Source organism: Pseudomonas sp. 2995-3 (assembly GCF_002742565.1).
In the GTDB taxonomy this organism is placed as follows: domain Bacteria; phylum Pseudomonadota; class Gammaproteobacteria; order Pseudomonadales; family Pseudomonadaceae; genus Aquipseudomonas; species Aquipseudomonas edaphica.
In genome coordinates this window covers 1-115,343 of record NZ_LJSB01000224.1, presented here as the reverse complement: position 1 = coordinate 115,343, position 115,343 = coordinate 1, and the positions used below count along the sequence as shown (strand labels likewise).

The window sequence follows — 115,343 nt, the reverse complement described above, 5'->3', positions numbered from 1 at the left end:
GCAAATTGCCCTGGGCCTGCACGTGCAAGCCCTTGGCCGAAGCCTCGGCGGTATCGACGGCTGCCAGCAACCGCACGCAATCGGCCAGATAGGCGCTGCCCGCTTCGGTCAAGCTCACGCCGCGTGTGCTGCGTTGCAACAACGGCACCCGCAGGCGGGCTTCCAGGCGAGCAACCGCACGGATCAGGGTCGGGCCGGAAACCTGGGCCTGGCGCGCCGCCGAAGCCAGGCTGGGCTGATCAGCCAGCGCTGCAAACAGCTGCATGTCGCGATAGCGTTCCATCAGCCGCGGCGCTTCATCGCCGGGTTCAGGGCAGCGTCCTGCCCGAGGCGATGGGTGAGGAAGTCCACAAAGGTGTGGACCTTGGCCGGTACGCGGCCGCTTTTCTGGAACACCACCTGGATCGGCAGCGGTGGCGGTTCAAAAGCCTCCAGCACAACCTCCAACTCCCCCGCCGCCACCGCTGCCGCGACCTGATAAGACAGCACCCGCGTCATGCCCCAACCCAGGCGCGCCAGGTTGATCGCCGCATTATTTGCCGTGACCACCAGACGCGGCTCGATGGGCACCGTCAACGGCTGCCCGGCGTCGACGAACGCCCATTCACTTACCAGCTGGCTGGAGGATGACGTGACGATCTTGGCTTCACGCAACTGCTCAGGCCGTTGCGGCCGACCGTGCTGGTCGAGGTAACCGGGCGATGCACACACCACCCGGCGCACTTCCCCGACCTTTATGGCCTGCTGTCCAAGTTCTTGCAGATGACCGATACGCACGGCCACATCGACGCCTTCGTCGGTCATGTTAACCACACGGTCGACCAGTAAGGCGGTGATATTTACCAAGGGAAAGCGGTCCAGGTAATCCCCCAGCACCGGCGCCACATACAGCTCGCCGAACAGCACCGGCGCGGTCACCGTCAGGTGGCCGCCGGGGATGGAGTAGCTGCCCGCCGCCGCTTCCTCGGCTTCATCGAGCTCGGCCAGGATGCGTCGGCAATCTTCCAGGTAACGTTGGCCGGCTTCGGTCAGGTGCAGGCTGCGGGTGGTGCGTGCCAGCAACTGCGTGCCGATACGCTGTTCCATGGCGGCAATCGCTCGGGTCACGCTGGGCGGCGAGGTTTTCAGGCGCCGCGCAGCGGCAGCGAAGCCCTCCTCCTCGGCCACCGCCAGGAATACCTGCATCTCATGAAATCGATCCATCGGCACGCCTTCTCATTAGCTGAAAACTACTCACCCGTGGCGAGGGAGCTTGCTCCCGCTGGGGCGCGCAGCGGCCCCCAAAAAAATGACCGCGTATTGCCTGAATTAATGCGCTGCCCTTATTGGGGCTGCTGCGCAGCCCAGCGGGAGCAAGCTCCCTCGCCACAGGGGGTTCACATTACTTTGCTTGCAGACCCACGGCGCTGCGCGGCATGCCGACAAACCCCGGCAACGCCTCGATGCGAGCAAGCCAGGCACGCACTTGAGGGTAGTCGGCCAACGACACATTGCCTTCCGGCGCGTGGGCCACGTAGGTGTAGAACGCCACATCGGCGATGCTCGGCTGCTCACCAACCAAAAAGCGGCTTTGGCTCAGTTGTTCGTCCACCAGCTTGAGCAGCGCATGGGAACGGCTGATGGCCGCGACTGTATCGACTTCGGCACCAAACACCACCGCCAACCGCGCAGCAGCGGGTCCGGCGTGCAGTTGGCCGGCAGCCGCCGACAACCAGCGCTGCACGCGAGCCTGGCCGACAGGGTCGCTCGGCAGCCACTGGCCGTTGCCATATTGGTTGGCGAGGTACACCAGAATCGCGTTGGAGTCGGCCAACACCGTGCCGTTATCGTCAATCACCGGCACCTGGCCAAAGCGGTTGAGGTGGGCGATAAAGTCCGGCGCTTTTTGCGCGCCTTGCTTGAGGTCGACCAGGATAAATTCACTGGGCAAGCCCAGCAACGACAACATCAGCTCGACCCGGTGGGAGTGGCCGGACAAGGGGAAACCATAAAGCTTGATCGCAGGCTGGGACATGAGAGGCTCCAAAAGTGGGGGTGTTGACGCCACACATACTCCACCGCTGCCCTGATCGATGGAATCACCAGACTTTACAATCGAGCATTTCACTCGATGAAACAATCACTCGCCAAACAATTCCACGATCAGGTTGAACAAGGTGGTCTTCACCGCACTGTCCAACTCGGTCCAGGCCAACCCCGTGGTGGCCTGAAACCCACCCAATTGCAAAGGCCGCGACACGCAATTGACTGGCAACGCCCGCGCCGCCTGCTGCGGCAACACGCCGATGCCCAACCCGGCGGAGACCAGCGCGAGCATGGTGGTGAACTCACCCAGTTCGCTGGCGATGTCCAAGGGTATGCCGACGGCCTGGATAAGCTCATCGTAGAACCCCGGCGCGTAACGCCTGGCGAGGATATACACCGGCCACGTGAGCAGGTCGGCAGGCTGGATGGACTCCAGGGCGGCCAAAGGGTGGTCCATCGGCAGCGCCACGCAGAAACTCTCACGCAAGACCGCACGGGTCTGCACGCCGGGGTGGGCGGCCGGCAGGCGCATCAGGCCGAAATCCAGCTGGCCATTCTTTAACGCGGCGGCTTGGTCGGGGCCGGGCATGTCCTTGAGTTCCAGTTCGATACGCGGGTAACGCTGATGCACCGCGCGGATCAGTTGCGGCAGCAATTGCGGCAATACCGAGGACACAAACCCCAGGCGCACCCGGCCGATTTCACCGCGGTTGGATGCCCGCGCCGCCTCTGCCGCCCGAGCGGCCTGGTGCAAGGTGGCCTGGGCCTCAGGCAAGAACGCCCGCCCCGCTTCGGTGAGTGTGACCGAGTGGCGGTTACGATCCAGCAGGCGCACGCCCAAGCCGCTTTCCAGCACCTTTATCTGCATGCTCAGCGCCGGCTGCACGATCGACAACTGCGCCGCTGCCCGACCGAAATGCAGCTCCTGAGCGAGCACCACAAAGGCGCGCAAGTGCTTTAACTCCATTAAATTCTCTCAGCTATCAGAAACGGTTATCACAAATGGTGATCACCCGATCACAAATGAAAATTGGACGCTGCCCAGCGCCTGGGGTGAAGTAAGCCCAATTCATACACGATATGACGGGGCGTGGCCTATAACAATCCGAACACGGACCCCACGTATCTGCTGCTGGTCGCGCTGATCACGATTATCGGATAGATATTGTTGATCACCCACCTCAAGGTCCATCCCTTTGTCACCCTGGAGTTCATCATGCTGCTGTCGTTGGTAGTGTGAAGCGTTAGGAGAGGTAGCTCATGCAAAGCGTTCTAGACAACTTCCGCCTCGATGGCCGGCTGGCGCTGGTCACCGGCTCCAGTGCCGGTATCGGCCTGGCGATTGCCCGCGGCCTGGCCCAGGCCGGGGCGCAGGTGGTGCTCAACGGGCGCAACCGCAGCACCTTGCGCGATGCGGCGGCGCTGCTGGCGGCCGAAGGGTTGACGGTGCACACCCAGGCGTTTGACGTGACCGACAGCACGGCGATCCAGGCCGCCGTGGCGGACATCGAAGCGCGCCTCGGCCCGCTGGAGATCCTGGTGAACAACGCCGGCATGCAACGGCGTGGGCCGCTGGAGGACTACAGCGAGCAGCACTGGCGCGAGTTGATCAGCACCAATCTGGACAGCGCCTTTCTGGTTGGCCAGGCCGTGGCGCGGGCGATGATCCCGCGCAAGCGCGGGCGCATTATCAATATTTGTTCGGTGCAAAGTGAGCTGGGCCGCCCCGGCATCGCGCCGTATGCGGCCAGCAAAGGCGCGCTGAAGATGCTCACCAAGGGCATGGCCATCGATTGGGGCCCGCATGGGTTGACGGTCAATGGCATCGGCCCCGGTTATTTCAAGACGGAGTTGAACGCCAACCTGGTGGCCAACCCCGAGTTCAGCGACTGGCTGGTGCAACGCACACCGAGTCGCCGCTGGGGCGACGTGGCCGAACTGGCCGGTGCCGCCGTGTTCCTTGCCAGTGACGCTGCCAGCTTCGTCAACGGCCATATTCTGTACGTCGACGGTGGTATCACCGCGTCGCTGTAAACCGGAGAACTGTATGCACGCTATCGTTTGTCACGCCTCCAAAGACCTGCGGGTCGACCCCCAGGACGAACCGCAACCCCTCGCCCCCGATCAACTGCGCGTGCGCATTGCGCGTGGCGGCATCTGCGGTTCGGACCTGCATTACTACCAGCACGGCGGCTTCGGCACCGTGCGCCTGCGCGAGCCGATGGTGCTCGGCCACGAAGTGTCAGCGGTGATTGATGCCGTGGGTGCGGACGCCGGGCTGTTCAAGGTCGGCCAGCGCATCAGCGTATCGCCCTCGCGCCCGTGCGGCGGTTGCCGCTACTGCCATCAAGGCCTGCCGAATCACTGCCTGAATATGCGTTTCTACGGCAGTGCGATGCCGTTTCCGCATATTCAGGGCGCGTTTCGCCAGAGCCTGGTGATCGAGACGCATCAGGCACATCGGCTGGCCGACCACGTGAGCCTGGCCGAAGGTGCGCTGGCCGAGCCGCTGTCGGTGGGCCTGCACGCGATTCAACGCGCCGGCGCGGTGTTCGGCAAACGCGTGTTGGTGACCGGTTGCGGCCCCATCGGCAACCTGCTGATCGGTAGCCTGCGCGCCGCCGGTGCCGGTGAAATCGTCGCCGTGGACCTGTCTGCCAGCGCCCTCGCCTGCGCCGAAAAAATGGGCGCCACGCGCACTCACAACATTGCCGACGGCGCGGATGCGCTCAAGCGCTACACCGCCGAAAAAGGCTATTTCGAGGTAATGTTCGAAGTCTCCGGAAGCGCCCAGGCCTTGCGCAATGGCCTGGAATGCATCGCGCCACGGGGTGTGCTGGTGACAGTCGGACTCGGCGGCGATGTGTCGTTGCCATTGAACCTGCTGGTGAGCCGCGAGATCGACTTGCGCGGCACCTTCCGCTTTCACAGCGAGTTTGCCCAGGCGGTGGATTTGCTCAATCGCGGGATCATTGATGTGAAGCCGGTGATCTCCCACACGGTGCCGTTTGAACAGGCGGTGCAGGCGTTTGAACTGGCGGCGGACAAGACACAGGCGATGAAAGTGGTGCTGGATTTTGGTGTGGCTGACTGAGCTTGATTCACCGTTGTGGCGGCCTTCTGGCAGGACGGGGCCCGGTCAAATGTGGGAACTGGCTTGCCTGCGATTGCATCACCTCCGTGTACCTGATGTACCGAGGTGCCCGTATCGCAGGCAAGCCAGCTCCCACAGAAAAGCGCCATGTGGGTTGAGCAGCGGGCATCAGGTGACGGAACGGCCAGACCAGCACCTGAGGTTCAAGCGCGCTCTTCAAGCCGATCGCGCAAAAACCGATGGCTGTTGGAAAACAACCGACGGTAGGTGAGCAGCACCGCACCTACCGTGCCCAAGGCCGAGGAGGCGGCGATCAGAAACATGATCACGATCTGGTAACGCACCGCGTCCACCGGGCTTTCGCCGGCCAGTACCTGGCCAGTCATCATGCCGGGCAGGCTGACGATGCCGACCACGGTCATCTGGTTCAGCGTCGGGATCATCCCGGCGCGCACGGCCTGGCGGATCGCCTCCTGGGCGGCCTCCCAGCGTGAACCGCCAAGTGCCAGGATCATCTCGATGGAATTGCGCCCCGAGGTCAGTTCCTGGGTCATGCGCTCAATGCCCAAGGACACGCCGGTGAGGGTATTACCGAGGATCATGCCGAGGATCGGAATCGCATACTGCGGCTCGTACCACGGATGGATACGGATCACCGCAAACAACCCCACCGCCGTGACCAGCCACGAACTGCCCCACACCGACAGAATGCTGTCGACCCGTTGCCCACGGTAAGTGCGGCGCCCACGCCCCGCTGCGGATAACCCGGCGATCAAGGTCATCGCACACATCAGCGGCAGCACCACATACCAGTAGGCAAACTCGAACACCCAACCCAGCAGGTAACCGATGGCCAGCAATTGCACCACGGTACGCACGGCCGCCCACAGCAATTGGCGGCCCAGGCCCAGACGCAGCAACAGCGACAGCGCGCCGTTAATGAGTATCAGCGAGGCGGCGATGCCCATGTCCAATGCCGTGAGGTTTTGATAGTTCATGGCTGGGCGACTCCGCTCAGGACACCGGCGCTCATGTGCAGGTGAATGGCGCTCATGCGCCGGGCCTGGTCGAGGTCGTGGGATACCCAGATATAGGCGCGGGCATTGTCGGCGGCATACCAGGCGCTGATCAGTGCCTCGACATCGCGCGAGGACGTGGGGTCGAGGGCGGCCGTCGGTTCATCCAGCAACAGCACTTCGGGGTTCAGTTGCAAGGTGCGGATCAGTGACACCACCTGGGATTCACCACCGGACAGGTCGCCGGCGTTTTTGCCCAGGAAGTCCGGGCTTTTACCGGCATGTTCCAGCAGTTTGGTCACCGCTTGCAGGTCGAAGCTGCGCGTGCGCAGGGTCTTGAGGCTGAACGGGAAACGCAGGTTGTCCTCCACCGTGCCCTCCAGCAGCGCCGGGCGTTGCGACAGGTAGCTGATGTGGCTGCGATAGTGGGGAATCTGCGCATTTGCGATCGGCTGGTTGTTCCACAGGATCTGCCCCGACGTGGGCGCATCCAGCAACGCCAGCGCGCGCAGGAACACGCTTTTACCGGAGCCGGAGGAGCCGGTGATGGACACACGGTCGGCGCGTTTCAGGCTGAAATCCGTGGGTTGCAGCAACGCCACTTGGCGCCGCTCGTCCCTGCGCGTGAGGGCGCGGGTTTCGATCAATACGGTGTCGGTCATCAACTCGTACTCGGCTTAACGGCTTGCAATCGACTACTCCACTGCCTATATTTCGTGCCTGGCGCACTCCACGCCACCTTCCGCGGAAAGGGCTGCGCCCAGGATCCTGACTGAATATCACATTTCTACGACTCCCAACCTGAAAGCGGAAAAGGTTTGTGCAAGGAGATCGTATGTCGCAACGCCTCTTATCCTCGAATACCGACGGCCGCCTCAACCTTGAGCAGCAGCGCAAGCGCGCCAAGGAACTGTTGCCACGCCTGAAAACCCTCGACCCGCACGCCACCTTGTCCCAGGCCCAATGGCAGGTCGCCAGGCAGCTGGGTTTCAGCAGTTGGCCCAAGCTCAAGGCGCATGTCGACGCCATCGACTTCGCCGCCCGCCACCCGGACTTTGCTGCCAGCGATGAAGCCCGCACCACCCACTGGCGCTGTGGCAGTGACATTGCCCACAGCCTGCAACTGGCCGGGTTCAAGGGGCAGTTCCGCATGCTCACCGATCCGTTATGCATGGGGCCGGTGCGCGACCTGCCCAGTGAAGATTTCCGCGCGATGCGCAGTGCCTTTATCAGCCAGGCCTTTGCCCTGGACGCTGCTGAAGTAACCCACCGCGTCAATGATGAATACGACCACCTGCAGGCCCTGGCCAGCGCCGCTCACAGCGTGCTGTGGTGCGAAGCGGACGCCTATGATCAGCTGTTTCTGGTCCGCGCGCTGGCCGGTCTTGAGCGCGCGCCGAAAAAGCTCGAGCTGATCGAAGTCGACCGTATTCCGGGTGTCGAACGCTTTATCGGCATCGGCCAGCTGGCGCCCGATGTATTGGCGTGGTTGTGGCCCCAACGACGCTTGATCGATGACGCAGCGGTGCAACTGGCCCGACAGGCCTGGGCGGCTTACTGCGACAGCTCGCCGGTCAAGCTTGCGCAACTGGCTCACGGCAACCACCCGGCCCTGCCCTTTCTAGCCAACGCGTTGTTGCGCCAGTTGCAGGAGTTGCCCGGTATTGAGGATGGCCTGTCACTGACTGAACGCTTGTCGCTGCGCTACATCGCCGAGGCCGGGCCGGTGCCGTTCGGCCGGGTGTTCGCCGAACTGATGGCCAAGCGTGAGCCGCTGCCGTTCCTGGGCGACATGATGTTCCACGCGCTGTTGCGGCCATTGATCGACTGCCCGAACCCCTTGCTGGTCGAAACCGCGACCGAACGCGACTGGCCGCGCCGCGAACTGGCATTGACGCCACTGGCGCACCAAGTGCTGGGCGGCGAGGCTTATTGGTTGGACCACGCCGGGCATGAGCGCTGGGTCGGCGGCGTGTGCCTCAAGCCTGGCCAACCGCATTGGGCACTGGCCCACAACAGCCTGCCGGTGTGGCGCACCTGAGGCCGGCTCAGCGCTTGGGCGATAAACCGACGGCGCACGCCATCACTGCCGGGTCGCCCAGGTAAACGCTACGCGCAGCCGTCGAGGGTGCAGCGACCCGGCTGTCGACAGCGCGCAACATCGGTCGCTCAACCGTCGGCAGACTATGCAGGGGGTCGACAATCTCCATGCAGCGGCGCAGGGAGTTGAAATCCGGCGACTGCGACAGCGACAGGTGCAAGGTCTGGCTCACCGACACCGACACCACCGAGCTCTGTGCGCATTGCCCGTCGTAGATCAGCGTATGGCGAATCAATGGGTTGTCATGGCAGTACTTCAACAGGTTGACCTGCCGCGAACGCACCAGCGCCGTATTGATGATCAACAGGTCGAATGCCACGCAACCGGAGCGCGTCAACGCCTGCAATTCGTCGAACGAACTCAAGGGGGCGATGCGGTGGTAGCCCAGCTGGTTGAGCATTTTCTCCAGCTTGATCCGCTGCAGCAGGTCTGCATCGGCAATCAGAAGGCGTAAGGCTTTATTGGACATAGGGTAAACCTGACAGTTGGGCATCAGCGTCGATCATTCAACGTCGAACACGGTAACTGTCGGGGCTCGAACATGCCTTTAAGGCGATTCTGAAACGGGCACTGCACGCTTTTAAGAATCGCCTCAAAGCCCTCGCACTCACCCGCCCCTACCATGGCTGCGTTCCCACACGTTGCCATGGAATTTTTGTGTTCATATTTTTACTCAGAATGATGCTGCTGGCCGGCGGGCTGCTGGTGCTCGCGCCACCGCCAGCCAGCGCGGCGCTGAAGATCGAAGGCACACGCCTGATTTATTACGGCCAGGACAAGGCCGCCGGCATCAGCGTGGTCAACCCGGCCTCACAGCAAGTGGTGGTGCAAACCTGGATCACCAGCGAGGACGAATCAGCCGACAGCCCCGTGCCGTTTGCTGCCACCGAGCCGTTGGTGCAACTGGGCGCCGGCGAGCATCACATGCTGCGCATCTTGTATGCCGGTGAAGGTCTGCCCGCCGATCGCGAATCGCTGTTCTGGCTCAATATCATGGAGATTCCGCTCAAATCCGCCGACCCCAACAGCGTGCAGTTTGCGATACGCCAACGGCTCAAGCTGTTCTATCGGCCACCGGCGCTCAAGGGTGGCTCGGCCGAGGCGCTGCAGCAGTTGGTGTGGAGCCGCGATGATCACAGCGTCATCGCCCACAACCCAAGCGCATTCCACCTGTCGTTGATCAATGTGCAGACGGACACCCAGCAGCTCAGCGACTACCTGCTGCTCAAACCCCTTGAGAGCAAGCGCCTGAGTACAGCGACTGCTTTACCTACAGGATCCACCCTTCACTTCACCGACATCAACGATATCGGTTTGCAGGCCCGCCATAGCGCGGTGCTCAAGTGATCAATCGCGGGAAACTTGCATTTATGTCTCTCACCAAACGTTTACTGCCCCTTCTACTGTGCGGCTGCGCGGCCCTTCCTGCCACAAGCTATGCACTGTCGTGCGTGGAAGATGGCAGCGGCGCCTATGTCGATATCAACCCGCTTGGCACCTCATTGGCGGTTGCGGCTGATGCACCGGACGGTACGATCATCTGGGAGTCGGGCCCACGCTCCACGAATGTGTTGTGCAAGGACGACCGCAACCACGGCCGCGAAGAAGTGTATTTCTACGTCAACCCGGCCAACGTCAGCATCGGCCAAGGCATCCGCGTAGGCATCCGCTACAACAACGCGCCCATCACCCAAAGCACCGGTAAGGTCGGCACCGGTTTTTACTCGGACCGCGGTTGCAACTGGTCCAATTGCACAGGCTGGGACAAAGCGCGCTTTACCCTGAACTTCAGTGTATTCATCGAAAAATACGGCAAGACACCGCCCAGCGGTCAAGCCAGCACCCTGGCTCAATATCGCGTGTTCCAACTCGACGGCGTACGCGGGCTCAACACCAACCCCAACAGCAACCTCAACTACATCGTCACCGGCATGAACGACATCCGCTTCGTGCCCTGCGCGCCCGAACTGACCATTACCCCCAGTGTCGTCAACTTCCCCACCCCATCACGCAAGGCGCAGGTCGGCGCCGTGGCCAGCACCGCGAACTTCAACCTCAGCCTGCGCAAAGTCTGTGACACGCCCTACACCGTCAATGCACGCTTCGCCACCACCCCGGGTGGCGGCAGTGTCATCAACGGCTTGCTGGTGCCGGCCAACAACAGCTCGGTGGGCATCTCATTGTCTCGCGCCGACAGCGATCAGCGCCTGCCCTTCAATGACTGGTTTACGTTGCAGACACTGATGGGCTCCGGCCAGGCACGCAATGATTTTCGCGCCGACCTGAGCTGGCGCACCCTGCCGATTCCGGGGGCTTTCGAAGCCGCAGTGGTGGTGGACATGTTTTACAAGTAGCCGACGACTTTAAGGATCGTCTTATGCCGTTGGCATTGATATGCCACTACTCTGCGCCGATGCGATTGAAAAGTTACCTGCTCCAGATCAACCCCGTCCTCTCCCGACCCGAAGCAGCCAGAAGGCTGCTTCGTATTTTTGCGAGCGTGCTGCTCGTGGGCATCCTGAGCGGGGTCTATACCTTTCTGCTGTCGACCTTCAACAACGACATCTCCCAGCGCCGCGGCTACATGAGCAGCGCCATCGCCGAAGCCCATACTTTTTTCACCAACCGCGAGGCGCTGCTGCAAAGCCTGAGCCTGTCGGCGGTGCGCAAACAGTCCAGGCTCTACCCCTCCTCCGAGGAAGAACAACACCTGGAACTGGGCAACACACCCGGCAACCAGTGGAGCATCTGGCTGACCGCACGCATGCGCGACTACCTCAAGGCCAAGCAGCTCAACCTGCTGTATGTGAACGCCGGCCCCAGCCCACAGGTGACGCGGCTGTACGACGCCACCGCGCAGGTACTGCCGATTTCCAAGTGCATGCTCAACCGCCTCAAGGCCCTGCAGCACAGCGACCCGGCCACACTTAACGAGTTGTGGCTGAGCGACAACACCGAAGGCCATTCGCACCTCTACATTTTCATCCGCCTCGACGAGCGCGACCCTGAGTCCGGCTGGCTGGGCCTTGAGATGGAAAGTCGTGAAGTGTCTTCAACCCTCAGCGACCAAAGTGCCGGTGAGTTCATGATGCTCAACTCCCAGGGCATGTTGGTGTTTACCAACAGCACCGACACCCAGCTCAAGCAACAACATTTGCGGCCCGGCGAAGAAAGCTTTTTCGGCTTTGTCGGCAACGGTTTGCTGCCCGACCACCTGGTGATTCGCAAGCACTTGAAGTCTTCGGAATGGCAACTGATGTATTCCATCGACCTGCGCGCGGTGGTCACCGGCCTGTGGAAACAGCTGCTCGGCTCGCTGCTGTTCTGCCTGATGAGCCTCACGCTGATCTGGCTGGTGATGCGCCGCGTCGACCAGCGTTTCATTATTCCGTCGATCCATCGCATCCAGGCGTTGATCGAAAGCGAAGCCTTTGGCCGCGATGTGATTCAGATCGCGCCCGTGGCCCTTTGCGTGCTGCGCCGCACCGACGGCCAGGTGGTGCTGGAAAACACCCTGGCCCAGCAATGGTTGGGCAACGGCCCGGAGCGCGAGGCACTGCGGGCCGGCTGGATCGAGCAAGCCTTCGCCCAAGGCCCGTGCGAACGCAGTGATTACTTTGAAACCATCGACGGCCGCCACCTGTACCTGAGCAGTGCCCCCACCCGCTATAAAGGCGAAGACGTGCTGTTTTGCGCGTTCAGCGATATCAGTGCGCGCAAGCAAGTCGAAGCAGCGCTGGAAGAAGCACGCCAGTCGGCGGACGCTGCCAACGCCGCCAAGACCCTGTTCCTGGCAACCATGAGCCATGAAATCCGCACGCCGCTGTATGGCGTGCTCGGCACCCTCGAATTGCTGGCGCGCACGCAACTGGATGCCCAGCAAAGGGACTACCTGCACGCCATCGAAGGCTCGTCGTCGACCTTGTTGCAGTTGATCTGCGATGTGCTCGATGTGTCAAAGATCGAAGCCGGGCAGCTGGCGCTGGAAATGAGCGAGTTTTCACCGCTGGATCTGGTCCACGAAATCATTCAGGGCTATGCCGCAGCCGCCCAAGGTAAGGGCTTGCAGTTGTATGCCTGCTTCGACCCGAAGCTGCCCGAAAGGTTGATCGGCGACGTGACGCGCATTCGCCAGATTCTGAATAACCTGCTCAATAATGCGGTGAAGTTCACCGACTACGGCCGCGTGGTATTGCGGGTAAAGGTACTGGGCCGTGACGGTGAACGCTCCAGCCTGTTGTGGCAGGTCTCGGACACCGGCAAAGGCATCGCCCAGGAAGACCAGGCGATGATTTTCGAACCGTTTTACCAGAGTGAAGGCAACACCAATGTGGTCGCCGGCACCGGCCTGGGCCTGCCGATCTGTCAGCGCCTGACCGAATTGATGAACGGCAACATCCGCATGGTCAGCGAGTTGGGCCTGGGCAGCAGTTTCAGCCTGATCCTGCCGCTGGAAGAAGCGCCGACCACGCCGATGACCGCGCTGTTGGCCGAGACCATCTATGTAGCGTCGCCGATCCCGGAACTGGCCAACTCCGTCAGCGGCTGGCTGCGCCGCTGGGGTGCCAGGGCCCAGGCCGGCCTGCCGACGTTGCCGGACACGCATCTGCTGCTGCAAGTGCACCCCGGCAGCGTCGACCCATTGCTGGCGCCCGAATGGCCGGGGCCGGTGATTCACGTGAGCAGTAATGCCTGCACCGCCGTGGAAGCCGAGGCCGGCGCCTGGCACGTCAACCTCAACCACCTGGGTGCGATTCATCAGGCCGTGAGCCAGGCGCAAGGGCTGTGGGTGGCCCGTGCCGATGAGCAAACACGCCAGCGCGACCTGAACAAACTCAACCTGCACTTGCTGGTAGCCGAGGACAACATCATCAACCAGCTGATTTTGCGTGACCAACTCGAAGAACTCGGCTGCACCGTGGAGCTCGCGGCCGATGGTCAGGAAGCGTTGCAGCTGTACACCGCCGGTAGCTTCGACGTGGTGTTGACGGACGTGAACATGCCCCACATCAACGGCTATGAACTGGCACGCGAACTGCGCCGCCAAGGCTGCCCGTTGCCGATTATCGGGGCCACCGCCAACGCCATGCGCGGCGAGGCCGACCTGTGCCTGGCCGCCGGCATGAACCATTGCCTGGTCAAACCCTTTGCGTTGCGGGCTCTATTCAACTCCCTGGCGCCTTATGCACGGATCACCCATGAAGCCCCTTAGTATTTTGATTGTTGAGGACCATCCCCTGCAGCACATCTACCTGCAGCACTTGCTCAGTGAGTTGGGGGATTTCAGGCTGGAAACCGCCGAGGACGGCAAAGAAGCGCTGGAGCGTTTACGCCAGCGCGATTTCGACCTGGTACTGACCGACCTGCTGATGCCCGGCATGGACGGCGTGCAATTTATCCAGTGCCTGGCCAACTTGCGCAGCAAGCCGGCCCTGGCGATCATGAGCGCCGCCTCGCGGCGCATGCTGATGGCAGCCAGCCTGGTGGCGAAAAACCTCGATGTGGAAGTGATCGGGCTGATCTCCAAGCCCGTTAACGCCGAGGCCTTACGCAATCTGGTCGATCAGCTCAGGAACACGGTGCGCAAGCCCTCCCCCGAACTGCCCGAGCACATGGACATCGACCGCCATACGCTGGTGCAGGCCATGAGCAGCGGCCAGTTGCAGGCCTGGTTCCAACCAAAAAAATCCCTCGCCAACGGGCGCATCGTCGCCGCCGAAGCCCTGGTGCGCTGGATGCACCCCGAGCAAGGCGTGATGCTGCCGGCCGCGTTCCTGCCGGCGATCAAGGCCTTCGAGCTGGAAGAACGGCTGTTGTGGCTGGTACTCAAACAGGCGATTCACGCCCAGGAGCAGTGGCGCCAACGCGGCTATGAAATCCCGGTGGCGATCAACCTGCCCACCCACCTGCTCAACAGCCATGACCTGGCGGACCGCCTGCTGGAGTTTGTGCTGCACCACGACGGCATTCCCGGAATGATCTGCTTCGAGTTGATGGAATGCTCGGTGCCACAGGACATCAGCAACTTCTACGCCGGGGCCTGCCGCTTGCGCATCAAAGGCTTCGGCTTGTCCCAGGATGATTTTGGCAAGGGCTACAGCTCATACCTCAACCTCGTCTCAACACCGTTTACCGAACTGAAGATCGACCAGGCATTGGTGCAGGGCAGCCATGACAACGAAGGCATCGCCCAAGCGCTGGCGAGCATCATCGCGCTGGGCCGCAAGCTCGGCCTGACAGTGGTCGCCGAAGGTGTGGAAACGCCTGCGCAATTGGCGCTGCTGCGCAAAATCGACTGCAATCAGGTGCAGGGTTTCCTGATCTCCCACGCGGTGTCTTCGGACCAATTTCAGCAACTACTGAACAATGATGGCCCCGCGACATCTCACTAGCTGGAGGCCCCGGATTATTTGCCCTTTATAAAGCGCAAGCTCCATCCAGTGCCGATTTGTCCTGCGCCTGCGGAAACCCCTGATGAAGCACAACAACGCGATACTCGAAGCCTTTACCCGCAGCTCCGTACGCTTGAACAAAGGCCTGATGGTGCTGATTGGAATCGCGTTGCTGCTGCTCCTCACCAACTACTGGTCATTGCAACGCGGGATCGAAACCCGTTATGGCGCAACGCGCTTTCATTTTGCGCGGCTAATGGAAAACCTCAGCGAGCAGCAAACCTATCTCAAGAGCTTGACGCACCCAGGCATCCAGGCCGAATTGCTGCGGGCGACCAGCGTGCAGGTCAGCCTCAAGAGCCGAATGGTCGAGAACCGCCGCACGTTATATGAAGGCCAGAAGTACTCGTTTTCGGTACCGTTCGACGTCAAGTTCGATGAGCAGCAGGTCGGCGTAGCTGCCCGGCCACCGATTTTTGCCCTGGGCGCGCACCTGACCAGCTACTACAGCGCCTTCTGGTCTTCGTCACCGTACGAGGCACCGCAAACTTTTCTGTTCAATCGCCAGACCCACTACACCATCACCATTCCCTCCGTGGGCTATCAGCGTCGCGAAAGCACTGAAGAGACCGGCAACCAGGTGGCGCTGGTCAATGCTGTGCAGCAAAGCCTTGCGCAGACGCCACAGGTACTGGAGCAGGATTGGGTGTACTGGAAAGCAGGGCCGGAGCCCGAGCACTTGCTGGCCTACATTGGCCTGTCACTCGACGGCCAGGGCCAGACGGTGATCGGCACCCTGCTCGACCTGTCGCAGGTCGACGATGTGCAGCGCGCGCTGGATCACTCCGCGTTTGATCGCTTCACCTTGTTTGCGCCCGACGGCACCCGTTTGGTAGGGCCAGCCACCGAGCCGTCGCTCAGCAATGGCGTGCACTTCACGGCACATGGCTTTGAATTCAAGATTACCCAGGCTGGCGACCGGCCCTGGAGCGCAGTCTATGGCCTGAACTACTCGCACTTCTTCCACTCGGCCTTATGGCCATTGAGCACCCTGGCGCTGCTGCTGGTCAGCCTGATAACCCTGGGCTGGGCCGGCAGCCGCTGGTACCGGCGCCAGGTGATCAGTCCGGCGCGCCTGGCCCACGAACGCATCGCCGAAAGCGTGGCGTTCAGCCGCGTGATCATCGACACCGCGCCCACCGGTTTGTGCGTGGTGCGGCGCAGCGACGGCAAGGTGCTGATCGAAAACCAGCGCGCCCAGCAGTGGCCGGGCACCGCACGTCTGGTGGCGGCCATGGCCGGTCAACACGACGGCGTCGAGAACGGCGAAAGCCACTTGGAGATCGAAGGCCGGCACCTGCAAATCGGCTTCGTGTCGACCCGTTATCAGGCCGAGGACGTGCGCCTGTATGCCTTCAACGACATCACCCGGCACATCGAAGACGCCCAGGCGCTGGAAGAGGCACGTCACGCCGCCGATACCGCCAACGAGGCCAAGACGTTGTTCCTGGCGACCATGAGCCATGAGATCCGCACCCCGTTGTATGGCGTGCTTGGCACCCTGGAATTGCTCGGCCTGACCGATCTGGATCCGCATCAGAAGACTTACCTGCACACCATTCAACGTTCGTCCGCCACGCTGTTCCAGCTGATCAGCGATGTGCTGGATGTGTCGAAGATCGAGTCCGGGCAAATGGCAATAGAAGCCGTGGACTTCTGCCCGCTGGACATGCTCGAAGACACCTTGCATACCTACGCCGCTTTCGCCCAGCGCAAGGGTTTGCAGCTCTACAGCTGCATCGATCCGCGCTTACCGGACTGCCTGATGGGCGACCCGATGCGCATTCGCCAGATCCTCAATAACCTGGTGAGCAATGCGATCAAGTTCACCGACATCGGGCGCGTGGTGATTCGTGCCCGGGTGATGGCGCTGGACGCCGAGCATGTCGACCTGGAATGGCAAGTCACCGACTCCGGCGTCGGCATTCCCGAAGCGCAGCAGGCCAAGCTGTTCGACCTGTTTTACCAGGCGCCGGACACCGCCAGCGAAGGCGGCGCCGGGCTGGGACTGCCCATTTGCCGCTGGCTGGCGCAGATGATGGACGGTGAGATACGGGTGGTCAGCGAGCCGGGGCTGGGCAGCAGCTTTACCCTGAAAATGCGCCTGCCGCTGTGCTGCGGCACGCTGACCAACCTGCCGCTGATCGAACCCAGCCCGACGCCGGTGTACGTGCAGGCGCCGGTGCGCGAACTGGCGCAGTCGATGAGTGACTGGCTCAATCGGCTAGGCATCGCAGCGGCCTTGGCGGCGACCACCCAGGAAAAAGACAGCCGCCACGCGGTGCTGGTGGACCTGCTGCCCAGCGAGCCCGCCAAGCCATGGGGCGGCCAACGCGTGCTGTGCCTGCCGGGCGCACACAGCCCGCCGCTGCACACGGCTCAAGGTTGGGTGGTCGACCTGCACGATGTGCGCAGCATCGCCAGCACCGTGTCCCTGGCGCAGCACGGCAAGCATGAGCAACCCGCAGCGGCCCGGCCACAAAGCATCGGGCAGTTGGGCTTGCGCATCCTGGTGGCCGAGGACAACCCGGTCAACCAGGCGATCATCAAGGAACAGCTCGAAGCGCTCGGCTGTTCGGTGAGCCTGGCCGCCAATGGCGAGCAGGCGCTGCAACAGTGGCAACCCCAGGCATTTGACCTGGTGCTGACCGACGTGAATATGCCGTTGATGAATGGCTATGAACTGGCCAGGACCTTGCGTGAGCATGACCCGCACCTGCCGATTATCGGCGTGACCGCCAACGCCATGCGCGAGGAAGGCGTGCGCTGCCTGGCGGTGGGCATGAACGCCTGGATCGTCAAGCCGTTAAGCCTGCAAACCCTGCGCGGGCAGTTGATCAAGCTGTGCAAGGTCAAGCCGGCGCCGGAGCCTGCCACTGCGTCCTGCGACGACAGCGTGCAGCTGTCGGACAAGATGCGCCCGTTGTTCATCAGCAGCGTGCAGCAGGACTTGCAGCGTATCGATACCGCCCTGACGCAACGTGATGCCCACGGCCTGGGCCAATTGCTGCATTCGGTCGCCGGCGCCCTGGGCGCAGTCCAGGCGCTGAACCTGGCCCAAGCGTGCATCGAACTGGAAAGCGCACTTAACCGCGGCAGCCTCGACACGGCACTTGAACTCAAGGTGAAGGCGGTGATGCAGCGTCTGTCGGCCGTTCTGGAAACTCTCCAGCCCGGGCACTCTTCACTCACTTGAACTGGCACTACGGACGGCCCTTTATGAAAAAATTCAACGTGGTAATCGCGGACGATCACCCGATCGTATTGCTGGGTGTTCGCGAGTTGGTAGAGCGCGACACACGCTTCCAGGTGGTCGGCGAGGCCGTGTGCTCGGCCGGCCTGATCGCGCTGTTGCAGCACCAGGGCGCCGACATTGTGATCACCGACTACAACATGCCGGGCGACTCGCCCTACGGCGACGGCCTCAAATTGGTGGAGTACCTCAAGCGGCATTTTCCGCAGGTGCAGATCCTGATCCTGACGATGATTTCCAACCACCTGATCCTCACCCGCCTGCAAGAGCTGGGTGTGGTCGGCATCATCCAGAAAAGCCAGTTGCACACCGAGATTCAATTGGCGCTCAAGGCGATCGCCCAGCAGAGCGCCTATCGCAGCCTAGAACCGCCAAAAACCTCGGTGATCGAGACGCTTACGGCTATTGACGAGCGCTTTACCAGTTTGTCGCCCAAAGAGTTCGAGATCTTGCGCTTATTTATTTCCGGCATGAGCGTCAGTGATATTGCGCGCAGCCAGAACCGCAGTTCAAAGACCATCAGCGCGCAAAAGATCTCGGCCATGCGCAAACTTGAAGTGAGCAGTGACCAGGACCTGCTCGCTTATTGCCTGGCACGTAACATTTTCAACTAACCCACAACTAGCAAGCCATTTAAAACAATGGCTTCGCCCTTTATTTTCTGAGTATTCACACGCCCTTGCACCGCTCTAAACCGTCCGTTTCCTGACTTATAAGAATCGTCTTATTCGCTCGCTTGCCCTCGCCGCTTATTCTCCTCTCGCAGTTCAACAACAGCATTTTCCAACTAACACTAACGGACATCATCATGAAGAAGTTTTCCCTGGCTGTTATCGCCTCGGCCATTATCGCCGCTTCCGGCAGCGCATTTGCCGTCGACCCGGCACCGACGCCGACCCTGGGCGGCAGCGGTAAAATCACCTTCACCGGCGTGATCAACAACGATGCCTGCTCGGTCGACGGCGCCAACTCCGACCGCACCATTTCGGTGGACATGGGCAACGTGTCGATCAAGGACATGGGCACCGCCGAAAACCCAACCGCAGGCCGTGTCACCGCCAAAGACTTCAACCTGAACGTCAACTGCAACCAGGGCACCAAAGTCGCGATGATCTTTGACGCCAACAACGGCGGTTCGGGCCTGGTCACCGGCAAAAAAGTCCTGGCCCTGAACCCGGGTTCGGCCACTGCACAAAACGTCGGTATCGCCCTGCTCGACAGCAAAGGCAGCCTGATCGACCTCAGCTCTTCCAGCACCGCGCGCATCGAAAGCACCATGCACGGCGCCGGCACTACTGGCGGCGACGCCACCCTGAGCTTCGCGGCCGCCTACGTCACCACCGCAGCCGCCGGTTCGTCCACCGCCGGTCGCGGTGATGCCACCCTGCCGTTCATCCTGCAATACGAATAACTCGGCGCCCCAGGCACCGAACGCGCGAGGCCCTGCGGCCTCGCCATTGTCTTTTGATTACACCGGATAACCCTCATGCCGCCTCGTTCTATCGCCGCATGCTTGGGGCTACTGGGCTTGCTTATGGCTGCCCAGGCCGCCGCCAGCATTTCATTGAATGCCACCCGCATCGTGTTTGATGGCGACCACAAGGAAGCCAATATCACCGTGCGCAACGGCAACCAGGATGTGTTGATTCAATCCTGGGTCGACATGAACGATGCCAGCGCCAGTCGCGCACCGTTTGCCGTCACCCCGCCATTGGCGCGGGTATTCGCCAAGGAACAACAATTGCTGCGCATTCTGTACGAAGGCAAAGGCATGCCCACGGACCGCGAGTCGGTGGTGTGGCTCAACGTGCAGGAAATCCCCAAGGCCAGCGCCGCCGAGAACACCTTGCAGTTGGCCATCCGCCAGCGCATCAAGATTTTTTACCGCCCTGCCAGCCTTACCGGCAGCGCGCTGCAAGCGCCTGCGCAACTTGAATGGACACTGGCCAAACACGGCGGCCAGACCCTGCTGCAGGTGAAAAACCCGACGCTGTATCACGTGTCCATGGCCGACATCAAAGTACAGTCGGTGCTGGCCAGCGACTCCACCATGATTGCGCCTGGCGAGCAAAAACAGTTCCCGATCGCAGCAGCCATCGCCAACGGCCCGGTGCAGCTGTCGTTTTCCAGCATCAATGACTATGGCGCGCAGAACCACTACAGCGCGCCCCTGTCGAGCGGCGCTGCGCTACCTGCGCACGCGACTGAATCGCGCCTCAAACCCTAAGTAGCTTCTCTAACCCACAGGCTCACTTCGCGTGCGTGTTTGCGTGCCCGGCTGTCCGTCAATCAGGGATGTCATAGGTCTTCGCATGTCTTTTCTTTCCAGCAACAGGCCCGCACGTGGCGTACTGAAGTTGAAGACGCTGTCGCTCGCGATGGCTGCCAGCCTGCCGACCTGGGCGGTGGCCGATGACGCAGCGCAAAGCTTCAACACCACGTTCCTGCAGGGCTCGCAGTCGCCAGTCGATTTGCAGCAACTACTCTCAGCCAACAGCGTGCTGCCGGGCAATTACCGGGTCGACCTGTACAGCAACGAAGTGCTCGTGGGCCGGCGTGATATCGACTTCAAACGCAACCCGAACAACGGCCGGGTCGAAGCCTGCCTGACCCTCGACCTGCTCAAGCAATTGGGCGTCGACATGGGCCGATTGCAGGCCGAAGGCAAACTCGACCCGCAACAACCGCAAGAGTGTTATGCCCTCGCGGACATGATCGAAGACGCCAGCGTGCGTTACGACAGCAGCCGCCTGCGCCTGTTGGCAAGTATTCCGCAAGTGGCCATGCAGCGGGGCTTGCGCGGGTATGTCGACCCAGAGTTGTGGGACGACGGCGTGCCGGCCGCGTTCATCAACTACCAGCTCAACAGCAGCCGCACCGCCGGCGACTATAAAACCCGCATCGCCAATAACCTCGGGCTGCGCAACGGCATCAACCTGGGCGCCTGGCGCCTGCGCAACGAATCGAACATGAGCAGCGGCACCGACCGCTCGAACACCTTCACCAGCAACCGCACCTACGTGCAGCACGACGTGACCGCGATCAAGGGCCAGTTCAGCGCCGGTGAGATTTTCTCCGACACCGACCTGTTCGACAGTGTGCGCTATCGCGGCCTCAAACTGGCCTCCGACGACGGCATGCGTGCCGACAGCGAGCGCGGCTACGCGCCGGTGATTCGTGGCGTGGCGCAGACCAACGCGACCGTAGAGATCCGCCAGAACGACTACATCCTCTACACCGCCAACGTCGCGCCCGGCCCGTTCGAGATCAACGACATCTACCCCAGCGGCTCCAACGGCGACTTGCAAATCACCGTGATCGAAGCCGACGGCAGCCGGCGGGTGACGATGCAGGCGTTTTCCAGTTTGCCGATCATGGTGCGTGAAGGTCAGGTCAAGTACAGCCTCTCGGCGGGCACGTTCAAGAGCAATGCCGACGGACTGGGCAGCCCGCGTTTTCTGAGCGGCACGCTGGCATATGGCTTGACCAGCAACCTCAGCGGCATCGTCGGCCTGCAAGCCAGCGAGGACTACAGCGCGCTGTCGATCGGCGCTGGCAGGAACACTGCGTTCGGCGCCTTCTCCCTGGATACCACGCACTCGTCCAGCAAAGCGCGCGGGCAAACCCACCAGGGCAGCAGCGTGCGGGCGTTGTACGCGAAGACCTTTGCCGGCACCGACACCAACTTCACCCTGGCCGCCTACCGTTACTCCACCGAGGGCTACCGCACCCTCACCGACCACGTGGAAGACAACAGTGAAGACGTGCGCGTGCGCACCGGCCATTCAAAAACCCGTACCGACCTGACCATCAACCAGAGCCTGGGGCGTAACAGCGAGTTTGGCAGCCTGTACGTCAACGCCAGTGACCAGCGCTACTGGAACCGTGGCGGCTCGCGCAGTTTGTCTGCCGGCTACACCGGCAATTGGGGCGACCTGAGCTACAACCTTGGCGTGACGCGCACCCAGCAAATCGTCACCTATGGCGAGCCCAGCAGCGACACCCAAGTGAACCTGTCCGTCTCATTCCCACTGGGCAGCCAGGCTCGTGCGCCGCGAGCCTTTGTCACTACCAGCCATCAGCGCGGCGACACCACCACGCAAGCGGGTATCAACGGTTACGTCGCCGATACCAGTGACACCTTCTATTCGGTGCAGGCGGGCCATAGCGATACCAGCGGCGACTCCGGCTCGGTGAATATCAACAGCCGCACCTCTATGGCGGATGTGAGCCTGGGTTACAGCCAGGGTCAGGGCTACAACTCGCAGAACCTCAACCTCGCCGGCTCCGTGGTGGCGCACGCAGGTGGCGTCAACCTGGGGCAGACCGTCAGCGAAACCTTCGCCCTGGCTGAAGTGCCGGGTATCTCGGGGGCTAAAATCGGCAGCTACAGCGGCGTCGAGACCGGCTACAACGGCTATGCGGTGATCCCCACGGCGCAACCTTACCGGGTGAACTGGATCAGCCTGGACACCCGCGACCTGGGCGGCGATGTGGAAATCACCAACGCCACCCAGCAACTGGTGCCGCGCCGTGGCGCTATTGTAGTTGCGCGTTACAGCGGCACCACCGGGCGACGGGTGTTGTTCGAGCTGTTTGATGCGCAGCACAAGCCGTTGTCGTTCGGGGCTTCGCTGGAAGACTCGGCGGGTAAGCAACTGGCGATTGCAGACCCGAACGGGAATGCGCTGGCGCTGGTGGAGCAGGATCAGGGGACGCTGGTCATCAAGTGGGGCGAGCAGCGTTGCAGTGCAAGCTATGCGTTGGCGCCGCAGAACAAGGCGTTGAACTATGAGCGGCAGGCGTTGGTGTGCGGGCCTTGAGGGGTGGTGGCTCGTCTGCTTTTCTGTGGGAGCTGGCTTGCCTGCGATGCAGACACCTCGGTGTATCAGGTAAACCGAGTTGATGCCATCGCAGGCAAGCCAGCTCCCACCTTTGACCGAGTATGGCTCTGCTGCTGACGTTGCTCTGGCCCTTACATCACCAAACCAGCTCCCACATTCGGGATTGATGTATAGCCTGATTAGGCTAAGGTGCTGCCCACACGCTGCCACCGCCGAGACATCCCATGCGCCACCTGATTTTCGCCAGTGTCTGCCTGCTGACCACCGCCCTGACCGGCTGCCAGCAGACCCCGCCGGCCAACGACCAACTCGACGCCGTGCTCTGGACCCAGACCTCCATCGAGCACGAGTTGATCTACCGCCAGCTGTTCGCCAACGCCACCCGCCAACTCGACGTGGCCCTGGCCGACCCGACCTGGGATGCCCTGCCCTTTCCACCCCGCAATCTGAACGGTTTACCTCCAGCGGTGGTGGTTGATATCGACGAAACCCTGCTGGACAACGTGCCGCTGAACGCGCGCGACATCATTAACAATCAAATCTATTCCTACGATCGCTGGAACACCTGGGTCGACCAGGCCAAGGCCCAGGCATTGCCGGGCGCAGTGGCTTTCCTGCAAGCCGCCGAGCAAAAAGGCATCAAGGTTTACTACCTCACCAACCGCGAACACAGCCAGGTCGCGGCCACTGTCGCCAACCTGCGCCTGCGTGGTTTTCCGGTGACCAGTGACACGCAGGTCCTGGCCGCCAGCACGCCCATCGGCCGTTGCGAAAGCGCCGGCTACGGCAAGACATGTCGCCGTCAGTGGGTCGCCAGCCATGCCCGCGTATTGCTGATGGCCGGGGACTCGCTGGGTGATTTCGTGCAGGCCGAACACAACACCCTTGCCGCCCAACGTAAAGCGGTGGAACCCTATGTGAGCTGGCTGGGGCAGCGCTGGTTCCTGCTGCCGAACCCGAGTTACGGCAACTGGTACAGCGCGCCGTATGGGGATGATGAGAAGTTGCCGTTTGAACAAAAACGCAAGCTCAAACAGCAGGCATTGCAGTTGGAAGAATAAGAGGCTGGCTGGGGCTCAGGCTTTGATGTTCTGCCGAATGTTCCAGCCAAACTTCACTGGCCCGCCGTCCTTGGCGCCGTCGGCCTTCTGCGGCTGGTAGCTGACGTCGACGCTGGCGAAATTGAGGGCGACGCTGTCATGCACGACGTCGGTGTTGCTTTCAGCATTCGTGCTGTAGGACACCACCATGACTTCCTTCAGGGTAATCACCAGATACTCCACCGGGCTCGCACCGCCGGCCTTGCGTACCACCAACCTGGCCTCGGGGTAATGCTTGCCGCTGGCGCAGGCCATCATCAGGTTGGGGCTGGATTTATCCAGCGGTTTGGTCAGGTTCAGGTTGGCGATATTGACCTTGCCCGCACCGCCGCCCGTACCGCTGTGCATCGACCCCGACTGCGACATGCCCCACGCCCATTGGGTGATGTCAATCTCGTCGCGATGGGCCTGGTCCCTTGATTCACCCTTGATATCACCCAGCTTCAAAAACATATCGACTGCCATGTTTGCTCCTTGCCTTGGTATGCGTCGGTAGTGACGTGGGGCGCACTTTTCCTCAGCCGCAGCGGTGCGCGCAAGACGCAGAGGGCAGTTAGAGATGCACCCGACGTTAAATGGCGAACCTTCCGACATTCAGCGCCACCTCCTCATCTTTAGGCTCTCGACTCCCGCAAAAACAGGAGTTAAGGATGACGGCTTCCCTGCTCAGAGATGGACTCCCTTCGGCGCACCGCACCACACGTCAGCGGATTGAAAGCAGTATTGATCTGCGCAAGTTGTTCTTCACCATCGATAGCGACCCGGCACTGATTGGCGCGGGCGTGGTGTATATCGATGGCATGTTTAACGTGGTGGTACTGCGCGAGTTTCAGGCGATTTGCAGTGTGCGGCCGATCAAGGTCGTGCTGCGTGAGGCTCCGAAACATGTGGGGCCGGTGGAGTTCAAGCGGATGTTGGAGCATGAGCCGCGAGAGTCGGAATGGGTGGCTGAAGCGCTTGGCACGGCGGTGACCTGTACGGGGGCGATTCTGAGTTGGGTAGTCATTACCAGTGGCGTGATGTTGATGCCCTTTACGGCGGGGACGAGCGCGGTAATTACGTTTATCGGCAAGGCTGCTCTGGCTGCCAGTATGACCCAATGCGCCATCGGGTTAGGTCGAACCAGTGTAGAAGCGTTTGCGCCCCAATACCTTGATCTTCTGGATAACGAAACCTGGTATCAGGCCGTTGTTACGACGCTGGATGCCATTGCATTACTTGGCGTCGCCACTTCTGCCTTGACCACAATCAAAACAATAAACACAGCAACAAGAGTCACTGGCAAACCTCTCAAACAAGTACTCAAAGGTCTGAACCGGCAAGAACGAGCGAGACTGAATGATGAATTGCTCAGGCTTCGTGATCCTCGATTAACCCTAAAAATCCTCAAGGTGAAACAAGCCACCGGCGTATTACCAAAACGAATCAGTGCCACAGAAATGCAACTTGCTACCGCCAATCACATAAAAGACACCTTGGCTGCAACCCTGGGTTTCGCGAGCAGCTCGATGCCAGGAAATATCAAGACGTGGGCTATTGGTATCTACGAGGAAGTCAGCCAGTGAGCAAGCATGTACCAAAAAAAGGTCTTAGCGGATCCGAAAAGGATGAAATATATGAAGATCGCAAAGCCCTGACCTCTGAGGATCGCGCTTACGCATACTTCTATTTTGAGAACCCACAAACGTTCAGGAGACGCTACGCGCTAGTGATTGGCGCCGATCTAATTACCGGCTGCTCCACGATTGCAATGACTGCCGTCTTACTGTTGCTGACCTTTCTCTCCAGACTTCCGGAAGACCTTGCAATTAAGATCTGTTTTCTCGGCAGCATCGCAGCAGGCCTTGTCCTGTTTTTTTCCAAGGCTCAGGTCAACTATGGGCATATCCGCGCGGTATGGATCAGTGTCGGTATTTACTTAATTTGCTTGCTGATATCCCTACCCGCAATTGCGTACCGCCCGCCGCTTTTTCTCTACGCTATGTCACTGCTTAGCCCACTGACCGGCCTGCTGATCCTCAACAGCAACCGCTGCCGCGAACTGCGCCACAAGATGGTCGAAATCCGCCTCAAGCGCGAAGACATCATCGCCACCCTGAAAAAACAGGGCCGCTGGAAATGGTGGTGAGCGCCCTGCCACCTGTATTCGCTCAACGCCCATCAAGCCACGTTCTGCAACCGCCACAACAACTGCTCGCCACTCATCGCCGGCGCATACACATACCCCTGGCCCACCCTGCAGCCCATCGCCAGCAATTGCCGCTGCTGCTCCTGGGTTTCGATACCTTCCACCACCACGCTCATGCCCAGGCTATCGCCCAGCGCCAGGGTGCTGTGGATCACCGCGCAGCAGCGTGGGTCGGCGGTCATGCCGCGCACAAACTCGGCATCCAGCTTGATCTCGTTGAACGGCAGCTGACACAGCCGTTGCAAGGATGAAAACCCGGCGCCGAAGTCATCCAGGGACAGGTTGCAACCGAGCATGCGCAAACGCATCAGGCACGCCAGGCTGCTCGCCGAGGCTTCCAGCATGCCGCTTTCGGTCAGCTCGAAAGTCACGCTGGAGCGCGGTGCCTTGAACGGCGCCATGACGTCTTTGATCTTCAAACTCAACCCGCCCTGAGCCAGCTGCTGAGCGTGCAGATTGAACGCCAGGTTCAAGGTCATGCCTCTTGCCCTGACGTGTTGTTGCAGGGTCAAGGCCTGGTGCATCTGTGCAAACAGCAATGGGTCGAGCAGCCCGCAACGCTCCAGCACCGGCATGAAGGCCATTGCCGGTAACAAACCGTAAAGCGGGTGCTGCCAGCGGCTCAACACTTCCACGCCGATCATCTCGTTGGTCCACAGGCTGAATTTGGGCTGGTAGTACGCGTGCAGCTGGCCGGCAGCTAATGCGTCGCATACTTGCGCCTGAGTAAACAATGGCAACGCAGGTGAAACCGCAGGCACGATCCCCCCAACAGGCTGATGACGATGCAATACCTCTTCGAGCTGATTGAGGGTCGCCAGCTTTTCGACATGGCCAAGCAAACACACGCCGAGCAGGCTGGTGAACTGTTGCAGGGCTTGGCTGATCCCGGTCGGCTGATGGCCGCTGACAATCACGCCATGCAGCCACCCTCGTTGCGCGGCATGTTGCAAAAACTCCAGCCCATCCATGCCGGACATGGACAAGTCGCACAGTACGACATCCACCCCGTGAACGCTTTCCAGGAGGGCCAAGGCTTCAATGGCATGCGTCGCCTCGATCACCGCATGCCCCAACCGTTTGAACTGGCTCACGACGACGGCGCGCTGAAAGGCGTGCTCCTCAAGGATCAGGACGCGTAAAGGCTGGCTCGTCATTGGCGTGGGCTCGTGGGTGGTGGACCCAACGATTGTCTAAAACTGCCCGGAAAAAGCGCGGATGTTTAATCCTTTATGAACGTAGGATATTTCTCAAAATACTAACTCCCGGCCAAAGGCAGCGGATCGGTTCAACGCTATCCGCCGCCTCAGGGTTTGCTACACCGGCTTACCCATCAACGGGTCACTGATGCTATGCGCCCCCGTCTCAACCCGCCCCGCCACCCGGCGCACCCAGCCATGCTCATTACGCACGGTGAAGTCATACCAGCCACCGCTCGGCTGACGGGAGAATGTGCGTTGCTGCGAGCTGTGGCCAGCAATCTCCAGCAGCCATGGGCCTTGATGGGTGTAAGGGCAGCGCTTGATCGTCACCGAGGCTGGATGCTTGCTGGGGTTGATCACTGTCAGTTGCACGCTGTCCCCCTGGTAAGCCACTGACAGTTGCGGTTCGCGGCGTTGCAGATCACCCTTGAATGACCGGTGAAAGCCGTTCGGCCCCAATAGCCACAGGTCATAGCCGCCAGCCACTGGCCAGGTATCACTGAGGTGCTGTTCGGCGCCAACGGTGTAGCGCCGTGGGATGTCTTCCAGGTGCAGTCGATCGTAGACGTGGAAGACCGCGCCCTGTTCGCCATGGTTGAAGAAGTTCAACGTCAGCTCACCGGCGCGACGATCAACGTCACCTTCGACGTTCAACTGGTATGGCAACGCACGGGATGGCCGAGCCATGCGTGCCTGATGCGGCGCCTGTTGCCGACCTTCAGCAGGTACCACAACCTGGGCCAGTTGTTCCTGGCGCTGGCGCAGCAAATCCGCCGCCCGGCGGGTGGTTTCATGCAGTGGCGGCAACAACTCGGTGTTGGGGTTGACGAAGTTGAACGCCGAGGTGAGGTCGCCGCATACGGCGCGGCGCCAGGCGCTGATATTGGGCTCGCGCACCTGGAAGCGCTTCTCCAGAAATTGCAGCACCGAGGTGTGATCAAACGCCTGGGAGTTGACCCAGCCGCCACGACTCCAGGGCGACAGCACCAGCATCGGCACCCGTGGGCCAGGGCCGTAAACACCACCGTCAGGCGCAGGCTGTTGCGTGGTGCCGGGCGGCGCCGGGTGCGTGAAGATTTCGCTGTCGAACTTGACCGTGGATTTACCGGCAAAGCTGCCATCGGCACGCTTGGACGGGGCTGACGGTGAAGGGACGTGGTCGAAGAAACCGTCGTTTTCATCGTAGTTGACCAGCAATACAGTCTTGCTCCACACCTGCGGGTTTTCAGTCAGCGACTTGAGAATCTCCTGGGTGAACCAGCCACCCTGCACCGGGCTGGAAGGCCCAGGATGTTCGGAGTAATTGGCCGGGGCGACCAGCCAGCTCACCTGAGGCAAGCGGCCGTTTTTTATGTCATCGCGAAAGCCCTGGATGATCGCTTCCAGGTCACTGCCGTTTGCCGATGGCAGTGTGTTGCCGTTGCCTTTGTACAACGGCACACGGGCGTTGAGTTGATCGCTGTAGGGCACAAAGGCCTTGAAGTCTTTCGGCGGTTCCGCCGGGTTACCGGCCGCGACACTGGCGGCGCGGTACTGGCGAAAACCAGCCAGCGGGTTGTCGCCAAAGTTATCCGGCAAGAACTGGTAGACCTTCCAACTCACGCCCGCCTCTTCCAGGCGCTCAGGGTAGGTTTTCCAGGTGTAACCCACGCTCACTGCGCCAGGGCCGTCCCATTCATTGACCACCGCAGCCACATTGGCGCCGGTCGGGCCGTTGGTGCCGGTCCAATGGAACAGCCGGTTCGGGTTGGTGCCGGCGTGCACCGAACAGTGGTAGGCATCGCACAGGGTAAAGGTGTTGGCCAACGCAAACTGGAACGGCAATTCCTGCTCGCGGTAATAGCCCATTGACGTGTTGGTCTTGTAGGTTGGCCAGGCATTCATGCGGCCGCTGCCCCAGGCGGCGTGTTCGTCAACCCAGGAATGTGGCGTGCCGTCGACACGCTGGGCATTGCCGCGTGAACTGTCCAAATGATAAGGCAATACGCGCCGCCCCTTGCCCTGTTGCTCCCAGACTTTGCGGCCGCCCGGCAGCGGAATGGTGAAGCGGTCGCTGTAACCACGTACGCCGGGCAAGGTGCCGAAGTAGTGGTCGAACGCGCGGTTTTCCTGCATCAGGATAACCACGTGTTCCACATCCATAATCGTGCCGGTGCGGTTGTTGGCGGGGATCGCCAAAGCCTGGCGGATGGAGTCGGGTAGCAGGGTGTAGGCGGAGCCGATGGCGGCGGCCTTCAGCAGGGTGCGGCGGGTGAGAGTTGGCATGGCACTAATCAATCCCTGGGGTGCTTGAGATAAAAACGCTCAAGACAAAGTAGAGACTGCAAGCGACAAAAAGGTGACATGCGGTTACTGACAATCCGATGATCTGTTCACGGGCCTGCCACCAATGGTGGTGAGCAGCTTGTTGTGGCTAGAGGCTTATTGTGGCAAACAGGCTTGTTGTGGCAAGCCTGCTCGCCACAACAAGCCACAGCAAGCAAGCTATCCACAACAGCGCATTCAATAGAGTCAGGCCGTTCTGGCCGCAATCGCCTCCACTTCCACCAGCGCCCCTGGCAACGGCAATGCCACCACCTGCAACGCCGTGCGCGCAGGCTTGTTCGGCTGCTCGGGCGTGGCGAAGAACTGCGTGTAACCGCGTTGCAACCCGGCAAAATCGAGCTTGCCGTCGGTCTCTTCGGCCCCCACCAGAAACACGCGCAATTGCACGATATCGCCCAGGTCCAGGTCTTGCTGCTGGAGGATCTTGCGCAGTTTGTTGAACACCGACACCGTCTGCACTTCGGTGTTGCCGTAAACCCCGGGCACGTTAGGGTCGGCCAGGTCGGGCAAGGTGCCGCTGACGAAAATCAGGCTGGCGGAGGCCGGTACGGTGACGGTTTGCGAGATGGGAAAATCGCCGACGCTGGTGCGTTGAATGCTGTCGCTCATGGTGATGCTCCTCAGGAGGCGGCGAGTGCCGCAATCTGTTGTTGTTGGGTAACGCGCTCGGCCAGCTGCGCGACCACATGCCGTGCCGAGTTGGCTGCCGACTCCTGCCAGATGCCCACACCGCTTTGCACCAGGCCGTCGCCGGCGAAGTACACGCGGCCGTGGGCCTGTTCCAGCAAGGCACTGGCGTCGGCCGGGAAGTGTTCGCGTTGCAGCCATGGGCCTTCGCTGTAGGGGATCTGTTCCCAGGACACCGCCAGCGGGTGGCGCAGGTGTTTTGAATAACCCGGATGCAGCAGTTCCACGGCTTCTTTGGACGTGGCGTACTGCTGGTCGAATGGCTTGGCACCAAATACGTCGGCGCCCTCCCCGGTCACGTAACCGGCCACCAGCAAACCGTCGCGGGTGTTGAGGTCGTTGCTGGGGTACCACAGCAGGCGCGCCGGGTGTTCGATCCACGACAAGCCGCCGTAGGTGCGATAGTCGGTTTCCCAGAAGCGCGGCGATTGCCACGCCACTTTGGTCGCCTGGTCGCTGCGGGTACTGAGCAAGGCGGCTTTGACCGGGTCGCTGAAGTCGGTGTCGAGTTTGGCCAACAGCGGCAACGGCAAGGTCGAGACCAGGTAATCGGCGCGCACCACCTGTTCGCGGCCGCTGAGCTGGTCGTGGTAGGTCACCGCCACGCCGTCTTCAAGCTGGCGGATCTGCCGCACCTGGGCGCCGAGTTGCACGTGCTCGCGCACGCGCTGGTAGAAGGCGTCAGTGATGCGGTCCATGCCGCCGACGGGTTGGAACATGGTGGCGGAAAACTCCGGGAATTCGGTGTGCAATAACGCCCCCCACAACTCCGGATGCAGCAGCCGGTCCAGCGCCAGCGGGCTACGGCTGGCGGGCAGCGCGCCGGGGTGGGCAGGCGACTCCAGGTGACCGGAGCGCAAGCTGCCTTCAAAGGCCAGTTCCTGCGACAGATCGCCATACACCTGCAAAAACGCCAGCAAGCGCGTGCGCTCTTCACTGCTCAACACATCATCGAGGGCATCGCGCTGCACGGCTTTGGCCAGCAAGCCGGACAAATGCCCGCGCGTGTCATTGATCGCCTGGCCGACGGTGAACGCCGGCTGTTGCAGGTCGGGCCGCACCTGGGCGCCGTGGCTGCTGTTGACCAGTACTTCCAACGGCACACCCAGCTCGCTGCAATAGTCGAGAAGCGTGCGGTGCTGGCTCGGAATCCTGGCGGGACCGGCGTTGAAATACAGGCCGTTATCAAACGCTACGGTTTGCGTGCGGCCGTCCTTGTAGTCCACGCGGTCGCCATTGCGCAGGGTCCAGGTGCGCCCGCCCACGCGGTTGCGGGCCTCCAGTATTTGCACGCTGAACCCGGCGCGGCTGAGTTCCAGGGCCGTCACCAACCCGGCAATCCCGGCGCCCAGCACCAGCACACGAGTGCCCTGCCCCAGGCCCGCGTTGAGTTTCAGCGGTTGCGGGCGGCGATGTGACGACGGCCCCAAACCCAATACCGCCAATGCATCCTTGACGGCCTTTTCGCCGCCTACAGCGGCGATGCTCGACAGCGCTTCACGGCGTGTCAGTCCCATGTCGATGCTCCTAGTCCGGCAGGCCCGGTGGGTTGATCAGCGAGGTGTCGACGCGCTCGATGTCCAGGCCCCAGCGTTGCAGCACCTGTTCGTATTGGCCGCCGGCAATCGCGCCTTGCAGGGCGGTGTGAATCGGCTGGATCAGGCCGTTGTCCTTGCGGGTGGTCACGGCAATATCGGCCTTCAACGGCCAGCCGCCGTTCACCGTGCCCACCCGCTTGATACCGCCAGTGACCGCCGCCGAATAGGCATACACCGAGTTAGGCCCGAACAGCGCATCGCTGCGCCCCGATTGCACCGCCAGTTGCGCGGCGGCCTGGTCGTCGATGTATTGCAGGAGCGCAGGCTTGATACCGGCTTTTTCATTGGCCTCGTTCCACGCCAGCAGCACCTTCTCCTGGTTGGTGCCGGAGCCGACGATGATCTTCAGCCCGGCAATGTCGGCGGCCTGTTTGATCTCGGTGATTTTGTTGGTGCTCTTGACGTAAAAGCCGAGCACATCCTGGCGATAGGTGGCGAAGTCAAAACGCTTCTTGCGCGCCTCGGTCACGGTGACGTTGCTGATCACCGCGTCGTACTTGCCGGAGCTGACGCCCAGCGGCCAATCCTCCCAACTGGTCTGCACCACATTGAGCTGCAGGCCGAGGCTGTCGGCCACCAGCTGCGCGGTGTCGGCTTCGCTGCCAATGGTGGTCTTGTCGTCATTGGCCAACAGCGCCAGCGGCGGCCCGGCCACGCCGGACACGGCCACGGTGAATTTGCCGGGCTGGGCGAACTTGAAGCCCGGCGGGATCTGCGCAATCGCCGCTTCATTGCGCGGCACATGGATGCGCACACGGTCGGGGCTGAAATCCACCTGTTGCACGGCGAACGCGGTTTGCGCAGCACCGACGGCAAGCGTCAGCAAGGCCACGCGGGCAGTATTGATGAACATGGGCAGTCACTCCTTGAACTAAAGCACCTTGCCCAGAAAGGCCACGGTGCGGGGATGTCGGGGTTGGCGAAACATCTGTTCGGGCGGGCCCTCTTCGATCAGTTGACCGTCACACAGGAACACCACGTGGTCGGCCACTTCGCGGGCAAACCCGATTTCGTGGGTGACGATCACCAGGGTCACACCCAGTTGGGTCAGGCCTTTGATCACGTCGAGCACTTCGCCCACCAGCTCCGGGTCGAGGGCTGAGGTGGGTTCATCAAACAGCAGCACTTTGGGATCCAGCGCCAAGGCGCGGGCGATAGCCACACGCTGTTGCTGGCCACCGGAGAGCTGGCGTGGGTAGGCATCGACTTTGTCGGCCAGGCCGACCTTGGCCAGCAGCTCGCAGGCCTTGGCCTGCGCCTCGGCCTTGCTCCAGCGCTTGTGGGCCAGCGGTGCTTCGGCGACGTTTTCCCAGGCGGTGAGGTGCGGGAACAGGTTGAAGTTCTGGAACACAAAACCCACGTCGATGCGGCGCTTGAGAATCTCGCGTTCTTTCAATTCGTAGAGCAGGTCACCCTTGCGCCGATAGCCGACGTATTCACCGTCGATGGTGATGTGCCCGCTGTCGATTTTTTCCAGGTGGTTGATGGTGCGCAGCAAGGTGGATTTGCCCGAGCCGGACGGCCCGAGAATCACCGTGACCTTGCCTGGGTCGATGGTCAGGTGGATGTCTTTCAACACCTGCTGGTTGCCAAAGCGCTTGCCCACGCCCTGGATCTGAATGCGCCCGGCGCGTGCTTCAGCCATGGGTTTTCTCCTTGAGCCAGCCGCGCAGGCGTTGCAGCGGTGTGGGCGGCAGTACCCGCGCCGTACCGCGCGCAAAGTGGCGCTCGACGTAGTACTGGGCGCTGGTCAGCACCGTGGTGATGATCAGGTACCACACGGTCGCCACCACCAGCAGCGGGATCACCGCCTGGGTGCGGTTGTAGATGACCTGCACGGTGTAGAACAGCTCCGGCAAGGCCAGCACGTAGACGATGGACGTGCCCTTGACCAGGCCGATGATTTCGTTGAAACCCGACGGCAAAATCGAGCGCAGCGCCTGGGGCAGAATGATGCGAAAAATCCGTCGTGAAGCCGGCAAACCGAGGGCTGCCGCCGCTTCATGCTGGCCGGCGTCCACGCCAATCAAACCGCCGCGAATGATCTCCGCTGCGTAGGCGGCTTGCATCAGGCTCAGGCCCAACACCGCCACGGTGAATTGGCTGAGCACATCCACGGTCGACCACTCGGCGAACACCACGCGGGTGAACGGCACGCCGAGCACGATGTGGTCATACAGGTAGGCAAAGTTGTAGAGGATGATCAGCACCAGCAGCGCCGGCATCGAGCGGAAAAACCAGATATAGCCCCAGGCCAACGCCGCCAGCAATGGCGAGCCCGACAGCCGTGCCAGCGCCAATGCAGTGCCGAAGAGGATGCTGAACACGGTACTGAGCAGCGTCAGCAACAGTGTCTGGCCGAGGCCACGCAGCACCGAGACAGAAAAGAACCACTGACCGAACACGCCCCACTCCCAACGCGGGTTGGTGGCCAGTGAATGCACGATGGCGAGCAGCACCAGCGCAGCGAAGATCGACCCGGCCCAGCGCCACGGGTGGCGGGCGGGAACCACTTGCAGGGCTTTGATCGGCGTTGCAACGCGGCGCTGGCGAACCGGGCTGACGTCTTCGATCAGGTCATAGGATTTGGCGACAATGGGCATGTTCTATTCCTCGCGGGTTGCGGCCTTAGAAGGCGTAAGTCAGCCGGGTGTAGTAGTACCCGCCGGTAAAACCGTAGGGCGAATAAGTGCCGTAGCTGGCGAGCATGGTGCTGCTCGGCACGCCTTGTTTCTTGGGGTAAAGGTCGAACAGGTTCTTGGCGCCGACGGCGATGTTGAGGGCTTTGGTGAGGTTGTAGCCAAGGTCGAGGTCAGTGATCCAGCGGGCGTTGTAAACCCGGTCCAGGTCGCGATTGGCCGAGGAATTGACCTCTTTGTAGGCGCCGTAGCGGGTCAGGGCCAGGTTGAGGTTGAAGCGGTCGATGCTCCAGTCGCCGCCGAGGATGAGCTTGGTCTTGGGCTGCACATCGGTGATCAGACCACGGGCCTGGCGGTCCATCAGGTCATAGGGCGTGCCGAGGATATCGGTGGACGCCTTGTAGTTGAGGATCTTGGTCTGGTTCCAGTTGAACGCGGCGGTCCACTTCAAGGCGCCGAACTGGCCGAGGTCCTGGTTGTAGTTGCTGACCAGATCCACGCCCTTGGTGCGGGTGTCGGCGCCGTTGATAAAGTACTGGCCGCCGGAGGTGGAGTTGATGCCGTTGCTTTGCAGTACCTGGGTGACTTCGGGGCCGAGCAAGGTGCCGGTCAGGGTGATGCGGTCGCGCAGGTTGATCACGTAGGCGTCGGCGGTGAAGTTCAGGCGGTCGGTGGGCGTAAGGGTGAGACCCAGGCTGAAGTTGGTCGAGCGCTCGGGCTTCAACTCCTGGGCGCCGAGGGCCTTGGCCGCCGCCGAACCCACCGGCAATACGCCGTAGTTGATCGACTGATACACGCCGTCGACCACGCCATAAGTGGTGGAGCGCGCACTGAACAGGCTATTGGCCAGGGACGGCGCGCGAAAGCCGTTACTGACGGTGGCGCGCACGGCAAATTGCGGGGTGAAATCGTAGCGTGTGGTCAGCTTGCCGCTGCGGGTGGCGCCGACGCCTTCGTTGTAATGCTCGTAGCGAAAGGCGGTGCCGATGTACCAGTCCGGCAGCGGGTTGAAGCCCACATCGACATAGCTGGCGAGGCTGTTGCGCGAGGCGCTGCTTTCTTCATCCGGCGAAATGCCGTTGGTGACCTGCGCCCCGGATGACGCGCAGTTGCCGGGCGCCACGCAGTAGCCGCCATTGGCATAAGACGCGTAGTCACCCGCCTGCACCTCATAGGTGTCGCGCCGATGTTCGAAGCCGTAGGACAGGTCCAACGGTTTTTGCAGGCCGACATCAAAGCCGCGCTTGAAGTCGAGGTTGGTGGTCAGCTCGGTGGAAATCCAGGTGCCAGAAGTGAAGCTGTTGGGCGTGTACTCGCCCAGCGACGGGTTCTGGTTGTGGGTGGTGCCCTGTTCCGCCTCGTTGCGCCCGTAGGTGGTGGACAAATCCCAGTCCCACGCGCCGACGGTGCCTTTGCCGCCGAACGCGGCCTGGAAATCGTCCTCGTCGATGTACCAGGTCGGCGTGTACCCGGCCGGGTAGCCATTCGGCCCGGTGGTGATGGTATTGGTGATGGTCGGCAGGCGGTAGTTCTGCCCCTGCTCGGCCTTGCGCCGCGAGTAGGTGGTGAAGGAATACAGGCTGAGGCTGTCATCAATCGGCAGCTCGGCGTTGTAGCCCAGGGTCAGCAGGTTGGTCTTGGGCGTGCCGTAACCGCCGTAGGTCGATCTGCCGGCCTGGTTGTAGGCTTGCTCATAGGTGTAGCCGTTGGCGCTGGCTTTGTTGTCGTCATTCTGGCTGCGGGCATCCAGGGCCAATTGCACGACGCCGCCGTTGCCGATTTCAAAACCCTTGTTGAGGCTTTGTTGCACGGTTTGCTTCTTGCCGTCGTAGCCCTGACCGACGTTGGTGACGGCGGTGCCGCTGGTATCAGCCTTGAGGATCACATTGATGACCCCGGCGATGGCATCCGAGCCGTACTGGGCGGCGGCGCCGTCGCGCAGCACTTCCACATGGTCGATGGCACTGATGGGGATCAAATCCAGGTCAGCCGGCGCCGCGCCGGTGTTGATGCCATTGATGTTCAGCGTGGCGCTGGTGTGACGACGTTTGCCGTTGACCAGCACCAGCACTTCGGCAGCACTCAAGCCCCGCAGGTTGGGCGCACGGGCAATGCCGCTGGCGTCCCAGCCGGTTTTTTCCGGCAGGGTCAGCGACGGGATCACCGCGCTCAAGGCTTCCATCAAGCCGGGCTTGCCGGTGCTTTGCAGTTGCCTGGCGCTGACCACATCAATCGGCACCGGGCTGCTGGTGACGGTGCGCTGCTCGGCGCCACGGTTACCGGTGACCACCACGGTGGACAAGGTGCTGTCGTCCTGGGCGGATGCAGTGCCGGCCAACAGGGCCAGCGTGAGTGCGGCGGTGGGGGGTAAAACTTGCTTCATGACCACTCCAGGCTTTCCGAATCGCGAAGTCGGGCAGTCGCGCGGCGGGCGCGGTGCTCGTTTTTAAGGGTGTCGCTGCGATGGGGAACTAGGTGTGGAGTGAGCGAGGGTTTTGAATTGGCAACATACGTTGATCTCCCTTCCAACGATTCTGCCGCGGGGTCTTTACCCGGTTATGGCGCGCAGAATCTGAATCACGCTGGGTACCATCCGAGGTCAGGGGTAGGCTGTTGCGATCAAACATAACGGAATGGATTTCAAAAATATAATGCTATTTGGGCATAAGCTAATATTCTCTACTTTCATTATTAGCGAATAACTTTATTCATATAAATAATGTTTTCCTGCTGATCGTTCCCACGCTCCGCGTGGGAATGCCTCATGGGACGCTCCGCGTCCCGCCCTGCAACCGGCAACCTTGTGACGCGGAGCGTCACGGGCTGCATTCCCACGCGGAGCGTGGGAACGAGCATTAGTGCGTGAGAGCGAACAGGGTCAGGCGTGGATGCGAGTGCTTTTTTCCACCAGGCACATTGGCGTGCCGGAAACCGGCTCCTGCATGATCTGCACTTGCACGTCGAACACCTGGCGCATCAGCTCGGCGCTGATCACTTGGGCGGGCGGGCCGTCAGCCACCAGCTTGCCGGCGTGCATCACCGCCAAGTGGTCGGCGTAGCGGCAGGCCTGGTTGATGTCGTGCAGTACGGTGATAACGGTTTTGCCCTCGGCGGCCAGTTCGCCCATCAGGTCGAGCAGTTCCACCTGATGGCTGATGTCGAGGTAAGTGGTGGGTTCGTCGAGCAACACCACTGGCGCATTCTGTGCCAGCACCATGGCCAGCCAGGCGCGCTGGCGCTGGCCGCCGGACAAATCCGCCAACGCGCGGTCGCCCAGGCTGTCCAGCTCCAGGCGCTGCATGGCTTGGGTCACCTGGGCCTGATCATTGCCACTCAAGCGCCCCCACAACGAGTTATGCGGGCTGCGGCCGTAGGCGACCAACTGGCGCACGCTGACACCTTCCGGCACCGGCAATACCTGCGGTAAAAATGCGATCTGTCGCGCCAATTGCCGAGCGGACAGGCTGGCGTAGGCGTGGCCATCCAGGGTCAACTCGCCCTGGGTCGGCTTGAGGATGCGCGCAAACGCCTTGAGCAAAGTCGACTTGCCGCAGCCGTTAGGGCCGATCAGCGCGGTGACGCGACCTGTCGGCGGTGCAAATGAAAGGCCCTGCACAATGCGCGTGGCGCCGTAGCCGATGTCGAGTTGGTGTGCCTGCAAAATACTCATGTCATCAACCCTTGAACCGTGCCAGCAACCAAAGAAAATACGGCGCACCAATCACCGCCGTAAGCACGCCCGCCGGGATTTCGCTGGGCGCAATCAACGTGCGTCCAAGCGTGTCGGCCAGCACCAGCAATAACGCGCCAATCAGCATCGCAGCCGGCAGCAGGTACTGGTGATGCCCACCCACCAGGCGCCGCGCCATGTGCGGTGCGACCAGGCCGATAAAACCAATCGGCCCGATCACGCCGACCCCCAGGCTGGTGAGCACCACCGCGCAGGCCATCGCCCACCAGCGGGTGCGGCCCAGCGCAGTGCCCAGGCTGTGGGCGGCCTCATCGCCCAGCGCGATCAGGTTCAAAGGTTTAGCCAGGCACAGGCCCAGCGGGATCAACAGCAGGAACGGCAACACCAGCGCCACATGGTGCCAATTACGGCTCCACAAACTGCCCGTCAGCGCGAGCAATGCCGTGTTGATATCCAACGGATGGGACAGGATCAAAAACTCGGTGACGCTGGACAAGGTCACCGCAATCGCCACCCCCGACAGCGCAAAACGCACCCCGGAAAAACTCACGCCGGTGTTGTACAGCGCCAGCAGCAAGGCCCCACCGGCGCCGCCCAGGCAGGCCACCAGTGGCAGCCAGGCAATCGGCAGGTGCGGCCAGCTGATGATCGCCACGGTCAGCGCCAGCCCGGCACCTTGGGTCACGCCGAGAATTTCCGGCGAGGCCAGCGGGTTGCGGATCACGCCCTGCACAATCGCGCCGGCCAGGCCGAAGGCGCAGCCAGCCAGAATGGCGATCAGGCTGCGTGGCAGGCGGTGGTTCCACACTTCAAAATCGAGGGCGTCGTGGGCCAGCAGGCGCTCCAGCACGGTGCCGGGTTTGAGCCACACCGTACCGGCGCTGAGGCTCGCCAGCAGTGCCACCAGCAGCAAGCCCAGCAGCAGCCATAAGCGCAATCGTGGCCGCATCATAGGGTGCGCCTGGCAAGAAACAGGAAGAACGGTGCGCCGATCAATGCAGTGACCACGCCCGCCGGGGTTTCCACTGGAAAGGCCACCGCGCGACTGAGCAAGTCGGCGCCCAGTACGATCACCGCGCCCAACGCCGCGCTGAGCGGGATCAGCCAGCGGTAGTCGTTACCGAGAAACTGGCGAATGATATTCGGCGCGATCAGCCCGACAAAGCCAATGGGGCCGACCGCGCAGACGCTGGCGCCCACCAGCAGCAAGCTGGCGACAAACACCTGCAAGCGCAGGCTGGCGATACCGACGCCCAACGAGCGCGCGGCGTCTTCGCCGAGGTTGATCAGGTTCAGGCGCGGCGCACACCACAGCGCCCACACGCCGCCGATCAGCGTGCACGGCCAGAGCAGTTGCACCTGGGCCGCCCCCACATTGGCCAGCGACCCGGCCAGCCAGTTCAGCACGCTTTGGGCCTGGGCCTCGACCAGAATCACCGTGAGCCGGGTCAAGGCCGCGCACAACGCAGCAACCGCCACACCGGCCAATACCAACCGACCTTGCGCGGTGGTCGGCGACCACGCGCCGCCCAGGCTGAACACCGTGACCCAGGCCAGCGCACCGCCCAGGCAGGTCATCAACAGGGCGCCACCGGCAAAGGGCGGCGCGACCAAACCGGTGGAAAACAAGGCCAATCCCAATGCCGCGCCGGCCGTCACGCCGAACAACGACGGCGATGCCAAGCGGTTGCGGGTGATGCCTTGCATCAGTGCTCCGGCCAGGCCCAGGCAGGCACCGACCAACGCCGCACACAACGCACGCGGCACGCGCAGCTGCGCCACGATATAGGCCATATTGCCGCCCACGCTGCCCTGATGAACCAGGCCGTTCCAGGCATCCGTCGCAGTGATGGTGAACGGCGACCAGCTGTACAGCGAGTACCAGAACAATACGGCACCCAGCAGCACAATGCCTGCCGCCGCGAAACTGCGCTGCACGGTTATTGGCTCAATACGGCTTTGCCGCCCTTGAGTATCGCCAGGGTGTCTTCAGCGATTTGCTCCGACGCCAATACACCTCGGTTACGCGCCCAACTGTCGCCATCGACCTCGGCCACTTGATGATTACGCACCGCGCCGAGCACTTGCCACAACGGCTGCTTGCTCCAGGTGTCGACGATACTTGGGCGACGATAGTGACCAACCAGCAACCAGCCAGGGTCAAGCGCGAGCAATTGTTCCAGGCTGACAAACTCAGTCGGCGCAGCCTTGGCGCGTACCAAAGGCACTTTCAGGCCGATGGCTTGCAGCACGCTGCCGGCGTAGGAGTCAGGCCCGTGTACGGAAAAGCTGTCTTCACGGGCAACCCCGAACAACACGCTGGCACCTGCCGGAATCTGCTTGGCAATGGCCTGCAAGTGCTCACGGTTCTGGGCGATACGCGCGTGCATCTGCGCGCTTTTGCCCAGGGCCGTGCCGATCAGTTCGGCGGATTTGAGGCTGCCTTCGTAATCTTCCCCACGTGATGGCAGCAACAAGGTCGGCGCGATGCTCGCCAAGTCGCTGTACAACGCCTGATGACGATTGAGGTCGGCGACGATCAAGTCCGGCTTGAGCCGGGCGATTTCTTCGATGCTCGGTTGCGAACGCAAGCCCACGGACTTCCATTGGCCGATGGCCTGGCGCACACGCGGCAAGACGCGGTTGGCATCGCCATCGTCCGCAGCACCGACCGGCGTGACGTCAACGGCGGCGAGGCTGTCGAGAAAGGAGAACTCCAGCACCACCACGCGCTTGGGCGCATCCGGCAGGTGCACCGCGTGCTGGCCGTCATTAAGGTCGATAGGCGCGGCGTTCAACACGCTGGAAGACAACGCCAGGAGGCAGGCGGCAAGGGTCGGGATGGAGCGCAACATTCGCATGACAAAGACCTCGGCGTTAAAACACCCCGGCTGGACGGGCCGGGGAAAACGGCGGGTACTATTCCATATTGAGGCGATGCAATCAAAAAACATTCTTATTAACGCGGCACGTCCGTGGTGTGGGCTGGCTTATGTGGTCAGGGCTATGTGGCAGTTGGCTTGTGTGGGAGCTGGCTTGCCTGCGATAGCATCGACCGGGTCTTACTGACAGACCGAGGTGCCTGTATCGCAGGCAAGCCAGCTCCCACATTGGCCCTCCCCTCGTGATCGTTGCGTTTAGAAGTCCACCGTGGCCGACAGCAAATAGGTGCGCGGCGTGGACAGGGTCAGGCCCGGCTCACTGTCATCCGAAGCACCGGCCGAACTCCAGTAGCGTTTATCGGCGACGTTCTCGACGTTCGCCCGCAAGGTGATGTGCTTATCGTCGACCTTGAAGGCATAGCGCGCACCGACGTCAAGGCGTGTCCAGGCGTCGATTTCCTTGACGTTGGACTGGTCCAGGTACTGCGAGCTGGAATAGATACCCCGGCTGGTCAGGGTCAGGCCTTCCACCGTCGGCACATCCCATTCGGCGCCCAGGTTGACGTTGTACTTGGGCGTGGCCGGGGCGCGGTTGCCGTCGAAAGTACCGTTGGTGGTGTGGGTCAGTTCGCTGTCGATAACCATCACACCACCCAGCAGCCGTACGCCCTTGAGCGGCTCGCCGAACACGCTCAGCTCCACGCCGTCGTTCTGGCGTTTGCCATTGGGGCCGAACACCCGCGTAGTGGCGTTGGTTTCGTAGGCCGGCTGCTTGATACGGAACACCGCTGCCGTCACGGCAAACGCGCCGGCGTCGTATTTGGCACCCACTTCAACCTGACGGCTGACAAACGGCGGGAAGATTTCATCTTCGTTGATCGAGGTCGACGGCGCGATTTTGCCTTGGCTCAGGCCTTCCATGTAGTTGGCGTACAGCGACAGTTTGTCGGTGGCTTTAAACAGGATGCCGCCGGAGGGCGAGACTTTTTCCTCATCGTAGGCCGTAGCGCCTTTGACGTTGTCGGTCCAGTCGTCGACCTTGACCCGCTGCCAGCGCGCGCCGAGGGTCAGCAATAAACGCTCGTCGAAAAAGCCCAGGGTATCGGACAGCGCCACGCCACTGAAGCGGTTCTCGGTGTAGACCTTGGAATCCAGGCGTGTTGGCCGTGAAGGGGTTGGGGTTTCTACCGGGTTGTACAGGTTGCTCGGCGCCGCCGCGTAACGGGCGCCGCCGTTTTCAAAGTCCATATAGAAGTAGCTGGCCGCCAGGTTGATCTCATGGCTGACCGGCCCGGTATGCAACCAACTGCGCACCCCGGCGGTGGCGGTGCGCACGTTTTCATCGCGGGTGAAATCCCGTGGCAATACGCTGAAATCCCCGGCGTTGTTGGTGACGGACACCGCGTGACGCAAGAAGTCGTGGTTGCTTTTACGCGCGCCGACGCCGCCATACAGCATCACGCTGTCACTGAGGTCGAACTCGCCGTTAACCGTGCCGAAGGTGTCATCGGTACGGGCTTTGCTCCAGGGCTGTGCGTAGTTATGCCGTACGTCATTGGCACTCGGCACCCGGGCATTGGCGCCGACTTGTACACGTTCTTGCGGCGCATCGGTGTCGCGCTCGGTGTGGCCGATATCCGTGGAAAGGCGCAGGCGCTCACCGCGAAAATCCAGGCCCAGCACCGCCATTTCACGGTCGACGCTCTGGTGATCCCATTCGGTATCGCCGGACTGCTTCACGCCATTGAAACGGATGCCGAACTTGTTGTCCTCACCAAAGCGCCGCCCCACGTCCACCGCGCCACCGGCCTGGCTGCCGGACGCCCAGGTGCCGGTCAGCGAGGTAATGTCCTTGTCGGTAGCGCGCTTGGGCACCACGTTGATCCCGCCGCCCACGCTGCCGCGCGGCGAGATGCCGTTGATCAACTGGCTCGGGCCTTTGAGGATGTCGACGCGCTCGGCCATTTCCATGTCGATGGTGTACGTCGGCAGTACGCCATAGAGGCCGTTGTAAGCCACATCACTGTTGAACAGGCTGAACCCGCGAATGGTGAACTGCTCGTAGCGCCCGCCCGCCGGGTTGGTGGCGCGCACCGAAGGGTCGCTGGCGACCAGATCGCCGAGGGTACGCGCCTGCTGGTTCTTCACCGCCTCGGCGGTATAGGTGGTCATGCTGAACGGGGTTTCCATAAAGTCCCGTGAGCCGAGCAGGCCTTGCGAGCCACGCCGCGCCACCTGGCCACCGGCATAGGTATCGCCATCGGCCAACCCAGTGGTACCGACGATGGACGTGGGTGCCAGTTGCAGGCTGCCGCTTTCCGGCACCGGCATCAGCCTGTAGGCCTGCGTGCCCATCGGTTGCAATTGCAGGCCCGAGCCCGTCAGCAACTGGGCAAAGCCCTCCTCCACGCCGTATTCACCCGACAAGCCGGCGCTGCTGCGACCGCTGACCAGCGCCGGGTCCACCGACAGATTGACCCCGGCGAGCCCGGCGAAGCGCGTCAATGCGGCGCTCAGGCTACCGGCCGGCACCTGGTAACTGCGGCGGGCGGTGCTGTCTTCGGCATAGCTGAGCGGGACAAATAACGGGCTGGCACTGAGGCTCAGCATCAGGCTCAGGTTCAGCAACGGGCGCAAGCGCATGGGTCGGACTGCGGGCATGGGGAGAAGCTCTCGATTTTGTTCACTTGCCTGGAATGACAGGCGAGGCGCAAAAAAGGGACAGGGGTTGGCGATTTTTTTCAGCAGATAAAGCCTTCGTCTTGCATAGAGGGCAGCCATTGCTCACGATGTCGCCTGATTTCAATCTCTGCATAAAGGCTCACCGCATGAAGTTATTGCGTAAATGGCGCGAAAAAAAAGCGCGCAAGGCAATACGCGCGCTCTCCCCGCTGGAGCGCTCGACGCAAAAACTGCGCAACCGCTATCCAAACTACAGCTTTGGCATAGGCACCTACGGCGATTTGAAGGTGCACGACTGGCATGAAGGCACGACCCTGCGTGTCGGCGCCTACACCTCGATTGCCGGCAATGTGGAAGTGTATTTGGGCGGCCATCATCGCACCGACTGGCTCAGTTGCTACCCCTTCCCGGCCAAGATGAAAAGCCTCGCGCACATTACCGACTTTGGTGGCAGCAAAGGCGACGTGATCATTGGCAATGATTGCTGGATCAGCTCCCACGCGAAGATTCTGTCGGGCGTGACCATCGGCAATGGCGCAGTCGTGGCTGCGGGCGCGATTGTGACCAAGGATGTGGCGCCTTACGCCATCGTCGGCGGCAACCCGGCCAAACATATCCGCTGGCGTTTTGATGAACCGACTCGGCTGATCCTTGAGCAATCCGGCTGGTGGGACTGGCCGGAGGCGGAGGTGCGTGATGTGGCGCATTTGCTGTGCAGTACGGATATCGGGCCGTTTGTGGAGTACCTCAGCCAGCGCGGGCGTTCGGCTGGCTGAAGCCTTCAGCGCTTGATCCAATCCAAATCCACGGCACCTTGAATGCCATCGACCTGGCCTTTGCTGCTGTGCTGCCACCAGTGCCAGCGCTTGCCGTGGCTACGCCAGGTTTCGGGCACCGTCGGCTGCTTGGCGTCCCAGTGGGCGATCCACAACGGGCACCGGCTGAAATCGTACTTGCGCCACGCCACACGGTCAGCCCAGATGCTGGGTGACGTGTAGATGTAGGGATGGGCGCCATCGAGCACCTGCGTGCTGAGCAGCATTACCAGTTCGTACAAGGCATCGGCCATCTGATCCGGGCTCGCCGTTTCGTTGCGCGAGGTTTCTACATCAATGGCCAGGATGTGCTTCCCGACCTCGAAGTTGGCCTCGCAGAGCCGCTGCCGAATATTGGCCAGTTGTTCGCCGGGGGTACTGCTCAGTGCACGAAAGTAGTGGTAAACCCCCGCAGTCAAACCGTGGGCCAGCATCCCGGCAAAGTTTGTTGCAAACCGAGGGTCAGTGTAGGTGCCCCCTTCGGTCATCTTCACAATGGCATGGGTGACACCGGCTGACGCGACGCGGCGCCAGTCGATCTCTCCTTGCCAGCGCGATACATCAATGCCACGAGCATGGGTGGTAGGGGTTTGCTGTTCACAACTCATGAGTTTCTCCAAGACGCTGGGTGCCTTATGCAACCTTTCATCTCGGATACTTTCATCCTTAGGCGCCGAAAATCCGTATATATGTACTACCTGCGTAGGGATGTCTAGGGTATGGCAGAGGGTATAACGGTGAAGGATTGGGGCGTTACCCCAAAAGCGCGCGCATGAAAAAGCCCAATCTTTTCAGATTGGGCTTGATCGAGAATATGGTCGGGACGGAGTGATTCGAACACTCGACCCCTAGCACCCCATGCTAGCGGACGTTCTGGAAAGCCTTAAACAGCAACACCTTACGTAGGCGCCCACTGCAATCGACGCCTAACGATGTTGAACGTGGATTAACGAATCCCCGCAAATATCCCTACTGGCTTTAGCACAAAAAGTCCCTGCGACCGACGTCCCACCGACCGAACACAAACCACCAAATAGCCCACGACTCATGAGACACGTCGTACGGCCGCACCCGGAAAATAACAGCCCATCACTTGTGCCAAAAAAGCTCGGCAAAACTCAGAGATCAGAGCATTAAAATAGTCCTGCCGATAGCCTGGCTTGACTCAGCATACAAATGACCCGAAGCGGTACCAGCTGTGAAAGAGCGCGGCTGACCAACACCTCAACTCTCCATTCTGACCTCAAGCTTTCTCAGCAATCGCCATCTCGACCTGCTCGTTCAAATCGATAAGCAAGGCACGTAAATGTTCTAGGTCAACAACAGGATGCTTTGCCCCCTCACCGAGAAAACTGCCCTGGTCCACCAGCAACGCGCCCTCGACCTGAGCTCCATACAGAGCGGGTACAGCAGTCAACCAATTGACTTTCTTTTCTAAATTTGAATGAAAGCCATCCTGGTCAGCTTCCCCCAGCTTGCCGACTACATTAGTCAACTTGCTCATTGAAAATGGCTGCGAAAGCACCTTGCACTCAACAACCAGCGCCAGTAGGCCAGAAGGATGCAAAGCCAACACATCAATCTCTCCAGGCACCACCGAGCCATCGGCCCGTATCAACTGACAATTATCTGCGGCCCAGTAACCAGAATGGCTAACCCCACTAGCTTTCCAGCCAGCCTCTTGAAATGCCTCCACGGCATCCGTCTCAAACGGCAACGAAACATGTACACGGAATGCCTCCTCGTCCACTGGAGCACCGCCATAACCCATGTATCGGAAAACCGAGTGTTCAACAAAACAGTTTATGGAGTCGACAATCGTCGAAAGAGAAGTGGCAAACGTCTTGTTGTCGATGCGCAGTGCGGGCCTTTCAACGAGCATGTTCGATGGATAGCCCTTCACCCGATCCCGGTACCAGTCCTTTTGCCAGAAGCAGGCTTTGATACTCGTTTGCGCAGACTCAGCCTCCAGACCAAAGCCAGCAGAAGCGGCTATAAACTCCTCAAACAAAACGACTCCGCTATGAGCATGGGAACCGGCCAACTTGAACTTGGCTGCGCATGACAGGAGAACGAGGCGGGCATAGAGCCCTGACCAAAAGGCCGGGTTATTGCCAGCCAGCGCAAATACGGTACCGGAGAAAAGCTTTATCGAAATTGGGTTCTGTCCCGTCAACACACACGACACTGCCTCGCAAAATTTCGTCGGGGACTGAAAAATTACCGCCTTAGATTGTGCAAGCGTTCTCTGATTGGTTCCATATGGCAGAGCCATAGCATTCCAGTGGTCCAATACCTCTCTGTCCCTGTCATTGGAGTACTCAAAGCCCTTGGGATGGAAAGTAACCGGGCCAAATCCAAAAACCTTGTAGTGTTCATAGTTGCCGGTTAATTGCTCCCACGCCATAACAGCCCGCACTAATTTGAGCAGTTGTGCGGCGCTTTTATTAACTGCCGTCTGAAAATTACGATTTGGCCAGATCATCGCGATGGAAGCCTTCATCGCAGAACCGCAAATGGGCACCTCATGCTTCCAGTCTTCGTCGTGGTAATAAAAGTCATCCACTGCCTGTAATAGAGCGGGAATTGCGATTCGAGGATCAATCGAGCTCGCGACTAAGTTCACGTGCTGTCTGGCATAGTCGATGGCCTGAAGCCATTGGTCATCATCGTGAAGGGAGTTTAACCCACGGGATTTCAGTACCTGCACAACCTCTGAGAACCATTCAGTGGAGCCCTTGATACTGCTACGTAAGACAAGAGCCAGATCGCTGGCTTGCTTGTAAATCCGCGACGAGTCTTTAAATACATACTTATCCCGCGTCATGCATTGCCTCGCTGTCCCTGCTCAATTCGAATCAAGGCTATGAATAAAAGCCCCTCAATAGTGTCGCAACGACATCATGCCGAAAACAGCAAGATCAGTGCAATCATCGTCTGCCACGGTTGTCCTGTTGGGACTGTGGCGTTTGGTGTCAGCTAACCGGCCAGTTCGAAAGCATAGACTGCCTTACGCCTAGGAAACGTCAGCAAAATCAACCGATGGACACTGGCAGCTATGGATCGTGAGCGGACACTCATAGCCTTGGAGTGGGCCCCCAAGAGCCGGCTGCTAAGCTGTTCACTCCACCAGAGGAACGCCGATGCCCAACTCAGACCTACTCCCCTCCCTTATGTCCAAGCTCTACGAAAACCGGCTGGCCATTGAGGCTTGCATCATGGAGATATCGAACTGGGTCGAGCAGCGTGGCTCCGCCAATGTAGCCAAGAACGTGCACGGCGCTCTGGATACCATTGATGAGAACGAGAAGTTCATCAAGCTGACGCTGGCCGTCCTCGTGGCGTCCTATTGCTCGTCATAGATCGATACAATCTCATGATTGCCTAGGTAAAAAAATCCGGTATAGGCTTATCACTCTTCCTTAGTTGAAACGGAGGGCCAAGAATTGACAAAATTTTTGGAGCAAGGGCGAAGCATAGCCTCACTGTGACGGTATCGACCGCACGCGCCCTTCTATGCTTCGGGGAGAAGCCAGCTTAATCCACATAGCTAGTTGCCCCCTAGACGCTGCCATGAGAAATCGTGCCCGTCTAGGATCGGTCGATGCTCGGTACGGCTGGGGGAGCCTCAAACCGCACGAAGCTGGTAAATGCACCAAAGGGTTAGTAACTGGTGCTAAACCAGGTCATTAAGGCCAAGGCTTCGTGTTTTTTATTCGCATGCTACTCCTCTCGTCGTCCTGCCGACCGAACACCCCAACCCCCTACTTGCATGCAACCGACCACAGCTGATCGAGCTTTGTGGTGTAGCTCTGGCTCATCATTTCCCGGCGCATCCCCCAGTCGGGGTTTGTCGGTACACTGGCCGACCGCAGCGTCCCCCTTCCCCACATGTCATTGATCTGGTCCAGCACGGTCATCACTCTGGTGGCCTCGGCTGGCTGAGACACCGCGAATAGATCGTCCGTGTATTCACCTGGCTGGCAAAGGTTGAGCAACATCACCTCGGCTTTGCTGTACTTGAAGCCTGGTCGAAAAATCCGGTCAAGGGCGTCAACTGCAGCCATTGTCAGCAGGCGCACGTCGTCAGTTGGATACGGCATATCCACCACTACCCCATTGGCATACTTGGCTTCTTCGGGGTTGAACATGCCCGTGCGGATGAAGACACGGACCTTTTTGCACAGCGAGTTTTGAGCTCGCAGCTTTTCAGAGGCGTCGAGAAAGTGGCCCACGGCCCGTTCTTCCGCGCGATCTGGCCGCACCGGGCAATCACGCCCATCGATAACTGGTTTGAGTTGGTAGACGAAGGCGGCCCGAAGAAGCAGCCCTACCTATGGCGTATACCCGCGTTTGCAGGATTGGCGTCTTCCACAAGCCGGTTGTGTCATCCACTGCGACATGCATCAGGCTCTCGCCATCAACGACAAGCGCGGAGGCGTCAATGTTGCCCTCTGGCTTGGAGCCGAAATACACATCAACCAAACGCTGGTGGTCGGATACTGGGCCGGCGCAGAAAAACTTCACGCCCTTCTGCTCGATGCACTTCTCGTAAGCGTCATCCGTGATGATGTCACCACGGGTTCGCGAGAGCCCCTTCACCACATCTGAACGCTGGGCGATCACCTCCAAGGAGTGACCATGTACAACTACGCAACCCGCTTTGAGCAAGACAGCGCACCAGGGCTGGCCGTGTTCTGCCGCGACCTGCCAGAGCTGAACAGCTACGGCGACGACAAAGAACACGCCATCAGTGAAGCGGTGGACGCGATTGAAACAACTCTGTCCATCTACGTGGATCAGCGCCGAGCTATTCCAGAGGCGTCCGCACCAGAGCCAGGTGAACAAGTCATTGTAGTGGTCTAATGAAACCGGACACCCATTTAGGCGAGAATGCTCGCCAGATCGAGGTGTCAGATGACCAAACAACGCCGCTCCTTTACTCCTGAATTCAAGCGCGAGGCTGCCGACCTTGTGCTCAAACAAAACTACAGCTACATCGAAGCCAGCCGTTCACTCGGCATTGGTGAATCGGCATTGCGCCGCTGGGTTGACCAGATTCAGAAAGAACATAAAGGCGTTACCCCGCAGAGCAAGGCACTGACTCCGGAACAGCAAAAAATTCAGGAGCTGGAAGCCCGGATTGCTCGGCTTGAGCAAGAGAAATCAATACTAAAAAAGGCTACTGCGCTCTTGATGTCGGAAGATCACGAGCGTTCGCGCTGATTGACCAGTTGAGCGCCCATGAGCCGGTTGATTGGCTGTGCAAGGTGTTTGACGTCACTCGCTCGTGTTACTACGCCCAGCGCCTGCGGCGCCGCACGCCGGATGTTGAACGGCTTCGATTGCGTAGTCGCGTCAGTGAGCTGTTCTCGCAAAGTCGCAGCTCTGCGGGCAGTCGCAGCATCCTGTCGCTGATGCGTGAAGACGGTGAGCAACTCGGTCGATTCAAAGTGCGTAGCTTGATGCGCGAGCTTGATTTAGTCAGCAAACAACCCGGCTCCCATGCCTACAAGCAAGCAACAGTAGAAAGACTGGATATCCCGAACACATTGAACCGCGAGTTCGATGTGCCAGCGCCCAATCAAGTCTGGTGCGGCGATATCACCTACATTTGGGCGCAAGGAAAGTGGCATTACCTGGCTGTCGTCCTGGATCTTTGTACGCGTCGGATCGTGGGCTGGGCGCTGTCGGAAAGCCAGACGCTGAGCTGGTGATCAAAGCGCTGGATATGGCTTACGAGCAGCGTGGCAGGCCTTCGGATCTGCTATTCCACTCGGACCAGGGATCGCAATATGCAAGCCGACTCTTTCGCCAGCGGTTGTGGCGATACCGCATGCGCCAGAGCATGAGTCGACGAGGAAACTGCTGGGATAACGCACCGATGGAGCGCGTATTTCGCAGCTTGAAAACAGAATGGATACCGACCGTGGGCTATCGAACTGCGCAGGAAGCACAGCGCGATATCAGCCATTTTTTGATGCATCGCTACAACTGGATTCGGCCTCACCAATTCAACGATGGGTTGGCGCCAGCGCGGGCAGAGGAAAAACTTAACGTCGTGTCCGGGATTAGTTGACCACTACAAGATGACTTGGAAGGCCGAAGGAAAAAGGCAGCTTAAACTCAGAAACCACGCAGAACAATCATCTGATTGCGCCGCTTGGCGAGCGGCGCAATCAACACGATTAACGGATTAACCGTTCGCTGACGACGACTTGGGGTAACCATCCGGGCATCCCACCTTGCGCTTAGGTGGAAGCGAACGGTGAACACGCCTACCGATCTCCAAAATTAAGGGCGATGGTGTCCGCTTATTTTCTAAGCGGACGCGATAGCCCTTAAATGCGCCAACGAAGCTCTTACTCCAAGTCGTTCAAAGCCCAGGTTGTCCAGAAATGCCTGCAGCCCGGCGCCTCCATTTCCAGCGTGGCCATCAGTCATGGCATCAATGCCAACGTGATCCGTAACTGGCTACCACTTTTCCGAGATCAACTACCCGCAACCCTGTCGGCGTTTGTTCCGGTAAAGGTCGCCCCGAAAAGGCAGGCCGAGTCATCGGTGATCATCGAGCTGCCATTTGGCGAGCACACCATCACGGTGAAATGGCCGTCTTCCGATCCCGAAGGATGTGTCAGTTTTGTCCGTGGACTTGCTTCGTGATCCGCATCGACGCAACTTGGCTGGCCACCGAACCGATGGATATGCGCTCCGGCACCGAGTAAGCGCTCGCCCGGGTCGTGGCTGTCTTCGGTGCGGCGCAGCCGCACTGTGCTTATCTCTTTGCCAACCGCCGAGGCAATCGCATGAAGGTGTTGGTGCACGACGGACTGGGCGTTTGGTTGGCGGCACGGCGTCTGCATCAGAGGAGGTTTTCCTGGCCGAGTAATCGGCATGGCGACCTAATGGAGCTGAATTCTGAGCAGCTCCAGGCATTGGTGGTATCTATGTCGAGGATGTGATGGAGGGTAAAGAAACCATCTACCAATTGATAAAGCCGGAAACTCAAGCCACCATAACTGCACCTGGTTCAGCATTACTGTACTTAAATACGTCGTCAAAGAACGCTAATCCAGCATGAGTCAGTACCAGATTGCCTTTTGCATTCCTGTAGGCGATCCCACGCTGCTCGAGATTTTTTCTAACTGCAGATGTAAGAGCCTCCCCTTTCATGTTGCTGGCAGACATAACATCTTGTTTGTCTTCTCCCTTCCCGATCTCCTCCATGATCCCATCAGACACACCAGCTTCCCCGTCGCGCAGAATATCAAGCTGGTAGCCCTGTTCATGCAGTCCGCGAGCAAGGATCAACAGCAGAACCTGTATTTTCCTGACCACCTCGCTGTACTCCTCATCGCGCTCGACTGAACGGATGTAGATAAAGCCATTCCGCATCACCAACTCAAACCCGATGTTCAAGTACAAGGGCTTGTAGCTCTGATCGTAGTTATTGAGCATCTCTTCGAAGAGCGGGTTGGGTTTTATTTCACCATTCTCGTAGGTGTCTTTGTTGATCACCTTCCCCGACATCAACTCTTTGTAGATGGCTTGGCTAAGCTGTTGTCTCACTACCCTGCTCCTCGATCCTCAATTTGTAATAGGTCAACTTCTGCCTGTCGTCCTCAATCACCCCTAACTGAAATCGAGGGGTTAGCACAATGTCCTCTCGGTGCTTTAGCCAAGACACGCCTTCCACTAGGTCAGCAATTTCGTAGTCGCTGATCTGCTGGGCCAGATGTGCGTGAAGCGACGCATGGGCGTCAGGCCCAACCTGAACATGCCACTCATCTATCAGCCTTCCAATTAGTTTTCTGCGCACGTCTAAAGCACGCCTGGCTTTGAGCACGTCCTCTCCAACTGGCTCAACAGACGTTGTTGTTACTTGGGTATTTTTAAGTGAATCCAGGCTACTCCGCAGATGCTCCTGAATGTGAAGCCAATGGTCTACGTTGTGCCATTCAATCTTGCTATCGGCTCTCTGCCTCTTCATGCCTTTGAAGGTAGAGAAACGCTCCAGTACCTCATGATCTTTAGGGATGAGATTGCCCCTTAGTTTCCCGTCATGGAGCTCCCGACAGGCAACCAGTAGATCGTTGAAAACACTCTCAACCTGATCGTACTCACGACGCTGACGTTCATTCTGATGCACGTAGCGCTGCAGAGACTTGCTGATGACCTCCACGTCGTAGCGATAGGAGCGAATGGATGCCACTGCATAGAGAACCTGCTGACCCAATTTTGGCAACTTGGCATCGCGGAACATCTCGGATATCCGCAGCAAGGCAGTGAGTGCCGGTAGGCCTTTCTTCAGAGGTTCCCTCTCGTTGAGGAACTGCAATGTGGGGAGAACATGCCTACCGTAGATTCGGGTGATCGCCTGCAAAGCACCGCGAGCCTGCTTCACCTCGTCGAGGTTCTCAAGGCTCATCACTTCGACGATCTCCGCCAGGCGAAGAGTCTGCCCCTGAAGACTGTCCACGTTCTCCTTGATCTTCCCTTGAGCGTAGCGGATGCGTTCCCGAAGTAGCTTAAGCTCATCCTCGAACGTGTCGTTACCCTGCTCAATCACTGTCAAATCGCGAAGCTTTTCAAGACTATCATTGAAGCTATCGCACAGCGCCTCAAGATCGGCGCTACTCAGCTGCCGAAGACGCGATCTATCAAAGTGGCGAAATAACTCGATCAAAAACGGGGCGAAGGCAATGACTCCTCGCTTGGTGTCATGGTGCAATATCAAGCTTGCCCGGACGAGGTTACGCACGTCGAAGGCCGCTTCAATTTTTTGCCGATCGGACTTACTGTCTCCCAGCGAATCAAGCAGCTTCATCACTTTTGACTCGTAGAGGCGAGTTGACACTTCTTCGCCAGCCGAGCCTTCATCCATGATGTCGATAAGATCAAGAAAAATGTGCTTATGCTCGATCATGAGCATGACCGTTTTGTCTGCTGCAACGATCATCCGGCAGTGATCTCCGCAACAGCATCGGCGGGATCTTTCTTTGTTCTCAGCGACTCGCTTTCACCTGTGTAGATCACTCGACGTAAGTGGCTGTATGCCCTGTCGGTGGCGAGAAAATGCGAAAGGTCGATGTAGTTTTCGATTACTTTCGCGATAGTAGACGTGGGCTCCGGCGTTGCCCCGAACAGCACGAACCCTTCTGACTCAGCGATGCCACGCGCAGCCTTCAGATTCAAGTGGCTCAGATTCGACAGCTCATCCATTACCAATGGCAAACAGATCTGTGTATTCGCAACCAGCAGCCTACGCAGAAGAATCGATAGCAAGCGGCAGTTAATCATTGCCGTAGTACCGTTGGATTGATCCTCTTCGGTGTACTTGTCATGCCCACGCTTGCGGTACCGATATCCAACCCGATCAATCAGCAGGCTCATATCCAGGGTGGTCCCCCGACGGCCACCGTTAACAAAGAACTCGGTACAGAAAGCTCGTAACCGTTCATACAAGCGCTTCTCGTGGAGCCCGGTTGTCATAAGGTTTATGGAATCAATATCGACCAACAGCTCTTCGAAATGGGGATTCAATACGCAGTAAATCTCGATCGCCTCGAGGTCAGACACACTGAACTCCGAGAGCTGGTCATCTACCTCTTTCTCGAACTCCTTGATCATCCTTCTGGCGTGTTTGATTTCGTCGATTTGAATAGAGGTATTCGAGTTATGCGCGGTGACCTTGGCCTGGTAGGTCTGCTGCTCACCTTCCAAGGTGCCAAACATCGCCGCGAAAGCTCTCCGACAGCTACGCATCCGACTCAAGTCATGGAAAGCATGGTAGCCAAAGTCTCTGCCCTCTTCGCCCAGCAAGTTACGTTTCAGCAGTTCATCCAAGGCCACTTGCAGAGCTTCTCTGCTCTTGGCTACCTCAGAAGCAAACTGGGAAATCTCCTTGATCTGGCTAGGGTGAAAGAAAGTATCGCGAGCTTTCAGCTTCATTTCCCGAATAGAAAGGAATCCTAAAGTGATCTCAGCTACGTTCCGGATCTGCTCAAGATAATTGCGCAGATCTTCGTTTTCCTTCCTGACCCTGGCGAGCACTTCTTTTGCGCGCTCAACCTGTACCGCTAGGCCCTCCAGCTCGCCGGCGGCATCCGCCACACTCTCATGTAGCTTGGCCAACTCTACTGTCTGTTCCCCCACCTCAAGTTCCAATGCTTTCTGCTGCTCGCGCATGTAGCCATGCCGACTGAGTAGTTGAACCTCTTCATCAATTTCAATCCGCTCGCGGGTCAGCTTCTTAGCTTTCTCCTTGGCCTGCTCAGCAGTCAACTTGCTGTCATCGTTTAGGCGCTGAATGAGGTCATCACAGTCCTTGATATCGTCATCCAGTTTGATCAGGTCTTGCTCGTGCTGCTTCCTTGCTCTGGTCGGGTCGAAAGACATGAAACCAAATGAGGTCTCCTGGCTCAGGAAGCTGATGAAAGAACCTCGCTCCTGGAATAGGCAGCCAAACTCTTTGATGGCTTGCTTCTGGTCAGAGTTGAGTCGAGGAGTCAACTTGGTGAACAGCGTAGAGTTCAAGCTACTCAGAACCGACGCACTGTGACGATCGACCTGCTCGAGAACAGTTTCCACATGTTCATCAAGAATTTTTCGGAGTTGGTCGCGCTGATGGAAAAGACTGTTCTTATTCCTGATCGCCTGGGCTAGTTGTTCAGCGCTCTGAACCTTGTTTGTCAGGGTCTCGATCTCTGCGGTCAACTCTGCGGAGAGATCGGATAAAAGCTCGCGGACCTCATGCTCTGTTGTGCCAGGGTAACGCCGAAGAATCTCGCTGACCTTGAATAGCTGCTTTTGGACACCGTCCAGATCCTTATGCCGGAGACTCAGTGCTCCAGCCAGCTTCAGATACTCAGCCTTGACCAGACCGTGGTGCTGTCTCTTAGCTGAGTGAGCCACATCAAGAGCCTGATATCTCTCGGATGCTGCCTTAACATCATCAAGAATGCTGGACTGCCTTTCAGCCAAGGCATGCTCAACATCGACGATACTCTGAACGATCAGTTCGGATTTCGTCTCAAACAGTTGGAACTGGCTATCAAAGCCCTCCCAAGACCTCCGCGCGCTTTCTATGTCCGCCAGGCGATCGCCTTCTTTTTTCAGGTTCTCATAGTCATCGAGGATCTCGCTCAGGCTGACACTCAGCTCTGCATTCTTCCGGTCCTTATCCCCTTCGATGATCGTGGCGATAGTATCCGGCAGAGTGCGGTTGTCCTTCGCCCCAATGTCGAAGGCCAGGTGGATTAGCATCTTCCACGCGTCGATCTCGCGTGCGGTACCGCCATTCCTAAGAGGCAGCAAGCAGAATCGGCCCTCATCACGATTAAGAGCCTGTTGACCGAAGAGCCGCTGGCGAATGACAGCACCGTCGTTCATTGCTTCCCCGCCCCGAGCTCGGAGATCCGAAAGCACACCAGAAAGTGAGATGCCTTCTATCGGAGCCCCCATGCCTCCATTGATGGGCGACTCAAGGTCCCAAAACATGTGCTGGATATCGGCATACATGCAAGGTACTGCCATACGGCCGTATGAGAATGGTCGATTCCCGCGGTGCAGGACCAGGCAGAACGGGCCGTGCATGTTCTCCGCTTCGAGGATGATGAAGGAGTGGTTTTCCGGGAAGTAGTAGCTGTAGCTAGCATCAGTCGAGTAGTACGTCCCGGCCGGCCCCTTGAAGGCAAATTTCTTATTGCAGCTCTTGAAGTTCTCGTGTGGCAGCAAAAAAAGCTTCAATGCATTCAGCATCGAGGTCTTTCCGAGGTTGTTCTGGCCACACAAAGCGGTGTGCTTGTCCACGCGGATTACGGTGTAGGCATAGGCAGCACTGTTAACAAAAATCAGCCTGTGGAATTTGTATACGTCCTGGAACGCGTAGGAGTCGCTCAACATCATCAGTCCCTTGTCGTTGTCGACATCAAATAGGTTTCCTGCTCTAGCGCTTTTTGGCTGTCTCGCATAAGTCCGATCAGTTCATTGGTTTCCTTGGATAGACCAACAAACTCAAGGAGATCCTGTCTCGTTTGCTCATTTAGTGAGTATTTGGAAGCGCTTAACCGATCGGCGATATCATCAGGGTACACAAACACTACCCGGTGCCCGTCTGGCAACCCTCTGAGAAGAGTTCGATACATTGTCAGCCCACCTAAGTCGACATCAAAAAGGCAGTACAGCCTCTGGTATTGGCTGAGAAATGGCATGTTCAGTCTGTTGGTGATCTGATTACCGGCGCTGAAAATGACGTCGAAACTTTCACTTTGCTCAGCTACGCCACAGTCGGCCAGGATGTCGACGGTCTGTTTGAGAGCTAGGAAGTTCTCGAGATTTTCCACCAGCAACGCCGCTGGTCGGAGAGTGTTAGGTGCTTCCCATCCATGCTTGCTCAGAAGAACCACGCTTGGATGAGGATGGACCACGCTTCGTGTTATCAAAAGCGAGCCGCTTACTGCTGCTGCGTGGCTACTTCCGTCGAAAGCAGCACCAATACGGCCCGTAATTTCTGATGGAGCGTGTTCACGAATCAGCTCCGCAAAGCGATCCTCACGCAAGACAGCCACCTGATAGCTGCTCTTTCCAATTTTCGACGTTGAAAACGTATCGAACAGATAGCCAGCACCCTTGCCATGCTTCTTCAACTCCTTAGCAAAAGCTTCAAAGTTGATCGGCTGACCAGAGCTGATTGAGTTCAGATAGGTGTAGATCCTCGACATTGCATCCCTTGCGCTCTGCGAAACAAGTGAAACCATAAGGTTTCTTGGCTGAAGCATACACCGCTCGTCGCGGCTACCGAGCTAAACGGCCCACCCGATTAAGCTGCCGCATACATGATGCGCCAGTCACCGAGCAGCTCGATTTCTCTGAAAGCATTCCAACGCATCCTTTGGGGTATTCGCAGAACACACCTGATGCAATGCCCGTTGGACTTCATACTCAGCGTATTCCTTTACCATCAACCCACTCCTACTTAGAAATTCCATTCGGACCATCACCATAAAGGCATATTGAAATCACTCCCCCTCCATGGAAAATCGCCTGCACTACTTTTCCACCATGGATAGCCGTCTCGTGCAACGCCTTCGCGGGTAAAAGTATCCAAACAATACCGTTGGGTGACTGCCTAAAAATTGCTGCTGCAACTCGACCGTTGACGGCATCCTCAGACTGCCTTCAGCTGTTGACAACAGGCAGCAATCGGCCCAAATCGGTCTCTTAGTCGGAGCTAACAGCCCTGCCGAAGGCAGGTCTGTTAAACCGTAGAGGATAAAAGGTACGAGCATCCGCATCTGAATGCCGAAACTGTGTGAGCAAAAGAGCTAGAGCGCTACCAGCTCGGCGATTTTTGCCGCAACCACCGCCATTGAATCTTCTGCAGTGTCCAAGCCGCTTCGAGAGGCGAGCAAGGGACTTACATTGCGGAGAGCTTCATACGTCGTGTTGTGCACAATGGGAACGAGCTGGTTACCCGCCAGGAGTGCCGAAAGCTCTTTGTCAGCAACACTCTCTTTGGGAAGGCGCGTCAGCAACGCGGGAGTGACCAGCACAAGCCCGATTCGCGAATTCGGTAGGCCCTTGTCGATTGTGCGCATCATTGGAACACCGAGACCTAGGTCCCTCTCACTAAACCAAACTTTCACACCAGCCGCCACGAGCAACTCGTGCAGCTCTTTGGCAGGTCCGTGCCGATCGTCCCATGCGTGGCACAGGAAGACGTCACGAAGGTCAGGTTGCTCCGCTGCTCGCGTCTCAACGGTTTCGCGAATTGGAGCGAGGGACTGCACCTGGGCCGGTGAGTACGATACGGATGAACCTGCTCTCGACCAGCGCGGCTTTGAACTGCTGCTGGACCCGCCACCACCACCGCTATTGTTAGCATGACTACCTCCATTGCCGACCGAGGGGGAGTAGGACGAGCCATAACCGTCATAGCGAGAGCTACTGCGGGAACTGTTGCGATAGCGGCATGCAGGACAGGCAGCGGCAGCGGCCGCTGAGTTATGTCCACGTACTGGTGCTGTACATCTAGACATGTCGTAATCCTTTATATGGGGAGCAACTAGCCCCAGGGCACAAAACGCGCCCTGAGCTCTGTTAAGCGACTAAATCAATTGCTCGCTTTTGGGCGAATGACGATGCGGAACGGTTGGCCGTTAGCACGTCGAATCACCTTTCCCGATTTGGTGGTGATCGTCATACGGTAAATGACCTCGCCTTCCGCCTCGGGCTTTTCGAACATCTCAAGCTGGGACATAAAATGCCTCCTATGAGGTGGCTCGAACACAGAACTCGCTCCCTTGCGGAGGGAGCCCATAGGGGCTACCATCCACAAGCTTTTTCCACAAAGCGCGAGAGACATCTGGAGCCAATTCAGACGTCTTTTCCCAAAGGCCGGTCAAGTTCGTACCTTGACCGGCCTTTCTGTTTCTGGCGTTCTGACATCCCATCCAAGCCTCCTTTTTGAATCGCCTAAGGTGCTATGGATAGATATGTATCACAACCATAACCAAACTCTATCATCATCATTTTGATTACGTCAAGCACTCATGTGTTATCATAGTTGCCAGATGCGCCCGATCAGATATTGGATATTCAGCAGGACAGGTAAGAAGGCAAGACGGAGAGCAAATGATTGATTTGAGCGAATACAGCCAAGCGCAACGGGAGCGCCTGGTGTACATAGATTTCCGCCTGTACTTCACGGGGGCCGTTTCACGAACTGATCTCATGGATCGTTTCGGGGTGGGCGCGGCAGCTGCCACCCGCGACTTCGCGCAGTATCGGGAGATTGCTCCTGAAAACACTGCGCTGGACACTGTGACCAAGCATTATGTGATACGCGAGACGTTCTCGCCTCTAATCGCGCACTCGCCTGAGCGCGTGCTCACGGCACTTTCCCAAGGGTACGGATACGGTCTAGATGGAGAGAGGCCGCTCATCCTAAACGAATCCGTTTCGCTGCTCAGCAAGCCAAAGGTAGAGGTTTTGGCACCGATCTCTCGCGCGATCAGCCTCAATCAGGTGGTAAAAATAAGCTATACCTCGGGGTCGGGCGAGTCTGAACGAGAAATCGTGCCGTTCGCGGTCAGCTGCGATGGCTTGCGCTGGCACGTCCGAGCGTACGATCGGAAACGCCGGAAATTTGTGGACTTCGTTTTGGCTCGAATCGGTACGGCTCAGACTCAGTGGGGGGCTAAACCCAAGAACGACGAAGACCAAAAGCGCGATGATCAGTGGAATCGAATGCTGGATCTACCGCTCGTGCCGCATCCTGATAAGAATTATGCGCAGATTGTGATGCTCGACTACGAGATGCCTGGCGGCGTGCTTAGACTTCGAGTGCGCGCAGCGATGGCTGGGTACGTCCTACAGCAATACCACGTGGACTGCTCACCTGACCACAGCATTGAAGATAACGCATACCGCCTATGGCTCAGTGATCCCTTGGCTCTCTATGGGGTAGAAAGCTCAATGTTCGCGCCGGGATACAGAAGCCCACATGGAGACTTGGGCGGGAGCGATAAAATTGGAGCCAGTTGAACGATCTGCGCTTTGAATGCTTGAGCTAGAACATATTCGACCTAGATCTCAGAAACAGAGGGGTTCTTGGGGCTCATTGTGCTGGGGCGACCATAGATTTTATGGCTCCCCCTCACGGCATCAGCTAAACCGACTCAGCAGTTCATACCCCACGTAGGCCATCATCGATCCGAAAAACACGGCCAAAGTGATCGTCAGCTGACGTAGCTTGGCCTGGCTCTGATCAAGGCGGGCGCTCAGGGAGCCAGTATGCTGATTCAACGCCCCGATGATTCTGGCCTGCCCGTCGGACAGTGTGTCAACCAGCACCTTACTGGCCTGCAGTTTCTGGTCTGACTGCGCTTGTGACTGTAGTGAGGCGTCTTTCATGCTATTGAACAGGACTTGATGCACAGCAAGAGTGGCCTGGTGTTGGTGCTCCAAGCGCTGGCTAATCTCTGCTACAGCTGCTTTCAAACCAGAGGCCATAGTGGAATTGATAGCATTCAACCCTGACGCCCATTGTACGAGGGCATTATCCAACGTTGTCCGGCTCTCACTGAGCTGCATGGGCAGCGCCGCGATTAGATCTGTAGCGCTCCGTTGTGCCTCACCCACGTCGGCTAAGGCCTTGAGCACACGGTGCTCGCTTTGCGCGAGCGCCGTGAGGCTTTCTCTCAGACTTGCGTCTAGGGAATGCGCCCCAGCCTGAGCGTGCTCGGCGAGTTGAGCCTGAAGTTGAGGGCTCCATGCAGCCTGCTCATCGCGTAAAGTGCCCAGCAGTTCAACAGCGTCCTTGCTACGTTTAGCTGCAAGGGTACTCTGCGTTAGGCAATCAGCTAGGGGGACACCGACCAGTTCGATCTCTGCCTTGATGTCGGTAAGATCGCCCTCCAAACCTTTAACCGACTCACCCAGCGGCTTAAGCGGCTCCTTGAGAATTCTCACCATCAATTCAGCTAGGCTTTTCTCTTTTTCCTGGATTTGATCACTCACAATGGATTCTCTAGAACATTGGATTAAGCGCGTAAACCTCGCAGGCTTTGTTTAGCCCGCTGCCTGCTGGTTGAACGCTAGAAATTCGTAGTACTGCTGACTCAGAGCAACGCAGGAAAACAGCCCAAGCAAGGCGTCGCTGGGGTCACTCTGTGCAAGCGCAGCGGCGTATTGTTGATCCAGCGCGGCACTATATTCTTGCTCAAGCAGGCAGATGAAGCGTTCGCAGCGTTCAAGGTCCTCTTTGGAGTTCAGTGTGATACGAGTGCGCTCTGCGTCCTGCTCAACGATACTTTGTTCAATCACACCAAGGCGCGCTTGGGCAAGCCGCGTCTCTTCCTCATGCAGCGCCACCTGGTTCTTAACCTGCTGGAGCTCTTGACTCGTTGCTCGTTGGGTGCCCATAAGGGCCTTCAGCCATTGGTCTCGCCACAGGTCCGCCAGATTCGTTAATGCTGCCGTGCCGGCCCGGCGCACGCGAGCGCGGTCTTCTTGGTAGTTACTAGATGACCAGTAGGTGTCTATCCAATAGTCGCTGAGTACGGAGCGTATCGACCAGAACTCGGCGCTTAGAATGTCATCTACACTTTGCTGCTCGGGCTCCTCGAAAAGTCTACGCACCTGTCGCCAGTATGGGAGCGGGCAATTGCCGGGCTGAACGTCAAGACGAATAGCGCCTAATGTACGAGCGTACTCCCTGATCAGCGTGTAAAGGGTCTCCCGGTCGTCCTTTACGCCTCCCTCCTTTGGCCTGTACCGCTCATTAGGATCAGCCAGCAAAGCCTGAGTAGCCTGCGCTATAGCGGCCTCGCCCTGCTCATAAGGCTTTTTGGCCAACAGTTCGGAGACGTCTTTGAAGCGCCGGTGCGATCCCTCAACCATTACCGCCCAATTCTGAACCTCAGTGGTCAAGGCTACTCTGCGCAACTCAAGCGCCTGGAGTGTCTCTTCAACAGCACGAGTTTTCTTATGCAGGATGTAGCGCACGCTGATATGGGTATCGAGCGTACTTCGCAGGCGCCCCATGGGCGTGGTGCTGCTAGTAATCTGCTCAAGCAATTCGTTGCGTAAGGCGGTGATAATGGGCGCCATACGCGAATGCAGCAGCGGGTCATCCTTTTCCGCTTGGTGCCAGCTGTTACCGAATTCGAGCGGGAAGAACAACCGCGGTTCACGGGCAGGCTCGCTGAGTTTACCAAACCGCTCAACCTGCTCAATCAGTCGCTGGCGCACCTGAGCCGCATCGACCTCATGCTCTTTACGCAGTATGTCTTTCACTGACTTCGAGAAGTACGAGTAAGTGGTGACAACCCGAAAGCGATAAGGCATGGATTGCCAGTCTTCAATGCCCGGGAGCGTGATCGCCCCGGGGCACAAGAAACCAAGGTCATCGCCTTTGCCTACCAACAGGATCAGGTCTGCGAAGGGCAAGTACGTTTTGGCCATCAGGTTAACGTGTCGCTGTTCTTCTTCATTGGCAGGGTTATCACCGGGCAGGTCGAGTATCCGCACGCTAGAGCCTTGGGCACCGCCCAAGAAGCAGCTCTCAGGAAGGTGAACGACACAGGGAGATACTTCAGCTTTTAACTGGCCCCGTTCCATCTCCGTACGCAGCGCACCCAAGGCCAGGGTCATATCTCTGTCCTCAACCAACCAACGAGTCTCGCCCTTACGGGTCAATCCCCAGCGTTCGCTAGTCGAGCGGCAATACTCCATGGTTGTTGCGGTGGCCGACTGACCAGCCTCGCGCCCACCGCGCAGTACCTTTGAGATTCTGCCCATTTGGGCCGGTACAACCCCCATTAGGTCCAGCAGCAGCGTGGTTTTACCTACTTGCGTTTTACCGAAAACCACCACGTACGGTTCAGTCACCGTCTCTCTGAGTTGCAGACGCTGCTGTACGTCCCGACTCAATGTCTGAACCAGACGCGCGTAAGCACGCAGAGCCCATTCTGGCTGTCGCACCTGTAAGGCGTGCCAGTACTCTACCGCCTGGTTCGATGTCACTTCAGACCCCGCGTCCATCGGCAAACACGTGAAGGCCAGCGGCAGAAGCGTCGAGATCATGACGGAGGTCACTGGTCAGCGACTTCACATCGGCCATAGCACGGGCCAGACGGTCTTTGCGCATCAGACCTTCATCCATTTTATAGCGTGTTCGCAGTGCCTCAACGATCCTGCCCCGCGCCACAGCCATGGTGTCATCGAACTGTTTGCGCAAGTGGCCGACGTGGGCGTCATGTACGCTATGGAGCATGGAGTGTGCTTGCGCGCTAGCGGCCTTTTCAAACGTACGTAGCCGTGTCACCGCCACAGCAGTCAAGTAGCCTGCCGCAACTGCTGCAGCGACTGCGACGGCAGCTGGATGAAGCGTCATTGGCACTGCAGGTAGGTTCGCTTCGTCCGACGAAGTATCACCAATAATCGTCGCCAGGATATCTGCTTTGCCATCACTGAGGACATCAACCGCCATTACCGTCGCCAGCGATTTAATAGCCGTTTTGCCGAGATCTACACCCGCGCCGAGGCTCTTGACGCCGTCCTCCACGAGGTTACTTCCCTGCGCTGCCTCAGTCGTTACCGCGACATCGTGGATCTGGATAACCTCCGGCAAGGCGTAGACCAGACGCGTGTACTCGAGTGCAATCGCAGGCACTATTTTAACGCTTTTGCTCAGCGACTTACTCGATGCCTGAAGAGTGCTGACGTTCTCGTGTGAACGGTGACCAAGTAGCAGGCGTACATCGCTGGCGATGTCAGGGGTCAGCGCTTTAAAAGTAACCATCTGACCAGAAGGATGCATATAGCCAACCTGTTTCAGCGAGCGCGACTGCTCCTGTGTCAGCAACAGTTGAGGTCCGTTGGCGTCTGGAGCCTTATCTTCTCGTCCCAGCTTACTACCTGTCAGCTTCGCCAGCTCTTCCGAGTATCGAATGAAAAGTTGCGAGGCGCCGTGTTCCCACGACTGCTTTACTACGGCACTCATTTTCATCTTGGTTTCACTGGTGGTATCGAAGACGTTGGAAATCCAGTTGCCGAAACCTTCGTGTTCTTCCTTCAACACCTTATCTAGCGCATCACTGGCCTTTGAAAGCGCCTGGCTTACCAACTCACTTACCAGTTTCAGATGAGTATCCCGCAGGTCCTGCGCTGCGTCATCGAACTCTTCCAGTACCGCTTGCAACACCTGCGCACCTTCTGTGCTTTCGTCGGTGCTAAAATACAATTGCGACTTACTACGGATCAGGCTTAACACCCGTGTCAGGTCCTTACCGACCAGATTGGAGAGATCGCTCATTTGCAAATGACGGTTGGCCTGACCGGTGAAGTTTAGGTCGTGTATCGCGCGCTCCATGTGAGGCATCCAGTGCTCGATATATGCGGGGTCGTCGGTACCAGTCAAGATGATGTGACGCTCAGCGTCCTCGGCCGATACCTGAAACGTTGTTTGCGCACTGTTTCGTAGCTGCTGGCGCTCGGCTAAGTCATCGCGGCTGTCTTCAGTTTTGGTAATCGCCACATAGGGCCGAACACTCGACAGTTCGCCGTCAAGCATGTCTTTGACAATTTCGACTTGTTGTTGATTAGCCATTCGAGTTTTATCGGTTACCACAATACAGCCACCTGCCGCCACCATGGCCTGGCGCATCAGTTCCTGCCAGGCACGGTTATCACGGTCCTGTTTCTCATAACCGGGCAGTAGCAACCAAGCTTGGTTGTCGCGCTTGAAATACCGACGCGGCACACGTAGCACGGGCAGTAAATCACCGGTGGCGGGATCGCTGATTACTCGATGAAATTCGGCGACCTCGACCGGAACATCCTGAAGCGTGAAACTGCTAGCTCCCTCGTCTTTCAACAAACGGCGCACAAAACCCTGTACCTGTTGCAAGCCTTCCTGCTCCAGAACCAACACAGGCATTTTCTCACCCCGGCCCTCGTTGCCCTCAAGCCATTTATCTTCGGCTTCGAGCAAGCCATACAAACATGCCATCAACGTCGTCTTGCCCGCCCCTTGAGAGCCGCCAACTGCAACTACCCAAGTGTCGCCTAGCACCTGAGCAAGCAACAGCCGGCGCATGACTTCCAGTAACTTATCGTCGATTTCTTCATTGCCCAGATCAGTGCAGGCACCGCGGAGGTGGCGCAGTGCATTGTTCAGGCTTTCAAGCAGGACTTCGGGGGACTGCAGGGTCACTATCGTTTCCTTTTTCGATCGTCGATGTTGCCGCCGCTTGGCGGCCCTGAAAGCAATCCACTTTTTACTGGAGACTCAGGTAGGGCCAAGAGAGCTCTGAGTACAGATGACCAGTAGAGTGCTGAGTATGGGAACGGATGCTGGGGGGGACACGAGGGTAGCCAGGTCACCGCTGGCGAAAAACTGCAGACTTGCATCACACGAATCCCTTTGGCTCTGGGTTCACCTAGCGCGGCTACGTGACCGCTGTTAGTCAACTTCCCTATTAGGAACCTATCGGCTGGCCGCTTGAATACTTAAACCTCAGGGGCATTCAGCGCCTGCTCTTACTTTTAAGACTCAGTTTCAGGCACCCGATCCAAAACACAGCTTGATGGTCCTCAGGCTACTTGCCAGCGCAAGCTACAACGCAATCTACGATTTTTTCGAGGGCGCCGTACGCCAGCTCCGGCGACCAGTGCGAGGACGTCATCAAGCTATTGTCTGTTCAGCCACTTTCGTTGAGGTACGCAATTTGGCTGAACTAAAACATAGACTCGTTCGGCCAGTGGTTCCGCTACTAAGGTATAGCGAATGCGCCAAATTGCCGGGATATCCATTGAAAAAGTCATTCAAACGCGCATCGCTCTCAATCGGCCAATGGAGCGTGATGATCTGCGCCCTTACTGCTGAAAAGCTACTTCTGATGATTGTAGCTATTCGTCCGCAAGCAAAAACTTTCCGATCAATAGCGTTCCTCAGCCCATGGTTCTCGTAGGGCAATTATCGGATACTGCCATTGCGCCAGCACCCATCTTTCAAGGTTGAAACGACTCATGGCAAGGAAGAAGGCAAAACATTCCACAAGTAACGGCATCCTGATCATTTTCGCTCTGGCCTTCGGCGCAGTCGCATCGATCCCGAAAAATGCTTGGATCGCCATTGGTGTTATTGCTTGCATTGCCGCGCTTTTTTGGCTGCTGGTTCGTCGCTCAAGGCGACAGGCCGAGCAATTGTCAGTGCCCGCTTCGGAGACGGAACGTCTGCGAGAGCATCAACGGTCAGGCCTCACTTTCTCTATGCGAGAAGTTTCAGGGAGCCATATGGGCACAGAGGAAAACTCTGATTTTTACACTGTCCAACTCGGCTCAGCATCTTCAAAGTCCTTCAACATTCCAAATGCGAGCACGCAAAAACCTGATGTTCGCTGGGTGCCAGCAGGTGAATCTGTCACCGTTTCCGGTTTTTTAATTCCGGGTGGCATGTTCTATATGGGCAGCGTGCTAGGTGGCCGGCACGATGCAGAAGAACCCTCACTGATAAACCCCAAACTCCGTATCGCAAAGACACACGTCGATATAGAAGAACGGCTGATGTCCTATTGGCCTAGTTTTCACTCCATCACGTCAGAGGCTCGCCGTGGATACCTTCAATGGCTGGAGGGCGGCCGTCGTTACCCACTGGCAGACACCGGCTACGTATTTTTGTATTTCTATGGTCTAGAGCGTCGAGCACTCGTTGACGCAGTGAGTGACCCGGGCGTTAAGGCTGAGCTTCCTTTGATCGTAGAAGAAGTCCAGCGCCTATTGAGTATCTACGGGGAAAATAGGTCGTTCAGGGGATATGCGGAAGGTTTTCTGGATTACCTGAGCAACACCAAGATCGATCCAGACCTTTACCTTGGCCCACCTCCCAACGTTGTCGCGTATAGCTACGAGATGCCACTGCCACTGCGCGTAGGCCTGGGGCAATTCGCTTCCAACAAGCGCCCCCTTGATGCCGATTGGGCATTAGCCTGGGCGCTAGCTGACCCCAACATCAGCAAACGCACGCCCGTGACTCGCTGCAAGGATGTCTTTTCGAGACTGTTCAAGCTTAAGTACACAAGCGCCCATCCTAAGGGTCTTGTCCTGGCGCAGAACAAGACAAAACTTAAAACCAGCTATCGGCCGGCCTCCGCGGTCTTAATGGCCCCCACGCTTAGCTTGGGTGACCTTCCTGATGTCCTGGCCACGTCAGGTACACGAAAAAACCTGCAGTTGCTGGTTGAGCTATGCACTACCGAGCTTGAACCCTACAGCCGATATTTGGGCCGCAACCCTGATAGCGCAGAAGCTCTCGAAGGTCTTTTGCAACTTCCCGTCGCTCTCTGGCCGACGGCAGCCCGTACAGAATTGGACGAGCTTCAATTCAGAATTGGCGACGACCTGATTGTCATGAGCTTTGGCGAACTCGCAGGCCGGTTCAAGAGCGCCGGCGCCCTGTCCCGCGACAAAGTACTTGCACTTGCCCGCGCGCTGGAATCGCTTCACATCGGTATTGAACCCGACGTACTGGCTGGCAGTAAGACACCGAAAGCAGAAGATCAAATCGCGCTGTTCGTGACTCAACCAGAAGACGGGTCACTGCGAGCTTCTGCTGCCTACAATGCTGCTTCGGTGACGCTCGACCTTGCTAGTGCTGTGGCTTCTGCCGATGGTGATACCTCCACTGAGGAAGTTACGCTTCTTGCTCAACACATCGACTCCTGGAATCACCTGAGTGTGGCCCATCGCAAACGCCTTAAAGCACACCTGCGAATCCAGATCCAGCAACCACCAACGCTGGCCAGCCTAAAGAAAAAACTCGACCCACTAACGGTCGAAGCCAAACGCACGATTGCCAGCTTCCTGGCCCATCTGGCGCAAGCAGATGGCATCGTCAGCCCATTGGAAGTGAAACTTCTTGAGCGCGTTTACAAGGCCCTGCAGCTGGACAGTCAGTTGCTGTACAGCGATCTCCACGGTGCTGCATCTGGAGCAAGTATTGCCTTCGTAAAACCAAAAGCCGGCATTCCTCGTTCCGAGCCTGGTACCCCGATCAACTCCACTGCAAATCAAGGGTTCGTGCTTGATCACGAGCGCATTGCAGAACTGCAACGAGAAACCGCAGAGGTCTCCGCCCTCCTTGCCAAAGTCTTCACTGATGACCAGGTTGACGAACCGGAACAGTTGATCGATGTGGCAGAATCAGTACAAGAATCGAGTGCAGACATTGATGGTCTCGATTTGGAACACTCTGCATTCCTTCGGTTGCTGATCTCACGCCCTGAGTGGAGCCGCTCCGAACTTGAAGCTGCCGCCAGCGACATGGAGCTGATGCTCGATGGTGCCCTGGAACAAATTAACGACATGGCTTTTGAACGTTTCGACATGCCCGTCACTGAGGGTGATGACCCTGTCGAGATCAATACAGACATTCTGGAAGAGTTAGCCCTATGAGCACTATCAGAGCCAAGGATCGCGATGCGGTCATCCAGTCGCTACGCGCAGGCGTCGTTCCTCGCGTGGGCCAACACCTGATTCAGGTTGGCCGGGTAGGCGAACTAGATGCCCTGATTAAGGACGTCAATCGCCTGGTTGAAAGTGGATCGGCATTTCGAGTCGTCATTGGCGAGTACGGTGCGGGCAAGACGTTCTTTCTGAACCTGGTACGAGCCATTGCCATGGAGCGCAAGCTTGTCACCATGCATGCCGACTTGAACCCAGATCGCAGATTACATGCCACGGGTGGACAAGCACGTTCGCTTTACTCCGAGTTGGCTAAAAACATGTCGACTCGTACGAAGCCCGACGGAGGGGCTATGCAAGGCATTGTTGAGAAGTTCATCTCTCAGGCCAAAACCGAAGCCAAGGCGGCGGGTACGGACAGCGAGACTGTTATTCGTGCTCACTTGGCCGAGCTGACCGAGATGGTCAACGGGTATGATTTTGCGGAGGTGATTGCCGCCTATTGCCGAGGTTTCGAAGAAGGCAACGAGCAGCTCAAGGCCGACGCCATCCGTTGGTTGCGTGGAGAGTTCACCACTAAGACTGATGCCCGAGCAGCCTTGGGTGTACGAACCATCATTGATGATGCCTCCGTCTACGATCAGCTCAAGCTCCTGTCGAGATTCGTCAGACTTGCAGGTTTTGGCGGTCTGATGATTTGCCTCGACGAACTGGTCAACCTCTACAAACTGGCCAATACCCAAGCTCGTAATGCCAATTACGAACAGATCCTCCGTATTCTCAACGACTCTCTGCAGGGATCGTCCGAAGGGCTTGGTTTCGTTTTAGGTGGCACTCCTGAGTTTTTGATGGACACTCGTCGGGGGCTATTCAGCTACCCTGCCCTGCAATCTCGATTGGCCGAGAACTCGTTTGCAAAATCAGGATTGGTGGATCTGTCGGGGCCGGTCATTCGCCTGACCAGCCTGACCCCGGAAGACTTCTACGTACTGCTTCAGAAACTTCGTCACGTATACGCTGGCGGAGATGCTGAAAAGTACTTACTGCCTGACGAGGCGCTCCCACTGTTTATGGCGCATTGTAATCAGCGCTTGGGGGAAGCCTACTTCCGTACGCCGCGCACCACGATCACAGCGTTCATCAACCTGCTCGCCATCTTGGAGCAAAACCCGGGCGCCGATTGGCGGATGCTGCTTGGAGCTGTCGAGGTCGCCAGGGACTCAGGCGGCGAAGATGATACCAAAGTCGATGCGGACGATGAACTTGCCACCTTCACACTCTGAGTCATCGGGTTTCGATCAACTTGAGTCCCGAATCCAGCGATGGGTTTGGGCGGAAGGCTGGACTTCTTTGCGCGACGCCCAGGAATGGGCGGTACCTGTGCTGGTGGATGCCGATCAGGATGTCATCATCGCCGCAGCAACGGCGGCAGGCAAAACCGAGGCCGCTTTTCTTCCCATCCTCACCAATCTGCTGAATCATGATGACCCACCCGGTTCGGCGCTGTATATCAGCCCGCTCAAGGCCCTGATCAACGACCAGTGGGACAGGTTAAGCCGTCTTTGTGAGCAACTTGAGATTCCCGTAGTGGCTTGGCACGGGGACATCTCCTCAAGCAAAAAACATCGTTTTTTGAAGTCCCCTGAGGGGGTGCTTCTGATCACTCCTGAATCCCTTGAAGCCCTGTTCGTCAACCGCGGTTCTAGTCTTGGCGGGGTGTTCCAGCACCTGCGCTATATCGTCGTGGATGAGCTGCATGCGTTCATCGGTAGCGAACGAGGCAAGCAACTTCAGTCACTGATGCATCGGGTAGAACTTGTTGCCGGGCACCGTCTCCCTAGAGTCGGGCTCTCAGCCACCCTCGGCGACATGAAGATGGCGTCGGAATTTTTGCGTCCGGGAAATGCCGATGGCGTTACCGTCATTGAATCAAAAAGCTCCAACCAGACTCTCCAGGTGCAAGTTCGTGGTTACATTCAGCCACCCATGAGCGAGCTCAAGAAGAAGCCCATGAAACTTTCTGAGCAAGAGGGAAATGAAGACGAGACAGAGAACGAGGCAAGCCCAGACTTCGCGATCGCTGATCATCTTTACAAGGTGTTACGGGGCAGTAATAACCTAATTTTCCCAAACAGTCGGTCGCAGGTTGAATGGTACGCAGATCAACTGCGTCGGCGCTGCGAGAGAGACGGCGTGCCGAACGAATTCTGGCCTCATCACGGTAGCCTTTCGAAGGACTTACGTGAGCAAGCTGAGCATGCTCTCAAGGCAGGGACTCACGCGGCATCCGCGATTTGCACTACGACGCTTGAGCTCGGCATAGACATCGGCAGCATCAAAACAGTCGTGCAGATTGGTGCCCCACCATCGGTGGCGAGTCTGCGACAACGTCTAGGGCGATCGGGAAGGCGCCCAGGAGAAAAAGCAACGCTGCGCATTTACTGCAAGGAATCGCCACTCAAAGATGGATCGAGCCTCTCGGATCAACTGCGCCAAGGGTTGGTTCAAACCATTTCCATGGTTCGACTGCTGGCTAAGGGGTGGTTTGAACCTCCCAGGGCTCAAGGCATTCACGCGTCCACCCTCGTTCAACAATGTCTTTCAGTGATTGCCCAGTGCGGCGGTGCATCTGCTGCAGATCTCTGGAAAAGTTTGATTGCTGAGGGAGCGTTTCCAAAAGTTGAGAAACCAGACTTTGTGAAGCTGCTCAAGGCGCTCGGAGAGCATGAGCTCATTGTTCAGGACAGCTCAGGATTGCTGCTTCCTGGGACGGTTGGAGAGCGATTGATCAACCACTATGAGTTCTACAGCGCATTCACCAGCGACGAAGAATTTCGCCTTGTATGCGATGGTAGGGCACTGGGATCTGTGCCGGTAAGCCGTCCACTGACCAAGGATCAGCGCATTATTTTCGGAGGCCGGAGGTGGCAGGTTCGTGATGTTGATCTCCAGGCCAAAGTCATCATCGTTTCAGCTGCACGCGGTGGCGCCCCTCCTCAGTTCGATGGTCTGGGTGCGATGGTGCATGACAACGTACGCCAAGAAATGCGAGCCGTCTTGGCAGACACACTCCCCTGCCCCTTTATTGATCAAGGGGCTCAAGAGCTTCTCGACGAGGCTCGAAAGACATTTGTTTCGCTGGGACTTGGTAAGCGCTACATAGTTGAGTCGGGCGGTAAGTGTTATCTGATGAGCTGGCTAGGTGATCATGCCAACGATGCACTGCGCTTGTTACTCAATCATGTCGGCCTTTCTTGTGATAACGCAGGCCTTGCCATTGAGGTTGACGCCGACATCGGTCGAACCCAAATGGCAATGAAGGAAGTCGGAAGCCTGGATGCTGCTGATCTAGATTCGATACTTTCGGAGGTGGAAAACATGCTGCGCGAAAAGTGGGATTGGGCACTGCCGCAATCCTTGCTGATGAAGTCGTTTGCTTCCATATCGCTCGATATCTCGACCGCAATTCTTTTTGCACAGAGTCATTCCGTGGAAAAATAAGCGGAAGAAACTGCGCTGCATTGATCCGATGCTAGACGCAGAAAACACTGCGATGCTTCCCCGCTGGGCTGATGATGAGTAATCACCGCCGGCTCCGCTTTGCTTAACCTGGACCTATTTACCGGCCAGCACGAAATGATTTGTTTTTAATCGAGTATTGTGGCCCACCGGCTAACACTTAAACATCGAAATCTCCGAGAAGCTTACCTTCGATTAAAACCAGGTCGATATTTAACAGTTCTCAGTCGACCAGCTCCGTGCCATCATTTTGCAATCCACCCCAGCGATAAAAGGACGTACCGATGGCACAACAATATCTCATTCCGGCCCTGATCGGACTCTTCAGCTTGCTGTTTCTGGGGATCGGTTTCTGGATCAATAGCCGTATCGCGGCAGGCAAGCTGGCTCAACAATTCTCCGAAATACAATCCAGTCATCAAGCTGAACACCAGCAATTGCTGAACGATGTTGCGCTTTCTCGGCAACGTGAGCAGCAAATGTTCCATGAGCAATCGGAACATCAAAATGAACTGAAACTGGCCAGTGAAGCATTGGTGAACCATCGAGAGATCGAGAAGCAGCTCAGCATTCAGCTCAGCGAGTTCAAGACTTCGCTGGAGGCCGAGAAGCAACGCACGCTCGATAAAGCGCAGCAACTCGCAGAGGCCACCGCTCTCATTGAAAAACACAGTGTGGAAACGAACCTACTCCGGCTACAGCTCGGCGAATTAAAACAAGAGCTTGGCCAAGGCCAGGAGCAGACTCGGCAGTTGGATGAGTTGAAGCAGGCGCTGACGCAGCAGCAAGCGCGTTTTGACGCAGCTCAACTACAACTGCAAAAACAAGGTGAGCATCTAGGTCAAAGCGCGGAACAAGCGCATCAGCTAATGGAAGTAAAAACCGCCAATAAGGACCTCCAAAGTCGTCTCGACAATGCCCAGGAAGAATTCAAAAAGCAGCGCGAACAATTGGGGCAGGCAGCAGAACAAAAGGAGCAATTGGACACGCTGCGCAACACATTGGCCCAACGAGATAAAGAACTAGCCGATACGCGAGATGAACTCAGCCTTGCGAAGCAGAGTCTTGCCGAAATAAATATGCGCCACCAGCGCGACCAGCACTCAGCTGCAGAGAAACTGCAGCTGTTGGAAGATAACAAAGTCCAACTCAAGCAGGAGTTTCAGAACCTTGCAAATCAGATTTTCGACAGCAAACAGCAGAGCTTCTCGGAACAAAGCCGTCAAGGGCTGGACACTCTGCTAAAACCGTTCAAGGACCAGCTCGAATCATTCCGTCAGCGGGTGGATCAGGTTCACTCCGATACCGTCCAAGGCCAAAGCTCGATGAAAAGCGAGCTGGTCAAGCTGATGGAGTTGAACGTCCAAATCACAACCGAGGCGTCAAACCTTACCAAGGCGCTCAAAGGCGACAAAAAACTTCAAGGCACCTGGGGCGAGCAAAAGGTAGAAATGCTGCTCGAGCAAGCAGGGCTGCGCAAAGGGTTCGAGTACCACCGCGAGGCGAACTTCAAGGACGACGATGCAGGAAACAATCGACCAGACTTCGTGGTCAATTTACCTGAAGGCAAACACATCATCATTGACAGCAAAATGTCGCTGGTGGCCTATACGGAGTACGTCGCCGCCGAAACCGACGAAGATCGCACCAAAGCCCTGTCCGCTCACGTTTTGGCGTTGAAGAACCACATCAACGGGTTGTCCGATAAGAAATACACCGACCTTAACGGAATCAACTCTCCCGACTTTGTGTTTTTATTCATGCCGGTTGAGCCCGCGTACCTAGTAGCGGCTGAGCACAGTCCGGGGGTATTCCAGGCAGCCTATGAAAAACGTATTGCGATAATTACCGCCACCACCTTGCTCCCGGTATTAAGGGTCGTATCGAATCTGTGGAGTATCCAACGTCAAAACAGCAGCACGCTGCAACTTGCCACGATGGCGAGCAAGGTCTACGACAAGTTGCGAATCTTTGTGGAAAAAATGGACAAGCTCGGCAATCAGATCGCAACGGTTCAGAAAAGCTACACAGAAAGCGTCAATACACTGAAAGGAGATCACGGAAGCCTGACCAAAACCGTGGACAAGTTCGTCGCCTTAGGCGTTACGGTGTCCAAGCGTCTACCCGCTTCAGCGGTGGGAGATGATGAAGAGATGGAAAGCGAGTTGGCTACACTGCCAGTGGAAAGTGCGGCCAATACCTGATCTGAACAGTGAGCGGCGGCCCTTGCCGCTCATTTTGCCTCAACTGACCCCGAGCACTCGTTCAAAGTCACTGGCTTGAATATCCCCGGAGCCGCTCAACATATCCCTCGCCAACGCCCGTCTCTTGCTCAACAGCTCATCCAGCGTCGCTTCAAACGTCGGCATCGCTGCATCGCGCACTGTTGGGTAATACACGTAAACATCCTTCTCCTGCCCGATCCGATACGCACGGTCGGTGGCTTGATCTTCTTTGGCCGGGTTCCAGCATCGGGTGAAGTGGATGACGTGGTTGGCAGCCTGAACGTTGACACCAAAACCAACGGCAATAGTCGAGAGGATAATCACAGAGAATCCCGCCTGCCCCTGGAACTGGTCGATCAGTTTTTGTCGGCTATTTGCGCTCTGGCTGCTGGTGCTTGTATCGCCGTTGATCACGGTGGCGCGGAATCCGAAATGCTCCTGAATAGCGTGTTGAAGTTCACGCTGGATATCACGCAGTTCGGTAAAAAGAATGACTTTGTCACCTTTCCCGGCCTTTTTGATGGACTCCAGGGTATCGATCAGCCAGCGCAGTTTCGGCGAGTTGTCACGCAGGCGTTTGTCCGGCTGAACACTATAGGGGTGAGCACAGATGAGTTTGAGCTTGTGCAGCAGGCCGAGCATTCCGGAGGTTTTCTGATCAAGCTGTTCTTCGATCTGTTGCTTCTGGCTATAGGCCGAAATTTCCGAGAGGTAAAGATTTCGCTGTAGGGTGTGCATCGACAGTGAACGGCAACCCTTGTCTTCGATTTTCGCGGGCAGGTCTTTGGCGATGTCTTGTTTGGTGCGGCGCAGGGTTTGCGGCTCAATCAGCTCACGCAAGCGTTCCAAGGCAACGGTGTCTCGCTCAAGTGCAGCTTCGATGGGTCGCTGGTACTCCCGACCAAACTGGTTCAACCCGCCAAGGAAGCCTGGCTGGATGAAGTCGAACAGGCACCAAAGATCAATCAGGGAGTTTTCCACTGGCGTCCCGGTGCAAGCGACCCGGAATCGAGCCGGAACAGCCTTGATTGCCTGAGTCACCAGAGCGGCAGGGTTCTTCAGTTTCTGAGCTTCGTCGCACACGACGATCGACCATTGCTGGCGAGCTAGGGAAAACTCTTGGTCACGAAGCGTTTCATAGGTGGTCAGTACGATACGTGCACCGCCAACCCAGCCCGGGCGAAGCAGGTTCTTGATACCCTTCGCCTTCAAGTCGGCGGGAATCTCGTCTTTCTTGAACTTCACCGCGCTCAAAGCCGAGCCGTAAAGCTTCAGGACTGGGAGTGCGTCAGCAAAGAAGAACCGGTGCAGCTCTCGCTCCCAGTTATCGAGCAATGAAACCGGCGCAACGATCAAGGTCGGCTTGTCTTGAGGATATCGCTCCAGATACCAGACCAGAAACGTCAGCAGTTGTATGGTTTTGCCCAGGCCCATGTCATCGGCGAGCAAGCAACCTGAGACGTCTGTTGGCGAAAGCCGGAAGAGATGTTGAAGCCATGCAACGCCCTGTAACTGATGTTCTCTCAAGATGACGTCGGGTCTTAGCAGGCTCGGCAGCTCAGGCCGAGCATCGAGTGCTGCTCGTAGGGCTTGCTGACGTACTTGAACGTACGTTGGCTCGTCGATGTTATGACCTATTTGGAGTACCGCACGGCCTACTTTTTCGTCAAGACTCGAAATCCGGGTCTCGGGTATGGATATCTTTTTGGACCAGGCATCAAATAGCTGCTCTGCCGCCGAGATGGAAAGCGGCGTGTCGGAGAGTGGCATCAGCACCGTCTCATCACCTGCCGCGCGAGCCTCGTCCAGCCGTTGCTCGAACTCATCAAACTGAGCCCGATCCGACGGATCCCAGCGCCCGAGGATTTCGGCGTCGATGCCTAAATCCGCGAGGTCTTTAGGCAACCAGTTTTCTGTCGCCTCCTTGACCAGAAAAGGTGACGTGATGCGCTCTGCTTCGCCGATGCCAGTGACACGATCGCCATACAGCGACAAATCCAACACTGCGTCGAACTCCGCGCCAGCCGCTTCGTTCTGCCAGCGTCTAAGCAACTCACTGATGCCTGCCAATTGGCGTAAATCGAAGTCGCTTAATTCAAGCTCGTAACCCTGCCAGAAGCCCGCCGGCATGCCTGCAGCCAGCTTCAACTGAAGCTCATGCACGAAGGGAGCAAACTCATGGGCTTCGTTGAACGGCAGCTCTATCGATGCTTGCGGCGTTGGTGAAATGGGCTCAAGGGTCAGGTTAATGCGCTGAATGCGCAGACCGGTATCGTCGTTGAGCTCGGGTTCAAGATGAAAACGGTGAAAGAAGATACCAGCGTTCGCCAGGTCGCTTTCATAGGTATCAGCGTCCAGCACCTGACTGGCACTATCACCCAAGGCACTATAGGGGTTCCGGATAAATGAAAGCGCATGGTCGCCCGCCACCCGGCGTCCGTGCAGTGAACGCACATAATCGAGCACCGATTTAACTTCCGGCTCGATCAGCACATGGGTCAATGATCCGTCAGCCCCGGTGACTCGGTAACGATCCTGCACTTGTTTGTGGGCATCGAAACTTTCCAGCCAATTTTCCGGCTGCCCGTCGAAAGTAGGTTCCAGCTCGATGACTGGCGTATTGCCTACGCTCGATTTACGTGGATTGAGACGAAGATTATCGGGCCTGACCACAACGGTTTTTTCGAGAAAACCATCCATACCTGCGCCAGCCTTGCGGGCCAGCTTGCGGACGCTGGCCCAACCAATCTGGTTGGTAAGTTCGCCAGGGCTTTCTTGTTGCGATAAATGGAGCTGCCGAACAGCACTCACCAATTGATAAGTTGCCTCAGGCAGCAGCTCGATTTTATCGCCATGCGTGAGGACTGCGCCCGTGCGTTTGGTTTGCCCTGTAGCGGCGGATTCGTTATCGCGCCAAGCACCTATCGATACCTTGAAATCGTTCGAAGCAAGACTGCCTTGGCTAGTGAGCTGCGGGGTAAAGTTCGACTGCTTTGGCAATCCGAGCAACGGTACGCTGCTGACGTGTCCTTCGTCATTCAATAGTCGATAAAGCTCGTCCCACGGCAGTAGCCATCGATCACTGAGTTGGGATACGAACTCTTCCTCTTCGAGCTGATCGAGGTAACTTGCCAGTGGCCAAAACTCAGTACTCTCGGCAAGGCTCAGCGGGAAACACAATCCCTGCTCCTCTATCGAGTACGTCGGCAAATTATTGAGCTCACCGGACTTCGGCAGCAGGCCTTTTCCAGATAGAAAACGCTTGAGCATTACTGCCTCCAGAATCTCAGTGGCTGATTGTTGACGGGCTTGAAGCCTAGGCGTTGAAGGGCGGCTATAGCGGGGGGGTCATGGCTGTCCAAGTAGACTTGGAAGGCACCACCCTTGCCGCGGGAGTCGTGGATTTTGTATCTAACCGTTTTCACGGCATCTCGGACTTGTTCGTCCAAGCTCGTCAACTTTTGCTTTGAGGATGAGTACGGCCCAAACCCAGACTGCGTTTGAATCGAGATCCCTAGTCGCTGAAGTTCATCATCAAATTTGCTCAACCAACCCTCGATTCGAGTTGGACTGCTGGGAGCCGGTGAGTGGCGCATGCGCGCCAAAGCTCTGGGCGGTTGTTTAAGCTCCCCAAGTTCTAATTGAGATTTGTCCGGATTGAACGGTGATTTAATTGCCTCATACACATAGCAGGCGTTACCTGTGCCGGAAAACTCTACAAAAAAATAATTCCCTATCTGCATGACCACGGCATTGTTGTGGCTAGGAGCGCCTCCCAAGCGACTGAAACGCCCCTTATTTTTTTCACGAAAATGGACGAAGTCTTTACTTCGATCACCCCAAGCGTCTAATCCCATGACAATGCGGGTGTAGCTCATCTGATTTGCAAAACGAAGCCAGTAGTAAAGACGCGAATGGTCAACGTCGGCATCACCTTTCAACAGATTGAAGAAGTGCTCAAGGTCTTCTTTCGCAAACCACGCGACCACCATCGCACAAACGTCTTTCTCCACGTAATGAAGCCAGCTGTTTTGTTTGGAACGAATCTGTGGGCTGCCCCAGTTATCCAAAGCAGTCTGTTTGAGAAGGGACGACGGTTTTTCCCGATACGTCGCTGCGTGATAACGCGTCAGGCAAGCGCTGAGGAGCGCATTCATGTATGTCGGATGCTGACGTCCGATCTCTATGAAGTCGGGGAATCGTTTCGAGAACTCTTCGTCGTCCAAATTGAAGATTCGAGACAGTAATACGCTAAATATCCGGTGCCATAACCAACTGTTGTTAGGGATCTGCGCGATCGTTTGCAGCACTGAGAGATCACTGATTTCGCCATTGAACATCTGCTCGCCAAGCGTCTCTCCCGCCCGCTCGGAAAACAGCTCCTTATGATGCTGGACGATGCGCATCCATTCTTTTTCACGAGTTTGTTGAGCCTTTACACAAGCGAAACCCTTGCGGATGTCGCCTTGCAACAAGCACCAGACGGGATTTGTGTCGGGCTTATCGGACTCGTAACCGAAGTAGCTGAAACAAAGCGCCAGCCAATCGCGGCGGCTCAGGCGCCGTTTTTCGATCCGCTGACTGACCTCGATATGGATTCGACCATAAAGTTGCTCGTCCTCAAGAATGGGTCCTACACGCTCGCTTTTATCTGCGAGACCGGCGAAGACCATGCGCCACTCGGAAGACGTCAGAGGCAGGACATTCCTGAACTTATTGATGGCGGCTCTACGTTTTTCCTGAGGCGGTGGCAACGCTTTCTCTGCCCGCTCAAACCGGTCATATAAATCAGCACTGGCAGCTTCCATTCTAGGAAAGCGAGCCAACGGTTCAGAACTGATCGCACTTCTACGGGCAGCGAGCCCGAGCGCTATAGCTGACGACAGCTTGGCTAATGCACTGGTCATCGCGTCATCGCCAACTGGCATTTCTCGGACACTGTGCTGGCGAATACTGGAACGTCTGGTTTGAGATTTTCCTCTTTCTCCTTCAAACCGTAGAACTGCATTCTCAGTTCAACTCGGCGGCTTGCCTCGTTGGTGTCCTTTGCGTTGTTGAAAGAAACACCACCCGCTAGGAACATCGATCTGATCTGCTGTTGCCTTTCAGCTGAAAGGCCAATTTGCAGAGGGCTGCGACTATCAAGCAAGCTACACATCACCCACTCGGACCGTTGTAAGGACAGGTGCAGGTTGTATAGGTACGAGCCGACGGTATCGGTAAACCCCTCGATAACGACCTGTTTGAACCACTTACGTCCTTCTTCGCTATCGGCAGCATCAAGAATAAGTGGCACTACGCCCTGAAGGGCGCTTTGACCCTCATCGCTCAATGAGTACTGGTTATGCCCAAAACGTCCCGCCTCACCGAAGCTGATGCGATTGTCTTTGCAGTCGACGATGATGGTTGCATTCGAGTGTTTAGCCTTGAGCTGCAAATGCTCGCAGAGCTGGCTAATGTCGCGACTGCGCTGCTTCTCGCCTTGCTCCGCTTGATTGATTCTCTGGGTGACCGAACTCAGGGCCGCGACCATCACTACGAGAAACAGAATCATCATGGCCGTCATCAGGTCGGCAAAAGAAATCCAGAACGGCTTCTCCGCTTCATCCTTGGCTCGGGCCACCGAAGACATTTGTTTACCAAACATATGTCAGCCTCCGTTACTGCCGAATTCGTTCCATGATGTCGCCGAAGTCTTCAATGCTTTCCTTCACACCGTCGACGCCGCCAGCCAAACTTTTAACAGCTTTATCAAGCTCCGTATCCAGACTACCCAACGTCTGCCGGAGTACTCTGTCCATGCCGTCGCCAAACTCTTTGAAACCATCACCCAAAACACCACTGATGTTTTCCAGGTACTCATGAACCTCGCGATTGAGCGACTGCATGCGTTCCGACTGTTGCTTCAAATCCTGGAGATATTGAGCACGTCCGCTGGCCTCAACTTGCGCGCTGGCCACCACACCCTCGATGACGATTAGTGTTTTGCTCAACGCTTCACGGTTGTTGCGATAGTCCGCAACGACGCTGTTCAACTCTCGAGAGGCCTGAGCAAGCTCGGTACCAGCCCCTTGAACAGTGCCTAGCAAACCAGCCGTCGATTCACTCGCCCTCGATACACTCAGTCCAGCATTTTCAAAGCGCTCAGCTGCGGCTCTCATTTTGTCTGCACCTAGTTGCATGCTTTGCAGATGCTGTTCGGTTTGCGCGCTTAATACCTTGACGTTTTCTTGCGAGGCTTTATTTTGCTCAGCGACAGACTGCAGCAGCGTTTTGACCTGCTCGTCCAACCCGCCCACCAATTCGCGAGTGCCTTGATGAAGCTCTGCTTGTGCAACGCGATTGGACTGATCCATTTGTTCGCGCCCACTTTCCAGTTTTTTGAAAACAGTAGAAAGCTGCTCGCCGAGCACCTCTACAGAGGCTGCAATCTTGGCCATGGTTTCTTGTTGGCCTTGACCCATGTTTTTTTGGATTGAGTCGACAAACGACTGAAGACTCTCGGCCATCGCCAGCTGACGAGCTTCGCTGTCGGAGAACATTTTTTCCAACTGCTGTGCCATGCGCGCGCCAGCGTCTTCGCCCTCGCTGCCGATGCGGACAATGGACGACTGCAGATTCGTCAGCATTTCGTTCATGCCAGCCTGCATGGCTCTTTGGCCGGTCTGCATGTCGGTCAGCAGCTGTGCAATCATTGCTGAGCTGCTCTGATTCGAGCTTTCACTGGCCGAGCGCATGTCTTGAATGAGGCTGGAGAATCCTTGCTGCATTGACTGCATGGCAGCAACGGACTGGCCCATCATTTCGTTCAGGCCATTGAACTGCTGGCCGAAAGTGCCTTCCAGCTTGTTCATGAAAGCCACCAGAACATCCTGAAGCAGGTTCTGCACTTGGCCGGATTGATCGCCGCTAGCAGCCTGTACCGCCCCGGCAATCGCTTCTAATGGCGACTTCAAGCTGTTTTCAATGGCACTGCTGACCTGATCCGCCAACAGCTGCCCGGAGTCACGATAGGTCGTAGATAATGTGTCTGCCAACTTGAGGCTTTCGCGGACCTGCGTATCGACGAGGTTTTGCAGCATTTCCCGAAGGTCTGTAACCAGGCTGTCTTTAAGCTGGCGGGTCTGGACCGAGTTTTCAGCACTGGACCTTACGAGCGCAGCAAGATATTCCTCGCCAACTCCACTGTCGAATAAGCTATCGATTGACTCATTTAGCGATTCAAGGTGCTTGTAACAGCGCCCTAATCGCCACTTTTCCGAAACCGTGACGATGATCGACGCCATGATGGAAAGGAATGAACCAATGAAGGCAAAGAGTACATCCTTCAGGAGTTTGTCCACGCTCGAATTGACCAGCTCCGGCGTGCTTGGATCAAAGTGCTGCAACCCTAACATCAGGCCAAAGAAGGTTCCGACAATGCCAACACCTGTCAGAATGCCCGGCAGGTGCTTGAAGAACTCAGTAGCCAACGGTGTATCGACGACACTCTGACCTGTAAAAAAATTTGCCGCGACAGTGGTCGCACGGGAGCGCACGAGACGCTCCTCGCCTTCGTAATATTCGAACTGATTGTGAAGAGTTTCTGAATACTCCTTCCAAAGATGCTTCAGTTTTGTCGCACTGAATACTTTCTCCAGCTCTGCTTGGAGCTGATCAGGCGACTTTGCCTTGATAGCAGTAATACTACGCCTAAGCGACTTGAGCCTTCGACTCAGCACGAACGATGGGATGAAATATCTTCCGATATACCATAGGCACAAAGCCGCCACTGCCACCATGACTACACGCGGAGCCATTAGCTGAGCAGTGCTGGCGTCATCCCACAATTTTAATAATGTCGAAAAGTCCACATTTCAGCCTTTAAGTTAGCTTTTATGCGCTATCAAGCGCTTACGCAGGAAGAAACGCGGGACATCCCGGCAAGCTTGCTCCAACGATGTTTTTAGGAATGTCTGGATGCCTGATCCTTAAGCAGGATGCTAAGGATATGCACCGAAGAGATGGGCGCTCAGAGAAGAAACGTCATCCTTGCGAGGCAAATATCTATCCATGTCCTTTTGCCAGCACGATACGCTTCATCCCTCCGTACGGTAAAGCCATATGCGAACGTCAGCCGACCAAGCGTGTCGCCTAGATAAGCACATGAAAACGAAAATCCGACTCTGAGGATCCTCATGCCCGAGTCGCGAATCACGCGACCATCCGAAGTCGAGCTCACACCCATTCAACATCTTTCGAACACTTCTGCCTGCGCACTTAGCCCTATCAGTCCAAGCAAGGGTCCTGTTCGCGATTTCAGAGCAACGATTAACTGATCAAGAACGGACAGCTCTGCGTAAACGTGCGTTCTGCCTGAAGGTCTGACTGGACACATTGACGTGCTGCTTGTGCCTTCCGGGACAAACTCTGGCCTTTGTATCAGCTGAGGACTCCACCCAGAGCCAGTCGTTTTGTGGGGGTAAAAACGACCAGACATAAAAAAGGGCCGCGAGATGAATCTCGCGACCCTTTGAATTATATGGTCGGGACGGAGTGATTCGAACACTCGACCCCTAGCACCCCATGCTAGTGCGCTACCGGACTGCGCTACGCCCCGACTAGGCGTGTTACTGGGTTTGCTTCGTAACGAAGCGATCCGGAATATACCGCAAGCTTTTGAAATGTGGAAGTATTTTAAAAGCTTGTATCACTTCTTCAGAACCACCAGCACATCTTCGAGTTCGGAGATCATCTGGCGGATCATTTGCTTGTATTGGGTGGTGTCGTCTTTGGCTTCATCACCGGACATACGCTGGCGCGCGCCGCTGATGGTGAACCCCTGGTCGTACAGCAACGCACGGATCTGTCGGATCATCAGCACATCCTGGCGCTGATAATACCGACGGTTCCCGGTGCGTTTGACGGGGTTGAGTTGAGGAAACTCCTGCTCCCAATAGCGCAGCACGTGCGGCTTGACCGCACAGAGCTCGCTGACTTCACCAATGGTGAAGTAGCGTTTGCCTGGGATGACGGGTAGTTCGTCGTTATGACTTGGTTCCAGCATAAGCCTCAACTCGGGCCTTCAACTTCTGCCCTGGACGAAAGGTGACCACACGGCGAGCCGTGATCGGGATTTCTTCTCCCGTTTTTGGATTGCGGCCAGGCCGCTGGCGTTTGTCCCGCAGGTCAAAATTGCCGAAACCGGACAATTTGACCTGTTCGTTGTCTTCCAGAGCGTGCCGAATTTCTTCAAAGAACAGCTCGACCAATTCCTTGGCTTCGCGTTTGTTCAGACCCAACTCTTCGTACAGACGTTCCGCCATCTCAGCTTTCGTCAAAGCCCCCATACGTCACTTCCTTAACGTGGCGTTCAACCTTTGTTCGAGCGAGGTGAGGATATTTTGTGTCGTGGTATTCACCTCATCGTCATTAAGAGTGCGCGATGGATGCTGCCAGGTCAAGCCAACTGCAAGGCTTTTTCTATGCGGATCAATGCCTTTACCCTGATAGACGTCAAATAGCCTGAGGTCTGTCAGCCATTCCCCTGCATTTTCACGGATTACGTCCAGAACGGCAGTGGCGGCCACTTCACGGTCGGCGATCAGCGCGAGGTCACGACGCACTTCAGGGAAGCGCGACAACTCGCTGAATTTAGGCATCTTGCCCGACGCCACTTCAGCCAGAACCAGCTCAAAAACAAACACCGGACGGTCCAGACCCAGGGTTTTCGACAGCTCAGGGTGGATAGCACCGACAAAACCCACCAAACGCCCTTCGCGCTCGATACGTGCAGTCTGGCCCGGGTGCAATGCCGGGTGGCTACCAGGCACAAACGTGAAATCATCCAGTGCACCGGCAAAGCCCAGAACCGCTTCCACATCGGCTTTAACGTCGAAGAAGTCCACGCCATCGCGGCCCTGTGCCCAGCCTTCTGGCAGGCGGCTACCGCAGACAACACCCGCCAGCATCGGCTCTTGCTTGAGGCCGTCGAGTTGGCCGACAAAACGCAGGCCGCTTTCGAACATGCGCACGCGGTCTTGCTGACGGTTCAGGTTATGGGACAGTGCCTTAACCAGCCCCGGCCACAGCGACGAGCGCATGGCAGCCATGTCATTTGAGATCGGGTTAGCCAACAGCAACGGCTCAACACCTGGGTTGAACAGCTCAAACTGCTTTGGATCGATGAAGCTATAAGTCACCGCTTCCTGGTAGCCACGGGCAACCAGCAGGCGACGCAACTCTGGCAGGTGCGCACGCGCTTCGGCCTTGGGTTGCGGTGCCAGACGCGCTTGCGGGTAACGAACCGGCAGGCGGTTGTAGCCGTACAGGCGGGCCAGCTCTTCGATCAGGTCGACTTCCAGGCTGATATCGAAACGATGGCTTGGCACTTCTACGTGCCACTGCCCTTCCCCACTGGCGGAAATACCCAGGCCGAGTGCGGACAGCAGTTGCTCGATCTGCGCAGGTTCAATCACCAGGCCAAGCATTTGCTCGACGCTTTTGGCGCGCAGGGTGATCGGTGCAATCGACGGCAGGAACTGCTCGTTGACGGTCTCGGTGATCGGGCCGGCTTCGCCGCCAGTGATTTCCAGCAGCAGGCCAGTGGCGCGCTCCATGGCTTCACGGGCCAGTTTCCAGTCCACGCCACGCTCGTAGCGGTGCGACGCATCGGTGTGCAGGCCGTAGGAACGGGCCTTGCCAGCGATGGCGATCTGGTCGAAGAATGCGCTCTCAAGGAAAATATCGCGGGTGGTTTCGGACACGCCGCTGTGCTCGCCACCCATCACGCCGGCAATCGCCAGGGCGCGGGAATGGTCGGCAATTACCAGGGTGTCAGCGCGCAGGCTGACTTCCTGGCCGTCGAGCAATACCAGCTTCTCGCCTTCTTCGGCCATGCGCACGCGGATGCCGCCATTGATTTCGGCAAGATCGAAGGCGTGCAGCGGTTGGCCCAGCTCCAGCATCACGTAGTTGGTGATGTCCACGGCGGCATCGATGCTGCGCACGTCGGCGCGACGCAGGCGCTCAACCATCCACAGCGGGGTTGGCTTGGACAGGTCGACGTTGCGGATCACACGACCCAGGTAACGTGGGCAGGCGTTTGGCGCCAGTACGTCGACAGGGCGCACTTCGTCGTGGACTGCAGCGACTGCGGCCACCACCGGGCGGGTGACCGGGGCGTTGTACAGCGCGCCCACTTCACGGGCCAGACCGGCGAGGGACAGGCAGTCACCCCGGTTCGGGGTCAGGTCGACCTCGATGCTGGCGTCTTCCAGTTCCAGGTAAACGCGAATGTCCTGGCCCACTGGCGCATCGGCCGGCAGTTCCATCAGGCCATCGTTGCCCTCGCCGACTTGCAGCTCGGCCTGGGAACACAGCATGCCGTTGGACTCAACGCCACGCAGCTTGGCTTTCTTGATCTTGAAGTCGCCCGGCAGTTCGGCGCCGATCATGGCAAACGGAATCTTCAGGCCCGGGCGCACGTTTGGCGCTCCGCACACGACCTGGAAGGTTTCCACGCCATTGCTGACCTGGCACACACGCAGCTTGTCGGCATCGGGGTGCTGCTCGGTGCTCAGCACCTCGCCCACCACCACGCCGGTGAAAACACCGGCGGCCGGCGTTACGCTATCGACCTCAAGGCCGGCCATCGACAGACGAGCAACCAGCTCGTCGCGATCTACCTGCGGGCTTACCCAGCCACGCAGCCATTGTTCACTGAATTTCATCCTGCTCTCCTAAAGATTCGTTACGACTAGCGAAATTGCGCGAGGAACCGCAAGTCGTTGTCGAAGAACAGACGCAAGTCGTTCACGCCGTAACGCAGCATGGCCAGGCGCTCAACGCCCATGCCGAAGGCAAAGCCCGAGAACTCTTCCGGGTCGATCCCGGACATGCGCAGCACGTTAGGGTGAACCATGCCGCAGCCCATCACTTCCAGCCAGCCGGTCTGCTTGCAGACGCGGCAGCCTTTGCCGCTGCACATCACGCATTCCATGTCGACTTCAGCGGATGGCTCGGTGAACGGGAAGAACGATGGACGGAAACGCACCGCCAGCTCTTTCTCGAAGAACACCCGCAGGAACTCTTCGATGGTGCCTTTGAGGTCGGCGAAATTGATGTCGCGATCGACCAGCAGGCCTTCGACCTGGTGGAACATCGGCGAGTGGGTGATATCAGAGTCGCTGCGGTACACACGGCCTGGGCAGACGATGCGGATCGGCGGCTTGTTCGCTTCCATGGTGCGGACCTGTACCGGCGAGGTATGGGTGCGCAACAGCATGTTCGCGTTGAAATAGAAGGTGTCGTGCATCGACCGGGCCGGGTGATGGCCTGGGATGTTGAGCGCCTCGAAGTTGTGATAGTCATCTTCGACCTCGGGGCCTTCGGCAATGCCGTAACCGATATGGGTGAAGAACTGCTCGATACGTTCCAGAGTCCGGGTGATCGGATGCAGACCGCCCGAGGCCTGGCCACGACCAGGCAAGGTGACGTCAATGGACTCGGCGGCGAGCTTGGCCGCAAGATCGGCCTCCTCGAGCGACGCCTTGCGCGCATTGAGCACCTCGGTGACACGCTCCTTGGCGACGTTGATCAGCGCGCCGACTTGCGGACGCTCTTCAGCCGGCAAATTCCCCAGGGTCTTCATCACCTGAGTCAATTCACCTTTTTTGCCAAGGTAGTGAACCCGGATTTGCTCCAGGGCATTTACATCTTCAGCGCTATGCACAGCCTCAAGAGCTTGGGCAACGAGCGCATCCAGGTTTTCCATGTACAGACTCCAGATACAAAATAGGGGAAGAGCTTGAAGGCTCTTCCCCTATTTATGACGTTTACCACCTTGGGCTACAGGAGCAGCCCAAGGTGACTGTCGGGGGTACTTAAGCCAAGGTGGCTTTAGCTTTCTCGACAATCGCAGCAAACACCGCTTTTTCGTTCACGGCCAGTTCAGCCAGAACCTTACGGTCGATTTCGATGGACGCTTTTTTCAGGCCAGCGATGAAACGGCTGTAGGACAGACCGTTAACACGTGCACCAGCATTGATACGAGCGATCCACAGAGCGCGGAACTGACGTTTTTTCTGACGACGGTCGCGGTAGGCGTATTGGCCTGCCTTGATTACCGCTTGCTTGGCAACACGGAATACGCGTGAACGCGCGCCGTAGTAGCCTTTAGCAAGTTTCAGAATTTTTTTGTGACGCTTACGGGCAATGACGCCACGCTTTACACGAGCCATGAGTTATTCCTCTATTCTTGACTAAAATTAACGAAGGCGCAGCATGCGCTCGACTTTTGCCACGTCAGACGGATGCAGCAAGCTGCTACCGCGCAGTTGACGCTTACGCTTGGTCGACATTTTGGTCAGAATGTGGCTCTTGAAAGCGTGCTTGTGCTTGATACCGTTAGCAGTTTTCAGAAACCGCTTAGCAGCACCACTTTTAGTTTTCATCTTTGGCATGTTCGGTACTCCGCATTCAGTTGATAAACATAATCAGAAGGCCTGCCGTGCCCTGTTGATTACTTCTTCTTTTTCGGGGCGATGACCATAATAAGCTGGCGTCCTTCCATCTTAGGATGCTGTTCGACCGAACCGTACTCGAGCAAGTCAGCTTCAACCCGCTTGAGGAGTTCCATCCCCAGCTCCTGGTGGGCCATCTCACGGCCGCGGAATCGCAAGGATACCTTGGCCCTGTCCCCATCACTCAGGAAACGTACCAGGTTGCGCAGTTTTACCTGGTAATCCCCTTCCTCCGTCCCTGGACGAAACTTGATTTCTTTTACTTGAATCTGCTTCTGGTTCTTCTTCGCTGCGGCAACCTGTTTCTTCTTCTCGAAGATCGATTTGCCGTAGTCCATCACCCGACAAACAGGTGGGATTGCATCGGCGGAGATTTCCACCAGGTCCAATTTGGACTCTTCAGCAATACGAAGCGCTTCATCAATCGAGACGATGCCAATCTGCTCGCCGTCAGCGCCAATTAACCGAACCTCGCGTGCCGAGATATTCTCGTTGATCGGGGCTTTCGGTGCAGCTCGTTTATCTTGTCTCATTTCACGCTTAATAATAATTACTCCGAATCTGGGCGACCACGCCGGGAAACCGCTTGCGCGAGGAACTCAGCGAACTGGGCGACGGGCATCGAGCCCAGGTCAGCACCTTCACGAGTACGCACAGCGACAGTCTGCATCTCGACTTCCCGATCTCCGATAACCAAAAGATAGGGAACCTTGAGCAAAGTATGCTCGCGGATTTTAAAGCCGATCTTTTCATTTCTCAAGTCGGACTTGGCACGAAATCCGCTTTCGTTGAGAGTTTTTTCAACTTCAGCGGCAAAATCGGCCTGTTTATCAGTGATATTCATGATCACTGCCTGGGTCGGAGCCAGCCACGCAGGGAATGCACCCTCGTAGTGCTCGATCAGGATACCGACGAACCGTTCGAACGAGCCGAGGATCGCCCGGTGCAGCATAACCGGGTGCTTGCGGCTGTTATCTTCGGAGACGTATTCGGCTCCCAAACGGATCGGCAGGTTAAAATCGAGCTGCAGGGTACCACACTGCCAGACGCGACCAAGGCAATCTTTCAGCGAGAACTCGATCTTCGGACCGTAGAAGGCGCCCTCACCCGGCTGCAGATCGTACGCAAGGCCCGCGCTATCTAGCGCAGCGGCCAGTGCAGATTCAGCGCGATCCCACAGTTCGTCGGAACCAACACGTTTTTCCGGACGAGTGGACAGTTTCATTTCGACTTCGGTGAAACCGAAATCGCGATAAACATCCATGGTCAGCTTGATGAACGCGGCGGATTCAGCCTGCATCTGCTCTTCGGTGCAGAAGATGTGAGCGTCGTCCTGGGTGAAGCCACGCACACGCATGATGCCGTGCAGCGCACCCGACGGTTCGTTACGGTGGCAGGCACCGAACTCGGCCAGGCGCATCGGCAACTCGCGGTAGCTCTTCAGACCCTGGTTGAACACCTGCACGTGGCATGGGCAGTTCATTGGCTTGATGGCGTAGTCGCGGTTTTCCGACTGCGTGGTGAACATGTTGTCGGCGTAGTTGGCCCAGTGCCCGGATTTCTCCCACAGGCTGCGGTCAACAACCTGAGGCGTCTTGATCTCCAGGTAGCCGTTGTCACGCTGAACCTTGCGCATGTACTGCTCGAGCACCTGGTACAGGGTCCAGCCGTTCGGGTGCCAGAACACCATGCCCGGCGCTTCTTCCTGGAGGTGAAACAGGTTCAGGCGCTTGCCGATTTTGCGGTGATCGCGCTTTTCAGCTTCTTCGATGCGCTGGATGTAGGCCGCCAGTTGCTTCTTGTCAGCCCAGGCCGTGCCGTAGATCCGCTGCAATTGTTCGTTCTTCGCATCACCGCGCCAGTAGGCACCGGACAGCTTGGTCAGCTTGAACGACTTGAGGAAGCGTGTGTTCGGCACGTGCGGACCACGGCACATGTCGACATATTCTTCGTGGTAATACAGGCCCATGGCCTGTTCGTCCGGCATGTCTTCCACCAGACGCAGCTTGTAGTCTTCGCCACGGGCGGTGAACACGTCGATCACTTCGGCGCGCGGCGTGACCTTCTTGATTACGTCGTAATCTTTTTCGATCAGCGCGTGCATGCGCGCTTCGATAGCGGCCAGGTCGTCCGGAGTGAAAGGACGCTCATAGGCGATATCGTAGTAAAAGCCTTCGTCAATGACCGGGCCGATCACCATTTTTGCCGTTGGGTACAGCTGCTTGACCGCATGGCCAATCAGGTGCGCGCAAGAGTGGCGAATGATCTCCAGCCCCTCTTGATCCTTGGGCGTGATGATTTGCAGGCTGGCATCACCAGTGATCAGGTCGCTGGCGTCAACCAGCTTGCCGTCGACCTTGCCGGCCACGGTGGCCTTGGCAAGACCTGCACCAATGGATGCGGCGACCTCGGCTACGGAAACCGAATGATCGAATGAACGTTGACTGCCGTCGGGAAGAGTAATAGTTGGCATGGCGCCTCCTCTCCTAGTGGTGACCCCTACCAAAGGTCACGTGGGTTGGGATGAGCCAGTACAAGATCCAACACCAGGCCGTTCAATGATGAACGCCTACCTTACAGCGGCAGGAGCCTTTCGGCCAACCGATAATCGAACCAGAGTGACTGGAGTGAACTCAAAAAACATGGCAAGGCGGCAATGGGCGCGCCTGGAAATAGCCAAGCAGAGGATGCTAGCACAGATGAACGGTCATCGCGCCTGCCGCGCCTGATGAAACATAAAATCCCGTGTTTGATGCCTGTAAAAGTGAACTTGAGCTGTACGAAAGCCCTCAAACCCGCTGAGAATCGCTGTTTGCCCACGAATCAAAGGAGCACTTCATGATGCGCTTTACCTCGACCCTCGCTCTCGCCGCTTCCCTGGCTTTCTTGTCTGTTGGCGCGCACGCCGCCGCCCCTTCGAACTGGCCTGAAGGCGCCCGTGACAGCTTCATCAAGGATTGCAGCTCGGCAGCCCAACAAAACGTGGACGCCAAAACCGCCAAAAGCCATTGCGAATGTGGCGCGGACAAGATCAATGCCGAATTGAGCACCGCTGAAATCAAAGAGCTCATGACTAACCCGAACTCCAGCCCCGAGCTCAAAAACAAAGCTGTCGCGGCTATTTCGTCCTGCAAAGTCGTGAAGAAAAAATAACAACGACCACTGATCAGACGGCCATTTGACTGAAAAAACAGCCTGAAAACTGCCATTTCGCACAAATTACGCAGCTTTTACGGCTTTTTTTAACAGCTGGTATTTCGCTGCAAAGCCCCGTAGATCGGGGCTTTCAGCCAACCAAGGCACTAAACGCAACGCTATTGATTAGCAAACAATGCCTTGGGGGGGCTTACAAGCCGAACATTTCGACTATGATACCCCGGTGTGCCCAGTTGGCCTGAGCAGCACAGCACTACTGAAAATATATGTTTCTTGGAGATACACCATGTCTAATCGCCAAACCGGCACCGTTAAATGGTTCAACGATGAAAAAGGCTTCGGCTTCATCACTCCTCAAGGTGGCGGTGACGACCTGTTCGTACACTTCAAAGCTATCGAAAGCGACGGTTTCAAAAGCCTGAAAGAAGGCCAAACCGTTTCCTTCGTGGCTGAGAAAGGCCAAAAGGGTATGCAAGCTGCACAGGTTCGCGGCGAGTAATTCTCCGCTGAGCTAAAAAAAACCCCGTCCATGTGACGGGGTTTTTTATGGGCGCTGCAAAAGCCGGGAGGCGATCAGCCGCAGTTGACCCGCGTGATCACCAGGTTGTCGTCGGTGTTCAGGTTCAGACGGTCGGAGCGGTATTCCAGGGTGATCATGTCGTTAGGCTTGAGGATACGTGCGTTCTGCGCGCCGGCACGGGTACGCGCCTGCTCCAGCAATTGAGGCGAGGCTTTCTGGCCGATGGCGAATTCGGCAGCCTTCGACTCGCAGCGAGTGTGACCTGCATCGGCAACGGCGGCATCTTTGCCCGGCTCAGGGGCACCCGGGGTGCTGCAACCCGCCAACGCGAGTGCTGCCAACAAAGTACCGAATGATGCGAGCTTCCAAGGCATGAAGCCTCCTATGAAAAAAATGGACAGAGATCGTGCGACAGCGATCTGGCGGTTTGGTTTCAAGACGTAAATCGCCTAAGAGCAAGTCTGCCTGACTCAAGGCGAGCATTCGCCGGATCAATCGTCACCAGATATGAACGAATTCAGTAGATATCGATGTAGTCAAACGGCGGCTTCGGCCAGTTCTGCTGGAGCGCGTTGAAAATCTGCCGGACCCAGACTTCATCGCTGGCCGCGACGTTACCGACATAACCCGAGCCTTTGGCCCAGGTCTCGAGGCGAAACAGCAGGCCGTCGATGTCGACTCCGCCTACGGCCTTCCCGGAAGAAATAAACGCGATACCGCCCTTGGTCACCCGCAACTGGGTGTGCTCGTCGTCACTGGCACTCGCGAGCAACTGGCGCACGGCTTCCAGCGTGAGGTTCTCGGGGTTGTTCAAATCGATCTGCACCTGGTGTCCCCGGCAATTGAATGGGGTAACAGTGTCGCACAGCATCGGCCTCATCCCGAAACGTCTCATGCCTAAGTAGCACTGCCAAACGCTACGCAAAAATGGTTAACTGCCCCGGTTAGAACCGCGTTCCAGCGCATTGCCCAGCCTTCCCGCCCCGTGAGCCCCCGACCATGAGTACCGTAACCCTCCAAGCCGACATCAAAGCCAAGTGGCCTCAAGGACAAAGCTCCTACAGCCCCGGAAGCCCGGAGGAGTTGGCCATCATCGGAATCGACCTGCTGGTCAAGGAGCTCGGCACTCAGGCCGCACAGGCGTTCATCGGCCAGGTATTCGAGAAATACCCGGCCGACCACATGGGCGCTCATAACCCCGAGCGCGAATAAGACCCGGCCGGCGAACGCCGACCGGCAAACACCTTACTTCAGACGGGCCAGGCGCTCGGTCAACAGATCGAAGAAGCCCTGGGCGTCGCCGTTCTCAACCCAGAATGCGTTCTTCGGCTGCTTGAGGCCGTCGTACCAGTCGACGACGGTCTGGCCGAAGGTCGGGCCTTCGCGGCTGTCGATCACCACGTTGACTTCACGGCCGCTGAACAGGGAAGGCTTGAGCAGGTAGGCAATCACGGTAGCGTCATGCACCGGGCCACCCGGGATGCCGTAGTGCTCCATGTCGCCCTTGACGTATTCATTGAGAATATCGCCCACCACCTTGCTCGCATTGTTCTTGATGTCGGCAATCTGTTTCAGGCGCGCGTCACTGGTCAGCACCTTGTGGGTCACGTCCAGCGGCAGGTAAGTCAGCTTGACGCCACTTTTGAGCACAATTTCAGCCGCGACAGGGTCCGCGAACAGATTGAACTCAGCCACCGGGGTGATATTGCCGCCATTAAAATGCGCCCCGCCCATCACCACCACTTCCTTGATGCCTTGGGTGATCTCCGGCGCCTGGGTCAACGCCAGTGCCAGGTTGGTCTGCGGGCCGAGCATGGCGATGGTGATGCTGTGAGGCTTGGCGGTGCTGAGGGTCTTGATCAGGTAGTCAACGGCATTGCCTTCGGCCAGGCCTTTTTTCGGCTCATGCACGGCGACCCCGGAAATACCTTCCTTGCCATGGATATTCTCCGCATAGATCGGCGTGCGCAGCATGGGTTTTGGCGCGCCGGCGTACACCGGGATGTCTTCGCGCCCTGCCCACTCGCGGGCCAGGCGCGCGTTGCGGGAGGTCTTGTCGAGGCGCACGTTACCGGCGACGGTGGTCAGCGCACGAATGCTCAGTTCCTGCGGGGACGCCATGGCAAACAGCAACGCCACGACGTCATCGGCGCCTGGGTCGGTGTCGATGATCAGGTCGATTTTTTCCGCCGCGTGGGCGCTGGCTGCGGTGAGTGCGGACAAAAGCAGGACACTCCGAAATAGATTTTTCAGGGTTGGGAGACCACGTTGCATGAAACACTCCTTGTCGTAGGGAAACTCTAGAAGGTAACGCCGGACACCAGCGCGATATTGCAATACGGCTGGCACTCGCCCGTGCGCACCACGGCGCGGGCCTTGTGGCTGAGCTGCTTGAATTCTTCATGGCTGACCAAACGGCGCTCGCCCAAGGCGGCCTGTTCGGTCAACACATTAAGTGGCGTCAGCGCAGGTGGCTGCTTGAGCAGGATCTCTTCGGCCAACACATGGCTTTCTACCTGCATCTCGCTGAGCACAATGCGCAGGGTGCTGATGAAATCCGGAATGCCCTGGGTGAGCGCCAGGTCAATCAACTCGACGCCTGGCGGCACTGGCAGGCCGGCATCACCGATCACCAGGATGTCACCGTGGCCGAGGGATGCGATCACGCGCGACAGCGCAATATTGAGCAATGGTGTCTTTTTCATGAGGGGATAAAACCTTGTACGTCCTGCAGCGTAGGAATAGAGGGTTGCGCACCCGCCCGCGTGACCGACAGCGCGGCAGCCACCTGGCCAAACCGGATAGCCTCGGCTTCACTTTTGCCATTGGCCAGCGCCGCGGCAAAACCGCCAACAAAGGTGTCACCGGCAGCCGTGGTGTCCACCGCCTTGACCTTGGGCGCCTGCAAGTGCTCGAAACCTTTGCCATCGGCAAACAACGCGCCCTGGCTGCCAAGGGTAATAATGACCTTGCCGGCACCCGCCTTGAGCAGCAGCGTTGCGGCAGCCTTGGCGCCGTCGAGTGAATCGACCGTCACACCACTCAAGGCGCTGGCCTCGCTTTCGTTGGGGATCAAATAATCGATCGAGGCATACCATTCCTCTGGCAGCGGGCCACTGGCCGGTGCCGGATTGAGGATCACGGTCTTGCCCAATTCACGACCGCGCTTGAGCGCCTGGCCAACCGTGTCCATCGGCACTTCCAACTGGCAGACAATGACATCTGCTGCCTGCAGTACCGCGTCAGCCGCCTGCAACGACGCGGGCGTGAGCTCACCGTTGCTGCCAGCCACGATCACAATCGCGTTCTGGCTGCTGTCATCCACCACAATCAACGCCACGCCGCTGGAGCCATCCACCGTGCTGACGGCCTGGCAATCGATGCCCTCCACCAGCAGCGCATCACGCAATTGCGCGCCGTAGGCATCCGTGCCCACACAGCCGATCATCGCCACCTCAGCGCCAAGGCGCGCAGAGGCTACCGCCTGGTTGGCACCCTTACCGCCCGGCACGGTGGAAAACGTCTGGCCGATCAGGGTTTCACCGGCGCGCGGCAAGCGACTGGCGCGGGTGACCAGGTCCATGTTCAAGCTGCCTATTACCACTACTTTTGCTGGCATACATCAGTACTCATCAATTCGGTTCAGCGGTATTGGGCGAACACACCGGCAAACGGCGCCGTCGACTCACGCAAAACAATGCTCGGCGTCACGATGCGCTGATCGATCGGCAGTTGGGGTGTTGCAATTCGTCGCAGTAAAAGCTCGGCCGCCGTCTCGCCCAGTTGCACGATCGACTGCCCGACCGTCGTCAGCGCCGGGTACACGTAGCGACCCATTTGAATATCGTCAAAACCAATCACCGACAGCTCGCCAGGCACACGGATATTGCGTTCGGCGGCTGCACGCAACACGCCGAAACCAATCATATCGTTACTGGCGAAAATCGCGCTGGGCGGGTTTTCCGACAGCAGCTGTACCGCCGCGGCATAACCACCGGTGCTGGTGAAATCGCTTTCCTGGGTGCGATTGGCTGGCACTTCCACGCCCGCCTCACGCAGCGCGCGGTGATAGCCGGCAAGACGCATTTGCGCCACGCGGGTATGACTGGGGCCGCCAATGCAGGCGATGTCGCGGTGACCAAGCTCCAGCAAATGCCGGGTTGCCAGGTAGGCACCCTGCTCATGATCGATGCGCACCAGGTCGACATCAATGCCGTCCAGTGCTCGGTCGACAATTACCATGGGGGTGCGCACCGCGCTCAAGCCTGCGGCAAGGCCACTGTCATCGCCGCCCACCGAGGTCACGATCAGGCCGTCGATGCGCTTTTCCAGCAACACGCGCAGATAGCTGCGCTGCTTTTCGGCGTTATCGTCGGAGTTGCAGAGGATCACGCAATAGCCATTACGCTCGCAGTAATCCTCGATACCCCGCGCCAGCTCGGCAAAATACGGGTTAAGGCTGTTGGGCACCAGCAGGCCGATGGTCGCAGTGGTCTTGGCCTTGAGCGAGCGCGCGACGGCACTCGGCACGTAGTCCAGTTGCTTGATCGCCGCTTCCACCTTGATGCGCACAGGCTCGCTGACCGGCCGCGTCTTGTTCACCACATGGGACACAGTGGTGTAGGAAATACCTGCAAGCGCGGCCACATCCTTGATCGTTGCCATGGTTCAGCCCCGCCGACTGGCGCGCTGGCTGCGGTAGGTGTCGAGGACCACGGCAATCACGATCACGGCGCCGGTAATGATGCGTTTGGTTGGCTCTGTCGCACCGATCTGCGCAAGGCCGGCGGCCAGTACCGAAATAATCAGCACACCGAAGAAGGTGCTGATAACCGAACCGCGCCCACCCATCAGGCTGGTGCCGCCGATCACTACGGCGGCGATCACTTGCAGCTCCAGGCCGGAGCCGGCATTCGGGTCCGCCGCTTCCAGGCGGGAAATCTGGAACAATGCCGCCACCCCGGCCAGCAGGCCCATCAGGCTGAACACCAGGATCTTGTAGGGCTTGGGGTTGATGCCGGCCAGGCGCACGGCTTCTTCGTTGGTGCCGATGCCGATCAGGTAGCGACCGAATACAGTACGGGTCAACACCAACTGAGCGGCGATGATCACCAACAGGGCAATGATGAACGACGGCGAAATCCCGAAAGCCACCGGGTTCGACAGCCAGGCATAGGAGTCACCGATATAGGCGGTGCGCGAGCCGGTCATCTGGTAGGCCACGCCACGCGCCATTTCCAGCACGCCAAGGGACACGATAAACGACGGAATGCGCCATGCCACGGTAATCGAACCCGTAATGGTGCCCGCCAACGCAGCGCAGCCCATGCCCAGCAATGCGGCTGGCAACACGCTCCAGCCCCAGCCCAGAATCGCCACACTGACCGCCGAAGCGGCCAGTGCCAGCACCGAGCCCACCGACAGATCAATGCCGCCGATGATCAGGATGAACGTCATGCCCACCGCCAGCACCATCAGGTCCGGGATCTGGTTGGCCAGGGTGCTGAAGGTGTCATAGGACAGGAAGTGGTCGCTGAGCACCGAGAACAGCGCAATCATCGCGAGCAAGGCGCCGGCCAGCCCCAGGTAGGTGCCCAGGCCGTAGAAGTTGCCGCCGGTTTTGCCCGGGGAAGAAGTGATTTTCATGGTGTTTCCCTAAGCACTGCGTCGTTGAGCAGCGCGTCACGTTTTTGATAGCCGGCAAAGGCGGCGGCGAGCAATTCGTCCTGGGTCCAGCTGTCGCGCTCGAAGGTCTCGATCAAGCGCCCGGCAGACAGCACACCGATGCGATCGCAGATCAGCATCAGTTCGCGCAGGTCACTCGATACCACCACCAGCGCTTTGCCCTGGCGCGTCAATTCGCCGAGCAAGGCATAAATGTCGAACTTGGCGCCGACGTCGATACCGCGAGTCGGCTCATCGAACAGCATTACCGCGCAGTCGCGCTCCAGCCAACGGCCAATCACGACCTTCTGCTGGTTGCCGCCCGACAACTCGGACACCAACTGCGCCGGGCTGGAGCTGCGGATGCGCATGGCATCGATCTGGCGCTTGGCCAAGGCAGTTTCGTCGCGGCTGTTGACCACGCCGCCACCGGAGATTTCCGGCATGTTGCCCAAGGCAATGTTGGCGCTGATGGATTGGGTCAGCAGCAGGCCTTCGCCCTTGCGGTCTTCGGTGATCAGCGCGATGCCATGGCCCACTGCGTCCACCGGCGAGCGAATGCTCACCACTTGGGCTGGCGAACCCAGGGCCACGGTGCCGCTGTCGGCCAGGTCGGCACCGAAAATAAGACGCAGCAATTCAGTGCGGCCGGCGCCGATCAGGCCTGAAATGCCATAGATCTCACCGGCACGCACCTCAAAGGACACATCGCGAACCTTGTCCGAGCGGGTCAAGCCTTTGACCGTCAGCGCCGGGCCGCCAATGGTGCGTGGCCCCAGGTCGATCTGCTCACCCAGCTCGCGGCCGACCATCAAGGTCACCAGCTGCTCACTGTTGTAATTGGCCATCGGCTCGACGCAGACCAGCTTGCCGTCACGCAGTACTGCAATGCGCTGGGCAACACGGGCGAGCTCTTCAAGCCGGTGTGAAATATAAATGATCGCCACGCCCCGAGCCTGCAGGCGGGTGATTTGTTCAAAGAGCATCTCGACTTCACGGGCCGTGAGCATGGCGGTCGGTTCGTCGAGGATCAGTACATGGCAGTCGCCGATCAGGTTGCGGGCGATCTCGACCATCTGCTGATGGCCAATGCCCAGCGTCCCCACCAGGGTGTCCGGGTCGATCGCATCCAGGCCGACCTGGGCCATGGCTTCGATCGCAGCTTTACGCAGTTGCTTGCGGTTGATCCAGCCACAGTTGCGGGGCAGGTTGTCCAGGAACAGGTTTTCGGCCACGGTCAGGGTCGGCAGCAGGTTGAGTTCCTGCATGACCATGCGCACGCCCAGCTCTTCAGCCTGGGTGCGGCTGCCGGGACGGTAATCCTGGCCATTGAACTGCATGTGCCCGGTGGTCGGCGTGACCAGCCCGCCGATGATTTTCGACAAGGTGCTTTTACCTGCGCCATTCTCACCGGTCAGCGCCAGCACTTCCCCGCGATTGAGCGTCAGGGTGATGTCGGACAGTACCGGTTGGGCATAGGTCTTGCCGATACCGCTGACCGAGAGGACAGCGTTCGGGGCGGAAGATGACATAGGAAAATCTCCAGGCGCCCGCTCAGGACGAGCGGGCGCTGTTGGGTGCTGCCAGGATTACTTCTTGAGGACGAGTTCGACCGGGGTTTCGATCACGCCGTCTTTGGACTCGACTTTTTCACCCTTGACCAGCTTGAGCGCGTTCTGGATACCGAATACCGCTTGCTGGGCTGCAGCCTGGTCGGCGGTCGCGAGTACGCGGCCGTCTTGCAACATAGGCTTGATGGCTTCGATATTGTCATAGCCAACCACCAGCACCTTGCCGGCCTTGCCCGCCGCACGTACGGCAGAGACAGCGCCCAGGGCCATGTTGTCGTTACCCGCCAGCAGTGCCTTGAGGTCCGGGTATTCGCTCAGCATGGCAGACGCCACCTTCTGGCCCTGGTCGATTTCCCAGTTACCCGATTGGGTGGAAACAATCTTCATGCCCGCGGCGTCCATCGCATCCTTGTAGCCTGCGGTGCGCTGCTGGGCATTGGTGGTGGTCGGCACGCCTTCGATGATGCCGACCTTGTCACCTGCCTTCAGTTGCTTGGCCAGGTAGTCACCCACCAGCTTGGAGCCTTTGCGGTTGTCCGGACCTACGAACGGGATATCGAGGTTTTTGCTTTTGAGCACGTCCGGGTCAAGGCGATTATCGATGTTGACGACCTTGATGCCGGCATCGGAGGCTTTCTTCAACACGGTGACCAGCGCCTTGGAATCAGCCGGAGCAATCACGATGGCGTTTACTTTGGCGAGGATCATCTGGTTGACGATATCGATCTGCGCGCTGGTGTCGGTTTCGTTCTTGATCCCGTTGGTGATCATGTCGAAATCGGCGGCGTGTTCTTTCTGATAAGCCTTGGCGCCGTCCTGCATGGTCACGAAAAATTCGTTGGCGAGGGACTTCATCACCAGGCCGACCTTGGGTTTGGCGGCGGCGTCATCGGCAAAAGCAGAGGAAAGGGGCAGAGCAGCGGATGCGGCAGCAAGCACAGCGACAGCAAGAAGACGTCCAGCAAATGGCAGCTTCATGGGTTCACTCCGATCTTATGATTATTGTGAGCAACGCTTGCACTGCGAAACATCTCGCAAACGTTTGCGTTGTTCAAACTATGAGAACCTTGTCGAGATTTGTCAACGGGTGAAAAGCGTCTTTCATCCAGGCGCTCGGTTACCTTCCCTTACACCCTGCGGGTCGCAGGATTGAACCTCAGCTTCTCCCGGTCGTTGGCTAAAACGACAGGCTATGGCGCCCAAGTCCCACACCCACCGTTGATATTCCATCATGGTTTTCGGACAACCGAACGCAATACCACCCTGCTGTTCGGAATGCCGGACGAGCACGCTGCCCACTCATCTTAAAATTCAATATAAGTTGTTTTAAATCAACACGTTAATTTATGACCGCGAACATCATGGGCTTGGTACAAATCCTGCTCTTTCCAAGCACCTCGCGGCATTCAGAACGGCCCGGGTGTTCTCGATGAACCTGCTACAGCACTCATCAAAAACCAGAGAGAAAAATAATGAAATCTGCACTGAAGACTTTTGTTCCGGGCGCCCTCGCCCTCCTGCTGCTGTTCCCCGTTGCCGCCCAGGCAAAGGAAGTTGAAACCAAGACCAAACTGTCCAACGTGGTGATCCTCGCCACCGGCGGCACCATTGCTGGCGCCGGCGCCAGTGCGGCCAACAGTGCCACGTACCAGGCGGCCAAAGTCGGCATCGAACAACTGATCGCCGGCGTTCCTGAGCTTAGTCAGATCGCCAACGTACGCGGCGAACAAGTGATGCAAATTGCGTCCGAAAGCATCAACAACGAAAACCTGCTGCAACTGGGCCGCCGTGTTGCCGAGCTGGCCGACAGCAAGGACGTGGACGGTATCGTGATCACCCACGGCACCGACACCCTGGAAGAAACCGCTTACTTCCTCAACCTGGTGGAAAAAACCGACAAGCCAATCGTGGTGGTCGGCTCCATGCGCCCAGGCACCGCCATGTCGGCGGACGGCATGCTCAACCTGTACAACGCCGTGGCCGTTGCCGGCAGCAAAGACGCGCGCGGCAAGGGCGTACTGGTGACCATGAACGACGAGATCCAATCGGGTCGCGACGTCAGCAAAATGATCAACATCAAGACTGAAGCGTTCAAGAGCCCATGGGGCCCGCTGGGCATGGTGGTTGAAGGCAAATCCTACTGGTTCCGCTTGCCTGCCAAGCGTCACACCATGGATTCCGAATTCGACATCAAGACCATCAAGAGCCTGCCGGACGTTGAAATCGCCTACGGCTACGGCAACGTGAGCGACACGGCTGTCAAAGCCCTGGCCCAGGCCGGCGCCAAAGCCATCATCCATGCCGGTACCGGCAACGGTTCGGTGTCTTCCAAGGTGGTGCCTGCCCTGCAGGAACTGCGCAAGCAAGGTGTGCAGATCATTCGTTCTTCCCACGTGAATGCCGGTGGTTTCGTTCTGCGCAATGCCGAACAGCCTGACGACAAGTACGACTGGGTCGCCGCACATGACCTGAACCCACAAAAAGCCCGGATTCTGGCGATGGTTGCCCTGACCAAGACCCAGGACAGCAAAGAGCTGCAACGGATGTTCTGGGAATACTGATCCCCGGTAACACGGGTAGAGGCGGGTTCACCCGCTTCTACCTCTCCTCTTACACCTCGATACAACTCCCCGCGCTCAATCACCTCGCTGAAAACGCTGCCAGACAAACCTCCTGAATTTTAAGCAGTTGCGAAAATCGTAACAGTTAAATACTGTATGCCCGTACAGCACACTAAGGAATACTCCGTGGCAACGTCCTCTTCCGCAGCGCCAACCCCTGACGCGTACGCACGCCTTGCCGTTCGCGTGCAAAAAATCATCAATTCGACCAATGCCCAGAAAGCCAAGGCTGCCTTGATCTTTCGCTTGCCGGATGAGCCTGAGGAGGAATGGGCGCGCTTGCTGGAGGAGATTGCGGAGAACGACAACGTCACCCTCGCCTACCGGGATGACGGTGGCGTGCAGATTTTCTGGGTTGTGCCGAAGGAAGATTGATTCAATGAGTGGCCGTTTTATTGCTGTTTTTTGCCTGTTTTTTGCCGTTACAGCCCACGCACAGGCGCCTCGAACCTTCAGCGAGGCCAAGAAAGTCGCCTGGAAGCTCTACGCCCCGCAATCCACGGAGTTCTACTGTGGCTGCAAATACACCGGCAACCGGGTCGATTTGAAAGCCTGCGGTTACGTACCGCGCAAAAATGCCAACCGTGCCGCACGCATCGAATGGGAACATATCGTCCCGGCCTGGCAGATCGGACATCAGCGCCAGTGCTGGCAAGCCGGCGGGCGCAAAAACTGTACGCGTCACGATGATGTGTTCAAGCGCGCCGAGGCGGACCTGCACAACCTGGTGCCGAGCATCGGCGAGGTCAATGGCGACCGTAACAACTTCAGTTTTGGCTGGCTGCCGGCGCAACGCGGGCAGTACGGCTCATGCCTGACCCAGGTCGATTTCAAGGCCAAAAAAGTCATGCCCCGCCCGTCTATTCGCGGAATGATCGCCCGAACGTATTTTTACATGAGCAAACAATACGGCTTGCGCCTGTCAAAACAGGACCGCCAGCTGTATGAAGCCTGGAACAAGACCTATCCGGTGCAACCCTGGGAGCGCCAGCGCAACCAGACTGTGGCGTGTGTGATGGGGCGCGGTAACGAGTTCGTCGGCCCGGTAAACCTGAAGACCTGCGGTTGAGCGTGGGCGGAGTTGCCGCCCACCCTGCCGGTTATTGCGCGACCTTGTGCTCGATAACCTCTGATTCGGTATCGTTTTTCTTGGCCCGTGCGAGCTTTTCGGTCAGCAGCGCCTGCTTGGCTTCAGCCTCGGCCTTGCTCGCGAACGGGCCTAGATACACCTCGTCCTTGCCGTCTGTTTTGACGATATAGAAGTTGAAACCATGTTCGAGCAACCAGGCAGTCAGGTCGGTGATTGCTTGCAGCTTATGGTCCGGCGGGCCTACCCACACATCCCATTCCTGAGCGGCAATCGCCCCGGTTTGTGGCTGGCTCTCGGTCACGGCAGGCTTGGCCTTGGGGGCGTCAACCGGTTTACCTTCACCGCAACCGGCCAACGCCAACACCGCAATTGCCATCGCTACTTTACGCACTGCCCTGCTCCTTTAAGGATAAAGAGGCAACTTTATCATTCACTGTCTATTCTGGCCGTCATAAACGTTGGCTTAAACAATGCGAATGATGTATCGCAGACCTGTATGATGCCGCCATGGGAATTAATGTCGCCTCTATGCGTCCTAAAAGAGGCAGTCACAGGGAAGCGCTTAGCAGTAAGCTACACACATCCGACACCTGCCCTGTCTGAAACATGTGTCCTTAAAAGTAATCAAGGAGAAGTCCATGCTGATACTCACCCGCAAAGTTGGTGAAAGCATAAACATCGGTGATGACATCACGATCACCATCCTGGGCGTCAGCGGCCAGCAAGTACGAATCGGCATCAACGCACCCAAGGACGTTGCCGTGCATCGCGAGGAGATCTACCAGCGCATTCAGGCTGGCCTGACAGCTCCGGACAAAAACCAGACTCCTTGACGCCTCACTCAGTAGCCAGCCTTTTCGTTCATTGTGATGGCTGGCGAAAACCCTTCCGCCCACTCGCGCTTCCTGCATGATCGGCGTGCTTTATGCTTTCAGCTACGCTGCAAGATAAAACTGTCTTGGCGACTGGAACTTGTTGCGTAATTCGCGGCCGAATCCACTGACTATAACCCTACCATCAGTGTGCGTTCAGGAGCACGTCGATGAGACCGATTGCAAAACAACCGCTTGCCTCCAAGTCTTGGGGGATCGCCCTGCTGATAGGGCTGGCCTTCGTGGTGCTGGGATATGGCGTGAAGTTCGAGATCGAAACAGTCAGTGACCCCGGCAAGCGTTCGTCGATGGAACTTACACTCTTCTTGTGCGGCTACCTGTTCGTGTTCTGCCTGCAGCCTATCCAGAAAGCCATTTTGCGCAAATTATGCCAGCGCGCCGCGCAACGTGAGCACCCGAAAACCGCACGTTGATGGCGGCTAATCTGCTATTAGATCGCCGGTATTTACAGGTCGGCGGCAGGATCTATGCTTGGGCTTGCACGGTTTCTGAAAGGCATTGACGCAGATGGATACCCTCAGCAAATCTCAAATCGAAGCGGCCCTGGCGGCGCGTTTGCCCAGCTATGCGATCACCTGTACGTTACACGCTGACGGCACCCTTTCCGCCATCCTTAGTGGTCCGGAAACCGACCATTTCGCGATTACCGGCATCGTGCGCGCGCACTACCATGGCCCCGAGGCGATTGCCCGGCTTGCCAATGAAATCCTCAGGGAAATGGTGCTTTCGCGCCAAGGCATCAAGAGCAGCCGACTGCAGGCGCCACCCGACTCGCCTTCCTGCGCACAAAGCCGAGACCAATAACGGGCTCGGCTTTTTCGTTTCAGTCTTCCAGGCGCTGCAAGCGTAACGTGCCCTCTGCATCGCGCAGAACCTGCAGCGGCTGATAGTCGTTAATGCAGGCATGCGCCGTGACGATCGGCGTCAGGTGTGTATTGGTTACAACCAGCACATCCGCGCCGGCCGCCTCCCCGGCGCGAATCCCCACCGAAGCGTCTTCGAACACCAGGCAATCCTGCACCGGCACACCCAGACGCTGGGCGCCCAGCACGTAACAGGCGGGATCGGGCTTGCCGCTGGCAACGTCCTCGGCCGTCACCAGCACGGCTGGGGGCGTAATACCGGCCGCAGCCAGGCGTCGTAGCGCGAGCGCCTTGGGCGCAGACGTGACCAGTGCCCATTGATCGCCAGGCACGCTATTCAGAAACCCGACAGCACCGGGAATCGCCACCACGCCTTCGACGTCGTTGATTTCGGCCTCGGTAATCCACTGTGCTTCAACTTCGGGGTCCACGCCTGGCAGTGCCTGGCGAGTAATAGTGTCAATGGCGCGTGCGCCATGAATGGTGGTCAGGAACGCCGCCACCTCCAGACCGTGGCGTTCAGCCCAGATGCTCCACACGCGCTCGGCGGCGGCAATGGAGTTGAGCAGGGTGCCATCCATATCAAACAGGAAGGCGCGATAACGTTGGGTGAATACGGCTGGACCTCGAATGGACACTGCGTGGCTTCCTCATAGGCGGTAACAAATAATCGGCCCGATGCAATCTACGGGTCACCTCCTCGCTTGTAAACGCCAGCGGTATCTGGCGGCCCCTGCGATTGAATGACAGGTTTGTAATGAGCCTGTAAGGCTTGTCAGCACCCTCGCTTCATACAGTGGCGTCGTCAGTCACCCACACCGGGTGGCACAACTTCCCACTGATGATGAAGGGCCGCACGATGAAACCTGCCAGCAAACTCTGCCTGATCGCCGCCAGCCTGTTGATGCTGGGTACCGGCACCGCCATGGCCGGCACTGTCGCGCCGATCAAGGCCAACAATGTGGTGCTGGTGCACGGGTCCTGGGCTGACGGCTCGAGCTGGTCCGAGGTGATCACGCGCCTGCAGGCCGCCGGGCTGCATGTGACCGCCGTACAAAACCCACTGACTTCGGTGGCCGATGACGTCGCTGCCACCAACCGCGTGCTGGACCAACAGGACGGCCCTACCGTGCTGGTCGGTCACTCCTACGCCGGCACCGTGGTCAGCGACGCCGGGGCGAACCCCAAGGTCAGCTCACTGGTGTACGTGGCCGCCCGTGCACCGGACGCCAACGAAGACTTCGTCGCCCTGTCTGCCAAATACCCCAGCACGCCGGTGCGCGCCGGTGTCGTCGAGCACGACGGTTACCTGACGCTGAACCAGGACGCCTTCCTCAAGTACTTCGCCGCTGACGTGCCGCGCGCCAAAGCCCTGCAGCTGTTCGCCGTACAACAGCCGATCGCCAAGACCCTCTTCAACGGCCGCACGGTGAATGCCGCCTGGCACACCAAGCCGTCCTGGTACGCAGTGTCGAGCAATGACCAGACCATCAACCCGAACCTGGAGCGTTTTCTGGCCAAGCGCATGAACGCGACCACCATCGAACTGCCGTCGAGCCACTTGTCGCTGGTGTCCCACGCCAAGGCAATCACCGACCTGATCCTCGAAGCGTCCGGCCGCCAGCCTTAAACCACGCATTACAAACTTGTCATGATCCTGTTGGCTGGCTGTTTGGGGTGCCTGGTTACTGTGAACTCACTGCCAGCCCCGGCAGCCAACCCTTAAAGAGAGCTACTGCCATGAAACTGTTTATCCTGGGCTTTGCCGCTTTGCTTGCTACCGGCTCTGCGTTCGCTGCCGACACAGCCCCTGAAACTAAGGTGATCCACGACAAAACCGGCTTCTTCGTGCACCTGGACGTGGCCAAAGTGCTGTCGAGCACCGACACCTACGGCCAATGCGGGATCGTCCCGGCACAACTCAAATACCTCGACTCCCAAGACCGTGAACACGTGCTGGACTACCAGGTGCAAGGCATCGGTTGCCCCAGTGACAATTGATCCGGCTACACTTGCGCAACGCAGCGAACCAGGGCACTTCCCATGAACATCCTCGTAGTCGAAGACGAACCCAAGGCCGGCAATTACCTGCTCAATGGCCTGCAGGAACTGGGTTACTCGGTGAGCCTTGCCCGCGACGGCGTAGACGGCTTGCACCAGGCGCTGGAAACGCCCTTCGACGTCATCGTGCTGGATGTGATGATGCCGAAAATGGACGGCTGGGAAGTGCTGCGCCGCCTGCGCAAAGAGGCTGACACGCCGGTGCTGTTCCTCACTGCCCGCGATGACATCGCCGACCGCATCAAGGGCCTGGAACTGGGCGCCGACGACTACCTGATCAAGCCCTTCTCCTTCGCCGAACTGGTCGCGCGCTTGCGTACCCTGACGCGTCGCGGCCCGAGTCGCGAAGAAGAGCAACTGCACATCGCCGACCTGCAGATCGACGTGCTCAAGCGCCGCGTCACCCGCGGCGGCACGCGCATTACATTGACCAACAAGGAGTTCGCCCTGCTGCACCTGTTCGCCACGCACCAGGACCAGGTGTTATCACGCTCGATGATTGCTTCGCGGGTCTGGGACATGAACTTTGACAGCGACACCAATGTGGTCGACGTCGCCGTGCGGCGCCTGCGCCTGAAAATCGACGACCCGTTCCAGCTCAAATTGATCCACAGCGTGCGGGGCATCGGCTACCGCTTCGACACCCAGCCATGAACCCTCGCCGCCATTATTCGCTGACCCTGCGCCTGGCGCTGATCTTCGCCCTGCTCGCCTTCGCGCTGCTCGCCACCTTGGGCGTTGCGTTGTACCGCGAGCTTGAGCGTGAACTGATCAAGCGTGACGACGCCGCACTGATTTATCGCGCCGACCAGTTGCGCAACCTGCTCAAGGACAGCAACACCCTGGACCTGATCAAGACCAAGCCAGAGCTGTTCCAGAACATGCTGGGCAACAGCGAGTCGGTGCTGAGCATCGCGGCGCCGGGGCAAAAGCCGTTGCTGCTGGTAAACCCGGGCAACATTGCAATGCCAGATGTGCCGCCCGTGCCCACCAACCGTGAACTGGGCTTTGCCGACGTGCACCATTTACCCGGTATCAATGGCGTGCCTTTCGCCACCGTGGCCGCGTCCATCGACTCGGGCGACCTGGGCAGCCTGCAAGTCACCACCGGGCGCCTGATGACCGAACGCACGGCGATGCTCGCCAGCTATCGCTTGAGCGTGTTTATCCTCGCCAGCATCGCCGCGGTCATTCTCGCCATCGTCAGCTACCTGCTGGTGCACCGCGGGCTGGTGCCACTGCGGCGCCTGGCCGTGCACACCCAAGGTATCGGCGTGGGCAACCTGGCCGAACGCCTCGACAGCCACGGCGCGCCCAAAGAGCTGCTGCCGATGATCGACGCCTTCAATACCATGCTTGAACGGTTGGCCAAGGGCTTTGTGCAACTGAGCCAGGTATCCACCGACATGGCCCACGAGCTGCGCACGCCGATCAACAACTTGCTGGGGGAAACCCAGGTCGCCCTGCAACAGAGCCGTAATGTGGAGAGCTACCAGCAACTGCTGGCGTCCAATGTCGAAGAACTCGAACGCCTGGCACGAATGCTCGACAACATGCTGTTCCTCGCCCGTACCGACCCGGCCAGCGCACTGCGCCAACGCCAGGAACTGAGTGCGGCGGATGAAGTGGAGCGTATAGCCGACTACTTCGAAGGGTTGGCGAGTGATGTGGATATTCACATTCAGGCCGAGGGCGAAGGCCTGATCTGGGCCGAACCGATGCTGTTGCGCCGCGCCTTGGCAAATTTGTGTGCAAACGCCATCAAGTACGGCGCACCCAGTTCGCAGTTGCTGATTCAGGCCATTCCAGACGCCGAGGGCATCAACTTGCGCGTCAGCAACCAGGGGCAGACCATTCCCGCCGAGCATTTGCCGCGCCTGTTCGAGCGTTTTTACCGGGTGGATGAGTCACGGGAACGCTCGGCCCAGTCCAATGGGCTGGGGCTGTCGATTGTGGCGACCATCATGCAGCTGCATAACGGCCGCTACCGGGTCACCAGTGAGGCCGGAGTGACCTGTTTTGAGTTGTTTTTCCCCAGGCGCGAAGCCTGAACACCGCGAGCCGGGTCAACTGACCTGGCCACCGGCCTGCACCACATCAACCGGTGTGTTCCATGCCACCTGCACCGCCAGGCGCAAGCCTTCTAAGGTTGTCACCAATGGCATCGATGCCAGCCCAGTCCCCACCACCTGCTCCGGCAAGTTCGGCACATGGATGAACCCACTGCGAACGTCCGTGCCGGCCAGCGCGTGCTGCAACAGATAAAACACCTGATTACACACAAACGTACCCGCCGTCTGCGAAACCGCCGCAGGCACCCCGGCCTCGCGCAACGCCTTGACCATGGCCTTGATCGGCAATGTGCTGAAGTACGCCACCGGCCCGTCGATCACCACGGGCGTATCGACAGGTTGCTCACCCAGGTTATCCGGGATGCGCGCATCGTTAACGTTGATCGCCACCCGCTCCATGGAAATGCTGTCGCGCCCAGGCCCAAGCCCCGTGGCGATCACCATCGCCGGGCGCAATTGGGTGATCCACTCAGCCAGGCACTCCTCCACCAAGGCAAATGCACAAGGCAGTCGGCGCGCAACAATCTGCACACCCTCACCCAAAAGCATCCCATCCAACTGGCGTACAGCCTCCCAGGACGGGTTGACCGGGTCTTGATCAAAGGGCTCGAAGCCCATCAACAGTAACGTTTGCATCCTGGCCTCACATCAACAGGTAAAGCAGCACAATATTGACCACCAGCATCATCAATGCCGTGGGCAATTGCGCCTTGATGACCGCGTTCTTGTCCGGCAACTCCAGCAAGGCTGCCGGAACTATATTGAAGTTGGCCGCCATCGGCGTCATCAACGTGCCGCAATAGCCGGAGAACATGCCAATCGCCGCCATTACCGCCGGGTTGCCGCCGTAGATGCCCACCAGCACCGGCACGCCGACACCGCCGGTCATCACCGGGAACGCCGCAAAACCATTGCCCATGATCACGGTAAACAGCGCCATGCCCAATACATACACCATCACCGCCACCAGCTTGAAATCCAGGTTGATATAGGTGGTGGTGACATGGGCAACCGCTGTGCCGACCCCGGCTTCATTGAACAGCAAGCCGAGCATGGCGAGCATTTGCGGCAGCACCATGGCCCAGCCCAAGGCTTCGGTCAGGCGCCGGGATTCACGCAAGGCTTGCACCGGTGTGTCGCGGGTCAACCAACAGGCCAGGCCGAGGGCGATCAGGCAACCGATGCCCAAGGAGACAAAAGTGGTGTTTTTCGGGTCCAGCAATGGCACGCCACCGATTTCGGTGTGCTTGAGCAATACCGAGCCAATCACGGTGGTCAGCGGAATGGCCAACGCCGGGATAAACAGCTTGTGGCCAAGCCGACCGGCACTGGCGCGGGCAGACTTGTCATGCAACTGGGCATGCGCGCCACGCCCCACGCCGCCCAAACCTGCGATCAACGCCATCACCACCACGCCAACGCCGATAACCACCGGCGGCAAACGCTCCCCGACCAGGAACGGAATGGCAAACAGCAACCAGAATGCCGCGCAGGACCAGCGCTTGGGATGGGTACGATCCAGCAGGATCATGCCTGCGGTAATCAACAGCAGAATGCCGGCCAGCCAGTACAGGTACTCGATGGAGATAATCATTGCGCAGACTCCACCGGCGTGGCGACGGGCGTCATCTCGCGGGTAAGTCTTCGGTCGAACCGGTGCAGGCGAATCGCGTGGATGATAAACGCACAGATCGCCGTCGGAATGCCCCACACCGCGATGTGCAACGGCTCCACATCAATCCCCGAACCGAGCAGGAAGGTGTGCATCAGCGCAATCGCACCAAAGGCAACAAAGATGTCTTCACCGAAAAACAGCCCGACGTTATCGGTCGCCGCACACATGGCCAACACCTTGTGGCGCAGTTTGTCCGGCAGTTTGCCGTAGCGTTTTTCCGCTGCGCCTTCGGCCATCGGCGCCAACAGCGGGCGCACCATCTGCGGATGCCCGCCCAGGCTGGTGAGGCCCATGGCGGCCGTGGACTCGCGCACAAATAGATACATGATCAACAAGCGCCCCACCGTGGCGCGCTCGAAGCGGGCGATCCAGTTCTGCGCATGCAGGCGCAGGCCATGGCGCTCCAGCAGCCCAATAACGGCCAGGGGCAGTAACAGGATCAATTGCAAGGCGCGGGTCTGAAGGAAGCCTTCGCCCATGCTGGCGAGGATTTTTTCCAGCGGGAAGTGGGCGGCAAGCCCCGTGGCAATGGCTGCGGCGGTCACCACCAGCAACGGATTGAAGCGCAGGACAAAGCCAACCACGATGACAAGTACGCCGATCAACGGCCATAGGTTCACAACAGTTTGCATGACGATTAAGTCCTAGAATGCGCGCTGCGGCGCCATGACGGCAGGTGTGAACAAAGGGTTCACAGCATGAAAGTGGCGTGCAGCCCGACGTGGTTTTTTATTGTTGACCTGGGAGGTCGAGCGTCAGTGGCGGCAACTGTGCTGCTTGGGGGCGGGAGGTGTCCAACAAGAAAAATTGTTGCTGCAAACCAATAAATTTTGTCGGTGATGGGCGCCGGGTGGCCCGGCGCTTTGAGGGAGTTCAGCTCAAGCGCTTGTGGAAAAAATGGCGTTTATGGCCCGGCGGGAAATCAGCAATGTGGCCAAATTCAGTGAAGCCCTGCTTGCGATAAAACCCGGGCGCCTGGAAGCTGAAAGTGTCCAGCCAGATGCCCTCGCATCCGCGTTCACGGGCCAGGTCTTCAGCCGCACGCATCAATCGCGTGCCCGTGCCTTGGGTGCGCATCTGGTCGGGAATGCTCAACAGTTCAATGAACAACCACCCGAAGGAAATCTCCCCGTAAAGACCGCCCACTACTTCTTGAGAAGCGGGATCACGCAGCAAAATACCGACCGTTTCGGACGGCATCTGGCCGGTGTGGCTGCGGTTGAAAGCCCGCAGCGGCTTGAGAATGGCCTCGCGCTCCTGCGCCGTCACGTCGAACGATACTTCCATTGCCAATTCCATTACGGACTCCATGGGTTGAATTCAATCGTTCCTCAGTATGCCTTGGGCGCACCAAACCTGAGTGGATCTGCGCCAGTTTCATTAACCCAGCGGCGCTCAATCACCTTAAGTCGTCTCGACAGCATGGATCTCGTTCCAGACCTATACTCAATACAGTGTTGCGCGGTCCTGCGCAGCGCTCAGCGCAGTATTGCCGATGGAGGCAGCCGCTATGTACGCCGGACAAACGAGTATGGCGACAACAAATGGTGAGATACGGTGCCAGATGTTTGCACAGATTATCTGCCTGTTATCGGTGGCTACGCTGTTCTGCTAGCAGTTCTCAGCGCAGTAACCCGCAAAGCGGTATGGGCAGGTATTGGCAAAATTCCAGCCAAAAAAAGAGCCCACCTTTCGGTGAGCCCTTCAACACTCAAGGTTTTGCACGTGTCAGAAGTGTGAGACTCAGGCCAGCTCGGCCAAATCTTTTACGTCAAAAGGCTTCAAGTCGGCCGAATTGCCCGATCGAATTTTCCTCACCCACTGCGCGTCACTCAACAGTGCTCGCCCAACAGCGATCAAGTCGAACTCCTCTTTCTCCAATCGCTGCACCAAATTGTCGATGGCTGCCGGTTGGGAGCTTTCGCCGCTGAAGGCGCCGAGGAAGTCGCCGGACAACCCCACAGAGCCGACACTGATAGTCGCAGCGCCCGTCAGCTTTTTGGCCCAGCCGGCAAAGTTCAGACCCTGCTCGCCGTCCAGTTCCGGGAACTCGGCTTCCCAGAAGCGCCGTTGAGAGCAATGCAAAACGTCCACACCGGCCTCCACCAGTGGCACCAGCCAATCGGACATGCTTTCAGGCGTCGTAGCCAATCGGGCGCTGTAATCCTGCTGCTTCCACTGACTCAGACGCAGAATGACCGGGAAATCCGGCCCTACGGCTGCGCGTATGGCCTTGACCACTTCCGCCGCGAACCGTGAACGCTCCTTGATCGTTGCGCCGTTGAAGTGGTCGGAGCGTTCATTCGTACCTGTCCAGAAAAACTGGTCCAGCAGGTATCCGTGGGCACCGTGTATTTCGACGGTATCAAACCCCAGCCGCTTGGCGTCAGCAGCGGCCTTGGCGAACGCCGCAATGGTGTCGGCAATCGCCTCATCATTCATGGCCTGCCCCAGTGGTTTCTGCGGGCCGGCAAGCCCCGACGGGCTCTCAAACCCACCGGCGGGCGCCCAGTCTTCCTGGAAACTGGGCGCGGCCCCGACGTGCCAGATCTGCGGCCCCATTTTGCCACCGGCGCGATGAACACCATCGATTACTGCTTTCCAGCCTGCGAGTGATTCATCGCCATGGAAAAACGGAATCCGCGACATATTACGAGCGCCCGGACGATCCACCACAGTCCCCTCAGACAGAATTAACCCGACCTGGTTTTCCGCACGCTTGCGGTAATAAGCGGCGATTTGTTCGTCAGGCACACCGCCCTTGGCGAAAGCGCGCGTCATAGGCGCCATTACAATTCGATTCTTCAGGGTCAAGGACTTGATCGTGAACGGCTGAAATAGAGAGTCGAGATTCGTAGAACTCATTGAGAGATGCTCCGAGCAAAAGGAAACTCCATGGTATAAGGTGTATACCTAATATCAATAAGGCACTTAAAAGTGCTCAGGTATACCCGAGGAAACTACATGCAGGAAAAAGCTATTCAGGCGTTGGGGCAAAACGAGAACCCTCCAGTCGTCTACGCCGCTGATTGCACCAGCCGGATACTGCTCGATCAGATCGCGGACAAATGGTCCGTATTGATACTGGCAACGCTCTGTAAAAGCCCGCTGCGCTTCAATGAAATCAAACGTCGACTCGACGGCATTACGCAAAAAGCGCTCACGCAAAGCCTGCGTCGCCTGGAGCGCAATGGCATTTTGTCGCGCCGCGTCATTCCCTCTTCTCAAGTCGCCGTCGAGTACAGCGTTACGGACCTGGGGCATACGCTGGAAGAGCCATTTCGTGCGTTATATAGGTGGACGCTCCAACATTCTGAAGCTGTGATGAACGCCCAGGCGGCATTCGATAAGCTTGCAGAAGAGCAGCAGCACGACGGGTAAAAGCATAACGATGGCGGCGGGAGTGTTGATAAGGAAGTTTTACAAATCGCAGGCAACAAAAAAGGGCCCACCTTTCGGTGAGCCCTTCCAGACCGCCCAGCAGAGCGGATTTTGTTTGGTAGGCGCGATTGGACTCGAACCAACGACCCCCACCATGTCAAGGTGGTGCTCTAACCAACTGAGCTACGTGCCTGCTGTGAGGCGGCATTCTACGGAATTCCGAAGGGGTGTCAACATCTTTTTTGCAGCTAACCCTATGAATATGCGAATTTTTTATTTGTGAAAGGCATGCCCGGGGTTTTCGGGTGGCTGGCAGGCAATTTTCAACTCAGGTAGGATCGGCGCACTCGTAAAAAATATAAAACAGAGGTTCCAGGATGGCGAACACCCCCTACCCCCAGTCGTATTACGCCGCGTCCGCGAATGCGGTTCCGCCACGCCCGGTGCTGCAAGGTGAAGTCGAAACCGATGTCTGCGTGATTGGCGCCGGTTATACCGGCCTGTCCAGCGCGCTGTTTCTGCTGGAGAACGGTTTTCGCGTGACGGTACTGGAAGCCGCCAAGGTCGGCTTTGGCGCCTCGGGCCGCAATGGTGGGCAGATCGTCAACAGCTATAGCCGCGACATCGACGTGATCGAACGCAGCGTTGGCCCCAAGCAGGCGCAGTTGCTGGGGCAGATGGCGTTTGAGGGCGGCAGGATCATTCGTGAGCGCGTGGCCAAGTACCAGATCCAGTGCGACTTGAAGGACGGCGGTGTGTTCGCTGCACTCAACAGCAAGCACATGGGCCACCTGGAGTCGCAGCAGCGCCTGTGGGAGCGCTACGGCCATACGCAGCTTGAGTTGCTGGATGAGCGCCGTATCCGCGAAGTGGTGGCCTGTGACAACTATGTCGGCGGCCTGCTGGACATGAGCGGCGGCCATATTCACCCGCTCAACCTGGCACTGGGCGAAGCAGCGGCGGTAGAGTCCCTGGGCGGCACGATTTACGAGCAGTCTGCGGCGGTGCGCATCGAACGCGGCGCCAACCCTGTGGTACACACCGCCGAGGGCAAGGTCAGGGCCAAGTTCATCATCGTCGCGGGCAATGCCTACCTGGGCAACCTGGTGCCGGAGCTGGCGGCCAAGTCGATGCCGTGCGGCACCCAGGTCATCACCACCGCCCCGCTGGGCGATGAACTGGCCAAGACCTTGCTGCCGCAGGACTACTGCGTCGAGGACTGCAACTACTTGCTGGACTACTACCGCCTCACCAGTGACAAACGCCTGATTTTCGGCGGCGGCGTGGTGTATGGCGCGCGCGACCCGGCCAACATCGAAGCGATCATCCGCCCGAAGATGCTCAAGGCCTTCCCGCAGCTCAAGGATGTGAAGATCGATTACGCCTGGACCGGTAATTTCCTGCTGACCCTGTCGCGCCTGCCACAGGTGGGTCGCCTGGGCGACAACATCTATTACTCCCAGGGCTGCAGTGGCCACGGCGTGACGTACACGCACCTGGCGGGCAAGGTGCTGGCAGAAGCGTTGAGAGGCCAGGCAGAGCGTTTTGATGCGTTTGCCGACCTGCCGCACTACCCGTTCCCGGGCGGGCAACTGTTGCGCACACCGTTTGCGGCGATGGGTGCCTGGTATTACGGGCTGCGGGATAAGCTGGGGTTCTGATTGCGATAGCTGGCTGCCGACGATGGCCATACCTTGGACCGAGGTGTAGCTATCGCAGGCAAACCAGCTCCCACATTGACCAGTGGCAGCTTCAGAAGAAGCTCAACCCAAAATATCAAATCGCAGACACAAAAAACCCCGGTCTTTCGACCAGGGTCTTTGCTATCGGATCAAAGCAGCTTAACACTTGCTTTGTGCTCCAAGGCGTTCAGTGGGCCTTGGGGCAGATATGGCGCAGCGGACGGGACTCGAACCCGCGACCCCCGGCGTGACAGGCCGGTATTCTAACCGACTGAACTACCGCTGCG

99 protein-coding genes, 3 tRNA genes and 4 pseudogenes (1 of these 106 running past the window's edge) are annotated in these 115,343 nt (G+C 58.1%); 42 read left to right on the top strand and 64 right to left on the bottom strand.

Annotated features, from left to right (window positions below):
- From AOA62_RS23820 to AOA62_RS23805, 4 genes are all read right to left on the bottom strand, one after another.
- On the bottom strand, positions 1-283 hold the 5' end (the start) of the coding sequence (locus AOA62_RS23820) for a LysR family transcriptional regulator (RefSeq protein WP_099549964.1). It extends 605 nt beyond the left edge of the window; the window shows 283 of its 888 coding nt (coding positions 1-283); it begins with the start codon at positions 281-283; the stop codon falls past the left edge of the window.
- Positions 283-1,203: a LysR family transcriptional regulator gene (locus tag AOA62_RS23815; protein WP_017139575.1), complete on the bottom strand. Its 921-nt coding sequence runs from the start codon at positions 1,201-1,203 to the stop codon at positions 283-285. Before AOA62_RS23815 ends, AOA62_RS23820 begins: the two co-directional genes overlap by 1 nt.
- A gap of 178 nt (positions 1,204-1,381) precedes the next feature.
- Complete coding sequence (locus AOA62_RS23810) at positions 1,382-2,014, bottom strand: glutathione S-transferase family protein (RefSeq protein ID WP_017139576.1); 633 nt, start codon at positions 2,012-2,014, stop codon at positions 1,382-1,384.
- Positions 2,015-2,119: 105 nt separating this feature from the next.
- Positions 2,120-2,992 carry a LysR family transcriptional regulator gene (locus tag AOA62_RS23805; RefSeq protein ID WP_099549963.1) on the bottom strand — a complete coding sequence of 291 codons (873 nt, stop codon included), beginning with the start codon at positions 2,990-2,992 and terminating at the stop codon, positions 2,120-2,122.
- Between the two features lie 293 nt (positions 2,993-3,285).
- Between AOA62_RS23805 and AOA62_RS23800 the strand changes: the two genes are divergently transcribed.
- On the top strand, positions 3,286-4,059 hold the full coding sequence (locus AOA62_RS23800; protein WP_099549962.1) for a glucose 1-dehydrogenase: 774 nt from the start codon (positions 3,286-3,288) through the stop codon (positions 4,057-4,059).
- A gap of 13 nt (positions 4,060-4,072) precedes the next feature.
- Positions 4,073-5,119: an L-idonate 5-dehydrogenase gene (locus AOA62_RS23795; protein ID WP_099549961.1), complete on the top strand. Its 1,047-nt coding sequence runs from the start codon at positions 4,073-4,075 to the stop codon at positions 5,117-5,119.
- Between the two features lie 203 nt (positions 5,120-5,322).
- Here the strand turns inward: AOA62_RS23795 and fetB are convergent, their stop codons facing one another.
- Complete coding sequence (gene fetB / locus AOA62_RS23785; RefSeq protein WP_058421034.1) at positions 5,323-6,117, bottom strand: iron export ABC transporter permease subunit FetB; 795 nt, start codon at positions 6,115-6,117, stop codon at positions 5,323-5,325.
- Positions 6,114-6,797 carry an ATP-binding cassette domain-containing protein gene (locus AOA62_RS23780; protein WP_099549959.1) on the bottom strand — a complete coding sequence of 228 codons (684 nt, stop codon included), beginning with the start codon at positions 6,795-6,797 and terminating at the stop codon, positions 6,114-6,116. The genes fetB and AOA62_RS23780 overlap by 4 nt, the downstream gene beginning before the upstream one ends.
- 173 nt (positions 6,798-6,970) lie before the next feature.
- On the opposite strand from AOA62_RS23780, the gene AOA62_RS23775 reads away from it, so the two are divergent.
- Complete coding sequence (locus AOA62_RS23775; RefSeq protein ID WP_099549958.1) at positions 6,971-8,176, top strand: DUF1835 domain-containing protein; 1,206 nt, start codon at positions 6,971-6,973, stop codon at positions 8,174-8,176.
- Positions 8,177-8,183: 7 nt separating this feature from the next.
- On the opposite strand, the gene AOA62_RS23770 is transcribed toward AOA62_RS23775, so the two are convergent.
- The gene (locus AOA62_RS23770) at positions 8,184-8,705 is read right to left on the bottom strand and encodes a chemotaxis protein CheY (RefSeq protein WP_099549957.1); all 522 of its coding nucleotides are present in this window, start codon (positions 8,703-8,705) and stop codon (positions 8,184-8,186) included.
- Between the two features lie 188 nt (positions 8,706-8,893).
- Between AOA62_RS23770 and AOA62_RS23765 the strand changes: the two genes are divergently transcribed.
- From AOA62_RS23765 to AOA62_RS23720, 10 genes are all read left to right on the top strand, one after another.
- Positions 8,894-9,583, top strand: a complete 690-nt coding sequence (locus AOA62_RS23765; RefSeq protein ID WP_099549956.1) for a molecular chaperone — start codon at positions 8,894-8,896, stop codon at positions 9,581-9,583.
- A gap of 23 nt (positions 9,584-9,606) precedes the next feature.
- Positions 9,607-10,590 carry a fimbrial protein gene (locus tag AOA62_RS31840; RefSeq protein ID WP_026013883.1) on the top strand — a complete coding sequence of 328 codons (984 nt, stop codon included), beginning with the start codon at positions 9,607-9,609 and terminating at the stop codon, positions 10,588-10,590.
- Positions 10,591-10,649: 59 nt separating this feature from the next.
- Positions 10,650-13,448 (top strand): ATP-binding protein, encoded by a 2,799-nt coding sequence (locus AOA62_RS23755; RefSeq protein WP_099549992.1) that lies wholly within the window; start codon positions 10,650-10,652, stop codon positions 13,446-13,448.
- Entirely contained in the window at positions 13,435-14,628 is a 1,194-nt protein-coding gene (locus AOA62_RS23750) for an EAL domain-containing protein (RefSeq protein ID WP_017139586.1), read from the top strand. The genes AOA62_RS23755 and AOA62_RS23750 overlap by 14 nt, the downstream gene beginning before the upstream one ends.
- An 82-nt stretch (positions 14,629-14,710) precedes the next feature.
- Positions 14,711-17,884: a hybrid sensor histidine kinase/response regulator gene (locus tag AOA62_RS23745; RefSeq protein ID WP_099549955.1), complete on the top strand. Its 3,174-nt coding sequence runs from the start codon at positions 14,711-14,713 to the stop codon at positions 17,882-17,884.
- A 23-nt stretch (positions 17,885-17,907) separates the two neighbouring features.
- Positions 17,908-18,555 carry a response regulator gene (locus AOA62_RS23740; RefSeq protein ID WP_099549954.1) on the top strand — a complete coding sequence of 216 codons (648 nt, stop codon included), beginning with the start codon at positions 17,908-17,910 and terminating at the stop codon, positions 18,553-18,555.
- Positions 18,556-18,749: 194 nt separating this feature from the next.
- Positions 18,750-19,352: a fimbrial protein gene (locus AOA62_RS23735; RefSeq protein WP_017139590.1), complete on the top strand. Its 603-nt coding sequence runs from the start codon at positions 18,750-18,752 to the stop codon at positions 19,350-19,352.
- Between the two features lie 75 nt (positions 19,353-19,427).
- Entirely contained in the window at positions 19,428-20,168 is a 741-nt protein-coding gene (locus AOA62_RS23730) for a molecular chaperone (RefSeq protein WP_099549953.1), read from the top strand.
- 85 nt (positions 20,169-20,253) lie between these two features.
- Positions 20,254-22,764, top strand: a complete 2,511-nt coding sequence (locus AOA62_RS23725; protein ID WP_099549952.1) for a fimbria/pilus outer membrane usher protein — start codon at positions 20,254-20,256, stop codon at positions 22,762-22,764.
- Between the two features lie 245 nt (positions 22,765-23,009).
- A complete protein-coding gene (locus AOA62_RS23720; RefSeq protein ID WP_099549951.1) occupies positions 23,010-23,846 on the top strand; it encodes a 5'-nucleotidase, lipoprotein e(P4) family in 837 nt (278 codons plus the stop codon).
- Positions 23,847-23,861: 15 nt separating this feature from the next.
- On the opposite strand, the gene AOA62_RS23715 is transcribed toward AOA62_RS23720, so the two are convergent.
- Complete coding sequence (locus AOA62_RS23715) at positions 23,862-24,350, bottom strand: type VI secretion system tube protein Hcp (protein ID WP_099549950.1); 489 nt, start codon at positions 24,348-24,350, stop codon at positions 23,862-23,864.
- Between the two features lie 185 nt (positions 24,351-24,535).
- On the opposite strand from AOA62_RS23715, the gene AOA62_RS23710 reads away from it, so the two are divergent.
- Positions 24,536-25,450, top strand: a complete 915-nt coding sequence (locus AOA62_RS23710) for a hypothetical protein (RefSeq protein WP_017138716.1) — start codon at positions 24,536-24,538, stop codon at positions 25,448-25,450.
- Complete coding sequence (locus tag AOA62_RS23705) at positions 25,447-26,013, top strand: hypothetical protein (RefSeq protein WP_017138715.1); 567 nt, start codon at positions 25,447-25,449, stop codon at positions 26,011-26,013. The genes AOA62_RS23710 and AOA62_RS23705 overlap by 4 nt, the downstream gene beginning before the upstream one ends.
- Positions 26,014-26,045: 32 nt before the next feature.
- Here the strand turns inward: AOA62_RS23705 and AOA62_RS23700 are convergent, their stop codons facing one another.
- The 13 genes from AOA62_RS23700 to AOA62_RS23640 all read right to left on the bottom strand — a co-directional run bounded on the left by AOA62_RS23700 (position 26,046) and on the right by AOA62_RS23640 (position 43,758).
- A complete protein-coding gene (locus tag AOA62_RS23700; protein ID WP_017138714.1) occupies positions 26,046-27,230 on the bottom strand; it encodes an EAL domain-containing protein in 1,185 nt (394 codons plus the stop codon).
- Positions 27,231-27,389: 159 nt separating this feature from the next.
- Positions 27,390-29,540 (bottom strand): phosphocholine-specific phospholipase C, encoded by a 2,151-nt coding sequence (locus AOA62_RS23695; protein ID WP_099549949.1) that lies wholly within the window; start codon positions 29,538-29,540, stop codon positions 27,390-27,392.
- Between the two features lie 246 nt (positions 29,541-29,786).
- Positions 29,787-30,209, bottom strand: a complete 423-nt coding sequence (locus AOA62_RS23690) for a RidA family protein (RefSeq protein ID WP_017138711.1) — start codon at positions 30,207-30,209, stop codon at positions 29,787-29,789.
- An 11-nt stretch (positions 30,210-30,220) separates the two neighbouring features.
- Positions 30,221-31,804, bottom strand: coding sequence for an FAD-dependent oxidoreductase (locus AOA62_RS23685; RefSeq protein ID WP_099549948.1), 1,584 nt, complete (start codon positions 31,802-31,804; stop codon positions 30,221-30,223).
- A 10-nt stretch (positions 31,805-31,814) separates the two neighbouring features.
- Positions 31,815-32,738, bottom strand: a complete 924-nt coding sequence (locus AOA62_RS23680) for an ABC transporter substrate-binding protein (RefSeq protein WP_099549947.1) — start codon at positions 32,736-32,738, stop codon at positions 31,815-31,817.
- 18 nt (positions 32,739-32,756) lie between these two features.
- A complete protein-coding gene (locus tag AOA62_RS23675) occupies positions 32,757-33,530 on the bottom strand; it encodes an amino acid ABC transporter ATP-binding protein (protein ID WP_099549946.1) in 774 nt (257 codons plus the stop codon).
- A complete protein-coding gene (locus tag AOA62_RS23670; protein ID WP_099549945.1) occupies positions 33,523-34,488 on the bottom strand; it encodes an amino acid ABC transporter permease in 966 nt (321 codons plus the stop codon). Before AOA62_RS23670 ends, AOA62_RS23675 begins: the two co-directional genes overlap by 8 nt.
- 25 nt (positions 34,489-34,513) lie before the next feature.
- Positions 34,514-36,907 carry a TonB-dependent siderophore receptor gene (locus AOA62_RS23665; protein ID WP_099549944.1) on the bottom strand — a complete coding sequence of 798 codons (2,394 nt, stop codon included), beginning with the start codon at positions 36,905-36,907 and terminating at the stop codon, positions 34,514-34,516.
- A 495-nt stretch (positions 36,908-37,402) separates the two neighbouring features.
- Positions 37,403-38,194, bottom strand: a complete 792-nt coding sequence (fecE, locus tag AOA62_RS23660) for a Fe(3+) dicitrate ABC transporter ATP-binding protein FecE (RefSeq protein ID WP_099549943.1) — start codon at positions 38,192-38,194, stop codon at positions 37,403-37,405.
- A 4-nt stretch (positions 38,195-38,198) separates the two neighbouring features.
- Positions 38,199-39,167, bottom strand: coding sequence for an iron ABC transporter permease (locus AOA62_RS23655; RefSeq protein WP_099549942.1), 969 nt, complete (start codon positions 39,165-39,167; stop codon positions 38,199-38,201).
- Positions 39,164-40,153, bottom strand: coding sequence for an iron-dicitrate ABC transporter permease FecC (fecC, locus tag AOA62_RS23650; protein ID WP_065911865.1), 990 nt, complete (start codon positions 40,151-40,153; stop codon positions 39,164-39,166). The genes AOA62_RS23655 and fecC overlap by 4 nt, the downstream gene beginning before the upstream one ends.
- A 2-nt stretch (positions 40,154-40,155) precedes the next feature.
- Positions 40,156-41,076: a Fe(3+) dicitrate ABC transporter substrate-binding protein FecB gene (locus AOA62_RS23645; RefSeq protein ID WP_099549941.1), complete on the bottom strand. Its 921-nt coding sequence runs from the start codon at positions 41,074-41,076 to the stop codon at positions 40,156-40,158.
- Positions 41,077-41,352: 276 nt separating this feature from the next.
- On the bottom strand, positions 41,353-43,758 hold the full coding sequence (locus tag AOA62_RS23640) for a TonB-dependent receptor (RefSeq protein ID WP_099549940.1): 2,406 nt from the start codon (positions 43,756-43,758) through the stop codon (positions 41,353-41,355).
- Between the two features lie 167 nt (positions 43,759-43,925).
- Here AOA62_RS23640 and AOA62_RS23635 point away from each other — a divergent pair, with 167 nt between their 5' ends.
- Entirely contained in the window at positions 43,926-44,555 is a 630-nt protein-coding gene (locus tag AOA62_RS23635) for a CatB-related O-acetyltransferase (RefSeq protein ID WP_099549939.1), read from the top strand.
- A gap of 5 nt (positions 44,556-44,560) precedes the next feature.
- On the opposite strand, the gene AOA62_RS23630 is transcribed toward AOA62_RS23635, so the two are convergent.
- Together AOA62_RS23630 and AOA62_RS23625 are read right to left on the bottom strand one after the other, a co-directional pair.
- On the bottom strand, positions 44,561-45,202 hold the full coding sequence (locus tag AOA62_RS23630) for a glycoside hydrolase family 25 protein (RefSeq protein WP_099549938.1): 642 nt from the start codon (positions 45,200-45,202) through the stop codon (positions 44,561-44,563).
- Between the two features lie 635 nt (positions 45,203-45,837).
- Entirely contained in the window at positions 45,838-47,421 is a 1,584-nt protein-coding gene (locus tag AOA62_RS23625; RefSeq protein ID WP_099549937.1) for a hypothetical protein, read from the bottom strand.
- 316 nt (positions 47,422-47,737) lie between these two features.
- Here AOA62_RS23625 and AOA62_RS23620 point away from each other — a divergent pair, with 316 nt between their 5' ends.
- Positions 47,738-47,956, top strand: coding sequence for a hypothetical protein (locus tag AOA62_RS23620; RefSeq protein WP_099549936.1), 219 nt, complete (start codon positions 47,738-47,740; stop codon positions 47,954-47,956).
- Between the two features lie 402 nt (positions 47,957-48,358).
- Here AOA62_RS23620 and AOA62_RS23615 read toward each other — a convergent pair.
- Positions 48,359-48,811, bottom strand: a pseudogene (locus AOA62_RS23615) (DUF4113 domain-containing protein); the annotation flags it as partial.
- Here AOA62_RS23615 and AOA62_RS32675 point away from each other — a divergent pair.
- The 5 genes and pseudogenes from AOA62_RS32675 to tnpB form a co-directional block, all read left to right on the top strand.
- Positions 48,812-48,928, top strand: a pseudogene (locus AOA62_RS32675) (DUF159 family protein); the annotation flags it as partial.
- A gap of 307 nt (positions 48,929-49,235) precedes the next feature.
- Positions 49,236-49,448 (top strand): annotated as a pseudogene (locus AOA62_RS23605) (type II toxin-antitoxin system HicB family antitoxin); the annotation flags it as partial.
- Between the two features lie 63 nt (positions 49,449-49,511).
- Positions 49,512-50,673, top strand: a pseudogene (locus AOA62_RS23600) (IS3 family transposase).
- 266 nt (positions 50,674-50,939) lie between these two features.
- A complete protein-coding gene (locus AOA62_RS23595) occupies positions 50,940-51,257 on the top strand; it encodes a transposase (RefSeq protein WP_099549934.1) in 318 nt (105 codons plus the stop codon).
- A gap of 77 nt (positions 51,258-51,334) precedes the next feature.
- On the top strand, positions 51,335-51,556 hold the full coding sequence (gene tnpB / locus AOA62_RS32670; protein ID WP_143521905.1) for an IS66 family insertion sequence element accessory protein TnpB: 222 nt from the start codon (positions 51,335-51,337) through the stop codon (positions 51,554-51,556).
- 43 nt (positions 51,557-51,599) lie between these two features.
- Here tnpB and AOA62_RS23585 read toward each other — a convergent pair whose 3' ends face one another.
- From AOA62_RS23585 to AOA62_RS32080, 6 genes are all read right to left on the bottom strand, one after another.
- The gene (locus AOA62_RS23585) at positions 51,600-52,163 is read right to left on the bottom strand and encodes a hypothetical protein (protein ID WP_034099035.1); all 564 of its coding nucleotides are present in this window, start codon (positions 52,161-52,163) and stop codon (positions 51,600-51,602) included.
- A complete protein-coding gene (locus AOA62_RS23580; protein ID WP_099549933.1) occupies positions 52,147-53,553 on the bottom strand; it encodes a hypothetical protein in 1,407 nt (468 codons plus the stop codon). The genes AOA62_RS23585 and AOA62_RS23580 overlap by 17 nt, the downstream gene beginning before the upstream one ends.
- The gene (locus AOA62_RS23575) at positions 53,550-56,495 is read right to left on the bottom strand and encodes a hypothetical protein (RefSeq protein WP_143521904.1); all 2,946 of its coding nucleotides are present in this window, start codon (positions 56,493-56,495) and stop codon (positions 53,550-53,552) included. Before AOA62_RS23575 ends, AOA62_RS23580 begins: the two co-directional genes overlap by 4 nt.
- A gap of 5 nt (positions 56,496-56,500) precedes the next feature.
- Positions 56,501-57,373 carry a hypothetical protein gene (locus AOA62_RS23570; RefSeq protein WP_143521903.1) on the bottom strand — a complete coding sequence of 291 codons (873 nt, stop codon included), beginning with the start codon at positions 57,371-57,373 and terminating at the stop codon, positions 56,501-56,503.
- A gap of 546 nt (positions 57,374-57,919) precedes the next feature.
- Positions 57,920-58,633: a toll/interleukin-1 receptor domain-containing protein gene (locus AOA62_RS23565; RefSeq protein WP_099549930.1), complete on the bottom strand. Its 714-nt coding sequence runs from the start codon at positions 58,631-58,633 to the stop codon at positions 57,920-57,922.
- A 74-nt stretch (positions 58,634-58,707) separates the two neighbouring features.
- Positions 58,708-58,854 (bottom strand): hypothetical protein, encoded by a 147-nt coding sequence (locus tag AOA62_RS32080; protein ID WP_178075653.1) that lies wholly within the window; start codon positions 58,852-58,854, stop codon positions 58,708-58,710.
- 374 nt (positions 58,855-59,228) lie between these two features.
- Here AOA62_RS32080 and AOA62_RS23560 point away from each other — a divergent pair, with 374 nt between their 5' ends.
- Positions 59,229-60,140 (top strand): YafY family protein, encoded by a 912-nt coding sequence (locus AOA62_RS23560; protein ID WP_099549929.1) that lies wholly within the window; start codon positions 59,229-59,231, stop codon positions 60,138-60,140.
- 120 nt (positions 60,141-60,260) lie between these two features.
- On the opposite strand, the gene AOA62_RS23555 is transcribed toward AOA62_RS23560, so the two are convergent.
- Genes AOA62_RS23555 through AOA62_RS23545 form a run of 3 tightly spaced genes read right to left on the bottom strand, consistent with a single transcriptional unit; the run spans position 60,261 to position 65,313 of the window.
- Positions 60,261-61,115 carry a hypothetical protein gene (locus tag AOA62_RS23555; protein WP_099549928.1) on the bottom strand — a complete coding sequence of 285 codons (855 nt, stop codon included), beginning with the start codon at positions 61,113-61,115 and terminating at the stop codon, positions 60,261-60,263.
- Between the two features lie 51 nt (positions 61,116-61,166).
- Positions 61,167-63,182 carry a hypothetical protein gene (locus tag AOA62_RS23550; RefSeq protein ID WP_256592470.1) on the bottom strand — a complete coding sequence of 672 codons (2,016 nt, stop codon included), beginning with the start codon at positions 63,180-63,182 and terminating at the stop codon, positions 61,167-61,169.
- Positions 63,124-65,313, bottom strand: coding sequence for a sugar kinase (locus AOA62_RS23545; protein WP_099549926.1), 2,190 nt, complete (start codon positions 65,311-65,313; stop codon positions 63,124-63,126). Before AOA62_RS23545 ends, AOA62_RS23550 begins: the two co-directional genes overlap by 59 nt.
- An 815-nt stretch (positions 65,314-66,128) precedes the next feature.
- On the opposite strand from AOA62_RS23545, the gene AOA62_RS23540 reads away from it, so the two are divergent.
- The 4 genes from AOA62_RS23540 (at position 66,129) to rmuC (ending at position 74,284) form a co-directional block, all read left to right on the top strand.
- Positions 66,129-68,552: a TerB N-terminal domain-containing protein gene (locus tag AOA62_RS23540; RefSeq protein WP_099549925.1), complete on the top strand. Its 2,424-nt coding sequence runs from the start codon at positions 66,129-66,131 to the stop codon at positions 68,550-68,552.
- Entirely contained in the window at positions 68,549-69,844 is a 1,296-nt protein-coding gene (locus AOA62_RS23535) for an ATP-binding protein (RefSeq protein WP_099549924.1), read from the top strand. The genes AOA62_RS23540 and AOA62_RS23535 overlap by 4 nt, the downstream gene beginning before the upstream one ends.
- Positions 69,819-72,062: a DEAD/DEAH box helicase gene (locus AOA62_RS23530; protein WP_099549990.1), complete on the top strand. Its 2,244-nt coding sequence runs from the start codon at positions 69,819-69,821 to the stop codon at positions 72,060-72,062. Before AOA62_RS23535 ends, AOA62_RS23530 begins: the two co-directional genes overlap by 26 nt.
- Positions 72,063-72,364: 302 nt before the next feature.
- Entirely contained in the window at positions 72,365-74,284 is a 1,920-nt protein-coding gene (gene rmuC / locus AOA62_RS23525; RefSeq protein WP_099549923.1) for a DNA recombination protein RmuC, read from the top strand.
- A gap of 39 nt (positions 74,285-74,323) precedes the next feature.
- Here the strand turns inward: rmuC and zorD are convergent, their stop codons facing one another.
- From zorD to thrS, 13 genes are all read right to left on the bottom strand, one after another.
- A complete protein-coding gene (gene zorD / locus AOA62_RS23520) occupies positions 74,324-77,575 on the bottom strand; it encodes a type I Zorya anti-phage system protein ZorD (protein ID WP_099549922.1) in 3,252 nt (1,083 codons plus the stop codon).
- Positions 77,575-79,212: a type I Zorya anti-phage system protein ZorC gene (zorC, locus tag AOA62_RS23515; RefSeq protein WP_099549921.1), complete on the bottom strand. Its 1,638-nt coding sequence runs from the start codon at positions 79,210-79,212 to the stop codon at positions 77,575-77,577. The genes zorD and zorC overlap by 1 nt, the downstream gene beginning before the upstream one ends.
- Complete coding sequence (gene zorB1, locus AOA62_RS23510; protein WP_099549920.1) at positions 79,209-79,952, bottom strand: type I Zorya anti-phage system protein ZorB1; 744 nt, start codon at positions 79,950-79,952, stop codon at positions 79,209-79,211. Before zorB1 ends, zorC begins: the two co-directional genes overlap by 4 nt.
- Positions 79,953-79,965: 13 nt before the next feature.
- A complete protein-coding gene (gene zorA1 / locus AOA62_RS23505; protein WP_099549919.1) occupies positions 79,966-82,158 on the bottom strand; it encodes a type I Zorya anti-phage system protein ZorA1 in 2,193 nt (730 codons plus the stop codon).
- Between the two features lie 669 nt (positions 82,159-82,827).
- Positions 82,828-82,904 (bottom strand) — tRNA-Pro (locus tag AOA62_RS23500).
- A gap of 90 nt (positions 82,905-82,994) precedes the next feature.
- A complete protein-coding gene (locus AOA62_RS23495) occupies positions 82,995-83,351 on the bottom strand; it encodes a MerR family transcriptional regulator (protein WP_003219935.1) in 357 nt (118 codons plus the stop codon).
- Complete coding sequence (gene ihfA, locus AOA62_RS23490) at positions 83,332-83,634, bottom strand: integration host factor subunit alpha (RefSeq protein WP_002553164.1); 303 nt, start codon at positions 83,632-83,634, stop codon at positions 83,332-83,334. Before ihfA ends, AOA62_RS23495 begins: the two co-directional genes overlap by 20 nt.
- 3 nt (positions 83,635-83,637) lie before the next feature.
- On the bottom strand, positions 83,638-86,016 hold the full coding sequence (pheT, locus tag AOA62_RS23485) for a phenylalanine--tRNA ligase subunit beta (RefSeq protein WP_099549918.1): 2,379 nt from the start codon (positions 86,014-86,016) through the stop codon (positions 83,638-83,640).
- A 26-nt stretch (positions 86,017-86,042) separates the two neighbouring features.
- Entirely contained in the window at positions 86,043-87,059 is a 1,017-nt protein-coding gene (gene pheS / locus AOA62_RS23480; RefSeq protein ID WP_034117607.1) for a phenylalanine--tRNA ligase subunit alpha, read from the bottom strand.
- A 109-nt stretch (positions 87,060-87,168) separates the two neighbouring features.
- Positions 87,169-87,525, bottom strand: a complete 357-nt coding sequence (gene rplT, locus AOA62_RS23475; protein ID WP_003174975.1) for a 50S ribosomal protein L20 — start codon at positions 87,523-87,525, stop codon at positions 87,169-87,171.
- 27 nt (positions 87,526-87,552) lie between these two features.
- Positions 87,553-87,747, bottom strand: coding sequence for a 50S ribosomal protein L35 (rpmI, locus tag AOA62_RS23470; RefSeq protein WP_002553160.1), 195 nt, complete (start codon positions 87,745-87,747; stop codon positions 87,553-87,555).
- Positions 87,748-87,806: 59 nt separating this feature from the next.
- Positions 87,807-88,358, bottom strand: a complete 552-nt coding sequence (gene infC / locus AOA62_RS23465; RefSeq protein ID WP_015884933.1) for a translation initiation factor IF-3 — start codon at positions 88,356-88,358, stop codon at positions 87,807-87,809.
- Positions 88,358-90,280, bottom strand: a complete 1,923-nt coding sequence (thrS, locus tag AOA62_RS23460; RefSeq protein ID WP_017138778.1) for a threonine--tRNA ligase — start codon at positions 90,278-90,280, stop codon at positions 88,358-88,360. The genes infC and thrS overlap by 1 nt, the downstream gene beginning before the upstream one ends.
- A 365-nt stretch (positions 90,281-90,645) precedes the next feature.
- Here thrS and AOA62_RS23455 point away from each other — a divergent pair, with 365 nt between their 5' ends.
- Together AOA62_RS23455 and AOA62_RS23450 are read left to right on the top strand one after the other, a co-directional pair.
- Complete coding sequence (locus AOA62_RS23455; RefSeq protein WP_017138777.1) at positions 90,646-90,960, top strand: hypothetical protein; 315 nt, start codon at positions 90,646-90,648, stop codon at positions 90,958-90,960.
- A gap of 289 nt (positions 90,961-91,249) precedes the next feature.
- Positions 91,250-91,462 carry a cold-shock protein gene (locus AOA62_RS23450; RefSeq protein WP_003234260.1) on the top strand — a complete coding sequence of 71 codons (213 nt, stop codon included), beginning with the start codon at positions 91,250-91,252 and terminating at the stop codon, positions 91,460-91,462.
- Positions 91,463-91,536: 74 nt separating this feature from the next.
- On the opposite strand, the gene AOA62_RS23445 is transcribed toward AOA62_RS23450, so the two are convergent.
- Together AOA62_RS23445 and AOA62_RS23440 are read right to left on the bottom strand one after the other, a co-directional pair.
- Positions 91,537-91,857 (bottom strand): I78 family peptidase inhibitor, encoded by a 321-nt coding sequence (locus tag AOA62_RS23445; RefSeq protein WP_017138776.1) that lies wholly within the window; start codon positions 91,855-91,857, stop codon positions 91,537-91,539.
- Between the two features lie 143 nt (positions 91,858-92,000).
- Complete coding sequence (locus AOA62_RS23440) at positions 92,001-92,309, bottom strand: hypothetical protein (protein ID WP_026013818.1); 309 nt, start codon at positions 92,307-92,309, stop codon at positions 92,001-92,003.
- A gap of 173 nt (positions 92,310-92,482) precedes the next feature.
- On the opposite strand from AOA62_RS23440, the gene AOA62_RS23435 reads away from it, so the two are divergent.
- On the top strand, positions 92,483-92,695 hold the full coding sequence (locus AOA62_RS23435; protein ID WP_017138774.1) for a hypothetical protein: 213 nt from the start codon (positions 92,483-92,485) through the stop codon (positions 92,693-92,695).
- A gap of 33 nt (positions 92,696-92,728) precedes the next feature.
- On the opposite strand, the gene AOA62_RS23430 is transcribed toward AOA62_RS23435, so the two are convergent.
- Genes AOA62_RS23430 through AOA62_RS23400 form a run of 7 tightly spaced genes read right to left on the bottom strand, consistent with a single transcriptional unit; the run spans position 92,729 to position 99,696 of the window.
- Positions 92,729-93,757 (bottom strand): nucleoside hydrolase, encoded by a 1,029-nt coding sequence (locus AOA62_RS23430; RefSeq protein WP_017138773.1) that lies wholly within the window; start codon positions 93,755-93,757, stop codon positions 92,729-92,731.
- A 26-nt stretch (positions 93,758-93,783) separates the two neighbouring features.
- Complete coding sequence (gene rbsD, locus AOA62_RS23425) at positions 93,784-94,188, bottom strand: D-ribose pyranase (RefSeq protein ID WP_099549917.1); 405 nt, start codon at positions 94,186-94,188, stop codon at positions 93,784-93,786.
- Positions 94,185-95,102 (bottom strand): ribokinase, encoded by a 918-nt coding sequence (rbsK, locus tag AOA62_RS23420; protein ID WP_099549916.1) that lies wholly within the window; start codon positions 95,100-95,102, stop codon positions 94,185-94,187. Before rbsK ends, rbsD begins: the two co-directional genes overlap by 4 nt.
- 23 nt (positions 95,103-95,125) lie before the next feature.
- Entirely contained in the window at positions 95,126-96,148 is a 1,023-nt protein-coding gene (locus tag AOA62_RS23415; protein ID WP_099549915.1) for a LacI family DNA-binding transcriptional regulator, read from the bottom strand.
- A gap of 3 nt (positions 96,149-96,151) precedes the next feature.
- A complete protein-coding gene (locus AOA62_RS23410) occupies positions 96,152-97,129 on the bottom strand; it encodes an ABC transporter permease (RefSeq protein ID WP_099549914.1) in 978 nt (325 codons plus the stop codon).
- Positions 97,126-98,679 carry a sugar ABC transporter ATP-binding protein gene (locus AOA62_RS23405; RefSeq protein ID WP_017138768.1) on the bottom strand — a complete coding sequence of 518 codons (1,554 nt, stop codon included), beginning with the start codon at positions 98,677-98,679 and terminating at the stop codon, positions 97,126-97,128. The genes AOA62_RS23410 and AOA62_RS23405 overlap by 4 nt, the downstream gene beginning before the upstream one ends.
- 57 nt (positions 98,680-98,736) lie before the next feature.
- The gene (locus AOA62_RS23400; RefSeq protein ID WP_099549913.1) at positions 98,737-99,696 is read right to left on the bottom strand and encodes a sugar ABC transporter substrate-binding protein; all 960 of its coding nucleotides are present in this window, start codon (positions 99,694-99,696) and stop codon (positions 98,737-98,739) included.
- A gap of 494 nt (positions 99,697-100,190) precedes the next feature.
- Here AOA62_RS23400 and AOA62_RS23395 point away from each other — a divergent pair, with 494 nt between their 5' ends.
- From AOA62_RS23395 to AOA62_RS23385, 3 genes are all read left to right on the top strand, one after another.
- Positions 100,191-101,279 carry an asparaginase gene (locus AOA62_RS23395; RefSeq protein ID WP_056861272.1) on the top strand — a complete coding sequence of 363 codons (1,089 nt, stop codon included), beginning with the start codon at positions 100,191-100,193 and terminating at the stop codon, positions 101,277-101,279.
- A gap of 186 nt (positions 101,280-101,465) precedes the next feature.
- Positions 101,466-101,714, top strand: coding sequence for a DUF1654 domain-containing protein (locus tag AOA62_RS23390; RefSeq protein ID WP_017138765.1), 249 nt, complete (start codon positions 101,466-101,468; stop codon positions 101,712-101,714).
- Positions 101,715-101,718: 4 nt separating this feature from the next.
- Positions 101,719-102,408: an endonuclease gene (locus AOA62_RS23385; RefSeq protein WP_056861270.1), complete on the top strand. Its 690-nt coding sequence runs from the start codon at positions 101,719-101,721 to the stop codon at positions 102,406-102,408.
- 31 nt (positions 102,409-102,439) lie between these two features.
- Here AOA62_RS23385 and AOA62_RS23380 read toward each other — a convergent pair whose 3' ends face one another.
- The gene (locus AOA62_RS23380; RefSeq protein ID WP_026013817.1) at positions 102,440-102,820 is read right to left on the bottom strand and encodes an SPOR domain-containing protein; all 381 of its coding nucleotides are present in this window, start codon (positions 102,818-102,820) and stop codon (positions 102,440-102,442) included.
- Between the two features lie 247 nt (positions 102,821-103,067).
- On the opposite strand from AOA62_RS23380, the gene csrA reads away from it, so the two are divergent.
- The 3 genes from csrA (at position 103,068) to AOA62_RS23365 (ending at position 104,126) form a co-directional block, all read left to right on the top strand.
- Entirely contained in the window at positions 103,068-103,262 is a 195-nt protein-coding gene (csrA, locus tag AOA62_RS23375) for a carbon storage regulator CsrA (RefSeq protein WP_003192511.1), read from the top strand.
- Between the two features lie 209 nt (positions 103,263-103,471).
- Positions 103,472-103,735: a hypothetical protein gene (locus AOA62_RS23370; RefSeq protein WP_017138763.1), complete on the top strand. Its 264-nt coding sequence runs from the start codon at positions 103,472-103,474 to the stop codon at positions 103,733-103,735.
- Positions 103,736-103,829: 94 nt separating this feature from the next.
- The gene (locus AOA62_RS23365; RefSeq protein WP_017138762.1) at positions 103,830-104,126 is read left to right on the top strand and encodes a hypothetical protein; all 297 of its coding nucleotides are present in this window, start codon (positions 103,830-103,832) and stop codon (positions 104,124-104,126) included.
- A 19-nt stretch (positions 104,127-104,145) separates the two neighbouring features.
- On the opposite strand, the gene AOA62_RS23360 is transcribed toward AOA62_RS23365, so the two are convergent.
- Positions 104,146-104,823, bottom strand: a complete 678-nt coding sequence (locus AOA62_RS23360) for an HAD-IA family hydrolase (RefSeq protein WP_099549912.1) — start codon at positions 104,821-104,823, stop codon at positions 104,146-104,148.
- Between the two features lie 221 nt (positions 104,824-105,044).
- On the opposite strand from AOA62_RS23360, the gene AOA62_RS23355 reads away from it, so the two are divergent.
- The 4 genes from AOA62_RS23355 to AOA62_RS23340 all read left to right on the top strand — a co-directional run bounded on the left by AOA62_RS23355 (position 105,045) and on the right by AOA62_RS23340 (position 108,297).
- A complete protein-coding gene (locus AOA62_RS23355; protein WP_099549989.1) occupies positions 105,045-105,815 on the top strand; it encodes an alpha/beta fold hydrolase in 771 nt (256 codons plus the stop codon).
- A gap of 110 nt (positions 105,816-105,925) precedes the next feature.
- Complete coding sequence (locus tag AOA62_RS23350; RefSeq protein WP_099549911.1) at positions 105,926-106,186, top strand: DUF2790 domain-containing protein; 261 nt, start codon at positions 105,926-105,928, stop codon at positions 106,184-106,186.
- Positions 106,187-106,228: 42 nt separating this feature from the next.
- Entirely contained in the window at positions 106,229-106,900 is a 672-nt protein-coding gene (locus AOA62_RS23345; protein ID WP_017138758.1) for a heavy metal response regulator transcription factor, read from the top strand.
- Positions 106,897-108,297, top strand: coding sequence for a heavy metal sensor histidine kinase (locus tag AOA62_RS23340; protein ID WP_099549910.1), 1,401 nt, complete (start codon positions 106,897-106,899; stop codon positions 108,295-108,297). Before AOA62_RS23345 ends, AOA62_RS23340 begins: the two co-directional genes overlap by 4 nt.
- Positions 108,298-108,312: 15 nt before the next feature.
- On the opposite strand, the gene pcp is transcribed toward AOA62_RS23340, so the two are convergent.
- The 5 genes from pcp to AOA62_RS23315 all read right to left on the bottom strand — a co-directional run bounded on the left by pcp (position 108,313) and on the right by AOA62_RS23315 (position 112,858).
- Positions 108,313-108,954 (bottom strand): pyroglutamyl-peptidase I, encoded by a 642-nt coding sequence (gene pcp / locus AOA62_RS23335; RefSeq protein WP_099549909.1) that lies wholly within the window; start codon positions 108,952-108,954, stop codon positions 108,313-108,315.
- A 7-nt stretch (positions 108,955-108,961) separates the two neighbouring features.
- The gene (locus AOA62_RS23330) at positions 108,962-109,912 is read right to left on the bottom strand and encodes a DUF979 domain-containing protein (RefSeq protein ID WP_099549908.1); all 951 of its coding nucleotides are present in this window, start codon (positions 109,910-109,912) and stop codon (positions 108,962-108,964) included.
- On the bottom strand, positions 109,909-110,625 hold the full coding sequence (locus AOA62_RS23325; RefSeq protein WP_099549907.1) for a DUF969 domain-containing protein: 717 nt from the start codon (positions 110,623-110,625) through the stop codon (positions 109,909-109,911). The genes AOA62_RS23330 and AOA62_RS23325 overlap by 4 nt, the downstream gene beginning before the upstream one ends.
- A gap of 241 nt (positions 110,626-110,866) precedes the next feature.
- Entirely contained in the window at positions 110,867-111,292 is a 426-nt protein-coding gene (locus AOA62_RS23320) for an N-acetyltransferase (protein ID WP_017138753.1), read from the bottom strand.
- Between the two features lie 444 nt (positions 111,293-111,736).
- Positions 111,737-112,858, bottom strand: coding sequence for an NADH:flavin oxidoreductase (locus AOA62_RS23315; RefSeq protein WP_099549906.1), 1,122 nt, complete (start codon positions 112,856-112,858; stop codon positions 111,737-111,739).
- Between the two features lie 99 nt (positions 112,859-112,957).
- Between AOA62_RS23315 and AOA62_RS23310 the strand changes: the two genes are divergently transcribed.
- Positions 112,958-113,374: a helix-turn-helix domain-containing protein gene (locus AOA62_RS23310; RefSeq protein WP_017138750.1), complete on the top strand. Its 417-nt coding sequence runs from the start codon at positions 112,958-112,960 to the stop codon at positions 113,372-113,374.
- 116 nt (positions 113,375-113,490) lie between these two features.
- On the opposite strand, the gene AOA62_RS23305 is transcribed toward AOA62_RS23310, so the two are convergent.
- A tRNA-Val gene (locus AOA62_RS23305) sits at positions 113,491-113,567 on the bottom strand.
- A gap of 184 nt (positions 113,568-113,751) precedes the next feature.
- Between AOA62_RS23305 and AOA62_RS23300 the strand changes: the two genes are divergently transcribed.
- Positions 113,752-115,035: an FAD-binding oxidoreductase gene (locus AOA62_RS23300; RefSeq protein ID WP_099549905.1), complete on the top strand. Its 1,284-nt coding sequence runs from the start codon at positions 113,752-113,754 to the stop codon at positions 115,033-115,035.
- Between the two features lie 230 nt (positions 115,036-115,265).
- Here the strand turns inward: AOA62_RS23300 and AOA62_RS23295 are convergent.
- A tRNA-Asp gene (locus tag AOA62_RS23295) sits at positions 115,266-115,342 on the bottom strand.
- Position 115,343 lies beyond the last annotated feature (1 nt).

Bases quoted from the DNA above. Each gene is read 5' to 3' on its own strand.
- AOA62_RS23815 (WP_017139575.1), bottom strand. From the start codon at position 1,203: ATGGATCGATTTCATGAGATGCAGGTATTCCTGGCGGTGGCCGAGGAG.
- AOA62_RS23810 (WP_017139576.1), bottom strand. From the start codon at position 2,014: ATGTCCCAGCCTGCGATCAAGCTTTATGGTTTCCCCTTGTCCGGCCAC.
- AOA62_RS23805 (WP_099549963.1), bottom strand. From the start codon at position 2,992: ATGGAGTTAAAGCACTTGCGCGCCTTTGTGGTGCTCGCTCAGGAGCTG.
- AOA62_RS23800 (WP_099549962.1), top strand. From the start codon at position 3,286: ATGCAAAGCGTTCTAGACAACTTCCGCCTCGATGGCCGGCTGGCGCTG.
- AOA62_RS23795 (WP_099549961.1), top strand. From the start codon at position 4,073: ATGCACGCTATCGTTTGTCACGCCTCCAAAGACCTGCGGGTCGACCCC.
- fetB (WP_058421034.1), bottom strand. From the start codon at position 6,117: ATGAACTATCAAAACCTCACGGCATTGGACATGGGCATCGCCGCCTCG.
- AOA62_RS23780 (WP_099549959.1), bottom strand. From the start codon at position 6,797: ATGACCGACACCGTATTGATCGAAACCCGCGCCCTCACGCGCAGGGAC.
- AOA62_RS23775 (WP_099549958.1), top strand. From the start codon at position 6,971: ATGTCGCAACGCCTCTTATCCTCGAATACCGACGGCCGCCTCAACCTT.
- AOA62_RS23770 (WP_099549957.1), bottom strand. From the start codon at position 8,705: ATGTCCAATAAAGCCTTACGCCTTCTGATTGCCGATGCAGACCTGCTG.
- AOA62_RS31840 (WP_026013883.1), top strand. From the start codon at position 9,607: ATGTCTCTCACCAAACGTTTACTGCCCCTTCTACTGTGCGGCTGCGCG.
- AOA62_RS23755 (WP_099549992.1), top strand. From the start codon at position 10,650: ATGCGATTGAAAAGTTACCTGCTCCAGATCAACCCCGTCCTCTCCCGA.
- AOA62_RS23750 (WP_017139586.1), top strand. From the start codon at position 13,435: ATGAAGCCCCTTAGTATTTTGATTGTTGAGGACCATCCCCTGCAGCAC.
- AOA62_RS23745 (WP_099549955.1), top strand. From the start codon at position 14,711: ATGAAGCACAACAACGCGATACTCGAAGCCTTTACCCGCAGCTCCGTA.
- AOA62_RS23740 (WP_099549954.1), top strand. From the start codon at position 17,908: ATGAAAAAATTCAACGTGGTAATCGCGGACGATCACCCGATCGTATTG.
- AOA62_RS23735 (WP_017139590.1), top strand. From the start codon at position 18,750: ATGAAGAAGTTTTCCCTGGCTGTTATCGCCTCGGCCATTATCGCCGCT.
- AOA62_RS23730 (WP_099549953.1), top strand. From the start codon at position 19,428: ATGCCGCCTCGTTCTATCGCCGCATGCTTGGGGCTACTGGGCTTGCTT.
- AOA62_RS23725 (WP_099549952.1), top strand. From the start codon at position 20,254: ATGTCTTTTCTTTCCAGCAACAGGCCCGCACGTGGCGTACTGAAGTTG.
- AOA62_RS23720 (WP_099549951.1), top strand. From the start codon at position 23,010: ATGCGCCACCTGATTTTCGCCAGTGTCTGCCTGCTGACCACCGCCCTG.
- AOA62_RS23715 (WP_099549950.1), bottom strand. From the start codon at position 24,350: ATGGCAGTCGATATGTTTTTGAAGCTGGGTGATATCAAGGGTGAATCA.
- AOA62_RS23710 (WP_017138716.1), top strand. From the start codon at position 24,536: ATGACGGCTTCCCTGCTCAGAGATGGACTCCCTTCGGCGCACCGCACC.
- AOA62_RS23700 (WP_017138714.1), bottom strand. From the start codon at position 27,230: ATGACGAGCCAGCCTTTACGCGTCCTGATCCTTGAGGAGCACGCCTTT.
- AOA62_RS23695 (WP_099549949.1), bottom strand. From the start codon at position 29,540: ATGCCAACTCTCACCCGCCGCACCCTGCTGAAGGCCGCCGCCATCGGC.
- AOA62_RS23690 (WP_017138711.1), bottom strand. From the start codon at position 30,209: ATGAGCGACAGCATTCAACGCACCAGCGTCGGCGATTTTCCCATCTCG.
- AOA62_RS23685 (WP_099549948.1), bottom strand. From the start codon at position 31,804: ATGGGACTGACACGCCGTGAAGCGCTGTCGAGCATCGCCGCTGTAGGC.
- AOA62_RS23680 (WP_099549947.1), bottom strand. From the start codon at position 32,738: ATGTTCATCAATACTGCCCGCGTGGCCTTGCTGACGCTTGCCGTCGGT.
- AOA62_RS23675 (WP_099549946.1), bottom strand. From the start codon at position 33,530: ATGGCTGAAGCACGCGCCGGGCGCATTCAGATCCAGGGCGTGGGCAAG.
- AOA62_RS23670 (WP_099549945.1), bottom strand. From the start codon at position 34,488: ATGCCCATTGTCGCCAAATCCTATGACCTGATCGAAGACGTCAGCCCG.
- AOA62_RS23665 (WP_099549944.1), bottom strand. From the start codon at position 36,907: ATGAAGCAAGTTTTACCCCCCACCGCCGCACTCACGCTGGCCCTGTTG.
- fecE (WP_099549943.1), bottom strand. From the start codon at position 38,194: ATGAGTATTTTGCAGGCACACCAACTCGACATCGGCTACGGCGCCACG.
- AOA62_RS23655 (WP_099549942.1), bottom strand. From the start codon at position 39,167: ATGATGCGGCCACGATTGCGCTTATGGCTGCTGCTGGGCTTGCTGCTG.
- AOA62_RS23645 (WP_099549941.1), bottom strand. From the start codon at position 41,076: ATGCGAATGTTGCGCTCCATCCCGACCCTTGCCGCCTGCCTCCTGGCG.
- AOA62_RS23640 (WP_099549940.1), bottom strand. From the start codon at position 43,758: ATGCCCGCAGTCCGACCCATGCGCTTGCGCCCGTTGCTGAACCTGAGC.
- AOA62_RS23635 (WP_099549939.1), top strand. From the start codon at position 43,926: ATGAAGTTATTGCGTAAATGGCGCGAAAAAAAAGCGCGCAAGGCAATA.
- AOA62_RS23630 (WP_099549938.1), bottom strand. From the start codon at position 45,202: ATGAGTTGTGAACAGCAAACCCCTACCACCCATGCTCGTGGCATTGAT.
- AOA62_RS23625 (WP_099549937.1), bottom strand. From the start codon at position 47,421: ATGACGCGGGATAAGTATGTATTTAAAGACTCGTCGCGGATTTACAAG.
- AOA62_RS23620 (WP_099549936.1), top strand. From the start codon at position 47,738: ATGCCCAACTCAGACCTACTCCCCTCCCTTATGTCCAAGCTCTACGAA.
- AOA62_RS23595 (WP_099549934.1), top strand. From the start codon at position 50,940: ATGCGCCAACGAAGCTCTTACTCCAAGTCGTTCAAAGCCCAGGTTGTC.
- AOA62_RS23580 (WP_099549933.1), bottom strand. From the start codon at position 53,553: ATGATCGTTGCAGCAGACAAAACGGTCATGCTCATGATCGAGCATAAG.
- AOA62_RS23570 (WP_143521903.1), bottom strand. From the start codon at position 57,373: ATGCTTCAGCCAAGAAACCTTATGGTTTCACTTGTTTCGCAGAGCGCA.
- AOA62_RS23565 (WP_099549930.1), bottom strand. From the start codon at position 58,633: ATGTCTAGATGTACAGCACCAGTACGTGGACATAACTCAGCGGCCGCT.
- AOA62_RS32080 (WP_178075653.1), bottom strand. From the start codon at position 58,854: ATGTCCCAGCTTGAGATGTTCGAAAAGCCCGAGGCGGAAGGCGAGGTC.
- AOA62_RS23560 (WP_099549929.1), top strand. From the start codon at position 59,229: ATGATTGATTTGAGCGAATACAGCCAAGCGCAACGGGAGCGCCTGGTG.
- AOA62_RS23550 (WP_256592470.1), bottom strand. From the start codon at position 63,182: ATGATCTCGACGCTTCTGCCGCTGGCCTTCACGTGTTTGCCGATGGAC.
- AOA62_RS23540 (WP_099549925.1), top strand. From the start codon at position 66,129: ATGGCAAGGAAGAAGGCAAAACATTCCACAAGTAACGGCATCCTGATC.
- AOA62_RS23535 (WP_099549924.1), top strand. From the start codon at position 68,549: ATGAGCACTATCAGAGCCAAGGATCGCGATGCGGTCATCCAGTCGCTA.
- AOA62_RS23530 (WP_099549990.1), top strand. From the start codon at position 69,819: ATGAACTTGCCACCTTCACACTCTGAGTCATCGGGTTTCGATCAACTT.
- rmuC (WP_099549923.1), top strand. From the start codon at position 72,365: ATGGCACAACAATATCTCATTCCGGCCCTGATCGGACTCTTCAGCTTG.
- zorD (WP_099549922.1), bottom strand. From the start codon at position 77,575: ATGCTCAAGCGTTTTCTATCTGGAAAAGGCCTGCTGCCGAAGTCCGGT.
- zorC (WP_099549921.1), bottom strand. From the start codon at position 79,212: ATGACCAGTGCATTAGCCAAGCTGTCGTCAGCTATAGCGCTCGGGCTC.
- zorB1 (WP_099549920.1), bottom strand. From the start codon at position 79,952: ATGTTTGGTAAACAAATGTCTTCGGTGGCCCGAGCCAAGGATGAAGCG.
- AOA62_RS23495 (WP_003219935.1), bottom strand. From the start codon at position 83,351: ATGCTGGAACCAAGTCATAACGACGAACTACCCGTCATCCCAGGCAAA.
- ihfA (WP_002553164.1), bottom strand. From the start codon at position 83,634: ATGGGGGCTTTGACGAAAGCTGAGATGGCGGAACGTCTGTACGAAGAG.
- pheT (WP_099549918.1), bottom strand. From the start codon at position 86,016: ATGAAATTCAGTGAACAATGGCTGCGTGGCTGGGTAAGCCCGCAGGTA.
- pheS (WP_034117607.1), bottom strand. From the start codon at position 87,059: ATGGAAAACCTGGATGCGCTCGTTGCCCAAGCTCTTGAGGCTGTGCAT.
- rplT (WP_003174975.1), bottom strand. From the start codon at position 87,525: ATGGCTCGTGTAAAGCGTGGCGTCATTGCCCGTAAGCGTCACAAAAAA.
- rpmI (WP_002553160.1), bottom strand. From the start codon at position 87,747: ATGCCAAAGATGAAAACTAAAAGTGGTGCTGCTAAGCGGTTTCTGAAA.
- thrS (WP_017138778.1), bottom strand. From the start codon at position 90,280: ATGCCAACTATTACTCTTCCCGACGGCAGTCAACGTTCATTCGATCAT.
- AOA62_RS23455 (WP_017138777.1), top strand. From the start codon at position 90,646: ATGATGCGCTTTACCTCGACCCTCGCTCTCGCCGCTTCCCTGGCTTTC.
- AOA62_RS23450 (WP_003234260.1), top strand. From the start codon at position 91,250: ATGTCTAATCGCCAAACCGGCACCGTTAAATGGTTCAACGATGAAAAA.
- AOA62_RS23445 (WP_017138776.1), bottom strand. From the start codon at position 91,857: ATGCCTTGGAAGCTCGCATCATTCGGTACTTTGTTGGCAGCACTCGCG.
- AOA62_RS23435 (WP_017138774.1), top strand. From the start codon at position 92,483: ATGAGTACCGTAACCCTCCAAGCCGACATCAAAGCCAAGTGGCCTCAA.
- AOA62_RS23430 (WP_017138773.1), bottom strand. From the start codon at position 93,757: ATGCAACGTGGTCTCCCAACCCTGAAAAATCTATTTCGGAGTGTCCTG.
- rbsD (WP_099549917.1), bottom strand. From the start codon at position 94,188: ATGAAAAAGACACCATTGCTCAATATTGCGCTGTCGCGCGTGATCGCA.
- rbsK (WP_099549916.1), bottom strand. From the start codon at position 95,102: ATGCCAGCAAAAGTAGTGGTAATAGGCAGCTTGAACATGGACCTGGTC.
- AOA62_RS23415 (WP_099549915.1), bottom strand. From the start codon at position 96,148: ATGGCAACGATCAAGGATGTGGCCGCGCTTGCAGGTATTTCCTACACC.
- AOA62_RS23410 (WP_099549914.1), bottom strand. From the start codon at position 97,129: ATGAAAATCACTTCTTCCCCGGGCAAAACCGGCGGCAACTTCTACGGC.
- AOA62_RS23405 (WP_017138768.1), bottom strand. From the start codon at position 98,679: ATGTCATCTTCCGCCCCGAACGCTGTCCTCTCGGTCAGCGGTATCGGC.
- AOA62_RS23400 (WP_099549913.1), bottom strand. From the start codon at position 99,696: ATGAAGCTGCCATTTGCTGGACGTCTTCTTGCTGTCGCTGTGCTTGCT.
- AOA62_RS23395 (WP_056861272.1), top strand. From the start codon at position 100,191: ATGAAATCTGCACTGAAGACTTTTGTTCCGGGCGCCCTCGCCCTCCTG.
- AOA62_RS23385 (WP_056861270.1), top strand. From the start codon at position 101,719: ATGAGTGGCCGTTTTATTGCTGTTTTTTGCCTGTTTTTTGCCGTTACA.
- csrA (WP_003192511.1), top strand. From the start codon at position 103,068: ATGCTGATACTCACCCGCAAAGTTGGTGAAAGCATAAACATCGGTGAT.
- AOA62_RS23370 (WP_017138763.1), top strand. From the start codon at position 103,472: ATGAGACCGATTGCAAAACAACCGCTTGCCTCCAAGTCTTGGGGGATC.
- AOA62_RS23365 (WP_017138762.1), top strand. From the start codon at position 103,830: ATGGATACCCTCAGCAAATCTCAAATCGAAGCGGCCCTGGCGGCGCGT.
- AOA62_RS23355 (WP_099549989.1), top strand. From the start codon at position 105,045: ATGAAACCTGCCAGCAAACTCTGCCTGATCGCCGCCAGCCTGTTGATG.
- AOA62_RS23350 (WP_099549911.1), top strand. From the start codon at position 105,926: ATGAAACTGTTTATCCTGGGCTTTGCCGCTTTGCTTGCTACCGGCTCT.
- AOA62_RS23345 (WP_017138758.1), top strand. From the start codon at position 106,229: ATGAACATCCTCGTAGTCGAAGACGAACCCAAGGCCGGCAATTACCTG.
- AOA62_RS23340 (WP_099549910.1), top strand. From the start codon at position 106,897: ATGAACCCTCGCCGCCATTATTCGCTGACCCTGCGCCTGGCGCTGATC.
- pcp (WP_099549909.1), bottom strand. From the start codon at position 108,954: ATGCAAACGTTACTGTTGATGGGCTTCGAGCCCTTTGATCAAGACCCG.
- AOA62_RS23330 (WP_099549908.1), bottom strand. From the start codon at position 109,912: ATGATTATCTCCATCGAGTACCTGTACTGGCTGGCCGGCATTCTGCTG.
- AOA62_RS23325 (WP_099549907.1), bottom strand. From the start codon at position 110,625: ATGCAAACTGTTGTGAACCTATGGCCGTTGATCGGCGTACTTGTCATC.
- AOA62_RS23320 (WP_017138753.1), bottom strand. From the start codon at position 111,292: ATGGAATTGGCAATGGAAGTATCGTTCGACGTGACGGCGCAGGAGCGC.
- AOA62_RS23315 (WP_099549906.1), bottom strand. From the start codon at position 112,858: ATGAGTTCTACGAATCTCGACTCTCTATTTCAGCCGTTCACGATCAAG.
- AOA62_RS23310 (WP_017138750.1), top strand. From the start codon at position 112,958: ATGCAGGAAAAAGCTATTCAGGCGTTGGGGCAAAACGAGAACCCTCCA.
- AOA62_RS23300 (WP_099549905.1), top strand. From the start codon at position 113,752: ATGGCGAACACCCCCTACCCCCAGTCGTATTACGCCGCGTCCGCGAAT.